The organism is Leucobacter sp. OLIS6 (assembly GCF_002752355.1).
In the GTDB taxonomy this organism is placed as follows: Bacteria; Actinomycetota; Actinomycetes; order Actinomycetales; family Microbacteriaceae; genus Leucobacter.
Genome location: NZ_MRAV01000014.1, coordinates 509299 through 624641, shown reverse-complemented (window position 1 = coordinate 624641; position 115343 = coordinate 509299). Strand labels below are relative to the sequence as shown.

At 70.4% G+C, this 115343-nt stretch carries 99 protein-coding genes, 1 tRNA gene and 1 other RNA gene (1 of these 101 running past the window's edge); 65 read left to right on the top strand and 36 right to left on the bottom strand.

Translation table 11 applies throughout. From position 1 onward, the window contains the following. The 3 genes from BMH31_RS13080 to ptsP all read left to right on the top strand — a co-directional run. A protein-coding gene (locus BMH31_RS13080) for a fructose-specific PTS transporter subunit EIIC (RefSeq protein ID WP_099724863.1) crosses the window boundary here: on the top strand, nt 1–1447 show its 3' portion. It extends 623 nt beyond the left edge of the window; only the last 1447 of its 2070 coding nucleotides appear in the window; the start codon falls outside the window, past its left edge; its stop codon occupies nt 1445–1447. 66 nt (nt 1448–1513) lie between these two features. Next, on the top strand, nt 1514–1783 hold the full coding sequence (locus BMH31_RS13075) for an HPr family phosphocarrier protein (RefSeq protein ID WP_099724864.1): 270 nt from the start codon (nt 1514–1516) through the stop codon (nt 1781–1783). A 68-nt stretch (nt 1784–1851) separates the two neighbouring features. Continuing rightward, entirely contained in the window at nt 1852–3501 is a 1650-nt protein-coding gene (gene ptsP / locus BMH31_RS13070; RefSeq protein WP_241898285.1) for a phosphoenolpyruvate--protein phosphotransferase, read from the top strand. A gap of 64 nt (nt 3502–3565) precedes the next feature. Here the strand turns inward: ptsP and BMH31_RS13065 are convergent, their stop codons facing one another. Genes BMH31_RS13065 through BMH31_RS13055 form a run of 3 tightly spaced genes read right to left on the bottom strand, consistent with a single transcriptional unit; the run spans nt 3566 to nt 6851 of the window. Then, nucleotides 3566–4804, bottom strand: coding sequence for a glycoside hydrolase family 3 N-terminal domain-containing protein (locus tag BMH31_RS13065; RefSeq protein ID WP_241898284.1), 1239 nt, complete (start codon nt 4802–4804; stop codon nt 3566–3568). Further along, nucleotides 4801–6027: an MFS transporter gene (locus tag BMH31_RS13060; protein WP_241898283.1), complete on the bottom strand. Its 1227-nt coding sequence runs from the start codon at nt 6025–6027 to the stop codon at nt 4801–4803. The genes BMH31_RS13065 and BMH31_RS13060 overlap by 4 nt, the downstream gene beginning before the upstream one ends. Next, the gene (locus BMH31_RS13055) at nt 6024–6851 is read right to left on the bottom strand and encodes an SGNH/GDSL hydrolase family protein (RefSeq protein ID WP_099724866.1); all 828 of its coding nucleotides are present in this window, start codon (nt 6849–6851) and stop codon (nt 6024–6026) included. The genes BMH31_RS13060 and BMH31_RS13055 overlap by 4 nt, the downstream gene beginning before the upstream one ends. Before the next feature lie 123 nt (nt 6852–6974). Here BMH31_RS13055 and BMH31_RS13050 point away from each other — a divergent pair, with 123 nt between their 5' ends. Continuing rightward, nucleotides 6975–8786 (top strand): DEAD/DEAH box helicase, encoded by a 1812-nt coding sequence (locus BMH31_RS13050; protein WP_099724867.1) that lies wholly within the window; start codon nt 6975–6977, stop codon nt 8784–8786. Between the two features lie 184 nt (nt 8787–8970). Continuing rightward, nucleotides 8971–9055 (top strand) — tRNA-Leu (locus BMH31_RS13045). A gap of 291 nt (nt 9056–9346) precedes the next feature. Here the strand turns inward: BMH31_RS13045 and BMH31_RS13040 are convergent. Next, nucleotides 9347–10012 carry a metal-dependent transcriptional regulator gene (locus BMH31_RS13040; RefSeq protein ID WP_099724868.1) on the bottom strand — a complete coding sequence of 222 codons (666 nt, stop codon included), beginning with the start codon at nt 10010–10012 and terminating at the stop codon, nt 9347–9349. 219 nt (nt 10013–10231) lie between these two features. Here BMH31_RS13040 and nrdI point away from each other — a divergent pair, with 219 nt between their 5' ends. From nrdI to mshC, 7 genes are all read left to right on the top strand, one after another. Then, a complete protein-coding gene (nrdI, locus tag BMH31_RS13035) occupies nt 10232–10744 on the top strand; it encodes a class Ib ribonucleoside-diphosphate reductase assembly flavoprotein NrdI (protein WP_099724869.1) in 513 nt (170 codons plus the stop codon). Further along, on the top strand, nt 10741–12906 hold the full coding sequence (gene nrdE, locus BMH31_RS13030; RefSeq protein WP_099724870.1) for a class 1b ribonucleoside-diphosphate reductase subunit alpha: 2166 nt from the start codon (nt 10741–10743) through the stop codon (nt 12904–12906). The genes nrdI and nrdE overlap by 4 nt, the downstream gene beginning before the upstream one ends. Nucleotides 12907–12946: 40 nt before the next feature. Next, entirely contained in the window at nt 12947–13954 is a 1008-nt protein-coding gene (gene nrdF, locus BMH31_RS13025; RefSeq protein WP_099724871.1) for a class 1b ribonucleoside-diphosphate reductase subunit beta, read from the top strand. A 39-nt stretch (nt 13955–13993) separates the two neighbouring features. Next, nucleotides 13994–14200, top strand: a complete 207-nt coding sequence (locus tag BMH31_RS13020) for a response regulator (protein WP_099724872.1) — start codon at nt 13994–13996, stop codon at nt 14198–14200. Between the two features lie 95 nt (nt 14201–14295). After that, nucleotides 14296–15618, top strand: coding sequence for a M20/M25/M40 family metallo-hydrolase (locus tag BMH31_RS13015; protein ID WP_099724873.1), 1323 nt, complete (start codon nt 14296–14298; stop codon nt 15616–15618). Between the two features lie 119 nt (nt 15619–15737). Further along, nucleotides 15738–16628: an undecaprenyl-diphosphate phosphatase gene (locus BMH31_RS13010; protein ID WP_099724874.1), complete on the top strand. Its 891-nt coding sequence runs from the start codon at nt 15738–15740 to the stop codon at nt 16626–16628. After that, the gene (mshC, locus tag BMH31_RS13005; protein ID WP_099724875.1) at nt 16625–17863 is read left to right on the top strand and encodes a cysteine--1-D-myo-inosityl 2-amino-2-deoxy-alpha-D-glucopyranoside ligase; all 1239 of its coding nucleotides are present in this window, start codon (nt 16625–16627) and stop codon (nt 17861–17863) included. The genes BMH31_RS13010 and mshC overlap by 4 nt, the downstream gene beginning before the upstream one ends. On the opposite strand, the gene BMH31_RS13000 is transcribed toward mshC, so the two are convergent. Then, a complete protein-coding gene (locus BMH31_RS13000) occupies nt 17853–18770 on the bottom strand; it encodes a PAC2 family protein (protein WP_099724876.1) in 918 nt (305 codons plus the stop codon). The two genes, mshC and BMH31_RS13000, sit on opposite strands and share 11 nt — an antisense overlap. 98 nt (nt 18771–18868) lie before the next feature. On the opposite strand from BMH31_RS13000, the gene BMH31_RS12995 reads away from it, so the two are divergent. The 8 genes from BMH31_RS12995 to lnt all read left to right on the top strand — a co-directional run bounded on the left by BMH31_RS12995 (nt 18869) and on the right by lnt (nt 28549). Continuing rightward, on the top strand, nt 18869–19615 hold the full coding sequence (locus BMH31_RS12995; RefSeq protein ID WP_241898282.1) for an HAD family phosphatase: 747 nt from the start codon (nt 18869–18871) through the stop codon (nt 19613–19615). After that, nucleotides 19612–20712: a tRNA (adenine-N1)-methyltransferase gene (locus BMH31_RS12990; RefSeq protein ID WP_099724878.1), complete on the top strand. Its 1101-nt coding sequence runs from the start codon at nt 19612–19614 to the stop codon at nt 20710–20712. The genes BMH31_RS12995 and BMH31_RS12990 overlap by 4 nt, the downstream gene beginning before the upstream one ends. 73 nt (nt 20713–20785) lie before the next feature. Then, nucleotides 20786–21718, top strand: coding sequence for a peptidylprolyl isomerase (locus BMH31_RS12985; RefSeq protein ID WP_099724879.1), 933 nt, complete (start codon nt 20786–20788; stop codon nt 21716–21718). Between the two features lie 3 nt (nt 21719–21721). After that, complete coding sequence (locus BMH31_RS12980; protein WP_099724880.1) at nt 21722–22792, top strand: WYL domain-containing protein; 1071 nt, start codon at nt 21722–21724, stop codon at nt 22790–22792. Then, complete coding sequence (locus tag BMH31_RS12975) at nt 22792–23778, top strand: WYL domain-containing protein (RefSeq protein WP_099724881.1); 987 nt, start codon at nt 22792–22794, stop codon at nt 23776–23778. Before BMH31_RS12980 ends, BMH31_RS12975 begins: the two co-directional genes overlap by 1 nt. Before the next feature lie 51 nt (nt 23779–23829). Next, entirely contained in the window at nt 23830–24603 is a 774-nt protein-coding gene (tatC, locus tag BMH31_RS12970; protein ID WP_099725305.1) for a Sec-independent protein translocase TatC, read from the top strand. Beyond that, complete coding sequence (locus BMH31_RS12965) at nt 24600–26873, top strand: DEAD/DEAH box helicase (RefSeq protein WP_099724882.1); 2274 nt, start codon at nt 24600–24602, stop codon at nt 26871–26873. Before tatC ends, BMH31_RS12965 begins: the two co-directional genes overlap by 4 nt. Beyond that, nucleotides 26870–28549: an apolipoprotein N-acyltransferase gene (lnt, locus tag BMH31_RS12960; RefSeq protein WP_241898281.1), complete on the top strand. Its 1680-nt coding sequence runs from the start codon at nt 26870–26872 to the stop codon at nt 28547–28549. The genes BMH31_RS12965 and lnt overlap by 4 nt, the downstream gene beginning before the upstream one ends. A 26-nt stretch (nt 28550–28575) precedes the next feature. Here the strand turns inward: lnt and BMH31_RS12955 are convergent, their stop codons facing one another. Then, on the bottom strand, nt 28576–28938 hold the full coding sequence (locus BMH31_RS12955; RefSeq protein ID WP_099724883.1) for an RNA polymerase-binding protein RbpA: 363 nt from the start codon (nt 28936–28938) through the stop codon (nt 28576–28578). A 191-nt stretch (nt 28939–29129) separates the two neighbouring features. Here BMH31_RS12955 and BMH31_RS12950 point away from each other — a divergent pair, with 191 nt between their 5' ends. From BMH31_RS12950 to BMH31_RS12915, 8 genes are all read left to right on the top strand, one after another. Further along, the gene (locus BMH31_RS12950) at nt 29130–29894 is read left to right on the top strand and encodes an SDR family oxidoreductase (protein WP_099724884.1); all 765 of its coding nucleotides are present in this window, start codon (nt 29130–29132) and stop codon (nt 29892–29894) included. Nucleotides 29895–30258: 364 nt separating this feature from the next. After that, nucleotides 30259–34890 (top strand): glutamate synthase large subunit, encoded by a 4632-nt coding sequence (gene gltB, locus BMH31_RS12945; protein WP_099725307.1) that lies wholly within the window; start codon nt 30259–30261, stop codon nt 34888–34890. After that, nucleotides 34883–36328: a glutamate synthase subunit beta gene (locus BMH31_RS12940; RefSeq protein ID WP_099724885.1), complete on the top strand. Its 1446-nt coding sequence runs from the start codon at nt 34883–34885 to the stop codon at nt 36326–36328. Before gltB ends, BMH31_RS12940 begins: the two co-directional genes overlap by 8 nt. 88 nt (nt 36329–36416) lie before the next feature. After that, complete coding sequence (locus tag BMH31_RS12935; RefSeq protein WP_099724886.1) at nt 36417–37061, top strand: NAD(P)H-binding protein; 645 nt, start codon at nt 36417–36419, stop codon at nt 37059–37061. Between the two features lie 64 nt (nt 37062–37125). Next, nucleotides 37126–38688 carry a methyltransferase gene (locus tag BMH31_RS12930; RefSeq protein WP_099724887.1) on the top strand — a complete coding sequence of 521 codons (1563 nt, stop codon included), beginning with the start codon at nt 37126–37128 and terminating at the stop codon, nt 38686–38688. 10 nt (nt 38689–38698) lie between these two features. Continuing rightward, nucleotides 38699–40021, top strand: coding sequence for a histidinol dehydrogenase (gene hisD, locus BMH31_RS12925; protein ID WP_099725308.1), 1323 nt, complete (start codon nt 38699–38701; stop codon nt 40019–40021). Next, the gene (nrdR, locus tag BMH31_RS12920) at nt 40021–40524 is read left to right on the top strand and encodes a transcriptional regulator NrdR (protein WP_099724888.1); all 504 of its coding nucleotides are present in this window, start codon (nt 40021–40023) and stop codon (nt 40522–40524) included. Before hisD ends, nrdR begins: the two co-directional genes overlap by 1 nt. A gap of 7 nt (nt 40525–40531) precedes the next feature. After that, complete coding sequence (locus BMH31_RS12915) at nt 40532–41572, top strand: quinone-dependent dihydroorotate dehydrogenase (protein ID WP_241898280.1); 1041 nt, start codon at nt 40532–40534, stop codon at nt 41570–41572. 58 nt (nt 41573–41630) lie between these two features. Here the strand turns inward: BMH31_RS12915 and BMH31_RS12910 are convergent, their stop codons facing one another. Beyond that, complete coding sequence (locus BMH31_RS12910; RefSeq protein WP_046456351.1) at nt 41631–42209, bottom strand: DUF3043 domain-containing protein; 579 nt, start codon at nt 42207–42209, stop codon at nt 41631–41633. 163 nt (nt 42210–42372) lie between these two features. On the opposite strand from BMH31_RS12910, the gene BMH31_RS12905 reads away from it, so the two are divergent. The 6 genes from BMH31_RS12905 to BMH31_RS12880 all read left to right on the top strand — a co-directional run bounded on the left by BMH31_RS12905 (nt 42373) and on the right by BMH31_RS12880 (nt 46982). Further along, complete coding sequence (locus BMH31_RS12905) at nt 42373–42738, top strand: iron-sulfur cluster assembly accessory protein (RefSeq protein WP_099724889.1); 366 nt, start codon at nt 42373–42375, stop codon at nt 42736–42738. 142 nt (nt 42739–42880) lie between these two features. Continuing rightward, nucleotides 42881–43735 carry a cytochrome c oxidase subunit II gene (gene coxB / locus BMH31_RS12900; protein ID WP_084821180.1) on the top strand — a complete coding sequence of 285 codons (855 nt, stop codon included), beginning with the start codon at nt 42881–42883 and terminating at the stop codon, nt 43733–43735. Nucleotides 43736–43740: 5 nt separating this feature from the next. Further along, on the top strand, nt 43741–45387 hold the full coding sequence (gene ctaD / locus BMH31_RS12895) for a cytochrome c oxidase subunit I (RefSeq protein ID WP_046456348.1): 1647 nt from the start codon (nt 43741–43743) through the stop codon (nt 45385–45387). Between the two features lie 22 nt (nt 45388–45409). Further along, nucleotides 45410–45832: a cytochrome c oxidase subunit 4 gene (locus BMH31_RS12890; protein ID WP_046456347.1), complete on the top strand. Its 423-nt coding sequence runs from the start codon at nt 45410–45412 to the stop codon at nt 45830–45832. A gap of 9 nt (nt 45833–45841) precedes the next feature. Continuing rightward, on the top strand, nt 45842–46285 hold the full coding sequence (locus BMH31_RS12885) for a GNAT family N-acetyltransferase (RefSeq protein WP_046456346.1): 444 nt from the start codon (nt 45842–45844) through the stop codon (nt 46283–46285). Beyond that, entirely contained in the window at nt 46272–46982 is a 711-nt protein-coding gene (locus BMH31_RS12880) for a TetR/AcrR family transcriptional regulator (RefSeq protein WP_199068483.1), read from the top strand. The genes BMH31_RS12885 and BMH31_RS12880 overlap by 14 nt, the downstream gene beginning before the upstream one ends. Nucleotides 46983–47744: 762 nt before the next feature. On the opposite strand, the gene BMH31_RS12875 is transcribed toward BMH31_RS12880, so the two are convergent. Genes BMH31_RS12875 through BMH31_RS12860 form a run of 4 tightly spaced genes read right to left on the bottom strand, consistent with a single transcriptional unit; the run spans nt 47745 to nt 51924 of the window. Next, nucleotides 47745–49358, bottom strand: a complete 1614-nt coding sequence (locus tag BMH31_RS12875) for a cytochrome bc complex cytochrome b subunit (RefSeq protein WP_099724890.1) — start codon at nt 49356–49358, stop codon at nt 47745–47747. Continuing rightward, nucleotides 49355–50434: a Rieske 2Fe-2S domain-containing protein gene (locus tag BMH31_RS12870; RefSeq protein ID WP_099724891.1), complete on the bottom strand. Its 1080-nt coding sequence runs from the start codon at nt 50432–50434 to the stop codon at nt 49355–49357. Before BMH31_RS12870 ends, BMH31_RS12875 begins: the two co-directional genes overlap by 4 nt. 46 nt (nt 50435–50480) lie before the next feature. After that, nucleotides 50481–51281: a cytochrome c gene (locus BMH31_RS12865; RefSeq protein WP_046456343.1), complete on the bottom strand. Its 801-nt coding sequence runs from the start codon at nt 51279–51281 to the stop codon at nt 50481–50483. Between the two features lie 19 nt (nt 51282–51300). Beyond that, on the bottom strand, nt 51301–51924 hold the full coding sequence (locus BMH31_RS12860) for a heme-copper oxidase subunit III (RefSeq protein WP_046456342.1): 624 nt from the start codon (nt 51922–51924) through the stop codon (nt 51301–51303). Between the two features lie 247 nt (nt 51925–52171). On the opposite strand from BMH31_RS12860, the gene trpD reads away from it, so the two are divergent. Then, nucleotides 52172–53233, top strand: a complete 1062-nt coding sequence (gene trpD, locus BMH31_RS12855) for an anthranilate phosphoribosyltransferase (protein WP_099724892.1) — start codon at nt 52172–52174, stop codon at nt 53231–53233. 33 nt (nt 53234–53266) lie between these two features. Then, a complete protein-coding gene (gene ybaK, locus BMH31_RS12850) occupies nt 53267–53773 on the top strand; it encodes a Cys-tRNA(Pro) deacylase (RefSeq protein WP_099724893.1) in 507 nt (168 codons plus the stop codon). A gap of 57 nt (nt 53774–53830) precedes the next feature. On the opposite strand, the gene pdxY is transcribed toward ybaK, so the two are convergent. The 3 genes from pdxY to BMH31_RS12835 form a co-directional block, all read right to left on the bottom strand. Next, nucleotides 53831–54682, bottom strand: a complete 852-nt coding sequence (pdxY, locus tag BMH31_RS12845) for a pyridoxal kinase PdxY (RefSeq protein ID WP_099724894.1) — start codon at nt 54680–54682, stop codon at nt 53831–53833. Nucleotides 54683–54793: 111 nt separating this feature from the next. Further along, complete coding sequence (locus BMH31_RS12840; RefSeq protein ID WP_099724895.1) at nt 54794–55399, bottom strand: phosphoribosylanthranilate isomerase; 606 nt, start codon at nt 55397–55399, stop codon at nt 54794–54796. 83 nt (nt 55400–55482) lie between these two features. Continuing rightward, a complete protein-coding gene (locus BMH31_RS12835; RefSeq protein WP_099724896.1) occupies nt 55483–57942 on the bottom strand; it encodes a glycosyltransferase in 2460 nt (819 codons plus the stop codon). Nucleotides 57943–58072: 130 nt separating this feature from the next. Here BMH31_RS12835 and BMH31_RS12830 point away from each other — a divergent pair, with 130 nt between their 5' ends. After that, a complete protein-coding gene (locus BMH31_RS12830) occupies nt 58073–58549 on the top strand; it encodes a GNAT family N-acetyltransferase (RefSeq protein WP_099724897.1) in 477 nt (158 codons plus the stop codon). Between the two features lie 59 nt (nt 58550–58608). On the opposite strand, the gene BMH31_RS12825 is transcribed toward BMH31_RS12830, so the two are convergent. Beyond that, nucleotides 58609–59991: a PLP-dependent aminotransferase family protein gene (locus BMH31_RS12825; protein ID WP_099724898.1), complete on the bottom strand. Its 1383-nt coding sequence runs from the start codon at nt 59989–59991 to the stop codon at nt 58609–58611. A gap of 224 nt (nt 59992–60215) precedes the next feature. Between BMH31_RS12825 and BMH31_RS12820 the strand changes: the two genes are divergently transcribed. Further along, complete coding sequence (locus BMH31_RS12820) at nt 60216–60695, top strand: GNAT family N-acetyltransferase (RefSeq protein ID WP_099724899.1); 480 nt, start codon at nt 60216–60218, stop codon at nt 60693–60695. A gap of 103 nt (nt 60696–60798) precedes the next feature. After that, a complete protein-coding gene (locus BMH31_RS12815; protein ID WP_306460338.1) occupies nt 60799–61752 on the top strand; it encodes a beta-ketoacyl-ACP synthase 3 in 954 nt (317 codons plus the stop codon). 25 nt (nt 61753–61777) lie between these two features. Here BMH31_RS12815 and BMH31_RS12810 read toward each other — a convergent pair whose 3' ends face one another. Next, the gene (locus BMH31_RS12810; RefSeq protein WP_099724900.1) at nt 61778–62773 is read right to left on the bottom strand and encodes a hypothetical protein; all 996 of its coding nucleotides are present in this window, start codon (nt 62771–62773) and stop codon (nt 61778–61780) included. 124 nt (nt 62774–62897) lie between these two features. Between BMH31_RS12810 and BMH31_RS12805 the strand changes: the two genes are divergently transcribed. Further along, the gene (locus tag BMH31_RS12805; protein WP_099724901.1) at nt 62898–63467 is read left to right on the top strand and encodes a hypothetical protein; all 570 of its coding nucleotides are present in this window, start codon (nt 62898–62900) and stop codon (nt 63465–63467) included. A gap of 25 nt (nt 63468–63492) precedes the next feature. On the opposite strand, the gene BMH31_RS15845 is transcribed toward BMH31_RS12805, so the two are convergent. Then, entirely contained in the window at nt 63493–64470 is a 978-nt protein-coding gene (locus BMH31_RS15845; RefSeq protein WP_099724902.1) for a TIGR00730 family Rossman fold protein, read from the bottom strand. A 74-nt stretch (nt 64471–64544) separates the two neighbouring features. Here BMH31_RS15845 and BMH31_RS12795 point away from each other — a divergent pair, with 74 nt between their 5' ends. Continuing rightward, nucleotides 64545–65348: an aspartate dehydrogenase domain-containing protein gene (locus tag BMH31_RS12795; RefSeq protein ID WP_099724903.1), complete on the top strand. Its 804-nt coding sequence runs from the start codon at nt 64545–64547 to the stop codon at nt 65346–65348. A 24-nt stretch (nt 65349–65372) separates the two neighbouring features. Here BMH31_RS12795 and BMH31_RS12790 read toward each other — a convergent pair whose 3' ends face one another. Genes BMH31_RS12790 through BMH31_RS12770 form a run of 5 tightly spaced genes read right to left on the bottom strand, consistent with a single transcriptional unit; the run spans nt 65373 to nt 71546 of the window. Then, a complete protein-coding gene (locus BMH31_RS12790; RefSeq protein WP_099724904.1) occupies nt 65373–66827 on the bottom strand; it encodes an MFS transporter in 1455 nt (484 codons plus the stop codon). Next, nucleotides 66824–68167 carry a M20/M25/M40 family metallo-hydrolase gene (locus BMH31_RS12785; protein ID WP_099724905.1) on the bottom strand — a complete coding sequence of 448 codons (1344 nt, stop codon included), beginning with the start codon at nt 68165–68167 and terminating at the stop codon, nt 66824–66826. Before BMH31_RS12785 ends, BMH31_RS12790 begins: the two co-directional genes overlap by 4 nt. Before the next feature lie 53 nt (nt 68168–68220). Further along, nucleotides 68221–69204 carry a DUF1731 domain-containing protein gene (locus BMH31_RS12780; RefSeq protein ID WP_256382382.1) on the bottom strand — a complete coding sequence of 328 codons (984 nt, stop codon included), beginning with the start codon at nt 69202–69204 and terminating at the stop codon, nt 68221–68223. Beyond that, nucleotides 69201–70061, bottom strand: coding sequence for a universal stress protein (locus tag BMH31_RS12775; RefSeq protein ID WP_099724906.1), 861 nt, complete (start codon nt 70059–70061; stop codon nt 69201–69203). Before BMH31_RS12775 ends, BMH31_RS12780 begins: the two co-directional genes overlap by 4 nt. A gap of 45 nt (nt 70062–70106) precedes the next feature. Further along, nucleotides 70107–71546, bottom strand: coding sequence for a glyceraldehyde-3-phosphate dehydrogenase (locus BMH31_RS12770; RefSeq protein WP_099724907.1), 1440 nt, complete (start codon nt 71544–71546; stop codon nt 70107–70109). 230 nt (nt 71547–71776) lie between these two features. Here BMH31_RS12770 and BMH31_RS12765 point away from each other — a divergent pair, with 230 nt between their 5' ends. The 5 genes from BMH31_RS12765 (at nt 71777) to BMH31_RS12745 (ending at nt 76124) form a co-directional block, all read left to right on the top strand. After that, a complete protein-coding gene (locus tag BMH31_RS12765; RefSeq protein WP_099724908.1) occupies nt 71777–72691 on the top strand; it encodes a MetQ/NlpA family ABC transporter substrate-binding protein in 915 nt (304 codons plus the stop codon). 127 nt (nt 72692–72818) lie between these two features. Next, on the top strand, nt 72819–73847 hold the full coding sequence (locus BMH31_RS12760; RefSeq protein ID WP_099724909.1) for an ATP-binding cassette domain-containing protein: 1029 nt from the start codon (nt 72819–72821) through the stop codon (nt 73845–73847). After that, nucleotides 73847–74512: a methionine ABC transporter permease gene (locus tag BMH31_RS12755; protein ID WP_099724910.1), complete on the top strand. Its 666-nt coding sequence runs from the start codon at nt 73847–73849 to the stop codon at nt 74510–74512. The genes BMH31_RS12760 and BMH31_RS12755 overlap by 1 nt, the downstream gene beginning before the upstream one ends. Before the next feature lie 5 nt (nt 74513–74517). Beyond that, a complete protein-coding gene (locus tag BMH31_RS12750) occupies nt 74518–75384 on the top strand; it encodes a Nif3-like dinuclear metal center hexameric protein (RefSeq protein WP_099725313.1) in 867 nt (288 codons plus the stop codon). A gap of 11 nt (nt 75385–75395) precedes the next feature. Next, nucleotides 75396–76124, top strand: coding sequence for a C4-type zinc ribbon domain-containing protein (locus BMH31_RS12745; RefSeq protein ID WP_099724911.1), 729 nt, complete (start codon nt 75396–75398; stop codon nt 76122–76124). 7 nt (nt 76125–76131) lie between these two features. Here the strand turns inward: BMH31_RS12745 and BMH31_RS12740 are convergent, their stop codons facing one another. Further along, the gene (locus tag BMH31_RS12740) at nt 76132–76821 is read right to left on the bottom strand and encodes a helix-turn-helix domain-containing protein (RefSeq protein ID WP_099724912.1); all 690 of its coding nucleotides are present in this window, start codon (nt 76819–76821) and stop codon (nt 76132–76134) included. Nucleotides 76822–76886: 65 nt separating this feature from the next. On the opposite strand from BMH31_RS12740, the gene BMH31_RS12735 reads away from it, so the two are divergent. Together BMH31_RS12735 and rnpB are read left to right on the top strand one after the other, a co-directional pair. Continuing rightward, nucleotides 76887–77519, top strand: a complete 633-nt coding sequence (locus tag BMH31_RS12735; RefSeq protein ID WP_099724913.1) for a flavin reductase family protein — start codon at nt 76887–76889, stop codon at nt 77517–77519. A 15-nt stretch (nt 77520–77534) separates the two neighbouring features. Next, nucleotides 77535–77911, top strand: an RNA gene (rnpB, locus tag BMH31_RS12730) — RNase P RNA component class A. Nucleotides 77912–78051: 140 nt separating this feature from the next. Here rnpB and map read toward each other — a convergent pair. Next, complete coding sequence (gene map / locus BMH31_RS12725; RefSeq protein WP_099724914.1) at nt 78052–78924, bottom strand: type I methionyl aminopeptidase; 873 nt, start codon at nt 78922–78924, stop codon at nt 78052–78054. Nucleotides 78925–78942: 18 nt separating this feature from the next. Between map and BMH31_RS12720 the strand changes: the two genes are divergently transcribed. The 3 genes from BMH31_RS12720 to BMH31_RS12710 all read left to right on the top strand — a co-directional run bounded on the left by BMH31_RS12720 (nt 78943) and on the right by BMH31_RS12710 (nt 83693). Next, nucleotides 78943–79146 carry a methionine aminopeptidase gene (locus BMH31_RS12720; protein WP_099724915.1) on the top strand — a complete coding sequence of 68 codons (204 nt, stop codon included), beginning with the start codon at nt 78943–78945 and terminating at the stop codon, nt 79144–79146. Nucleotides 79147–79228: 82 nt separating this feature from the next. Further along, the gene (gene glnA, locus BMH31_RS12715; protein WP_046456319.1) at nt 79229–80566 is read left to right on the top strand and encodes a type I glutamate--ammonia ligase; all 1338 of its coding nucleotides are present in this window, start codon (nt 79229–79231) and stop codon (nt 80564–80566) included. 7 nt (nt 80567–80573) lie between these two features. Beyond that, nucleotides 80574–83693, top strand: coding sequence for a bifunctional [glutamine synthetase] adenylyltransferase/[glutamine synthetase]-adenylyl-L-tyrosine phosphorylase (locus BMH31_RS12710; RefSeq protein WP_099724916.1), 3120 nt, complete (start codon nt 80574–80576; stop codon nt 83691–83693). Nucleotides 83694–83725: 32 nt separating this feature from the next. Here BMH31_RS12710 and BMH31_RS12705 read toward each other — a convergent pair whose 3' ends face one another. Both BMH31_RS12705 and BMH31_RS12700 read right to left on the bottom strand, forming a co-directional pair. Next, on the bottom strand, nt 83726–84148 hold the full coding sequence (locus BMH31_RS12705; protein WP_099724917.1) for a hypothetical protein: 423 nt from the start codon (nt 84146–84148) through the stop codon (nt 83726–83728). Nucleotides 84149–84182: 34 nt separating this feature from the next. Next, complete coding sequence (locus tag BMH31_RS12700) at nt 84183–84650, bottom strand: hypothetical protein (protein ID WP_099724918.1); 468 nt, start codon at nt 84648–84650, stop codon at nt 84183–84185. Between the two features lie 166 nt (nt 84651–84816). Here BMH31_RS12700 and BMH31_RS12695 point away from each other — a divergent pair, with 166 nt between their 5' ends. Next, entirely contained in the window at nt 84817–85230 is a 414-nt protein-coding gene (locus tag BMH31_RS12695) for a protease inhibitor I42 family protein (RefSeq protein ID WP_099724919.1), read from the top strand. Nucleotides 85231–85329: 99 nt separating this feature from the next. Here BMH31_RS12695 and glnA (BMH31_RS12690) read toward each other — a convergent pair whose 3' ends face one another. Beyond that, nucleotides 85330–86754 carry a type I glutamate--ammonia ligase gene (glnA, locus tag BMH31_RS12690; protein WP_099724920.1) on the bottom strand — a complete coding sequence of 475 codons (1425 nt, stop codon included), beginning with the start codon at nt 86752–86754 and terminating at the stop codon, nt 85330–85332. A 164-nt stretch (nt 86755–86918) separates the two neighbouring features. Between glnA (BMH31_RS12690) and BMH31_RS12685 the strand changes: the two genes are divergently transcribed. Then, on the top strand, nt 86919–87350 hold the full coding sequence (locus BMH31_RS12685; protein WP_046453826.1) for an RDD family protein: 432 nt from the start codon (nt 86919–86921) through the stop codon (nt 87348–87350). A gap of 299 nt (nt 87351–87649) precedes the next feature. Here BMH31_RS12685 and BMH31_RS12680 read toward each other — a convergent pair whose 3' ends face one another. Further along, nucleotides 87650–88351, bottom strand: a complete 702-nt coding sequence (locus tag BMH31_RS12680) for a DUF4191 domain-containing protein (protein ID WP_099724921.1) — start codon at nt 88349–88351, stop codon at nt 87650–87652. Nucleotides 88352–88533: 182 nt separating this feature from the next. Between BMH31_RS12680 and BMH31_RS12675 the strand changes: the two genes are divergently transcribed. Continuing rightward, nucleotides 88534–89073 carry a hypothetical protein gene (locus tag BMH31_RS12675; protein ID WP_143469886.1) on the top strand — a complete coding sequence of 180 codons (540 nt, stop codon included), beginning with the start codon at nt 88534–88536 and terminating at the stop codon, nt 89071–89073. A gap of 173 nt (nt 89074–89246) precedes the next feature. Here the strand turns inward: BMH31_RS12675 and sucB are convergent, their stop codons facing one another. Together sucB and lpdA are read right to left on the bottom strand one after the other, a co-directional pair. Beyond that, on the bottom strand, nt 89247–90977 hold the full coding sequence (sucB, locus tag BMH31_RS12670; RefSeq protein WP_099747385.1) for a 2-oxoglutarate dehydrogenase, E2 component, dihydrolipoamide succinyltransferase: 1731 nt from the start codon (nt 90975–90977) through the stop codon (nt 89247–89249). 39 nt (nt 90978–91016) lie between these two features. Beyond that, nucleotides 91017–92390, bottom strand: coding sequence for a dihydrolipoyl dehydrogenase (lpdA, locus tag BMH31_RS12665; protein ID WP_099724924.1), 1374 nt, complete (start codon nt 92388–92390; stop codon nt 91017–91019). 175 nt (nt 92391–92565) lie between these two features. Here lpdA and BMH31_RS12660 point away from each other — a divergent pair, with 175 nt between their 5' ends. Both BMH31_RS12660 and BMH31_RS12655 read left to right on the top strand, forming a co-directional pair. After that, a complete protein-coding gene (locus tag BMH31_RS12660) occupies nt 92566–93522 on the top strand; it encodes a PAC2 family protein (RefSeq protein WP_099724925.1) in 957 nt (318 codons plus the stop codon). 226 nt (nt 93523–93748) lie between these two features. After that, entirely contained in the window at nt 93749–95056 is a 1308-nt protein-coding gene (locus BMH31_RS12655; protein ID WP_199068486.1) for an RNA polymerase sigma factor, read from the top strand. Between the two features lie 87 nt (nt 95057–95143). Here the strand turns inward: BMH31_RS12655 and BMH31_RS12650 are convergent, their stop codons facing one another. Next, nucleotides 95144–95365: a hypothetical protein gene (locus BMH31_RS12650; RefSeq protein WP_046455085.1), complete on the bottom strand. Its 222-nt coding sequence runs from the start codon at nt 95363–95365 to the stop codon at nt 95144–95146. 223 nt (nt 95366–95588) lie between these two features. Between BMH31_RS12650 and BMH31_RS12645 the strand changes: the two genes are divergently transcribed. Both BMH31_RS12645 and BMH31_RS12640 read left to right on the top strand, forming a co-directional pair. Continuing rightward, nucleotides 95589–97682, top strand: a complete 2094-nt coding sequence (locus BMH31_RS12645) for a DNA topoisomerase IV subunit B (RefSeq protein ID WP_099724927.1) — start codon at nt 95589–95591, stop codon at nt 97680–97682. A gap of 188 nt (nt 97683–97870) precedes the next feature. Beyond that, the gene (locus tag BMH31_RS12640) at nt 97871–98764 is read left to right on the top strand and encodes an EamA family transporter (protein WP_099725314.1); all 894 of its coding nucleotides are present in this window, start codon (nt 97871–97873) and stop codon (nt 98762–98764) included. 7 nt (nt 98765–98771) lie between these two features. Here BMH31_RS12640 and BMH31_RS12635 read toward each other — a convergent pair whose 3' ends face one another. Beyond that, nucleotides 98772–101222 carry a DNA topoisomerase IV subunit A gene (locus BMH31_RS12635; protein ID WP_241898279.1) on the bottom strand — a complete coding sequence of 817 codons (2451 nt, stop codon included), beginning with the start codon at nt 101220–101222 and terminating at the stop codon, nt 98772–98774. A 246-nt stretch (nt 101223–101468) separates the two neighbouring features. Here BMH31_RS12635 and BMH31_RS12630 point away from each other — a divergent pair, with 246 nt between their 5' ends. Next, entirely contained in the window at nt 101469–102542 is a 1074-nt protein-coding gene (locus tag BMH31_RS12630; protein WP_241898278.1) for an alkaline phosphatase family protein, read from the top strand. 61 nt (nt 102543–102603) lie between these two features. On the opposite strand, the gene sepH is transcribed toward BMH31_RS12630, so the two are convergent. Beyond that, a complete protein-coding gene (sepH, locus tag BMH31_RS12625; RefSeq protein WP_099724929.1) occupies nt 102604–103776 on the bottom strand; it encodes a septation protein SepH in 1173 nt (390 codons plus the stop codon). A 253-nt stretch (nt 103777–104029) separates the two neighbouring features. On the opposite strand from sepH, the gene BMH31_RS12620 reads away from it, so the two are divergent. Continuing rightward, on the top strand, nt 104030–104320 hold the full coding sequence (locus tag BMH31_RS12620) for a DUF4193 domain-containing protein (protein ID WP_046455082.1): 291 nt from the start codon (nt 104030–104032) through the stop codon (nt 104318–104320). Between the two features lie 165 nt (nt 104321–104485). Here BMH31_RS12620 and BMH31_RS12615 read toward each other — a convergent pair whose 3' ends face one another. Continuing rightward, the gene (locus BMH31_RS12615) at nt 104486–104938 is read right to left on the bottom strand and encodes a DUF3093 domain-containing protein (protein WP_241898277.1); all 453 of its coding nucleotides are present in this window, start codon (nt 104936–104938) and stop codon (nt 104486–104488) included. 42 nt (nt 104939–104980) lie between these two features. On the opposite strand from BMH31_RS12615, the gene dut reads away from it, so the two are divergent. From dut to dxs, 5 genes are all read left to right on the top strand, one after another. Then, nucleotides 104981–105421, top strand: a complete 441-nt coding sequence (gene dut / locus BMH31_RS12610; RefSeq protein ID WP_099724931.1) for a dUTP diphosphatase — start codon at nt 104981–104983, stop codon at nt 105419–105421. Between the two features lie 70 nt (nt 105422–105491). Beyond that, on the top strand, nt 105492–106157 hold the full coding sequence (locus BMH31_RS12605) for a DUF3710 domain-containing protein (protein WP_099724932.1): 666 nt from the start codon (nt 105492–105494) through the stop codon (nt 106155–106157). Then, complete coding sequence (locus tag BMH31_RS12600) at nt 106154–106957, top strand: DUF3159 domain-containing protein (RefSeq protein WP_241898276.1); 804 nt, start codon at nt 106154–106156, stop codon at nt 106955–106957. The genes BMH31_RS12605 and BMH31_RS12600 overlap by 4 nt, the downstream gene beginning before the upstream one ends. A 149-nt stretch (nt 106958–107106) precedes the next feature. Next, complete coding sequence (gene acnA, locus BMH31_RS12595; RefSeq protein WP_099724933.1) at nt 107107–109779, top strand: aconitate hydratase AcnA; 2673 nt, start codon at nt 107107–107109, stop codon at nt 109777–109779. 110 nt (nt 109780–109889) lie between these two features. Continuing rightward, a complete protein-coding gene (gene dxs / locus BMH31_RS12590; protein ID WP_099724934.1) occupies nt 109890–111806 on the top strand; it encodes a 1-deoxy-D-xylulose-5-phosphate synthase in 1917 nt (638 codons plus the stop codon). Between the two features lie 142 nt (nt 111807–111948). On the opposite strand, the gene BMH31_RS12585 is transcribed toward dxs, so the two are convergent. Next, nucleotides 111949–114084: a 3-hydroxyacyl-CoA dehydrogenase NAD-binding domain-containing protein gene (locus BMH31_RS12585; protein WP_099724935.1), complete on the bottom strand. Its 2136-nt coding sequence runs from the start codon at nt 114082–114084 to the stop codon at nt 111949–111951. Between the two features lie 6 nt (nt 114085–114090). Next, nucleotides 114091–115293, bottom strand: coding sequence for a thiolase family protein (locus BMH31_RS12580; protein WP_099724936.1), 1203 nt, complete (start codon nt 115291–115293; stop codon nt 114091–114093). Between the last annotated feature and the right edge of the window lie 50 nt (nt 115294–115343).

Below are 115343 nucleotides of genomic sequence, written 5' to 3'. Positions count from 1 at the left end.
CGGACACGAGATCGCGGTCGAGACCCAGGGCTCCGCGGGGTCGACCCCGCTCACCGCAGCGCAGATCGCGGCGGCCGATGCGGTCGTGTTCGCGCACGACGTCGAGGTGAAGGATCGCGCGCGGTTCGCGGGCAAGCCCACCGTCGACGTCGGGGTGAAGCAGGCGATCGCAGACGGGCCCCGACTGCTCGAGCAGGCAGCCGAGCTGGCGGCAGCGTGGGAGGCGGATCCCGCGAAGGCCGCCCGGGGCGCGGGAGAGGCCGCCGCCGGCGCGGCTCTCGACGCCGATGCCGAGCAGAAGGTCGGTGCGGGAACCCGGCTGCGTCAGTGGCTCATGACGGGCGTCTCGTACATGATCCCGTTCGTGGCAGCCGGCGGTATCCTCATCGCCCTCTCGTTCATGCTCGCCCAGATCGCCCTGGGGGAGCGCGGTGCGATCGAGATCGTCAAGTACGGCCTGACGAGCTCCGACGAGTTCAACATCGCCCAGCACTTCGACGCGACGAGCCTCACCTCGTGGGCCGCGCTCTGCTTCGTGATCGGCTCGGCTTCCTTCGGCTTCCTCGTCCCGATCCTCTCGGGCTACATCGCCTTCGCGATCGCCGACCGCCCCGGTCTCGTGCCCGGAATCGTGGGCGGTGCGATCGCCACGAGCATGAACGCCGGATTCCTCGGCGGCATCGTCACGGGCCTCCTCGCGGGCGCGCTCGCCCGCTGGATCTCGAGCTGGAAGGTGCACAAGGGCGTGCGGGGCGTCATGCCCGTCGTCGTCATCCCGCTGCTGTCGACCCTCCTCACCGCCGGCCTCTTCATCACGGTGCTCGGCCGCCCCATCGTCGGACTCATGACCGCCATGAACGACGGGCTGAACGGCCTCACCGGTGCGGGCGTGCTCGTGCTCGGACTGATCCTCGGCGCGATGATGGGCTTCGACCTCGGCGGCCCCGTGAACAAGGTCGCCTACGGCTTCGCGACGGCGGGGCTCTCGGCCGCGGGCGCCGCGATGGACGCGCCGCAGCTGAAGATCATGGCCGCGGTCATGGCCGCGGGCATGGTCGCGCCGCTCGCGCTCGCGCTCGCCACTGCCGTGCGACCCAGGCTGTTCTCGGCGCCCGAGCGCGAGAACGGCAAGGCCGCCTGGCTGCTCGGCGCCTCCTTCATCTCGGAGGGCGCGATTCCCTTCGCCGCGGCCGACCCCATCCGCATCATCGTCGCCTCGACCATCGGGTCCGCCGTGACCGGCGGCCTCGTCATGCTCTTCGGCGCGACGCTCCGCGCACCGCACGGCGGCATCTGGGTGCTGCCGCTCATCGGCCAGCCGCTGCTGTTCGTCGCGGCGCTCGCCGCCGGCGTCCTCGTGACGGCCGCCCTCGTGATCATCCTGAAGGGCGCGGCCGCACGCCGGGCCGCCGCAAAGACCGCGGCGGCCGCACCGGTCGCCGCCTGACCCGAACCATCGCGCGGCCGTCGCCCGGCGGCCGCCCCACCCGAACACCCGCACAGAGGAGTCATCATGGCCACCCGTTCCGTCACCATCGCATCGTCCGTCGGCCTGCACGCCCGACCCGCCTCGCTGTTCGTCGAGGCCGTCGGCGAGTCCGGACTCGAAGTCGAGATCGGCCGTCCCGGCGAAGCCGCCGTCGACGCCGGGAGCATCCTCGGCGTCATGGCGCTGGGCGCGAAGCACGGCGAGGAGGTCGTGCTCACCGCGGAGGGGGCCGACGCCGACGCCGTGCTCGACCGCCTCGTCGCGCTGCTGGCCACGGACCTGGACGCCCAGTGACCTCCGCCGGCGACGCGAGCGGGGCGACCGCAGCGGGACAGGCTTCGGAGACCCGGCAGGGCATCGGCGTGAGCCCCGGCTCAGCCGCCGGCCCCGTCGTGCAGGTCGCGTCGCCGGTGGAGCCGCCGCACGACGAAGCGGCGGCATCGGATCCGGCCGCGGCCGCCGAACAGGCGGTCGCCGCCTTCATGCGCGTGGCCGGCGCGCTCGACGCGAAGGCCATGAGCGCCGACGCCACCGCTCGCGACGTGCTCAAGGCCACGGCGATGATCGCGCGCGACCGATCCCTGCACCGCGCGGTCGCGAAGCACCTCGGTACCGGGCAGGGGGTCGCGACCTCCATCGCGCTCTCGATCGACGAGTTCGCCGCGCAGTTCGAAGCGCTCGGCGGCTACTTCGCCGAACGGGTCACCGACCTGCGAGACGTGGGGTCGCGCGCGATCGCCGAGGTGCTCGGCGTGCCGGCACCCGGCGTGCCGGAGTTCACCGAGCCGAGCATCGTCGTCGCCGAGGACCTCGCACCCGCCGAGACCGCGACGCTCGATCGATCCCTCGTGCTGGGCATCGTGACCCGCGCGGGCGGGCGCACCAGCCACACCGCGATCCTCGCGGCTCAGATGGGGATCCCCGCGGTCGTGCAGCTGCCGGACGCGACCGCGATCCCGAACGGCACCCCCATCGCGATCGACGGCGACACCGGGATCGTCGTGCTGCGCCCGGACCCGGGCGCCGTCGAAGCGCAGCGGCGCACGCGCGAACGGCGCGACGCCGCGCTCGCCGAGGTCCACGGGCCCGGCGCCACCGCCGACGGGCACCCCGTCGCGCTGCTCGCCAACATCGGGGGCGTCGAGGACGCCGAACTCGCGGCAGCGCAGGATCTCGAGGGCGTCGGTCTCTTCCGCACCGAATTCGTCTTCCTCTCGGCCGGAACAGCGCCGACGGTCGAGGAGCAGACCGAGATCTACCGGCGGGTCTTCGCGCCGTTCGGTGCGCGGCGCGTGGTGGTCCGCACCCTCGACGCCGGTGCCGACAAGCCCCTCGCCTTCGCCGACCTGGGCGAAGAGGAGAACCCCGCGCTCGGACGGCGCGGCCTCCGCCTCTCGCAGGCGCGGCCCGACCTGCTCGACGCGCAGCTCGAAGCGCTCGCGGCAGCGGCCGAGGCGACCGGAGCCGACGTGCGGGTCATGGCCCCGATGGTGGCGACGGCGGCGGAAGCACGCTGGTTCGCCGATCGGGTCCGCGCCGCCGGACTCGGTTCCGCCGGCGTGATGATCGAGGTTCCGGCGGCCGCGCTGCGCGCCGAGCAGGTGCTCGGCGCCGTCGACTTCGGCAGCCTCGGCACCAACGACCTCGCCCAGTACACGATGGCGGCGGACCGCATGCAGGGAGAGCTCTCGGATCTGCTCGATCCCTGGCAGCCCGCCGTGCTCGACGTGATCGCCGCGGCGGCCTCGGGAGCGCGCGCGGCCGGGAAGCCGCTCGGCGTGTGCGGGGAGTCCGCCGGGGATCCGCTGCTCGCGCTCGTCCTCACGGGTCTCGGCGTCGGCAGCCTCTCGATGGCGCCGAGCAAAGTGCCCGCGGTGCGCCTCGCGCTCGCGGCGCACGCGCTGGTGGAGTGCGAGCGGCTCGCCGCACTCGCGCTCGCGGCGGAGAGTCCGGAAGGCGCCCGCGAAACCGTGCGGGCGGCGATCGCTCCGGAGCTCGCCGAGCTGCTCTGACCCGCGGCGTACCGCCCGCTACGAGCCGCGCCCGGCCCGCGCCCGCAGCCGGGAACAGCCCGGCTCAGCTCGCGGGCGGCTTCCAGCCCGCGAGCTCGAGCCGCAGCTCCGTGACCCGCGTCGCCGCGTCGGTCAGCCGCGCCTCGGGCACGGTCTTCGCGGCGACCGCGGCGACCGCGGCGACGATCCCATCGATCGCACCGGTCGCCGTGGCCTGATCCGAGCCGATCACCATGAGCAGCAGGTCGTTGCCCGCTGCGAGGGCGTCCACGGCGTTCTTCGTCGGGTCGGCGTAGGCCTGGTCGCCGGAGGAGAGCAGCATCCCGAGATCGTCGGTGACCGCGACGCCGGTGAACCCGAGCTCGTCGCGGGCGATCCGGTGCCAGGTGGGGGAGAGCGAGGCGGGTGCCGCGTCGACCGCCGTGTAGGCGAGGTGCCCGAACATCAGCAGCTGCGCACCCGCGGCGATGCCGTCGGCGAAGGGCGGTGCTTCGTCGCGCTTCCAGCTCGCGCGGTCGAGGTCGGTCCGCGGGATCCCGCTGTGCGAATCGCCGGGGGCGGCCCCGTGCCCGGGGAAGTGCTTGAGCGTCGAGGCGACGAGTCCGCGCTCGCCCGCGACGGCCGCTGCGACACGGGGCCCGGATTCGGCGGCGGTCTCGCCGAGCACGCGCCCGAAGATGAAGCTGTTCGGGTCCGAGGTGACGTCGGCGACGATCCCGAAGTTGACCGTCACACCGCCGTCGTGCAGCAGGCCGGCGCGCGAGCGGAAGGCGGTGGTGGTCTGCGCGGGCGGCTGCGATCGGAGTTCTGCGGCACCGGGCAGGTCGTCCCAGGGGAGCCGCGTGACCTCGCCGCCCTCCTCGTCGATGCCGGTGAGCACCGGGAGCTCCGGGTCGGGGCTCAGGCCCGCGGTGAGCGTTCGCAGCTCCTCCGGGGTGCCCGGGACGTTGCCGCCCATGAGGATGACCCCGCCGAGGTGCTGCTGCGCGGCGAACGCGCGCACCGGTGCCGGGTCCGTCCCCTCGAACCCGGCCATCACGATGGACCCGGCGCGCTCGCGCGGGGTCCACGAGGCCACCAGGCGCTGGGCTTCGGCGTGCCGGAGCTCCTCGAGCGTGGGTGGCGGCGGAGTGGTCTTCGTCGGCTTCGGGGCGCTGGAGCTCGGGCGGGCCGGTGCCGGCTCGGGTGCGCAACCGGACGCGCCGAGCAGCAGCGCTGCCGTGCCGATCGCGGCGAGCGCGACGGCGAGGCGTTCCCGTGCGCTCCGTGCTCCGCGTGCGGCCAGCGCTGCGCGGCGACTCATCGGCGGGACCGCCCCTCGACGGCGCGGCTGAGCCACGCGCAGAGGAACCCGACGAGCCCCAGCAGCGCCCCGGCCCAGAGCGGTGAGACGAAGCCCCAGCCCCACGAGATGAGCGCGCCGGCGACGGCCGCGCCGATGGCGTTGCCGATGTTCAGCGCCGAGTGGTTGAGCGCGGCGGCGAGCGTGTGCGCATCGCCCGCGACGTCCATGAGGCGGACCTGCACTGACGGCACCATCACGGAGCCGACCGTTCCGATGAGGAACAGCCCGATGGTGAGCGGGATCGGGAACGGCGCGAGCAGCGCCGTGCCGGCGAGCAGCACGGAGAAGACGGGCATGAGGCCGATGAGGGTGCGGATCGCGCCCCCGTCGGCGAGCCGCCCGCCCAGCAGGTTGCCCGCGGTCATGCCGAGCCCGACCACCGCGAGTAGCCACGGCACCGCGGTCGCAGGCAGCCCGGCGACCTCGGTGGTCAGGGACGCGACGGTGCTGTAGACCGCGAAGAACCCGGCAAAGCCGATGGAACCGATCGCGACGGCGATCCACACGCCCGGTCGGCGCAGCGCCGACAGCTCGGTGCGGATCGAGGTACCGGGACCGTGCTCGCCGCGCGGCAGGGTCAGGGCGATGGCGATGGTCGCGACCGCGAAGATCGCCGCGATCGTGAGCACGGCGACGCGCCAGCTCGTCGCGTGGCCGATCGCGGTGATGAGGGGCACGCCGAGCACGTTCGAGACGGCGAGGCCGAGCAGCACCGACGCCGCTCCTCGGCCGCGCATGCCGGGCCCCATGAGGTCGGCCGCGGCGAGTCCGGCGATGCCGAAGTACGCGCCGTGCGGTAGCCCCGAGACGAAGCGGGCGAGGACCGCGAGTTCGAATGTGGGGGCGGCTGCGGTCGCGATGGAGGCGAGGGCGAAGGCGCCGGCCAGCGCGATCAGCACGGGGCGGCGGGGGAACCGGGCGAGCCAGGCTGCGAGCGTCGGGGCGCCCACGACGACGCCGATCGCATAGGCCGATACGAGCATCGCCGCGCGGCCGAGCGCGGCATCGGGGTCGCTGCGGTGCAGCTCGGGCAGCAGATTGGCAGCGAGCTCGGGCAGCAGGCCCATGGCGGCGAACTCGGTCGCGCCGATCCCGAAACCGCCGATGGCGAGCGCGAAGAGCGCCGGCCGGATGCTGCGGGCGGGAGAGGGGCCCGGTGCCGTGCTCGGGGCCGGGGTCACGCGAGGCCCGCGTCGTGCCGCGGCGGGTGCACGGCGCCGGGCTGCGGCCGCTTGGGCTCGATGTGGTCGCCGGAGGAGACGTGCTTGATGCGTCGGATGACCCAGGGCACGAGGTGCTCGCGGGCCCAGACCACGTCCTCCTTGCGCGCCTCGCGCCAGGTGCGCACCGGCAGCGGCGGCGGATCGAGCGGGGCGAGGTCGTTCGGCACGTTCAGCGCGTCGAGAGCCGCACGCGCGATGGTGTGGTGGCCCAGCGCGTTCAGGTGCAGGCGGTCGCCCGCCCAGTACCGGCTGTCCTGGAGCTGTTCGAGGGCCCACTGATCGACCACGAAGCAGTCGTTCCGCTGCGCGACCTTACGCACGTTCTCGTTGAAGATCGCCACCTTGCCGCGGATCGAGCGGAAGACCGGCTGGAAACGCGTATCGACGCCCGTGAAGAGGATCACCGTCGCGCCGGTGTCGCGCAGCCGGGAGACGATCGACTCGAGCTGCTCGGCGACGGCGTCGGGGTCGGTGCCCGGTCGGATCACATCGTTGCCGCCGGCGCAGACGCTCACGAGGTCCGGGCGGAGGTCGAGCGCGATGTCGAGCTGCTCGTCGGTGATCTGGCCGATCAGTTTGCCGCGCACCGCGAGGTTCGCGTAGGCGAACTCCGGATCGTGCTCCGCGAGCACCTCCGCGAAGCGGTCGGCCCAGCCGCGCAGGCCGCCGGGGCTCTCGGGATCCGGATCGCCGAGGCCCTCCGTGAACGAGTCGCCGATCGCGACGAACCGCGACCAGGGCAGTTCCAGCGGAATCGCGTCGTTCGCCACTTCGTCGGACATCGCGGGGATCCTCTCGGTCGGCGGGGAACGACCGCTGCAACGGCGCCGAACTCGGGGGATCGGACGTCTGCCGGTCGCGAACCCGGGCACGTCGCCCGGGCGCACCGGCTAGTCTAGAACGTTGTGACTGACTCGGACCACGGCCTCCACCTGCCGGGCACGAGCGCAGCCGAGCACCTGCCCCCGGCATATCCGGAGCGCGCCGCGCACGGCACCGCGGGAACCCTGCGGGCCTGGCAGGAAGAGGCGATTCGGAAGTACCTCGACACCGAACCGCTCGACTTCCTCGCCTCCGCGACGCCGGGAGCGGGGAAGACGACGTTCGCGCTCCGCCTGGCGTCGATCCTGCGCGCGAACCGCACCGTCTCGCAGGTGATCGTCGTCGCGCCCACCGAGCACCTGAAGACCCAGTGGGCGGACGCGGCAGCGCGCGCCGGAATCCGGCTCAACCCCTACTACTCCAACGGCGACGGCCTCGGCTACGGCTCGCACTACCACGGCATCGTCGTCACCTACGCGCAGGTCGCCATGAAGCCGGTGCAGCACCGCCTCATCACCGAGAACGCCGACACGCTCGTGATCCTCGACGAGGTGCACCACGGCGGCGACGCGCTGAGCTGGGGTGACGGGATCCGCGAAGCGTACGCGACCGCCAAGCGGCGGCTCTCGCTCACGGGCACCCCGTTCCGTTCCGACGACGCGCCGATCCCGTTCGTGGCGTACGCGCCGCAGGGCGACGGATCAAAGGTCTCGGTCACCGACTACGACTACGGCTACGGCCGCGCGCTCGCCGACGGCGTCGTCCGCCCCGTGGTCTTCATGGTCTACGCGGGCAAGATGCGCTGGCAGACCTCCGCGGGCGAGGAGATGGAGGCGCGGCTCGGCGAGGGCAACACCAAGGACGTCACCTCGCAGGCCTGGCGCACCGCGCTCGATCCCGCCGGCGACTGGATCTCGCAGGTGCTGCGCGCCGCCGACCGTCGCCTGAGCGAGGTGCGCCGCTCGATCCCCGATGCGGGCGGTCTCGTGATCGCGACCGACCATGCGGCGGCGAAGGCGTACGCGAAGCAGCTCCGTGAGATCACCGGCGAGCAGGTCGCGCTCATCCTGTCCGACGACGCGGGCGCTTCGGACCGCATCGACGAGTTCTCGAAGGGCGAATCCCGCTGGATGGTCGCGGTGCGCATGGTGTCCGAGGGCGTCGACGTGCCCCGCCTCGCCGTCGGCGTGTACGCCACCAGTTCGTCCACCCCGCTGTTCTTCGCCCAGGCGATCGGTCGCTTCGTGCGCTCGCGCCGGCGCGGCGAGGTCGCCTCGGTCTTCATCCCGAACGTGCCGGCGCTCATGCAGCTCGCGCAGGAGATGGAGAAGGAGCGCGGGCACGTGCTCGAGGGGCCGAAGAGTGCGGAGGAGATGTGGGACGCCGAAGCGGCCCTCATGGCCGAGGCCGAGCGCGAGGACAAGGCGTCCTCGGAGCTCGCCGACGGCGAGGGCTTCGTCTACCAGGCGCTCGGGTCCGACGCGCACTTTGATCGTGCTGTGTTCGACGGCGCCGAGTTCGGCGGCTACGCGGAGGTGGAGAGCGAGGAGGAGCTCGAGTTCCTCGGGTTCCCCGGCCTGCTCGAACCGCACGAGGTGAAAGCGGTGCTGCAGCAGCGCCAGGCCCGGCAGGCGCGCAGCAGTGCGACGAAGCAGGGAATCCTCGAACACGCGCCCGAGAAGGCGGAGGCCCCCGGGGCGCTGCACCGCACCCTGGGGGAGCAGCGCAAGCTCCTCAACAGCCTCGTCGGCATGTACTCGAAGGTGTCGGGGGATCCGCACCCCGCGGTGCACACCGAGCTCCGGCGCATCTGCGGCGGGCCCGCGGTCGCGCAGGCGAGCGTGTCGCAACTGCAGAAGCGGATCGAGCTGCTGCGTCGGCGCCTCAGCCCGTAGGGTTCGGGCGGCGGTGCCGGGGCTGATGCGGGGCGGACGCGGGGCGGATCGACTCGCGGGAATCCGCTCCAGGGGCCGCGACGCGCGCGGGCGACGAGCCCGGTTCGTCGGGTCTCGGGAACCGTGCTAGAGTTTATCTCTGTTGCCGGAACAAACCGCGAGGTTCGATCTGGAAGCAGTGTTCGCGCGGGTGGCGGAATGGCAGACGCGCTAGCTTGAGGTGCTAGTGCCCGTATTAGGGCGTGGGGGTTCAAGTCCCCCTCCGCGCACGCGAACGAAAAGGCCCCGGCCGAGATTCTTCTCGGCCGGGGCCTTTTGCGTGCCCCAGCGCCCTGCGCGGTTGGGGCGTTGGGATTCGTGCGGATAGCGGGGTGCGGCTGACCTGAGACGGCACCGTTGGACACCTGGGCGACGAGTGGACGGCGAGTCGGCCGCCGGTCCAGGGTCCAATCGTCGGTTGCGGGTCCACTCGTCGGCCGGAGGAGCGTTCGCCGGTCCGGGCTCCATTCGTCGGATCGCCGGGCCGGGTGGCCGACCGTGCACCAGCACGGCGGGCGCGGTCACCGGTGCACGCGGAGCGCGCGGATCTCGGGGAGCCCGATCTCGACGTCGCCCTCGGAGGTGCCGAGCGTCATGGATCCGGCCAGGGGGCTCCGGGAGCGCAGCGAGATTCGTGCGCCGGGTCGGAGGCGGTGGGTGTCGAGCCGCTCCAGGACGGGCATCGAGTGCTCGACGACGCGGCTGATCGTGAAGTGGTTCGACCCCGAAGCGGGCCCGGGGGAGCCGAGCGGCCGGTCGCGCGGGTCGGTCAGGGATCCGCTCCGGTCCGGGATCGGTTCGCCGAACGGATCCGTCGCGGGGGAGCCGAGTTGTGACTCCGCCTGCTCGATGAGGCGATCTGATGCGGCGCCCTCGAGGGCGGCGGCTTCGGCGGGGATCTCGGGCCAGGGCATCCCCAGGAGGTCGCTCAGCGCGCAGTGGAGCAGTCGCAGGGTGCGCACGGCGCGCAGCGCCTCCGAGCGGCCGCGGGCGGTCAGGGCGAGGCCTCGGTAGGGTTCGCGGGCGACCCATCCCCGCTCGGCGAGCTTGCGGATCCGGTCCGAGACCGTGCCGGGAACGTGATCGAGCCGGCGTGCGAGTGCCGTCACGGTGACCGTGCGCTCGTTGGTCGACAGGGACCAGATGGCGCGGAGGAATCGTGCGTCGGCTGGTGAGTGCGAGGGCATCGGCGGTGTTTCTGCGGGGCGGTCGGGCTCTCACCCTCGCGCGTTCCGCGGCGCGCTGGGGTGCGTCGTCAAAATGTTCGTCTTGACGTAATTTCATCTGATGGCGTGTCGTACATTTGCGCCTTCGTCGATGGTACTCCTAGATATTGTGCAATTCGAAAAGCAAAGCACTAGATGTTGTGGTCGGTGTGTCGGATCTGCGAAACGAGGAGGACCATCATGCACGCGAAGCCGTTCCTGGTTCAGGCGCAGGACCCGCCGCTCCGAACGCTCGAAGCGGACCGGTCGCCGGACCTCGTGTTCTTCTCGAGCGTGTCGGAGAACACTCGCCGGTTCGTCGATCGCCTGGACCGCCCGTCGGCGAGGATCCCGCTCCGGCCGCGCATCGAAGGCGAGCTCCGGGTCGCCCGACCGTTCGTGCTCGTCGTACCGACCTACGGCGGCGGCGAGCGCGCGGGCGCAGTGCCCAAGCAGGTGATCCGGTTCCTCAACGACCCGCAGAACCGCGGGTTGCTGCGCGGTGTGATCACGGCAGGCAACACCAATTTCGGGGAGCACTACTGCCTGGCCGGCCCGGTCATCTCGGCGAAGTGCCGAGTGCCCGAGCTGTACCGGTTCGAACTGCTGGGCACCGAGCGCGACGTGCAGCGCGTCGGCGAGGGGCTCGGCGAATTCTGGGAACGCCTCGCGGCGGCTCCCGCTGACACCGAAGACGAAAGGAAATCCGCATGACCATCACCGATATCGCCGCCTCCGAGGCCGCGCCGCGCCCAGGGATCGGCGCTCGCAGGGACTATCACGCGCTCAATGCGCAGCTGAACCTCTACGCCGCGGACGGATCGATCCAGTTCGGCAAGGACGAGGAGGCGGTGGCCGCCTACCTGGAGCAGTACGTCGTGCCACGGACGCGTCGATTCCCGTCGGTGCGGGAGCGGCTGGCCTGGCTCGTCGCGAACGAGTACTACGAGGCGGAGTACCTGGAGGTCTACGAACCCGAGTTCCTGGAGGCGCTGCACGACAGGGCCTCGGCGGCCGGGCATCGGTTCGCGAGCTTCCTCGGGGCGTTCAAGTTCTTCTCGTCCTACGCGCTGACGTCGTTCGACGGGGAGGCGATCCTCGAGGGGTTCGAGGAGCGCGTGGTCGCGACGGCACTGTACCTCGCCCGTGGCGACGCCGGGCTCGCGACCGAGCTGGTCGACGAGATGCTGTCGGGACGGTTCCAGCCGGCCACGCCGACCTTCCTGAACGCGGGCAAGCGTCAGCGGGGCGAACTCGTGTCCTGCTTCCTGCTGCGCCTGGAGGACAACCTCGAGTCGATCGGCCGGGGGGTGAACTCGGCGCTGCAGCTCTCGAAGCGCGGCGGAGGGGTCGCGCTGCTGCTGACGAACCTGCGTGAGACGGGGGCGCCGATCAAGCGGATCGAGAACCAGTCGTCGGGCGTCGTGCCGGTGATGAAGATCCTGGAGGACAGCTTCAGCTACGCGAATCAGCTGGGCGCGCGTCAGGGCGCGGGAGCGGTGTACCTGCACGCCCACCATCCCGATATCATGCGCTTCCTCGACACCAAGCGCGAGAACGCGGACGAGAAGATCCGCATCAAGACGCTGTCGCTCGGCGTGGTGATCCCGGATGTGACCTTCGAGTTGGCGCGGGAGAACCGCGAGATGCACTTGTTCAGCCCCTACGACGTCGAGCGCGAGTACGGGGTGCCCTTCTCCGACCTGTCGGTGAACGATCGCTACGAGGAGCTCGTGGCGAATCCGCGGATCCGCAAGACGGTGCTGAGCGCACGCGAGTTCTTCAGGACGCTCGCCGAACTGCAGTTCGAGTCCGGGTACCCGTACGTGCTGTTCGAGGACACGGTGAATCGGGCGAACCCGCTCGAGGGGAGGGTCAACATGTCGAACCTCTGCTCCGAGATCCTCCAGGTGAACACCCCCTCGGAGTACGACGTCGCGATCGGTTACGAGCGGGTCGGGCACGACATCTCGTGCAACCTCGGTTCGATGAACATCGCCGCGGCGATGGCGTCGGGCGATCTGGGGGCCACGGTCGAGACGGCGGTGCGGGCGCTGTCGAACGTGTCGGATCTGACCGAGGTGGACGCGGTCCCGTCGGTCGCCGCGGGCAACCGGGCATCGCATGCGATCGGGCTCGGGCAGATGAACCTGCACGGGTATCTCGGCTCCCAGCGGATCCGGTACGGCAGTGCGGAGGGCATCGACTTCACGGACTTCTACTTCCTCACCGTGACCTATCACGCGGTTCGGGCCTCGAACCGGATCGCGATGGAGCGCGGTGAACGGTTCGAGGGATTCGACCGCTCCGCCTACGCCGACGGGAGCTACTTCGACCGGTACACGGCGGAGGATCGGCGCCCTGCGACGCAGCGTGTGACAGAGCTGTTCGCCGATGCGGGGGTTGCGATCCCGAGCCGTCAGGAGTGGATCGAGCTGCGGGAATCGGTGCGGCGGCACGGGATCTACAACGCGTACCTGCAGGCCGTGCCGCCGACCGGTTCCATCTCGTACGTCAACCACTCGACCTCGTCGATCCACCCGATCGCGGCGCGCGTCGAGATCCGCAAGGAGGGCAAGCTGGGCCGCGTCTACTACCCGGCTCCGCACATGACCGACGACAACCAGGAGTTCTTCGAGGACGCCTACGAGATCGGCCCCGAGAAGATCATCGACACCTACGCCGCGGCGACGCAGCACGTCGATCAGGGCCTGTCGCTCACGCTGTTCTTCACGGACACCGCGACCACCCGCGACATCAACAAGGCGCAGATCTACGCGTGGCGCAGGGGGATCAAGAGCCTCTACTACATCCGCCTGCGCCAGCTCGCGCTGACCGGCACCGAGATCGAGGGCTGCGTCTCCTGCGCGCTCTGACCGTTCCACCTCCCCTGAACCACGACGAAAGCAGGACAGCATGACCCGCGACCTCACCCGCTCCATCACCCCGCCCGGATACCGGCACGACCCGGACGCGCGCCTGCGCCCCATCAACTGGAACCGGGTGCCCGACGACAAGGATCTGGAGGTGTGGAACCGGTTGACGGCGAACTTCTGGCTGCCCGAGAAGGTCCCGCTCTCGAACGACATCCCCGCATGGCAGCGCATGAGCCCGGAGGAACGCACCCTGACGATGCGGGTGTTCACGGGGCTCACGATGCTCGACACCGTGCAGGCGACGGTCGGGGAGATCTGCCAGATCCAGGACGCGCTGACGGAGCACGAGGAGGCGGTCTATACGAACATCGCCTTCATGCAGTCGGTGCACGCCCGCTCCTACTCGTCGGTGTTCTCGACGCTCACCTCCACATCCGAGATCGACGCGGCCTACCGGTGGGCGGTGGGCAACGATCTGCTGCAGGAGCGCTGCAAGCGGGTGCTCGCACACTACTCCGGGCCGGATCCGCTGAAGCGCAAGGTGTCGTCGACCCTGCTGTCCTCGTTGCTGCTGTATGCGGGCTTCTACCTGCCGCTGCATTTCTCGGTGCACGCGACCCTCACCAACACCGCCGACATGATCCGCCTGATCCTGCGGGACAAGGCCGTGCACGGCTACTACTCGGGATACAAGTTCCAGCGGGGGCTCGCGAAGCTCGGCGAGGCGGAGCGCGCCGAAATGCGCGACTTCACCTTCGCACTGCTCGACGACCTCTACGAGTTGGAACTCGCCTACTCCGGGGAGCTCTACGAGCCGCTCGGACTCATGGACGACGTGGCGGTGTTCGTGCGCTACAACGCGAACAAGGCGCTCATGAACCTCGGCTACCCGGCGCGGTTCCCGTCGGAGGAGACGCGGGTGAACCCGGAGATCCTCGCGGCGCTCTCGCCCGGCAGCGACGAGAACCACGACTTCTTCTCGGGATCCGGCTCCTCCTACGTGATGGGAGTCGGAGAGGACACCACCGACGAGGACTGGGACTTCTAAGACCGCGGCGCCCGTCTCCGCTCCGCGGCCGCGATACCGTTGACTCCGCGGCCGCGGAGCCGGTGCGACGGGTGCTGGTCGTCGAGGGTCAGGGAGCGTTGCGCGCTCGCCGCCTTCGCCGAGGTCGATCCCGACGCGCTCGTCGCCGACATCGACCTCGATTCCAGCCCGGACGGCATCGAACTCGCGACGGCGCTGCGCCGCATCGCCCCGCACCTCGGGGTTGTGTTCCTGACCGCGTGCTGACCTTCGAGTGAGCGGATCGCCGCGACTGTGACCCCGGATTGCGGAGTTCCGCCGAGAACCGCCCACCCGGAGCCGGGTCCGGATAGCCTGGACCCATGAGTCAGGAGCGCACCGAGACCACCGAACCGCACCTCTCCGAGACGGCCCGCATCGCGCGGGATCTGATCCGGTTCGACACCTCGAACCGGGGGAACGGCGACGCGAATCCGGAGGCGGATGCGGCTGCCTACGTCGCCGCCTACCTCTCCGAGCTGGGGCTCGAGCCGACGACCATCGAGTCGGAGCCCGGCCGTGCGAGCCTGGTCGCCCGCGTCGCCGGACGCGAGCCGGAGCTGCCCGCGCTCGTGCTGCACGGCCACCTCGACGTCGTGCCAGCCGATCCCGCCAACTGGAGCGTCGACCCGTTCGCGGGCGAGATCCGCGACGGCATGCTGTGGGGGCGCGGCGCCGTCGACATGAAGGACATGGACGCCATGATCCTCACCGCGATCGCCGAACTGCTGCGCGCGGGGGAGCGGCCGCGGCGCGACGTCATCGTCGCGTTCTTCGCCGACGAGGAGAACGGCGGGATCTACGGCTCCCACCACCTCGTCGATCACCACCCCGAGCTGTTCGCGGGCGCGGGCACGGCGATCAGCGAGGTCGGCGGCTACTCGGTCGACATCGCCGGCACTCGCGCCTACCTGATCCAGACCGGCGAGAAGTCGCTCGACTGGATCCGCCTGCGGGCCCGGGGGACCGCTGCGCACGGATCCCGCGTCTGGCGCGACAACGCGGTGACCCGGCTCGCCGAGGCCGTCGCCGCGCTCGGGCGCCACGAGTGGCCCGTCGCGCTCTGCGACACGACCCGCGAGCTCGTCGACGCGATCGCCGAGATCTTCGGCGAGGATCCGCACGAGGTCGATCCCGAGCAGCTCGTGCTGCGCACCGGCGCGGGCGGCGGGTTCATCCACGCGAGCCTGCGCACCACCACGAACCCCACCGTGCTGCAGGCCGGCTACAAGCACAACGTGATCCCCGACACCGCCGAGGCGCTCGTCGACGTCCGCACCCTCCCCGCCAGCCAGGCGGGGATCCTCGACGAGGTCCAGCGGATCGTCGGCGACGACATCGAGATCGAGGCGCTGCACTCCGACATCGGCCTCGAGGTGCCGTTCGGCGGCGAACTGGTCGACGCGATGACCGCGAGCCTGCGGAAGCACGATCCCGAGGCGCGCGTGCTCCCGTACCTGCTCTCGGGCGGCACCGACAACAAGGCGCTCTCGAAACTCGGCATCACGGGCTACGGATTCGCTCCGCTCCGCCTGCCCGCCGATCTCGACTTCCCGGGCATGTTCCACGGCGTCGACGAGCGCGTGCCGCTCGATGCGCTCGACTTCGGGCACCAGGTGCTCGTCGACCTGCTGCGCGACTACTGAGCCCCGCTCGGCGCGCCGTGACGCGCTGGGAATCTTGAGAGAACCGGTCCGTCCGCCGTACTAGGGTGGACGCTGGTCCGTGCTGGGGCACGGACCTTCCTGCGCCAGAAAGGGCGGTCATGGACTTCATTCAGGCGATCCTGCTCGGGATCATCCAGGGGCTCACCGAGTTCCTCCCGATCTCCTCGAGCGCGCACCTGCGCATCGCGAGCGAGCTCATGGGCATCGGCGACGCCGGTGCGGCGTTCACCGCCATCACCCAGCTCGGTACCGAGGCCGCGGTCATCGTCTTCTTCTGGAAGGACATCGTCCGGATCATCGGGCGCTGGTTCCGCTCGCTCGCGGGCCGCACCGTGCCCCGCAACGACCCGGACGCGCTCATGGGCTGGTGGATCATCCTCGGCTCGATCCCGATCGTCGTGCTCGGCCTGCTCTTCCAGGACCAGATCGACACGACCTTCCGTTCGCTCTGGGTGGTCGCGACGATGCTCATCGTCTTCGGCATCCTGCTCGGCATCGCCGACCGCGTGGGCAAGCGCGTGCACACGCTCGACCAGCTCGGCTGGAAGCACGGCCTGATCTACGGCCTCGCCCAGGCGCTCGCGCTGATCCCCGGCGTCTCCCGCTCGGGCGGCACCATCACAGCGGGCCTCCTCATGGGCTACAAGCGCGAGGCCGCGGCCCGCTACTCGTTCCTCCTCGCGATCCCCGCCGTCTTCGGTTCGGGCTTCTACAAGCTGTTCAAAGCGCTGAAGGAACCGGCCGGCGAGACCCCGATGGGCCTGACGCTCATCGCGACGGTCATCGCGTTCGTGGTCGCGATCTTCGTGATCGGCCTGTTCATGCGCTACATCTCGAAGGGCAGCTTCCTGCCCTTCGTGATCTACCGCGTGCTGCTCGGCGTCGTGCTCATGGTGCTGCTCGCCACCGGCGTGCTCGCGGCCGACGCGGGCTCCGCGAACGCGGCGGGACAGATCGCGCAGACCGCGGCGATCGGAGCCGCGCTGTGAGGACCTGGACCAGACCCGAGCTGCCCGAGCTGCCCGGCGAGGGCACCGCTCCGCGCCTCTTCAACACGGCCACCGGGCGTCTCGAGCACCCGCCCATCGAGGGCGGCCGCGCGACCCTCTACGTGTGCGGCATCACCCCGTACGACGCCACGCACCTCGGGCACGCGGCCACCTACCTGGCGTTCGACCTGCTGCAGCGGTCCTGGATCGATGCCGGCATCGAGGCCGTCTACGCGCAGAACATCACCGACGTGGACGACCCGCTGCTCGAGCGCGCGAATGCGACGGGCGTCGACTGGCGGGAGCTCGCCGAGTCGCAGATCGCGCTCTTCCGCTCCGACATGCACCAGCTCGGCATGCTGCCCCCCGAGCACTTCGTCGCCGTCACCGAGTGCATCGACGAGATCGCGGATGCCGTGCAGCGGTTGCGCGAGCTCGGCCTCGCCTACACCGTGCCGAGCCCGGGGGCCACGGGCGAGGACCTCTACTTCGATACGGCCGCGGCGTCCGAGCAGACCCAGTGGCGGCTCGGCGATGTCGCCCCCTACGATCGCGAGCTCATGTCGCTCCTCAGCGCGGAGCGGGGCGGGGACCCCGAACGCGCCGGCAAGCGCGACCCGCTCGACCCGCTACTCTGGCGCGCGGCCCGCGAGGGCGAGCCGAGCTGGGGAACGGTACTGGGGCTCGGACGTCCGGGCTGGCACATCGAGTGCGCCGTGATCGCGGCCCGCGCTCTCGGCAACGCGTTCACCGTGCAGGGCGGTGGCGAGGACCTGGTGTTCCCGCACCACGAGTTCACCGCCGCGCACGCCACTGCGCTCTCGGGCACTCCGCTCGCGCACGCCTACTGCCACGTCGGCCTGGTCTCGTACAAGGGCCACAAGATGTCGAAGTCGCGGGGCAACCTCGTGTTCGTCTCGAAGCTGCTCGACGGGGGCGCCGATCCCTCGGCGATCCGCCTCGGGATCCTCGCGCACCACTACCGTTCCGAGTGGGAGTGGCACGACGCCGACCTCGAGGTCGCCGCACGCCGCCTCGCCGCCTGGCGGGCTGGCCTCGAGCGCACGGGCGAGGAGCCCGCGGCGACCGTGCTGCAGCGCCTGCGCGCCGCACTGGCCAACGACCTCGACACCCCGGTCATGCTCGCGACCCTCGACGCCGCGTTCGACGGCGGGGTCGACGAGCCGCAGCTCCTCGCCGACGCGGCGGAGGCGCTGCTCGGCGTCAAGCTGTAGGGGGCGTCCCGCCCTCGTCGTCCGGCTCGTCGTCGCGCAGGAACTTCTCGAACTCGTACGCGAGCGCGTCGCCCGTCGCCTCGGGGGACGCGCTCGCGTCCCGCGCTTCCTCCAGCCGGCGGATGTAGCTCGCCATGTCCTCGTCGTCGGCGGCGATGCGGTTGATGCTCGCCTCCCAATCGTTCGACTCGGTGAGCAGCTCACCCCGGGGGATCACGACGTCGAGCAGCTCCTCGAGCTTGTCGAGGATCGCAAGCGTCGCCTTCGGCGAGGGCACGCTGTGGACGTAGTGCGGCACCTGTGCCCAGAGCGACACCGAGCTGACGCCCGCGTCGGCGAGCGCGAACGCGAGGATCGACGCGATGCCGACCGGCCCCTCGTAGTCGCTGCGCTGGGCGCCGGTGCGGGCGCGCTGGTCGGGGTCGTCGCTCGAGAGCGAGACCGCGATGGGGCGGGAGTGCGGGGCGTCCGAGAACATCGCGCCGAGCAGGATCACCGTGTCGATGCCCCAGGCCTCGATCACGTCGACGACCTCGTCGGCGAACGAGGTCCAGTCGCGCGCTGGCTCGACGCCCGCGAGCAGGAACAGGTCGGTGACGGGGGTGCCGTCGATCCGGTGCACGGTCTCGGCCGCGGGGTCCTTCGTCTCGCCCGGGCGCTGCACCGTGCCGTAGAGCCGCGTCTCGGGCCACTCGAGCACGCGGTGCCCCTGATCGTCGAACCGTACGCGCGGGCGGTGCACCTGGAAGTCGACGAAGCCGTCGGCGCCGATCGTGTGCAGCACCTCCGCGCCGATCAGTTCTCCGATGTGCTGCAGCGCCGTGGTGGTGGCCGAGCCGGCGTCGCTCCAGCCCTCGAAGGCGGCGATGAGCACCCGAGCGGGGTCGGGATGCGGCTGTCGGGTCACGGGGCTGAACTCCTTCGCGTGTGCGCCGGGGAGGCGGCTGGCCCGGGATCGGGATGCCAACCAGGATAGTCCCCGGTCGCTCGGTAGACTGGGCCGCGATGAATACCGCGCAACCAGCTGCCGTGCTGTGGGACATGGACGGCACCATCATCGATTCCGAACCGCTCTGGATCGTCGCCGAGGACGCGATGCTCTCCCGATACGGGGTCGAGCTCGATGCCGAACTGCGCGAGCAGCTCATCGGCTCCGGGCTCTGGGACGCCGCCGAACTGTTCCGCGCGCGCGGGGTCGACCTCAGCGCCGACGAGATCGTGGCGGAGCTGGCCGGCGAGGTGCAGGCGCAGCTCGCCGCGGGTGAGCCGGCCTGGCGCCCCGGCGCGGTCGAACTGCTCGCCGCGCTCAGCGAGGCCGGCGTGCCGTGCGCTCTCGTGACGATGTCGATCCGCTCGCTCGCCGACCAGGTCGCCGAGCTGCTGCCCCCGGGCACCTTCGGCGCCGTCGTCGCGGGCGACGAGGTCGCGCACGAGAAGCCGCACCCCGACCCCTACCTGCGCGGCGCCGCGGCGCTCGGCGTGCCCATCGGGGCGTGCCTGGCGTTCGAGGACTCGCCGACGGGGCTCCGTTCCGCCGCGGCATCCGGTGCCGTCGCGATCGGCCTGCCGCACCTCGTCGACCTCGGCGATGCGCCCGCGCACGCGCTGTGGACCTCCCTCGAAGGCGTCGACGTCGCGGCCGTGGCTCGAGCATTCGCCGAATTCCGCGGGACCGATCCCGGTCCCCGAACCATCACCGAGCCCGCGGTCCGCGGAGCGCTCGTGTCCGACCCGAAGGGAAGCCGCGCATGAGCCGCGACGTCGAACGCACCGAGACCGAGACCGCCAGCCCGGCGCTGAGCGGCCCGTTCCGCTATGGCGATCGCGTGCAGCTGACCGGACCGAAGGGGCGCCTGAACACGATCACGCTCATCGACGGCGGCGAGTTCCACAGCCACCGCGGCATGATCCGCCACTCCGAGCTGGTCGGGCTGCCCGACGGCTCGGTGCTGCGCAACAGCAACGACGAGGAGTACCTGGCCCTGCGCCCGCTGCTCTCCGACTTCGTCATGTCGATGCCGCGCGGGGCCGCGATCGTCTACCCGAAGGATGCGGCGCAGATCCTGTCGCTCGCCGACATCTTCCCCGGCGCACGCGTCGTCGAAGCCGGTGTCGGCTCCGGCGCGCTGTCGCTGCACCTGCTGCGCGGCGTCGGCAGCGAGGGCCGCCTGTTCTCGTTCGAGCGGCGCGATGAGTTCGCCGAGATCGCGAGCTCGAACATCGAGGCGTTCAGCGGATCCGTTCCCGACAACTGGTCGGTGACGGTCGGCGACCTGCAGGAGGTGCTGCCCGCGACCTGCGAGGCCGGGAGCATCGACCGGGTCGTGCTCGACATGCTCGCCCCCTGGGAGTGCGTCGGCGTCGCCGCCGAAGCGCTGAAGCCCGGCGGCGTGATCATCTGCTACGTGGCGACCGTGACCCAGCTGTCGCGCGTGGCCGAGGAGCTGCGCCGCAGCGGCCTCTACACCCACCCGCAGGCCTCCGAGACGATGGTGCGCGGCTGGCATGTGGAGGGGCTCGCCGTGCGCCCCGACCACCGCATGGTCGCGCACACGGGCTTCCTCATCACCGCGCGCCGGCTCGCGCCGGGCACGCAGCTGCCCCAGCTCAAGCGTCGCGCGTCGAAGGGGGAGTTCACGGACGAGGACATGGCGGCGTGGATGCCCGATCTCGTCGCGGGCGGCGAGAGCGAGTGGACCCCCGAGTCGATCGGTCAGTGGAGCAAGAGCGACAAGGTGCTCCGCAAGAAGGCTCGCGAGGCGCAGAAGCTCGCCGCGCAGCGGGCGAGCGGGTCCGAGGACCCCGCTGCCGGCGCTGCGGCCGAGGACGGCGCGCCCGCCGCCGAGTGATCGGCTGACAGTATCCGGAGCCCCGCACCGGATAGGATGACGGGGTTCGACAGTAACGCTTCGAGAGGTCTCCATGCGCCGTCACATCCTTCCCGCCACCGCTGCGCTGGCGCTGCTGCTCGTCGGTGCGACCACCGGGTGCAGCTCCGCGCCGCAGCTCGACCGCACCGACTGCGGCCCGGCGCTCAGCGAGGGATCGCTGAGCAACAGCGTCAAGGTCGAGGGCAAGGCCGGTTCGGTCCCGAAGGTGACCGTGCCGAAGGGCGTCTCGATCGACGATTCGCAGCGCACCATCGCGTCGCACACGGGCGATTCGACCTCCGTCGCCCGCGACGGCGCGCTGCTCTCCATCAACATGCAGGCGATCGACGCCGAGACCGGTCAGACGGTGCACCAGAGCCAGCGCATGGGCACCGAGAACCCGAGCGAGTTCGTGCTGCTGAAGAAGGGGAGCGGCATCCCGGCGCTCACCGACGGCCTCCGCTGCACCGCTCCGGGCGACCGCGTCGTGGTCGCGATGGAACCGAAGGAGAGCGCGCAGCTGCTCGAGCAGTCGGGTGCCAAGCCCGGCGGGTCGGTCGTGTTCATCGTCGACGTGCTCGCGGTGCGCAACACCGGCAACGTCGCCTCGCCCGGCACGCTGCCCTCGGGCTTCCCCGCGGTGACCAACCTCGACTCGGGCCGCCCCGGCATCGTGCTGCCCCCGCAGGCGGCACCGAAGTCGACCAAGACCGCCACCCGTATCGAGGGCGACGGCCTGCGCGTGACCGCGGACAACAACGTGATCGCCCAGGTGCTCACCGTCGACTGGGACGGCCAGGAGCAGAACAACACCTGGACCACCGGCCCCGTCGGCCTCGGCAACGAGGCGCAGATGAGCCAGTCGGGCGTGACCTTCCGCAAGGAGCTCACGGGGCTGCGCGTCGGGTCCCAGGTCGTCATCATGGAGCCCCAGGCGAGCGGCAAGGCCACGGTCAGCGTGGTCGACATCCTCGCCGCAGGGTAGGTCGTGGTCGCAGCAGCATCGCAGCGTTCGGGCGCGCCCCGCTCGTCGGTCCCCGGCGAGCAGCGCGTCTTCAGCCTCGTGCTCGCGCTCGTCGCGAGCCCGCAGGGCGCGACCAAGCGCGAGCTGCTGTCGAGCGTCTACGGCTACGCCGACCGCTACCAGCACGGTGAGCGCTCCGACGCGCTCGAGCGGCAGTTCGAGCGCGACAAGGATCAACTGCGCGCCATCGGGATCCCGATCGACACGATCGACTCCCCGGAGGAGCCCGGCAACACCCAGCTCACGCGCTACCGCATCTCGAAGGAGCTGCTCCAGGTACCGCGCGATCTGCGGTTCTCGGAGCGCGAGCTGACCCTGCTGCGCCTCGCCGCGATGGCCTGGCGCGAGGGCAGCCTCACCGCCGAGTCCCGGCGCGCCGCGATGAAACTGGAATCGCTCGGCGCGGGCCTCGACGTGCAGCACCTCGGGGTCTCCTTGCGTCTCGGAATCCCGGAGCCGGCTGCGCCGGCGCTGCAGAGCGCCATCGACGCGGGCCGGGTGGTGCGCTTCGACTACCAGCTGCCGCACCGCGATGCTCCGCTGGGACGTCGCGTCGCACCGCTGCGCCTGCATCGCGCCGACGGGCGTTGGCACCTCATCGCTCACGACCTGGATCGTGACGACGAGCGCGTGTTCCTGCTCTCCCGCATCGTCGGCGGTGTGCGCACCGAGCGCGAGGTCTTCGATCCCGCGCTGCGACATCGCGTCGACGGCGAGATCGAGGAGCTGCTGCGACTCGAGCGCGTCCAGCGCGCGATCCTCGAGGTGCGCCGCGGCAGCGTGGCGGAGGCCCGTCTCAGCCCGCGCGCCGCGTCGCACGAGGACGCCGCGGAGCCCGGCTGCGAGGCGACTGCGCGCCTCGAGCTCGGCACCCTCGACTACCGTGCCTTCGCCGAAGAGCTCGCGGCGTTCGGCGCCGACGTCGCGGTCGTGGAACCGCCCCAGCTGCGCAACGCGGTGATCGCCGAGCTGCGCGGGATCGCCGGGCGGCACGCGGCGCCCGCGGCCGGGTCCGCAGAAGGGGGGACCGCCTGATGCGCAGTCAGCTCCAGACGCCCGACCGCGTGGTGCTCCTGCTCGCGCTCGTGCCCTACCTGCGCGAGCACGGCCCGACGCCCGTCATCGAACTCGCCGAGACCTTCGACGTCGAGCCCGCGCTGCTGCGCAAGCTCGTGCGGTTCCTCGGCACCGCCGGAGTTCCCGGCGAGACGCAGAGCTACCAGCACGAGGACCTGTTCGACATCGACTGGAGCGCGCTCGAGGACGAGGACCTGGTGAGCCTCACGCACGTCGTCGCCGTCGATGACACGCCCCGGTTCTCGGCGGCGGAGCGCGCGGCGCTCATCGCCGGTCTGCAGATGCTGACCGGCATGCTGCCGGCCGAGGAGCGGGACCGCGCCGAGCGGACCGCGGCGAAGCTCGCCGGTGCGTTCGGCGACACCGCTCCGCCGAGCGCGCTCTCCGTCACCGCGGATCCCCAGGACGCTCGCATCCCGCTGCTCGTCGGCGCGATCGGCAACGGGCACCGGGTGGCCTTCGCCTACCGCGATGCGCGGGGCAGCGAGAGCGCCCGCTCCGTCGAACCGCTGCAGCTGCGGCAGTCCTCGGGCGCCTGGTATCTGCGGGCGTTCTGCCTGGAGCGCGGCGAGGAACGCACGTTCCGCATCGACCGCATGCGAGATCTGCGGGAGCTCGACGAGGACGCCACCCGGGCGGCCTCGGCGACGCCTCGCCCGCGGGCCTTCGCGGGCACCGTGTCGAGCCCCGCCGCGCAGCGCGGCCGGATCCGCGTGCGCGTCGATGCCGCACCGCGCCTCGCCGACTTCGGGCTCGAGGCCGGCCCGGTCGGCGACGACGGCTGGGCCGACGCCACGGTCGATCTCTGGTACCCCGGCACCGCCGTTGCCCTCGTGCAGGCCGCACCCGGCGCTGTCGAGGTCGTCGCCCCCGAGAGCGCCCGCGCCGCGGTGCGCGCCTGGGCCGAGCAGGCTCTCGGGCTCTACGACGACGAGCAGGATTAGACTGACGTGGTGCCCGTGAAGACCCGCCGCAAACGCAATCCCGAGGGGCGTATGAGCCTCGGCGACCACCTCGTCGAGTTCCGCAAGCGGCTGATGATCGCGGGCATCGCGATCGTGCTCGGCATGGTGGTGGGCTGGTTGCTCTCGGACTACGTCTGGGACATGCTGCGCGGCCCCATCGAACGGATCGCGAAGGAGGGGCGCAACGCCCAACTCGCGTATCAGGACGTCTCCGGCGCCTTCGACCTCAAACTGCAGATCGCGTTCTTCATCGCGGTCATCATCTCCTCGCCGGTCTGGCTCTACCAGATCTGGGCGTTCCTCGCGCCCGGTCTTACTGGGAAGGAGAAGCGCTGGGGCGTCGCATTCATCGGCACGGCTGTTCCGCTCTTCCTGCTGGGGGCGTACGCGGGCTGGGTCGTGTTCCCCAACATCGTGCACCTGCTCACGGGCTTCGCTCCGCCTGAGGACGCGCAGTTCATGGACCCGCGCAAGTATCTCGACTTCGTGCTGAAGCTGATGCTCGCGATCGGCGTCGGATTCGTGCTTCCGGTGTTCCTCGTGCTGCTCAACTTCATCGGGGTGCTGCGCGGCCGCTCGATTCTCAAGAGCTGGCGCATCGCGATCCTCTGCATCATGGTGTTCACCGCCCTGGCGACGCCCGCGGCCGACGTCATGAGCATGTTCCTGCTGGCCATCCCGATGATCGTCCTCTATCTCGGGGCTGGTTTCATCGCCGTGCTGCACGATCGGCGCGTCGACAAACGACGGGCCGCGGAGCTCGCCGAGTACGGCCTCGACGAACCGAACGGCGGCACCGCGTGAGCGCATCGATCCCGAACGCGGAGACGCCGGAGCAGCCCGAATCGTTCCCCGCGCTCGACGCGTTCGCGGCTTCGCTCGGCTTCCCGCTCGACGGATTCCAGCGCACCGCCTGCGAGCGGCTCGAGTCCGGCCGCAGCGTGCTCGTGGCGGCGCCGACCGGTTCGGGCAAGACCACCGTCGCCGAGTTCGCCGTCGCCCTCGCCCGGCGGGAACGCGACGCGCGCATCTTCTACACCGCCCCCATTAAGGCGCTCTCGAACCAGAAATTCCGAGAGCTCTGCGACGCCTACGGCGACGACCAGGTCGGCCTGCTGACGGGCGACGTGAACCTGCGCGGCGATGCGCCCATCGTGGTCATGACGACCGAGGTGTTGCGCAACATGATCTACGCCGAATCGGCGGCGCTCACGGAGCTCGCCTTCGTCGTGCTCGACGAGGTGCACTATCTCGGCGACCGCTTCCGCGGTGCGGTCTGGGAGGAGATCATCCTGCATCTGCCGCGGCACGTGCGCCTGGTCTCGCTGTCCGCGACCGTGTCCAACGCCGAGGAGTTCGGCGACTGGATGCATGCCGTGCGGGGCGACACCGACGTGATCCTCTCGGAGCACCGCCCGGTGCCGCTCTATCAGCACGTCCTCACGACCCGCGCGCTCATGCCGCTGCTCGTCGATCGCGAGGGCGAGCTCGCCGCGCGCGGCCGGCTCAACCCCGAACTGCTGCGACTCGACGGCGGCCGCCCGGGCGGCCGCGGACGCGAGCGCAGCCGGGGACGGCCGCCGCAGCGGCGCTCGCCCCGGATCTCGCGCGGCGACATCGCCCGCGCGCTCGACGAGACGGGACTGCTCCCCGGCATCGTCTTCATCTTCAGCCGCAACGGCTGCGATCAGGCCGTACGGCAGTGCCTGTTCGAGGGCATCCGCCTCACGACCCGTGAGGAGCGAGACGAGATCCGGCGCATCGTGGATCGCGAACTCGACGGGCTCGATCCCGAAGACCTCCGCGTGCTCGGCGTCAGCGAGTGGCGCTCCGCGCTCGAGCGCGGTGTCGCGGCGCACCACGCCGGCCTGCTGCCCGTCTTCAAATCGATCGTCGAGAAACTGTTCCAGGCTCGCCTCGTCAAGCTGGTGTTCGCGACCGAGACGCTCGCGCTCGGCATCAACATGCCGGCCCGCTCGGTCGTGATCGAGCGTCTCGACAAGTACAACGGCGAGCAGCGCGTGCCGCTGACCTCAGGGGAGTACACGCAGCTGACCGGCCGCGCCGGCCGCCGCGGCATCGACGTCGAGGGGCACGCGGTCGTCGTCTGGAACGACGGCACCGATCTCGAAGCGGTCGCGCACCTCGCGTCGACGCGCTCGTTCCCGGTGAAGTCGAGCTTCCGTCCGACGCCGAACATGGCCGTGAACCTGCTGCAGCGCATGAGCTTCGAGCGGGCCCGCGAGACGCTCGAGCTCTCGTTCGCCCAGTTCCAGGCCGACCGCGCCGTGGTCGACGACGCGCGCGAGCTCCGCGCCGAGCAGGACTCGCTCGCCGGCTACGACGCCGCTGCGAAGCGCGCCCATGGCAAGGATCGCGTCCGCTGGGAGGAACGCGCTCGCAAGCTGCGCCGCGAGATCGAGCGCGGCCGCCGCCGCATCACCGCCCGCACCGGCACGATCGCCCGCACCTTCGACCGCGTGGTCGACATGCTCGCCGAGCTCGAGTACCTGGCTCCGGAGTCCGCGCAGGGCGACGACCTGGTCGTGACCGACTGGGGCACGATCCTCTGCCGCATCTACGGCGACCGAGACCTGCTCGTCGCCGAGTGCCTGCGGCGCGATGCCTGGCGCGGTCTCGACGCCTCGGGGGTCGTGGCGATGTGCTGCGCGCTGAGCTACGAACCCCGGCGCGACGACGAGCCCGAGGGGCGTCTGCCCTCCGGAGCGTTCCGCGGCGCGTTCGAGCGCACGCTCGCTCTCTGGGAGGAGCTGGACGAGCTCGCCGAGCGCAACCGGCTTCCGCGCACCGTGCAGCCGCACGCCGGCCTCGCCTGGTCGATGTTCGCCTGGGCGAACGGGCAATCCCTCACCCGGATCCTCGAGGACGGGATGATGAGCGCGGGGGACTTCGTGCGCTGGGCGAAGCAGACCATCGACCTGCTGGATCAGGTGGCGCAGGCCGCGGAGTCGGAGTCCGGCATCGCTGCGGGCCTCACCGAGCTGGGCGCGCTCGCGCGCGAGGGCAAGAAGCGGATCCGGCGCGGCATCGTCGAAGCGTCGAGCACCTCGTGAGGGTCCTGATCGGCGCCGGAGTTGCCGTGCGCCTGCGCTTCTGGGCCGCGATCCCGCTCGCCGCGCTCGGAGGCTGGTCGCTCGGCCTCACCACCCCGCAGCTCGCCTGGTGGCCGATGCTGTTCATCGGGGTTCCGCTCGTGCTCGCATCCGTCTGGCGGCAGCGGATCGGCGTCGCCGCGCTGGCCGGTGCCGCCGCGGGGGCCGGGTTCTGGTTCCCCGTCCTCTCCTGGCTCACGCTCTATCTCGGTCCGGTGCCGTGGCTCGGCCTCGGGGTCGTGATGGCGGCCTGGTACCTGCTCATGGGCATCGCGATCGCTGCCGCCACGCGCGGGCTCGCGCTGCTGCCCGTGCACCCCTGGCTGCGCGTCGCCGTCCTGGCAGTCGCGGCCGCCGGGCTCTGGACGCTGCGCGAGCAGCTGCAGGGCTCCGTGCCGTACGGCGGCTTCCCGTGGGGTCGCCTCGCGCACTTCGTCGCGGAGACGCCGCTCGCTTCGCTCGCGTCCTGGCTCGGATTCTCGGGGCTCAGCGCGCTCATCGCGCTGGCCTGCGCGGTGCCGATCGCGGTGCTGTTCGAGCGGCTCGGCGCGAAGCGCGCGAGCACCGAGGCGGCGGGGGCGCCGGAACGGGAGCCAGTGAACGCGGGACTCGTCTCCCGCGCCCGGGTCGTCGCGATCCCGACGGCGTTCGCGGTGCTCGGGACGGCGCTCGCGCTCGCGCTGCTCGCCGTCGTGCCCGTAGCGTCGGTCGAGCGGACGGGATCGCTCCGCGTGGTCGCCGTGCAGGGGAACGCGAAGGCCGGGATCTTCGACGACCGCGAGTCCGGCGACGTGCTGCGCGCCCACCTGAATGCCACCCAGCAGGTCGTCGACCGTCTGCGTGCCGAGGGCGAGCGCGTCGACGTGATCGTCTGGCCCGAGAACAGTGCCGAGTTCAATCTGCCGCGCAACCCGCTCGCCGAGGTGCAGATCGCCGCGCTCGCTCGCGAGGCCGGGGCACCCATCGTGCTCGGCTCGGTGCTGCAGGATCCCGACGGCAGCTACACCAACAGCTCGCTCGTGTGGACGGGGGAGGGCGATGCCGGCGTCCGCTACGACAAGATGCACCCCGTGCCGTTCGCGGAATACATGCCGAACCGGGAGTTCTTCCGCGCACTCGCCCCCGACCTCGTCGACCTCGTGCAGCTCGACTATCGGACGGGCACGCGGTCGCCCGCGATCGAGGTTCCCGTCGGCGAGACCGCCGAGCGGATCCGCGCGGGGATCGCGATCTGCTTCGACATCATCTTCGACGATCAGGCGGAGCGCATGGTCGACGACGGCGCGCAGGTGATCTTCGCCCAGACCAACAACGCCGACTTCGGCCGAACGGCCGAGAGTGCCCAGCAGCTGCAGATCGCTCGGCTGCGCGCGATCGAGACGGGACGCGCGGTCGTCAACATCTCCACGGTGGGCACCAGCGCGATCGTCGCGCCGGACGGCCGCGATCTCGCGCGGCTGGAACCGTTCACCGCCGACGCGATGGTCGCCGACGTGCCGCTCATGCGCGGCGAGACGCCCGCGATCCGCTTCGGTGCCTGGATCTGCGGCGTCTGGATCGCGCTGGGCACGGCCGGCCTCGTCGCCGGCTCCGCGCTGAGCCTGCGTGCGCGTCACCGTGCGCGCGAGACGGTGTAACGGCCCGGATCCTCTCGGGGCGCGGGCTACGCGCCGCCGCCGGCGCGCCGCGAGCGCAGCAGCTCGAGCCGCTCCTCGAGCAGGACCTCGAGCTCCTCGCGCGTGCGCCGCTCGAGCAGCATGTCCCAGTGGGTGCGCTGCGACGATCCCTTCTCCTCGAACTCGGCGCGGGCGGCACGGCCGGCCTCGTCGTCGAGGAACCCCACCTCGCCGCTGCGCTGATCGGCCCATTCCGCGGGTGGTTCCGCGTCCGCGTCGAACATGACCGTGAATCGGGTGCCCTTGTCGGTGAGGTACTCGATCCGCTGGCGCGGAGCCAGCTCGATCCCCTCCTCGCCCTGCAGGCTCGTCGAACCGATCCTCGCTCCGCGGAGTGTGCGCTCGGCCATGGGATCCTCCCCTCGTGCGGGGACCCCGGCTGTTCGAGGCCCCGTCGATCGTGTCTCCTCGGTTGCAGAGTACATGCCGTGCCTTGGCGGCGATAGAGTCTCGCCGGATTCGCTCGTATCCCGGCCGCGCGGGCGGTTTCGACTACAGTGGAAACCTCATCATCGCCCCGTTTCCCACGCAAGGAGCACCCGTGTCACAGCCACTCGAACCGCAGAGCCTCACCGGACGCCGAGCCCTGGTGACGGGATCGTCGCGGGGCGTCGGCGCCGACACCGTCCGCTACTTCGCAGAAGCCGGCGCCGATGTCGTCATCAACTTCCGCAACAAGGCGCCGCGCGCCGAGAAGCTGGCGGGCGAGCTCCGCGAGCTGGGCGTCCGCGCGCTCGTGCAGGGCGCCGACCTCACCGACGCATCTTCGGTGGATCAGCTCATGGCCGCCGTGCGCGAGGAGTTCGGCGGCCTCGACATCCTCGTGCTCAACGCTTCGGGCGGCATGGAGAGCGGCATGGCGGAGGACTACGCCCTGCAGCTCAACCGCGACGCCCAGCTCCGCGTGCTCGACGCGGCGCTGCCGCTGCTCGGCGAGGGATCCCGCGTGGTGTTCGTGACCAGCCACCAGGCGCACTTCATCAACACCACGCCGACCATGCCCGAGTACGAGCCCGTCGCCCGATCGAAGCGCGCCGGCGAGGATGCGCTGCGTGAGCGGATCCCGGCGCTCGCCGAACGCGGCATCGAGTTCGTCGTGGTCTCCGGCGACATGATCGAGGGCACCGTCACGGCCACCCTGCTCAACCGCCTGAACCCGGGCGCGATCGAGGAGCGCCGCGAACAGGCGGGCAAGCTTTACAACGTGGCGGAGTTCGCTGCAGAGGTCGCCCTCGCGGCGGTCGAGCCGGTTCCCGCCGACCACACCCGGCTCGTCGGCGACACCTCGAGCTTCGGCGGCGAGTAGCCTCCGCGCAGCGCGAGCCGGAACGGCCGCGCGGTCCCGTCCATGACGGGACCGCGCGGCCGTTCCGTTTTCCGGCGTGTCGTGGGAGGATTCCCGCACCGAAGATCTCGCGCGCCGACGGGGGTCATCGCCTCGCGAAGCTGCGGCCCGGATCATATATGTTCGCAGAAATCACGGTCAGCCTTCGAGTGTGACCGCGTGTTGCGCAGAAAGTTCGCTGCCGAATTGCATTCGCCGAAGAAGTCGCTGCTATTCTCAAAGCTCCCACTCCGCTCACGGCGGCACGGCAATGATGCCGACCGGTGCACCCGTCGAGCGAGTCTCCACGCGGGCCGCCGACGTCCCGATGATCGAGAGGACGTCGATGCGAACGACTCCTGCGACCCCGAACCCGGCCGTGACGAGCGGATTCCCCGCTGCCAGCGGCCTCTACCGCCCGGAGGACGAGCGCGACGCGTGCGGCCTCGCCGCGATCGTGTCTCTGACAGGCGCACCCGGACACGAGGTCATCTCGCAAGCGCTCGAAGCGCTCGAGCACCTCGAGCACCGCGGTGCGGTCGGCTCCGACGCGGGCACCGGCGACGGCGCCGGGATCCTGAGCGATCTGCCCGACGCGCTGATCCGCGCCGAGCTGGCCGAGCACGATCCCGAAGCGGTACTGCCGGAGCCCGGCCGCTATGCGGCGGGCCTCGCGTTCCTGCCGCGGTCCTCGACCGAGCGGCGCGCGGTGCGCTACCGCATCGCGGCGATCGCAGCGGAGGAATCGCTCGATGTGATCGCCTGGCGTCCCGTCTCGGTGCGCCCGGAAGTGCTCGGCGAGAGCGCGCGCGAAGCGGCACCGCGGATCGAGCAGCTGATCCTCGCGCCGCACGTCGACGAGGCCGGGGGAGCCGCGCTGCTCGGCCAGGCGCGTCCCATCGACACCGACGAGCTCGAACGCCGCGCCTTCCGCACCCGGAAGCGGGTCCAGAACGAGACGGGCGTCTATCTGCCCTCGCTCAGCGCGCGCACCATCGTCTACAAGGGCATGGTCACTACGCTGCAGCTCTCAGGCTTCTACCCGGAGCTGTCCGACGAGCGCTTCGCGAGCCGTTTCGCGATCGTGCACTCCCGCTACTCGACCAACACCTTCCCGTCCTGGCACCTCGCGCAGCCGTTGCGCCTCGTCGCGCACAACGGCGAGATCAACACGGTTCGGGGCAACCGGAACTGGATGCGGGCGCGCGAGGCGCAGCTCGAGAGCGACCGCCTCGGCGACGTGCGGCAGCTCACTCCCATCTGCTCCGACGGTGGCAGCGACTCGGCCAGCTTCGACGAGGTGCTCGAGCTCCTCGTGATGGCGGGACGCAGCCTGCCGCACGCGCTCGCGATGATGGTGCCCGAGGCGTGGGAATCGGAGCGTGGCCTCAGCCCCGAGCTCGTCGACTTCCTCGAGTACCACTCGCTGCTCATGGAGCCGTGGGACGGCCCCGCCGCCATGATCGCGACCGACGGCACCGAGCTCGTCGCGCTGCTCGACCGCAACGGCCTGCGGCCCGGACGCTATCTCGTGACGAGCGACGGCACCATGGTGATCGCCAGCGAGACGGGCGTACTCGACATCGCCCCGGAGCGCGTGGTCAAGCGCGGGCGCCTGCAGCCCGGCCGCATGCTCGCGGTAAACCTCGCGACCGGCGAGATCCGGGACGACGAGACCGTGAAGAACGAGCTGGCCGGTCTCGCGCCCTGGGGCGAGTGGCTCGACGAGGGACGGATCCGCCTGTCGGACCAGCCAGAGCGCGAGCACCTGATGCACCCGCCGGCCTCGATCACCCGGCGCCAGCGCACCTTCGGCTACACGGACGAGGAGCTGCGGCTGCTGCTCACGCCCATGGCGCGCGAGGGGATCGAGCCGATCGCGGCGATGGGCACCGATACCCCGATCGCGGTGCTGAGCGAGCGGCCGCGGCTCATCTTCGACTACTTCGTGCAGCAGTTCGCGCAGGTCACGAACCCGCCGCTCGACGCGCTACGCGAGGAGCTCATCACGAGCCTCCGCGCGGGCATGGGGCCGCAGGAGAACCTGCTCACCCAGTCCGTGGCGCACGCCCGGCAGGTGATCCTCGACTTCCCGGTCATCGACAACGACGCGCTCGCGCGGATCCAGCACTTCGGCGAGGACTTCGAGCGCGAGCGCGCGGTCGCGCTGCGCGGGCTCTACCCGGTCGACTTCGGGGCGAAGGGCCTCGCCGACCGGCTCGAGGCCCTGTGCTGGGAGGCCAGCGCGGCGGTCGACGCCGGCGCCGAGTTCCTGATCATCTCGGATCGGGACTCCAACAAGGACCTCGCGCCCGTGCCGTCGCTGCTCGCCGTCTCCGCGGTGCACCACCACCTCATCCGCGAGGGCCAGCGCATGCGCGTCGCGCTCATCGCCGAGGCCGGCGACGTGCGCGAGGTGCACCACGTGGCAGCGCTCATCGGCTACGGAGCCGCGGCGGTGAACCCGTACCTCGCCATGGAGACCGTCGGCCTGCTCGTGCGCGACGGCTCGATCGGCGGCGTGACCGAGGAGCAGGCGATCGCCCGGCTCATCAAGGGCCTCGGCAAGGGCATGCTCAAGGTGATGAGCAAGATGGGCATCTCGACCGTCGCCTCCTACTGCGGCGCGCAGACGTTCGAGGCGGTCGGGCTCGCACAGGACGTGGTCGACCGGTACTTCACGGGAACCGCGTCGCGGCTCGGCGGGGTCGGGCTCGACGTGATCGCGGCGGAGGTCGCCGCGCGCCACCGCTCCGCCTACCCGGACGACGCGGCGACGCTCGCGCACCAGCGCCTCGCCACCGGCGGGGAGTACCGCTGGCGACGCGGCGAGGAACCGCACCTCTTCGATCCCGAGACGATCTACAAGCTGCAGCACGCCACGCGCACCGGCCGCCGCGAGATCTTCTCGGAGTACACGCGGCGGGTCAACGAGCAGCAGGAGCGGCTCATGACGCTGCGCGGCCTGTTCCGCTTCTCGGCGCAGCGGCCGCCCGTGCCGCTCGGCGAGGTCGAGCCGGTGAGCGAGATCGTGAAGCGCTTCGCGACTGGCGCCATGAGCTACGGCTCCATCTCGCCCGAGGCGCACCAGACGCTGGCGATCGCCATGAACCGGCTCGGCGGTAAGTCGAACACGGGCGAGGGCGGCGAGAGCGACGAACGGCTCACCGATCCCGAGCGGCGCAGCGCGATCAAGCAGGTCGCCTCGGGCCGGTTCGGCGTCACCTCGATGTACCTCACGAACGCCGACGAGATCCAGATCAAGCTCGCGCAGGGCGCGAAGCCCGGCGAGGGCGGCCAGCTGCCGCCCGCGAAGATGTACCCCTGGATCGCCCGCACCCGGCACGCGACCCCCGGCGTCGGCCTCATCTCGCCGCCGCCGCACCACGACATCTACTCGATCGAGGATCTCAAGCAGCTGATCTTCGACCTCAAGCGGGCGAACCCTTCGGCTCGCATCTCGACGAAGCTCGTCGCGCAATCGGGCATCGGCCCGGTGGCCGCGGGCGTGGCGAAGGCGCTCTCCGACGTGATCCTCGTCTCGGGGCACGACGGCGGTACGGGCGCGAGTCCGATGAACTCGCTCAAGCACGCGGGATCCCCGTGGGAGCTGGGCCTCGCCGAGGCCCAGCAGACCCTCATGCTCAACGGTCTGCGCGAGCGCGTGGTGCTGCAGGCGGACGGGCAGCTGAAGACCGGCCGCGACGTCGTGATCGCGGCGCTGCTCGGCGCCGAGGAGTTCGGCTTCGCGACGGCACCGCTCGTGGTGTCCGGTTGCATCATGATGCGGGTCTGCCACCTCGACACCTGCCCCGTCGGCGTCGCGACGCAGAACCCCGAGCTGCGTGAGCGCTTCACCGGGCAGGCGGAGCACGTCATCAACTTCTTCCGCTTCATCGCGGAGGAGGTGCGCGAGATCCTGGCCTCGCTCGGCTACCGCACGCTCGACGAAGCAGTGGGGGACACCGCGGCGCTCGACGTGGACGACGCGATCCGGCACTGGAAGGCCGACGGCCTCGACCTCTCGCCGATCCTGCGCGGCCCGGCGTTCGACGAATCGGCACCGCGCCGCAGCGGCCGGGATCAGGACCACGAGCTCGCGGAGCACTTCGACGCCGGCCTCATCGAGATCTCGACCGACGCGCTCGAACGGCGCGACCCGGTGATCATCGATCTGCCGATCAGCAACATCGACCGCGCGGTCGGCACGATGCTGGGGCACGAGGTGACGCGCCGCTTCGGCGCGGAGGGGCTCGCCCCCGCGACGATCGACATCACGCTGACAGGGTCCGCGGGCCAGTCGCTGGGGGCCTTCCTCCCGGCCGGCATCGCGCTGCGCCTCGTGGGCGACGCGAACGACTACGTCGGCAAAGGCCTGTCGGGCGGCGAGATCTCGATCCGCCCCGATCCGAACGCCGGGCACTCGGCCGCGGACAACGTGATCGCGGGCAACGTGATCGGCTACGGCGCGACGAGCGGATCGCTCTGGATCGCCGGCGTCGTGGGTGAGCGGTTCATGGTGCGCGGCTCGGGCGCGACCGCGGTCGTCGAGGGCACGGGCGATCACGCGCTCGAGTACTTCACGGGCGGCTTCGCCCTGATCCTCGGCCCGACGGGGCGCAACATCGGCGCCGGCATGTCGGGCGGCGAGGCCGTGCTGCTCGACCTCGACCCGGCCGACGTCAACGCGGCCGAGCTCGGTTCGGGCGACCTGCTGCTGACTCCGGTCCCGCACGAGCTGCGGGAGCGGATCGTCGGTCTGCTCGCGCGGCACGTCGAGCAGACCGGATCGGAACTGGCCGAGGCATTGCTCGGCGACATCGAGGCGGACCCCGACACCGCGTTCGCGCGCTTCACGCGGATCATCCCGAAGAACTACTCGCGCGTGCTCGAGATCCGGGAGCGCGCCGGGGCGACCGGGGCCGACCCCGACGGCGAACAGGTGTGGAACGAGATTCTGGAGGCGACCCATGGCTGATCCGCGCGGATTCCTGAAGACCCGCGAGCGCGAGCTCGCGCCCAAGCGTCCGGTCGCGCTGCGCCTCATGGACTGGCGGGAGGTCGTCGACCCGGCGAACCCCGGCATGGTGCAGCGCCAGGCCTCGCGCTGCATGGACTGCGGCGTCGCGTTCTGCCACCAGGGCTGCCCGCTCGGCAACCTGATCCCCGAGTGGAACGATCTGATGTACCGGGGGCGCGAGCGCGAGGCCATCGAGCGGCTGCATGCGACGAACAACTTCCCCGAGTTCACGGGGCGCGCCTGCCCGGCGCCGTGCGAGTCTGCCTGCGTGCTCGGCATCAACCAGCCGGCGGTCACGATCAAGCAGATCGAGAACAGCATCATCGACCAGGCGTTCGCGAACGGCTGGGTGCAGCCGCAGCCGCCCGAACGGCTCACGGGCAAGACGGTCGCGGTCGTCGGCTCGGGACCCGCCGGCCTCGCCGCGGCCCAGCAGCTCACCCGCGCCGGGCACACCGTGGTCGTCTACGAGCGTGACGAGGAGCCGGGCGGCCTGCTGCGCTTCGGGATCCCCGATTTCAAGCTCGAGAAGGAGCTGGTGAGCCGCCGGGTCGAGCAGCTCCGGGCCGAGGGCACCCGGTTCCGCTGCGGGATCGAGATCGGCGGCGACATGAGCTGGGCCGAGCTGCGCCGCCGCTTCGACGCGGTCGTCGTCGCGACGGGATCGACGATCCCGCGACCGCTGCCGATCGACGGACGCGACCTCGCGGGCGTGCACTACGCGATGGAATACCTGACCGCGCAGAACCGCATGGACGGGCTCCCCGGTTCGCCGATCGACGCGGCCGGCAAGCACGTGATCGTGATCGGCGGCGGCGACACCGGCGCGGACTGCGTCGGCACCGCCCACCGCCAAGGGGCCGCGTCGGTCACGAGCCTCGCGATCGGGCGCCGCCCGGCCGAGACCCGCACCGACGCCCAGCCATGGCCTGTGCACCCCACACTGTTCGAGGTGTCGAGCTCGCACGAGGAGGGCGGCGAACGCAAGTACCTGGCCTCGACGGTCGAGTTCGTCGGCGACGACGCCGGCCGCGTGACGGGCCTGCGGGTCGCCGAGACGGGGTTCACCGAGGAGGGCCGCGTGCCGATCCCCGGGACCGAGCATCTGCTCGAGGCCGACCTGGTGCTCATCGCGATGGGCTTCACCGGTCCCGAAGCGATCGAGGACGCGGCGTTCCCGCTGCCCGTCGCGCGCCGCGGGGCGTTCGCCCGCGCAGCCGACTTCTCGACCGAGCTGCCCGGCGTCTACGTCGCGGGCGACGCCGGCCGTGGGCAGTCGCTGATCGTGTGGGCGATCGCCGAGGGTCGGGCCGCGGCGGCCGCGGTCGACCGGCACCTGACCGGCGCGACGGAGCTTCCGGCACCCGTCGGCGCGAACGATCGCGCGTTCGCCTGATCCGGAGAAACGCCGGATACGGTCGGAATAGGCCCCGGCCGAGCCCGGTTGTGGCTCACGACCCCAACACTCGGTGAAAGGACGGAACATGACTCGTGTGACAGTGATCGGCGGCAGCGGATACGCGGGCTCCCACATCGTGGAGGCCGCGGCGGTGCGCGGGCTCGAAGTGACGAGCGTGACCCGCAAGGAGGCCCCGAACCAGATCGCGAACGTGCGCTACACGACCGGTTCCATCACCGACCCGGCCGACCGCGCGCGCGTGCTCGCCGAGTCCGACGTGGTCGTCGTCGCGGCGTCGCCGCGCGGGGACATGGTCGATGCGCTGCGTCCCGCCATCGCCGAGTTCGCCGCCGAAGCGGACACCGCGGGCGTACGGTTCGGCGTGGTCGGCGGAGCGGGATCCCTGCTGGTCCGCGAGGACGGCCCGATGGCGGCCGAGACGCCCGAGTTCGGCGACGAGTACCGGCCGGAGGCGCTCACCATGGCCGGCGTGCTCGACGATCTGCGGGGGACCCCCGAGAGCCTCGACTGGTTCGTCATCTCTCCTCCCGGCGACTTCGGCCCCTGGATCGCCGGCGAGTTCCGCGGCGAGTACCGTGTGGGCGGCGACCTCCCCGTCGTCGCTGCCGACGGCAGCTCGACCATCGGCGGTGCCGACTTCGGCGTGGCCGTGGTCGACGAGATCGAGCAGCCGGCGCACCGCCGGGCCCGGTTCACCGTCGCCTACTGAGTCCCTCCGCCTGTTCCGGCGTCGGGCGTGCCCGTGACTCCCGGGCACGCCCTACGCTGGAACGGTGCATCTCGAACCCGAACTGATCGACCGGCTCGCCGCCGACCTCGCCGCCGCCGACTACCGCGTCCCCGCGGTGCGGGAACGCCTCGGCGCCGCCGCCGATGACGCGCGGCAGCGCGGGGTGTTCGCGGCCGCGACCGCCGTGCTCGACGCGGCCGAAGCCGAGGCGGGCGCTGACCCGCTCGGTACGCTGATCCGGCTGCTGCTGCTCGGCGAACCGCTGCGGCCCGAGCGGATCGACGCCGCGCTGCCCGAGCTCGGCGCCGCGGGCGCATGCGCGCTCGGCGTGCTCGCCCCGAGCGGGGACGGTCTCTCCATCGCCCTGTCGCTGAGCCCGGTGCTCGCGAGCGACGCGATCGCCGACGACCCGCAGCATTGGTGGATCCTCTCCGACCTCGACGACCAGCTGCGACGCGGTCCCGCCCGCAGCGATCACGTCATGGGCGTCGGGGGAGCGACGCGCTCCCTCATTTCGCAGGCCCCCGCCCAGCCGGTCGAACGGTCGCTCGACCTCGGCACGGGATGCGGCATCGTGGCGCTGCACCTGGCGCTCCGCGGCCCGGTCGTCGCCACCGACATCTCGGAGCGGGCGCTCGCGCTGGCGCGCGCGAACGCGCGGCTCAACGGCCTCGCCGACTGGATCGAGTTCCGGCAGGGCGACCTGTTCGCCCCGGTCGCGGGGGATCGCTTCGACCTGATCCTGTCGAACCCGCCTTTCGTCATCACGCCGAGGGAACCGGGCGCGGCCGTCTACGAGTACCGCGACGGCGGACGCACGGGCGACGAACTGGCCGCGGACGTCGTGCGCGCGGCGCCCGAGCACCTGCGGACCGGGGGCACCGCGCTGTGCCTCGCCAACTGGGAGTCGCCGTGGGGTGAGAACGGCCTCGAACGGGTGCGCGGCTGGATCGAGGACGCTGCGGATCGCCTGGGCGACGAGTCACTCGCCGCCTGGGTGATCGAGCGGGATCGTGTGCTCCCGGTGCAGTACGCCGAGACCTGGGCACGCGATGGCGGCGCCCGGCCCGGCGACCCCGCGTTCGACGCGCTCGTCGCCTCGTGGCTGCGCGACTTCGCCGCCCGGCGCGTCGTGTCCATCGGCCTGGGCGCGATCCGGATCCGTCGGCTCGCCGCGGCCCCGGCCGCCGGAGGGCCGCTGATCCACCTGGAGCAGGCCACCGGCGCCTTCGCGCCGGAGCGGCTCGGAACGCTACTCGAATCGGCCTTCGACGCCGGGATCGCCGCAGCGGCGAAGACCGGCGCTGACGCGCTCGACGCCCACTGGCTGCTCGACCCGGCGGTGGTCGAGGAGCGCGAGCACGTGCCCGGACAGGAGGCCCCGAGCTCGATCGTGCTGCGCACCGATCGGCCGATCGCGCGCCGGGTCGCCGCGGATCCGCTGCTGGCCGCCGCGGTGGGCGCCTGCGACGGCGACCTCACCCTCGGGCAGATCGCGGACGCGCTCGCGACCCTGCTCGAGGTCGATGCCTCGGCAGCCCGGGAAGCGCTGATCGCCGGTGCCCGGGAGCTCGCGTGGTTCGGGATGCTGCAGCCGATAGACTGAGCGCAATATGATGCGCACGATCGACCTCCGCGGCCGCGAGCTGAGCCGCGCCGAGCTGCTGCAATTGGTCCCCAGGGCCGCCGTCGACACCGGCATCGCCGTCGAGCGAGTCCGCCCGCTCGTCGACGCGGTCCGAGATCGTGGCGAGGCCGCGCTGCGCGAGCAGGCGCGCGATTTCGACGGGGTCGAGGGGCATGTGCTCCGGGTGCCCGAGGCCGAGATCGCGGCATCGCTCGAGAGCTGCCCGCCCGAGATCGAGCGGGCGCTCCGCCTGCTGGCCGAGCGGCTGCGCGTCGCTTCGGCCGCGCAGGTGCCCGAGGCGCGCACCACGCGCTTCGGCGACGGCGCAGTCATCCGGCAGCGCTGGCAGCCGGTGTCGCGGGTGGGGCTCTACGCCCCCGGCGGCAAGGCCGCATACCCGTCCTCGGTGCTCATGAACGCCGTCTCGGCCCAGGCCGCCGGGGTGCCGAGCCTCGCGCTCGCCTCGCCCGCGCAGCGCGAGCACGGGGGAAGCGTGCACCCCGCGGGGCTCTGGGCCGCGGCGATCGTGGGCGTCACCGAGGTCTACGCCATCGGCGGCGCCGGCGCCATCGCGGCCTTCGCCCACGGGGTGCCGAGCATCGGGCTCGAGCCGGTCGACGTGGTCACCGGACCGGGCAACGTCTTCGTGGCCGCCGCCAAGCGCGTGGTCAACGGACTCGTCGGCATCGATTCCGAGGCCGGAACGACCGAGATCCTCGTGATCGCCGACCGCACCGCCGAGCCCGGTTTCGTCGCCGCGGACCTGATCAGCCAGGCCGAGCACGACGAGGCGGCGGCTTCGGTTCTCGTGACCGACTCGCCCGAACTCGCGGAGCGCGTCGGGGCCGAGGTCGAGCGCCGCGCCGTGCGCACCCGGCACACGGAGCGCGTGCGCCAGGCGCTCGGCGGTCCGCAGTCCGCCGTGATCCTGGTGAACGACCTCGCTACGGCTGCGCGCGTGAGCGATGCGTACGGTCCCGAGCACCTCGAAGTGCAGACCGCCGACCCCGAAGCACTGCTCGGTTCCCTGTCCAACGCGGGCGCCATCTTCCTGGGCGGACACACCCCCGTGAGCCTCGGCGACTACCTCGCGGGCTCGAACCACGTGCTGCCCACCGGCGGCACCGCCCGCTTCGCGGCCGGGCTCGGCGCGCACACCTTCCTGCGCCCGCAGCAGGTCATCTCCTACGAGCGCGACGCGCTGTCCGAGGTGCACGAGCCGCTGCTCGCCATCGCCGGCGCCGAGGGGCTGCCCGCGCATGGCGAGGCGGTCACCGCCCGCTTCGAATCCGAGACCGAGGGGACCGTCTGATGCACTGCCCGTTCTGCCGCCACCCCGATTCCCGGGTGATCGACTCCCGCACCTCCGACGACGGCCTGTCGATCCGCCGTCGGCGCCAGTGCCCGGAGTGCGGCCGTCGATTCAGCACCACCGAGACCGCGAGCCTCACCGTGATCAAGCGCTCCGGCGTGGTCGAGCCGTTCAGCCGCGAGAAGGTCATGAGCGGCGTCCGCAAGGCCTGCCAGGGGCGCCCGGTCACGGAGGCCGACCTCGCGATCCTCGCCCAGCGCGTCGAGGAATCGGTCCGCTCCGCGGGCATCGCGCAGTTCGAGGCCAACGAGATCGGCCTCGCGATCCTGCCCCACCTCCGCGAGCTCGACGAGGTGGCGTACCTGCGCTTCGCGAGCGTCTACCAGGCCTTCGAATCGCTCTCCGACTTCGATTCGGCGATCGCCGAACTGCGAGCGCACCCGCGCACGGGATCGATGCCGAGCGTCGACGAACCCGCTTCGATCCAGAACCCCCAGGAGTAGCCGCACCATGCGTCTGTACCCCCAGCTCTTCAACACGCTGCTGCGCCGCATGGATCCCGAGCAGGCCCATCACCTGGCCTTCGGCGTCATCAAGGGAGCTCCGGCGGCCGGTGCGGCGCTGCGAGCCCTCTGCGCGCCCGATCCCTCGCTGCGCGTCCGTGCGCTCGGCCTCGACTTTCCGAGTCCCTTCGGGCTCGCCGCGGGCTTCGACAAGAACGCCGAGGGCATCCTCGGCCTCGGCGCCTTCGGCTTCGGCCACGTCGAGGTCGGCACGCTGACCCGGCACGCGCAGCCCGGCAACCCGAAGCCGCGCATGCATCGCCTGGTCGACGACCGCGGGCTCATCAACCGCATGGGTTTCAACAACGGGGGATCCGCGGCCGCGGTCGCCCGCATCGAGCGCGCGCGACTGTCGCGGCACCGCCCGATCATCGGCGTGAACATCGGCAAGAGCCGGGTCACCGAGGTCGATGACGCGGTGCAGGACTACGTGTGGAGCGCGCAGCGCCTCGCGCCCGTCGCCGACTACCTCGCCGTCAACGTGAGCTCACCGAACACGCCCGGACTGCGTGGACTGCAGGAACTCTCCATGCTCCGGCCGCTGCTCGCCGAGGTGCGCGATGCGGCCCAGGGCACGCCGCTCCTCGTGAAGATCGCCCCCGATCTCGACGACCCGCAGATCGACGGCATCGTCGATCTGGTGGGGGAGCTGGGCCTCGACGGCATCATCGCCACCAACACCACCATCTCGCGCGAGGGGCTCACCGCCCCCGCCTCCGAGGTCGAGGCGATGGGCGCGGGCGGCCTGTCGGGTGCGCCGCTCAAGCAGCGCTCGCTGGAGGTGCTGCATCGGATCCGCGAGGCGGCACCGCCCGAGCTCTGCGTCGTCTCGGTCGGCGGGGTTACCACCGCCGCCGACGTGCGCGAGCGGCTGGACGCCGGTGCGACGCTCGTGCAGGGCTTCACCGCCTACATCTACGAAGGACCGTTCTGGGCCCGCGATATCAACCGGGGGCTCGCCGCCTCCGGTTGGCGGCAGAACTCATAAGGGCGCACAGAAAAAGGGAGCGGAGGCGATGCCTCCGCTCCCTTTCTGGTCGTCCCGATCAGTTCGGGTACTGACGGCGCTTGACCTGCGGCTTCGGCATCCGCAGGAAGCGCATCTGGAACGCGCGCATGGCGGCGTACCAGCGGAAGCCCTTCTGGACGTTCTCCTTGCCGAACTTCGCCGCGAGCTTGCCGTTCAGGCGCACCCCGAGGAGCACCGAGTCGAGCACCGCGAGCGCGACGAAGCCCCAGACGATGAAGACGCTGTAGACGCCGGCCATGCCGGGCAGGAACGTTCCGAGCAGCATGAGGAGCATGAGGGGGATGAGGATCTCGCCCATGCTGAAACGCGCGTCGACGAAGTCGCGCACGTAGCGGCGCTGCGGGCCGCGGTCCCGGGCGGTGAGGTACCGCTCCTCGCCGTTCATCATGCCCAGGCGCGCACGGTCGCGATCCGCCATCTGGCGCTGCCGCGCGGCCTTCATCGAGGCCTTGTCCCGGCTGCCGACGAGCGGCTGGGCGTTCGCGGCCTGCGCGGCCTTGCGGCTCGGCGTGGGGCGCCCCTTGCCGACGACCGGTTCCGTCGCTCCGCTCTCAACGCTCGGCTTCGACGAATCTTCGGTCCGCTTCGGTGCCACGCCCGACTCCTTGACTGCTTCTGGGCGCCGCGTCGATCGCGACGCCGCCCTCGTGGGCCCGACGATTGTGCGGGCCGTCCTCCAGGATACCCGGTGCGCATGTGAGCGACGCGCGCGGGCGTAGACTTGATTCAGACATGTTCATCGCGAGCAAGGAGTCGGTGTGAGCACTGATACCCAGACCCCCGAGGTCGAGGCCCCGGCGCACGGAGTCAAGCTGTCCGAGACGGCACAGGACAAGGTCCGCAGCCTGCTCTCGCAGGAGGGTCGTGACGACCTCCGCCTGCGCATCGCAGTGCAGCCCGGAGGCTGCTCCGGGCTGATCTACCAGCTCTACTTCGACGAGCGCGTGCTTGACAACGACGCCATCGTCGACTTCTCCGGCGTCGAGGTGATCGTCGACCAGATGAGCAAGCCCTACCTGGACGGCTCGACCATCGAGTTCGAGGACACGATCCAGAAGCAGGGCTTCACCATCGACAACCCCAATGCCCAGGGCAGCTGCGCCTGCGGCGACAGCTTCAGCTGAACCGAAGATCCTGCGACGCACCGGCGCGTGTCCTGGGCGCTTGCCGGATCGCGCTAAGCTGTCAGGGAGTCATCAGTTTCGCCTGCCCGCCGGGTGGCGAACATCACGTTTCGAAAGGTATGCGGTGCGTTCCAATCGTCGAATGAAATGGGTCGCGACCCCACTCGCGCTGGCTGCAGCGCTGGTGCTCGCAGGCTGCACCTCCGAGCAGCAGCGGGGCTTCCTCCCCGCTGGCTCCGAAGGCGCGACGAACCATACGGACGGCATCACCAGCCTCTGGGTCAACTCCTGGATCGTGCTGCTCGCCGTCGGTGTGATCACCTGGGGTCTGATCATCTGGGCGGCGATCGCATACCGCCGCCGCAAGGGCCAGACCGGCATGCCGGTGCAGCTGCGCTACAACATGCCCATCGAGACCTTCTTCACGATCGTCCCGGTCATCCTGGTCATCGGCTTCTTCGCCTTCACCGCGCAGGAGCAGTCCAAGATCGAGGCACGGGATCCCAACCCCGAGAACGTCGTCGAGGTCTTCGGCAAGCGCTGGGCCTGGGACTTCAACTACGTGAAGGACGACGTCCACTTCCAGGGCGTTCAGGTCCAGACCGACAAGAAGGGCTCGGCCAAGCCCGAGACCATGCCGGTGCTCTACCTGCCCGTCAACAAGACGACCGAGATCCGTCTCGAGTCGCGCGACGTCATCCACTCGTTCTGGGTCGTGGACTTCCTCTACAAGAAGGACATGATCCCGGGCAAGACCAACTACATGACCTTCACGCCCACCAAGACGGGCACCTTCATGGGCAAGTGCGCCGAGCTCTGCGGCGAGTACCACTCGATGATGCTGTTCGAGGTCAAGGTCGTGAACCAGGACGAGTACGACGCATACGTCAAGTCGCTGCGCGAGCAGGGCAAGACGGGTCTGGTCGGCAACGATCAGAACCCGAACCAGGATCTGTTCGCCGCTCCGGCCGCCGCCGGTGAAAAGCACGAGGGATAAGGCACATGAAGAAGGGCAACGTATTCGTCACGTGGATCACGTCCACGGACCACAAGGTGATCGGATACATGTATCTGATCAGCTCCTTCGTGTGGTTCCTGATCGGCGGCCTCATGGCCCTCGTGATCCGCGCCCAGCTGTTCGCTCCCGGCCTCGAGATCGTCGCCACCAAGGAGCAGTACAACCAGCTGTTCACCATGCACGGCACGATCATGCTGCTCATGTTCGCGACGCCGCTGTTCGCCGGCTTCGCCAACGTGATCATGCCCCTGCAGATCGGTGCCCCTGACGTCGCCTTCCCGCGACTGAACGCATTCGCCTTCTGGCTCTACACCTTCGGCTCGCTCATGGCGGTCGGCGGCTTCCTCACCCCGCAGGGCGCGGCCTCCTTCGGCTGGTTCGCGTACTCGCCCCTCTCCGGCATGACCTTCTCGCCGGGCGTGGGCGGCAACCTCTGGGTGCTCGGCCTCGGCGTGAGCGGCTTCGGCACGATCATGGGCGGCGTGAACTTCATCACCACGATCATCACCATGCGCGCACCGGGCATGACCATGTGGCGCATGTCCGTGTTCACCTGGAACACGCTCATCACCTCGATCCTGGTGCTCCTCGTCTTCCCCGTGCTCGCCGCGGCGTTCTTCGGCCTCGCAGCCGACCGCATCTTCGGCGCGCACATCTACGACGGCCAGGGCGGCGCCATTCTCTGGCAGCACCTCTTCTGGTTCTTCGGACACCCCGAGGTCTACATCATCGCGCTGCCGTTCTTCGGCATCGTCTCCGAGATCTTCCCGGTGTTCAGCCGCAAGCCGATCTTCGGCTACAAGACCCTGATCTACGCGACCATCTCGATCGCGGCCCTGTCGATGACCGTGTGGGCGCACCACATGTACGTCACCGGTTCGGTGCTCCTGCCGTTCTTCGCCCTGATGACCATGCTCATCGCGGTTCCGACCGGCGTGAAGATCTTCAACTGGCTCGGCACCATGTGGCGCGGCTCGATCACCTTCGAGACCCCGATGCTCTGGTCGATCGGCTTCCTCGTGACCTTCGTCTTCGGCGGTCTCACGGGTGTCATCCTCGCCTCGCCGGCGCTCGACTTCCACCTGTCCGACACCTACTTCGTGGTGGCGCACTTCCACTACGTCGTGTTCGGCACCGTCGTGTTCGCGATGTTCGCGGGCTTCTACTTCTGGTGGCCGAAGTGGACCGGCAAGATGCTCAACGAGCGTCTCGGCAAGATCCACTTCTGGGTGCTCTTCATCGGCTTCCACACGACCTTCCTCATCCAGCACTGGCTGGGCGTCATGGCCATGCCGCGTCGCTACTACACCTACCTCCCCGAGGACGGTGTCACCTGGATGAACCAGCTCTCGACCGTGGGCGCGATGATCCTCGGCGCATCGATGATCCCGTTCCTCCTGAACGTGTACATCACCTCGCGCCGCGCACCGAAGGTGACCGTGAACGACCCATGGGGCTTCGGCCGCTCGCTCGAGTGGGCGACCTCCTGCCCGCCGCCGCGTCACAACTTCACCTCGATCCCGCGCATCCGCACCGAGTCGCCCGCGTTCGATCTCAACCACCCCGAGGTCAGCGGCATCCAGCAGGTCGGCCAGGAGAGCGAGCAGCACGAGCTCGCCCCCAAGAAGTGACGACTGAGAGGCAACGAACGACATGAAGTCCAACATCGTCATCTTCTGGATCCTGACCGCGTACCTGGTGCTCCTGGCAGCCGTCTACACCGTCTGGAACCTCATCGACCACGGCGGCGTCGAGTGGGTCGGATCCACCGCGATCCTGCTCTCGGGCGGCCTCACCGGCTTCATCGCCTTCTACCTGCAGCTCACGCGCAGCAAGCAGGGCGGCGAGCTGATCGAGGACCTCGAGGACTCGGACATCGACGACGGCGACCCCGAGCTGGGCGAGTTCAGCCCGTGGAGCTGGTGGCCCATCGTCCTCGCCTTCGGCGCGTCGCTGGTCGTCCTCGGCCTGTGCATCGGATTCGAGTTCTGGCTCGCGTTCCTCGCAGCACCGATCGTGCTCGTGGGCGTGGTCGGCTGGGTCTACGAGTACTACCGCGGCAACTTCGCCCGCTAAGGAACTCGCGTGGGAATCACGATTCGACGGGGCCAGATCGAAGACGCTGCGGCGCTCTTCGATCTGGCTCGCCAGTATCAGACCGGCCGTGAGCCGATCGGCCGCGACGAGTTCCTCGTCGGTCTCGACAACGTGCTCCGGCGCCGCGACCACGAGACCAACGTGCTCTTCGTCGCCGAGCTCGACGAGAAGGTCGTCGGCTACTCGCTGACGACCGTCTCCCGGTTGCTGCACGCACCTGGCCTGACGGCCCACCTGCAGGAGATCGTCGTCGATTCGAACTCTCGGGGGCACGGCATCGGCGATCGCCTGATGCAGGCCAACGAGCACTACTGCATGGGGCGCGGCGTGCGTCAGCTGTCCGCGTCGACCGCTCGCATCGGTTCGTTCTACAACCACCGAGGGTTCGAAGCGGTCGGGGAGCACTACCGGAAGATCCTTGACCTCGGATAGCCAGTTTTCTGCTCCCGCCCGTCCCCGGCGTCGTCCGGGCGAGAACCGGGAGCGCCTGATCGAGGCCGGACTCATCGAGTTCGGCCTCTTCGGCTATCACGGAGCTTCGACCGCGGGCATCGCCGCCCGGGCCGAAGTCCCACAGCCGCACGTCTACGCGAGTTTCCCGTCCAAGGGTGCCCTGTTCCTCGCGGTCGTGCGTCGGGTCGCTGAGCGGCTTGCTGAGCCGACCGCGGAGCGGGCCGCAGGGCGGCTGGCGGCGCGTGCTGCGGAACCGATCGCAGAGCGGACCGCGGAGCACGCTGTTGGGCGTCTCGCAGAGCCGAACGTGTCTGGAGCCGGCCCGGAAAACCCTGCCGGTACCCGCGGCGGTCTTCCCGCACGCGTACCTGCTGAGCCTGCTGCCGAGGCTCCCGCCGCCGCTGCCGATACGCCTGCCGCCGCTGCCACTGCCGACGCCCCTGCCGCCGTCGGCTCCGTTGTTCGCGCGCATGGTGCGAGTGGGCGCTCGACCGAGAGCGATGGTGCTGATGCGGCTCGGGTGCTGTTGCAGGCGATCGCGCTGACCGCAGACGCGCAGCTGGGGCCGGAACTCCGTGTCGAGCTCTCGACGCTGCGCACTCGTATCGGCGCGTCCGCGTTCGACCGGCTGGTACTGCGTGGCGCAGAGCTGTTGCTGGCCCGACCGGAGGCCTAGCCGGTCGCTGACTGCCGGGGCGCGGCCGCCACGGGTGCGCGGCCACCTCTCCGCGAGCAGAGCTTCTCACCGCGTAGGACCGGGTTCTGGGCGAGCAGCGGCGCTAGACCCGGCCGCTCATCCTGCAGCTCGGCGGAGCGTCCTCACGTCCAGGAGATTGGTGTTCAGAAGGAGACGGACGACGAAGTTCGTCAGTCTGAACACGAATCTCCTTCCGGCGGGTGAGCCTGAACGGACCCTCTGAGCTCGAGGTCGACGTTGGGACGCATGGTGACAGGGGAGCGGGCCCGGAACTCTGGAATCACCTGCTTCGGCGACGTGCTGCGGCCGTCGCATCACGCACCCGCCTGCACCGAGTGGCGGCACTTGCGTCGAATGCCGCGCTCATAAGTGCGTTTTGGCGCCACTCGGCATCAACGGCAGTGCGCCGTGAGCGGGAAGAAGGCGCGGAGCGGAGCTGCCAGACAGGGTTCGGATGCAGCCGCAAGAAGGGGACGCGCCGTGTGCGCGGAGCCTGTGCGAGCGGGTTTCACGAGGGGAGTGATTGTTCCCTTGTCGCAACATCTTCTCTTGCGAGATTCTCTGCTCCGAGGTCCTCGCGGTGAGCACTTCTGCACCGAAACCCGCCCGCCCGAGGCCTCCCTGACGGATCAGCCCGACGGGTCAGCTGGACGAGGACCGATGCGCTCGGAGCACGCAAAAACGGGTGGACCTCCGCAGGAACGAATCCTGCGGAGGCCCACCCGTTGTTCAGCCTGAGAGTCAGTGACCCTCGTGGTGGCCCTGCTCGATCTCACCCTTGGTCGGGGGAACGATGCGGTCCTCGAAGAACCAGCGGCTGACGCCGGCGCGCAGACGACGCGAGAAGGGAATCTTGCCCTCGTCGTTCGGGCGCAGCATGAGCGGTGCGTAGTCGTGGTAGCTGACGAGCTTCCAGGACTCGTAGTCGCTGAGCGGCTTGTGCACCTCGATGAACTCGCCACCGGGCATGCGAACGATGCGTCCCGACTCGTATCCGTGCAGAGCGATCGAGCGATCCTTCTTCTGCAGGCCGAGGCAGATGCGCTTCGTGACCTGGTAGGCGACGATCGGGCCGAGGATCAGGAGAGCCTGCAGCGCGTGGATCACACCCTCCATGGAGAGCTGGAAGTGCGTGGCCATGAGGTCCGAGCTCGCCCCCGCCCACATCACGGCGTAGAAGGTCACGCCGGCGGCGCCGATCGCGGTACGCGTGGGAGCGTTGCGGGGGCGGTCCAGGATGTGGTGCTCGCGCTTGTCGCCCGTGACCCACGCCTCGATGAAGGGGTAGATCATGACGAGCACGATGAACAGGCCGATGATGATCAGCGGCAGGAGCATGTTGAACGACCAGGTGTAGCCGAACCACTCCGCCTCGAGCCCCGGCGGGACCAGACGCAGCATGCCGTCCGCGAAGCCGATGTACCAGTCGGGCTGGGTACCGGCGGACACGGGGGATGGGTCGTACGGCCCGTAGTTCCAGATCGGGTTGATTCCGACGAACGATGCGATGAGCACGATGACGCCGAACACGATGAAGAAGAAGCCGCCGGCCTTGGCCGCGTACACGGGGAGGACGGGGAAGCCGACCACGTTCTGCTGGGTCTTGCCCGGACCCGCGTACTGCGTGTGCTTGTGGATGACCACGAACGCGAGGTGCAGGGCGACGAACAGGATCACGAGTGCGGGGAGCACCATGATGTGCAGCATGTAGAGGCGTCCGACGATCGCGGTGCCCGGGAACTCTCCGCCGAAGAAGAAGAAGGAGAGGTAGGTGCCGATGACCGGGATGGCCTTGATGATGCCGTCGATGATGCGGAGGCCGTTGCCCGAGAGCACGTCGTCGGGGAGCGAGTAGCCGGTGAAGCCCTCGGCCATCGCGAGGATGAAGAGGACGAAACCGATCACCCAGTTGAGCTCGCGCGGCTTGCGGAACGCACCGGTGAAGAAGATGCGCAGCATGTGCAGGCCGATGGAGGCGACGAACAGCAGCGCGGCCCAGTGGTGGACGTGGCGCATGAGCAGGCCGCCGCGCACCGAGAAGGAGATGTCGAGCGTCGACGCCATGGCGGCGGACATCTCGAGGCCCTTCATGGGCACGTAGGGACCGGTGTAGTGGGTCTCGACCATCGACGCCTGGAAGAACAGGGTCAGGAAGGTACCCGACAGCAGGATGACGACGAAGCTGTAGAGCGCGACCTCACCGAGCAGGAACGACCAGTGGTCGGGGAACACCTTGCGGCCGAACTCCTTGACGGCGACACCGATCTTGGTGCGCTCGTCGATGTAGTTCGCCGCGGCGGCGGTGAATCGGCTCGATCCGCTCGCGGTCGAGGTGGTGGTGGCGGTGCTGCTCACTTGAGACGCTCCCAGAAGCTCGGGCCGACGGGTTCATGGAAATCGCTCTGCGCGACGAGGTAGCCCTCTTCGTCCACCGTGATGGGGAGCTGGGGAAGGGGACGCTTCGCCGGGCCGAAGATGACCTTGGCGTGCTCGGACACATCGAACTGCGACTGGTGGCAGGGGCAGAGCAGGTGGTGGGTGCGCTGCTCGTAGAGCGCCACCGGGCAGCCGACGTGGGTGCAGACCTTCGAGTACGCGACGATTCCGTTGTACGACCAGGTCTTGCGCTCGGGGAGCTCCTTGAGGTCCGCCGGATCGAGACGCATGAGCAGGACGATGGCCTTGGCCTTCTCGTCGAGCACGTGCTCGGCCTCGTGCAGGTTCTCGGGGATCACGTGGAAGGCCGAGCCGATGGTGACGTCGGAAGCCTTGATCGGAACGCCGGAGGGATCGCGAGCGAGACGGATTCCCTTGTCCCACATGGTGTGCTTCAGCAGCTCCACCGGATCCTTGTCCTGCGGAGCGAGGCCGCGGAGCAGGGTGATGCCGGGGAGCGGGAACGCGACCAGGGCGCCGATGAGGCTGTTGCGCACGAGCGAACGGCGCGAGAAGCCCGATTCCTTGTCGGCGAGCTCGAACACCTCGGCCGAGGCCTCGCGCGTCGCGGTGTCGCTGGCGACCGGGTGGCGCTCGTCGATCGACTCGTGGTCGGCCATGAGGGCCTTGCCCCAGTGGACCGCGCCGATGCCGACGGCGAGCAGCGCGAGCGCCATGCCCAGACCCACGAAGAGGGTGTTCAGGCGGATCGCCATGAGATCCCCGGTCTCGATGGGGAAGAACATGTAGGCGAGGACCGAGCCGAGGCTGCCCGCGATCGACAGGTAGAAGAGGGTGAAGACGATGCGCTCGGCTCGCTTCTCCTTCTTCGGATCGGTGTCGGTGACACGCTTCCGGTGCGCAGGAAGGCCCGGGTTCTGAACGGCGTCGTCGGAGACGACGGCGGTACCGACCGCGACGTCCCCTGCTGCGCCGTGGCTGCGGGCTGCGACAGCGGCGCTATCGCTGCCGCTGTTCATCGCTTCCTCTGCCATGTTGCTCCTTGATTCGTGATGTTTCACTGCTGATCCGCGTCCGTCGTCAGTTCGACTTCGCGGTGACCCAAACGGTGAAGGCGATGACGATGCCGAGGCCGATCACCCAGATGAAGAGGCCCTCGGCCACGGGGCCGATCGAACCGAGCGTGATACCGCCGACGGCGGGCTTGTTCTCGATGTACTTCAGGTAGGTGATGATGTCGGCCTTCTCCTGGGGGGAGATGTTCGCATCGTTGAAGACGGGCATGTTCTGCGGGCCGGTGATCATGGCCTCGTAGATGTGCGAGGGTGCGACGCCGGTCAGCTTCGGCGCGAACTTGCCCTGGGTGAGCGCACCGCCGGCCGCGGCCACGTTGTGGCACATGGCGCAGTTGATGCGGAAGATCTCGCCGCCCTTGGCCGCGTCGCCGTCGGCCTGGAGGTACTTCGAGTCGGGGATCGAGGGCCCGGGAGCCAGCGACGCAACGTACGCGGCGAGCTCGAGGGTCTGCTCCTCGGTGAACTGCTTCGGCTTGACCATGCCCTGCGGGCCCTGGAAGGCGAGGGGCATACGGCCCGTGCCGACCTGGAAGTGCACGGCGGCGGCGCCCACACCCACGAGGGTGGGGCCGTCCTTGGTGCCCTGTGCGTTCATGCCGTGGCAGGTGGCGCAGTTGGCGCCGAACAGCTTCTGACCGGCCTCGATGGTCGAGGGAGCCTTCATATCGACCTCGGCGGTCGCGGAGGTCTGGCTGAACCCGGCGTACGCGCCGCCGGTCACGAGCAGACCGATGGCGACGAGGGCCACGGTCGCGAGCGGGTGCCGACGGCCGGACTTGCGGAGGTGCTTCTTGGCGCGAGCCATGTGACGAGTGCTCCTGACCTTACTTGAGGACGTAGATGACGAGGAAGAGGATGATCCAGACGATGTCGACGAAGTGCCAGTAGTAGGACACGACGACGGCCGTGGTCTCTTCCTTGTGCGTGAAGTTCTTGACCGCGTAGATGCGGCCGATCACGAGGAGGAAGGCGATGAGGCCGAGGGACACGTGGATTCCGTGGAAGCCGGTGGTCATGTAGAAGGCCGCACCATAGGGGTCAGCGCCCTCGCCGCCGAGGGTCACGCCCTCCGAGACGAACGTCGCGTACTCCCAGGCCTGGCCCGCCACGAAGATGGCGCCCATGAAGAACGTGAGGTAGAACCACTCCACGGCGCCCCACTTGAGCGGGCTCTTGCCCGTGGCGCGCGGCTGCATGCGCTCGGCGGCGAAGACGCCGGCCTGGCACGTGAACGAGGAGGCAACCAGGATCAGCGTGTTGATGAGCGCGAAGGTGAAGTTGTGCTTTTCGGTCTGCTCGGCCCACAGCTCCGGGTTCATCGCCCGCAGCGTGAAGTAGATCGCGAAGAGGCCAGCGAAGAACATGACCTCGCTGCCGAGCCACACGATCGTGCCGACAGCGACGATATTGGGTCGCTTCACCGTGGGCACGGCTGACTTCGTATTCATAGTGGTCGTTGTCACCTCTCCATTATGGCTGAAAGTTCGGTGTGGAAATCGCACCCGAGCGCGGCGTGCCGAACTTTCGGCGAGACCTCTCGAAAGCCTACCGCGGTTCGGAGCCGATCTTGGCCGCTTCAGGGGCGCTATGCCCGAAGATCCTGCGCAGAAGCTCGGTGCGAGCAGGGGGATTCCTGCCCGTGGGGCTCCGTGCGCCGCTCACGGGCGCGTGATTCCGCGCCGGTAGGATTGCCGCATGATCGACGAACGCAGCTGGCCGACCGTGCTCACTTCCCTCCTCTCGGGGGACGACCTCAGCGTGTCGCAGGCCGAGTGGGCCATGGCCGAGTTCATGGCCGGCACCGCGACGCAGGGGCAGATGGGCGCGTTCCTGGTGGCCCTGCAGTCGAAGGGCGTCACCGTCGACGAGATCGTCGGCTTCCGCGATGCGATCCTCGATGCCGCCCAGCCGATCGACCTGCCCGCGATGTCGCTCGACATCGTGGGCACGGGCGGCGACCGGTTCGGCACGGTCAACGTCTCGACCATGGCGTCCCTGATCGCCGCGTCCGCGGGTGTGCCCGTGGTGAAGCACGGGAACCGTGCCGCGAGTAGCAAGTCCGGTTCCTCCGACGTGCTGGGCGCTCTGGGCGTGCAGCTGATGCTCGAGCCCGAGCAGTTGCGAGCGGCGTTCGACCGAGCGGGGATCGCGTTCGTCCACGCGGCGAAGTTCCACACCGGATTCCGGCACGTGGCGCCGGTCCGGGCCGAGATCGGGATCCCCACCGTCTTCAACTTCCTCGGCCCCCTCTGCAACCCCGTGCGCCCGGAGGCCTCGGCGGTCGGCGTGGCGGACGTGGAGCGCGCTCCGCTGATCGCCGGCGTGTTCCAGATCCGGGGCGCCTCGGCCCTCGTGTTCCGAGGCGACGACGGGCTCGACGAGCTCACGACGACGGGGCATTCCCGCATCTGGGAGGTGAGCCGCGGCAGCATGACGGAGCACGACCTCGACCCGCGTGATCTCGGGATCGCGCGTGCGCGCATCGAGGATCTGGTCGGCGGCACTCCCGAGGAGAACGCCGACACGGTGCGGCGCGTCCTCGCGGGCGAGCGCGGACCGGTCCGGGACATCGCGGTGCTCAATGCCGCGGCCGGGCTCGTCGCCTTCGACCTCGCGAAGACCCCCGATTCCGTCGACCGCCCGATCCTCGAGCGGCTCGCCGAGCAGATCGGCAACGCAGAGCGCGCGATCGACTCGGGTGCTGCCGCGGCGAAGCTCGACGCCTGGGCGAGCGCGACCAGCGAGGCCGCCGCCTGACGGCGGCTCCGTCGACACGCAGCGGAGGATCCCGTGGCCAGATCGAACCGCGTGCCCGCGACTCCGGCGACCCGCGCGCTGCAGAACGCGGGGATCGCGTTCGAGCCGCGCACCTACGCGCACGACCCGCGCACGATCGACTACGGTGCGGAGGCGGTCGAACTGCTCGGAGTCCGAGCGGAGCGGGTGTTCAAGACGCTCATCGTGCGGTTCGCACCGTCCGAACGGAATCGCAGCGGCGCCGCCTGCGCGGTGATCCCGGTGGAGCGGCGGCTGTCCACTCACGAACTGGGCGCGGTGCTCGGCGAGAAGGGGATCGAGCTCGCGGATCCGGCGTTCGCCGAGCGGCGCACGGGGTACGTGGTCGGCGGGATCAGCCCGATCGGTCAGCGGACGCCCGTCCCGACGGTGATCGACGAGAGCGCCTGGGGTCACGAGACCGTGCTCGTCTCGGGCGGGCGGCGGGGCTTCGACCTCGAGCTCGCTCCCGAGGATCTGCGCCGAGTGATCGATGCGCGCTCGGCGGCGATCACGGCCTGAGCGCCCCCGGCGTGCGGGAGCTGCGACGAGCGGATCCCCGTCGCCCGCAGGGGTCGATCAGCGCAGATGCTGCGCCGTGAAGGACGCGGTCGGGGCGACGTACTCCTCCTGCGACTCGACCAGCTGCAGCTCGCGCTGACCCGACTCGAGCGTGTTCTTGAGGAGCCCGTACACGCTCGCGGCCGAGCGCTCGAGCGCGAACGCCAGGTCGCCGGTGCGCCGGAAGTGCGCGGAGAACAGCGCCGCGGTCACGTCGCCGGAGCCGTTGGCATGGAAGGGCAGGTGCGGCGTCTGCACGATCCAGGCACCGGACTCGCCGACGGCGAGCATCTCGATCGTGTCGGCGGGGCGGTCGGGGCGTTCGACGCTCGTGACGAGGACCGTGCGCGGGCCCTGCGCGCGCAGCAGCTCGACGGCGTCGAGCGTCTCGTCGATGGATCGCGGATCGGTGCCGGTGAGGAAGCCGAGCTCGAACTGGTTCGGCGTGAGCAGGTCCGCGTGCGGAACGACCCGGTCCCGGATCAGCTCCTGCACTTCGGGCTTCACGAAGCAGCCCGAAGTCGCGTTGCCGAGCACGGGATCGCAGGCGTAGACGGCCGCGGGGTTGCGGCGCTTCACGCGCTCGACGGCATCGAGGATCGCATCGCCGATGTCGTCGGCTCCCTGGTAGCCCGAGAGCACGATGTCGACGTCGTCGAGGCCGCCCCGCTCCTCGATCCCGGTGACGACCTCGCGCACGTCGGCTCCGCTGAGCAGGGGGCCGCGCCAGGCGCCGTAGCCGGTGTGGTTCGAGAAGTGCACCGTGTACACGGGCATCACCTCGATCCCCATGCGCTGCAGGGGGAAGACCGCGGCCGAGTTGCCGACGTGGCCGTATGCGACGGAGGACTGGATCGAGAGGACCTTCATAGTCCTCGATCCTGGCACTGGTCCAGGTCGTGGTCCAGTCCGCGCGATTCGCGATGGACCACGGATCGGATCCCGAAGCCCGCCCCGCGGATCAGGCGGAGAGCGCGGGGATCAGGCGCTGCGCGCCGCGCGCACGAAGCGCTCGATCGCATCGAGATCCTTGACCCCCGGAGCGGACTCGACGCCGCTCGAGACGTCGACGCCCCACGGTGCGGCCTCGTGGATCGCGGACGCGACGTTGTCGGGACCGAGCCCGCCCGCGAGGATCCAGCGCTCGCCGAGGCGCTCGCGATCGATGGCTCCGAGGTCCCAGGTCTCGCCGGAGCCGGCCCGCGCGCCGTCGAGCAGCACGAGCTCTTCGCCGTGATCGCCGGCCCTGAGCTCGGGTTCGCGGGCGAGCGAGGTCGCGCGCCAGACGCGCGGGAGCCGGGCGACCGCCAGAGCGAAGTCGTCGTCCGAGTAGCGGCCGTGCAGCTGCAGCACGTCGAATCCGAGCGCCTCGACCGTCTCGACGGCCTGCCGGACCGGCATCTCGCGCACGACAAGCACGGTGTCGATGGGGCGCCCGGCGACCGCGTCGAGCACGGCGCGGGCCTGCTCAAAAGAAGCGTGCCGCGGGCTCGGCTCGCTCATCACCACGCCCACGGCGTCCGCGCCGAGGTCGGCCGCGCGCGTCGCGGCTTCGGCGGTGGTGAGACCGCAGATCTTGACGTACACGTTCGAATCCTCCCGAAGTCCCGATGCTGCTGCCATGGTAGTCCGCAGAGCCGGACGCCGGTCGATGCTCGGCCGGCTCGCGATCAGGCGGCCGGGGTGGCGGGGTCGCCGAGTCCGAGCACGCGTTCGAGTTCGGCGCTGACGTCGGCGACATAGTCGTCGAACTCGAGTCGGCTCGGGGGAACCTCGCCGCGCAGGTAGGCGAGCATGCCGTCGCGCAGAGCCGCGTCGTCGGTGTCGACAACGCGGATCGTCGGATCCGGAAGCGCGTCCTCGACCGAGGCGAACGCGGTGGACACGATGGGGAGCCCGCACAGGGCGGCCTCGAGGAGCACCATCGGCTGGCCCTCGTAGTTGCTCGAGAGGACGAAGCAGTCGGCCGCGACGAGGAGCGAGACGGGCTGGTTCCGTCGGCCGGCGAGGAACGCGGCATCCTGCAGGCCCGCCTCGACGATCTGCGCGGCGAGGGCCGATTGCAGGGGGCCGCCGCCCACGATGAGCAGGCGGGCCGAGGGATCCGCGGCATGCACCTCGGCGAACGACCGGATCAGGCGGGCGTGGTTCTTCTCGGGCGACAGGCGCCCGACCGAGATGAACCACTTCGTGCTGCGTTCCGGGTTCTCGAGCTCCCGCATCCACACCGGCGGCTCCTCGTCCTCCCAGAGCAGGTCCGCGATGCGGTGCTCGGGCGACGGCATCGCCGAGGTCGCGGGGAAGTTGCGCACGGTGGTGAAATGCGACGGCGGGGCGAACTCCGCGAGCTCGCGTCGGTTGACCTCCGTGAGCCGCGGGGAGACCGAGACGAGCGCGTCGAATCCGCGGTAGAGGCGGAACACCAGGCCGAGGGAGCGCTGCATGGGGCGGCGACCGCCGACGGTCCGCATGCGGTCGGACGCCATCTCGTTGTGCAGCCAGATGGCGCGCGGCGTGTCGGGGGCCTGCAGGAGCAGGTTCGCCCAGAACGGGCTGTATCCGCTGAAGTCCGCGACCCAGTCGAACCGCGAGGAACCGAAGATCCGGTGCCACTCGTCCTTCCAGAGCGAGTCGTGCCACTGCTCGTTGCCGGGCAGGAGCGGGATCGAGGCGAGATCGCGCACGCGGCGGCGGAGCTGGAAGAACTTCGAGCCGTTCATGCCGCCCATGCGCATGACGAGGCGCACGCGGGGGTCGATCCGATCCTGGTTGGATCGCGGGGTCGCGGCCTTGAAGTACGGCGTGAGCGCCGTGACGTCGTAGCGGTCGTGGTCGATGCGGCTCAGCATGTTCATGGCCGAGCTCGTGATGCCGTTCGAACGCATGCCGCCCAGGTAGAACATCACGCGCTTGCGCCCGTCGGTGCGGGCTCGGCGGACGCGATACCCCTCGCGTTCGCCGCCGAACACGATGTCGATGATGCGCCGGGTCGCCTCGCCGTCCTCGTACGGGGTGAAGCGCTCGGCCCACTCGGCGTAGCGCTCGTGCGACTCCGGTGCGGAGCCGTCGGACGGCCCGAGCAGACGGGCGACGTGCGCGACGGCCTCGGCGGGATCCGCAGTGACCGGCCCCGGCAGCTCGTCGAGCGGCATGTAGGTGCCGCGGGCATCGGCGTAGTCGTCGGCGTCGGGGGTGAAGAAGACGATGGGGCGACCGGTCGCCAGGAAATCGAAGAAGATCGAGGAGTAGTCGGTGACGAGCGCGTCGGCCGCTCCCAGCATGACGTTCGTCGGAATGCTGTTCGGCACCAGCATGCGGCGCAGCTCCGGACGATCCTCCGCGAAGCCGTGCACGACCTGGTGGGTCTTGAGCAGCAGGATCTCGTCGTCCCCGAGAGCGGCCTGCATGGCCGTCGCGTCGTCGACGAGCGCATCGATGTTGTCTTCGGGGGAGCCGAAGGAGGCGCCGCGCCAGGTGGGCGCGTAGAGCACGACCCGGCGCTCGCCGAGGTCGAGGCCGGAACGGCGGAGCTCCGCGCGGACCTCGGCCAGCTGCTCGGGATTGAGACGCTGACGGTCGATGCGCGGGTAGCCCTCTTCGATGAGCTCGCCGCCGTAGACGTTCGTGAGGCGGTAGGACTGCTCGTACATGCGCTCGGCCATGAACGGGTTCGCGGCGAGGAGGAAATCGGCGCTGAGGAAGTTGCGCAGCGTGTTCGCCGACTGGTGGGCCCCGTCGGGCATGTCGAAGCCCATGAGCTTCAGCGGGGTGCCGTGCCAGGTGTTGAGGTAGACCTGGCCGGTGCGCTTGCCGAACGCGGGCGGGAAGGTGGCGTTGTTCACGAGGAAACCGGACGTCGACAGCGCGCGCCAGTACTCGACGCCGCCGCGGCGCACGGTGGACACTCGGGGGTGATCGCCGAACTCGGCCTCGAAGCGGGCGAGCACGGTCGGGTCGGAGATGGCCCAGACGTGCGAGAGGCGGGCGTGCTTCGGATCGTCGAGCATCTCGCGGAAGATCGCCTCGGGGTTGCAGAGGACCCCGTTGCCGGCGAAGGACTCGTAGAGCACCACGTCGGGCTGGATGGGGCGGCGCCGCTGGAGGGCGATCCGCTCCGCGGTCACCGCCATCTTGGCTCGCCGAGCGTACCGACGGATCTTCTTCACAGGCCTGCGCACATCAGAAGATTATTCCGCAGGCCATCTTGGAACTCGCCCTGCGACGGGGCGCGCCGCCGGATCGCCGTGCCACGATGGGGGAATGACCGCACTGATGCTCCGCCCGATGACCGACGGCGAGTACGCGGCCTGGCAGATCGCTCTCGCTCGCGACTACGCGGCGGAGAAGGTCGAGGCGGGCCAGTGGCCTGCCGAGGGCGCCGTCGAGCGTGCGCAGGAGGAGAACGCCGCACTCCTGCCCGAAGGGCGTTCGACGCGGGGGATGCTCTTGCGCACCGCGGTGATCCCCACGGGCGAAGCCGTCGGCCGGGTATGGATCGGCCTGGACCATCCGCGCGGTGCGCAAGGCGTCGCCTTCCTCTACGACATCGAGGTGCACGCGGAACGGCGGGGAACCGGGCTGGGGCGTGCCCTCCTCGAGGCCGCCGAGGGCGCTGCCCGGGCGGCCGGTGCCACCGCGCTCGAGCTCAACGTGTTCGGGAGCAACGGAACCGCGAGAGCGCTCTACGATTCGGCGGGCTACGCGGTGATGGCGCAGCAGATGCGCAAGCCGCTCTGAGCCGTGCGCTGCGGGATCCCTCCTGCCTGCTTCGGGCGTGTTGAGCCGGGGACCGCCCGCTAGCGCGCGAGCAGCGACCCGACCCGCCGCACCCCCTCCGCGATCTGCGCGGGCGTCGCCGCTCCGTAGGAGAGCCGGACGAACGGGGCGGGCGGTTCGTCCACGAAGAAGTGCCGCCCGTCGCCGACGAGCACACCGGCGGCGCCGGCCCGCTCGGCGAGGTCGCGGCTGTCGACGCCCGCGGCGAGACGGACCCAGAGGTGCAGTCCGCCGTCCGGGATCCGGGCGATCCGGGCATCGGGCAGCGCGCTGCGCACCGCGGAGACCAGGGCGTCCCTGCGGACCGTGAGCTCGGCGCGCAACCGCTTCAGGTGGCGCGGCCAGGCCGGCGAGGTGAGGAGGTCGGTCGCGATCTCCTGCAGCAGGGGTGCGACGCCGAGGTCGTCGGCGGTGCGCGAAGCGCGGATCCGCTGCCCGGCGGGGCCGCGGGCGATCACCGCGCCGATCCGCAGCCCGGGCGAAGCGGGCTTGGCGAGCGTGGTCACCGTGACGACGTGCCCGTGCGGGTCATCGGAGAAGAGCGGCGGCGGGGTGCTCCGCTCCAGTCCGAGGTGCCGTGCCCAGTCGTCCTCGATCACGAAGGCGCCGTGCTGGGCGGCGAGTTCGAGCACGCGTGCCCGCCGTTCGGCGCTGAGCACGGCTCCAGTCGGGTTCGCGAAGCTCGGCTGCAGGTAGACGACGCGCGCACGCGTCCGCTCGAGCTCGACGGCGAGGCGGTCGACCAGGATCCCGTCGGCGTCCGCGGGGACGGCGGCGAGCGCGAGTCCGGCGCTCTGCGCGGCGAGGATCGCTCCGGGGTAGCTGGGGCTCTCGGTGATGACGGCGGATCCGGGTTCGGCGAGCGTGCGCATCGCGAAGACGAGGCCCTGCTGACCGCCGGGCACGATCAGCACGTCGCCCGGGTCGGCTCGGTAGTCGGCGGCGATGACCCGGCGGAGCTCGGGGGAGCCGGCCGGGGGTGTGAGCTGCCAGGCTCGCGAGCCGCGTGCGGCGCGGGCGCCGATCCGCTGGAGCCCTTCGGCGGGGAGGAGTTCGGCGGAGAGGTAGCCCCAGGAGAGCGGGATCTGCTCGGGGGAGCCGTGGCCGCCGAGGCGCGAGGCGCGGTCGGGGTCGACGCGGGTGCGGCCCAGGGTCTGCGACTGCCAGGCGAAGTCGGGATCGCGTCGGTGCGCGCGTTCGGCGACGAAGGTGCCCCTGCCCGGTTCGGCTCGGACGAGCCCGAGGGCTCCGAGTTCGGCGAGCGCGGCGGAGACGGTGGCGGCGCTCGCTCGGAACTCGCGCGAGAGTTCACGCACGCCGGGCAGTTTCGTACCCGGGGTGGCGGAGTCGATGCGGCTGCGCAGTTCGGCGGCGAGCACCGCCGATCTGTTATCGTTGTTCATGAAACCATTAGATAACGTTACCCAGTTTCAGGCAAGAGTGTTTCCCTCTCCGCCGCTGGCGGCTTCATCGATCCCCGACTCGGGCGCGCGAGCGCGCCGCGGCGAGAGGGGGTGCTCCATGAGCGGCTAGTCGCCGTGCGGCCGCGATCCCGCGCGGGCCGCCTCCCGGCCGGGCCGCGAGCTCGGCGCCCCCGTACCTCAGAAACGAAACCGGAGCATTTCCCATGACCCAGCACACCACCATCACGACCGCCCCCACGATCCGCGCGCTCGCGCCCGCCGATGAGGCGCGGTGGCGCGAGCTGTTCCGCGCGTATCGCGAGTTCTACCGGCTCGCGGAGTCCGAGGAGGTCGTCTCGCGGGCCTGGGCCTGGATGATGGATCCCGCCCACGAGTGCAGCGCGCTGGTGGCCGAGGCGGACGGAACCGTCGTCGGCTTCGCGCACCATCGTCGTTTCTCATCGCCCTACACGGGCAGCAGCGGCATCTTCCTCGACGACCTGTTCACCGATCCCGGGGCGCGCGGTCGCGGGGTCGGGCGCGCCCTCATCGGCCGGCTCACCGAGATGGCCGACGCCGAGGGGCGGAGCGTCGTGCAGTGGGTGACCGCCGACGACAACCACCGGGCGCAAGCGCTCTACGACACCCTGGCCGAGCGGACCCGCTGGGTCACCTACGAGGCCGATCCCGCCGCGCGGGCCTGATGGACCCGCGGTTCGCGGGCCGGCGGTGGCGAAGCACCGGCCGGCCCGCGGACCGCGCTCGTGCATGCCACGAGCCCGATGCGACGGGGAGTAGCGTTCGGGCGTGAAGACTTTCGAGATGCGCGGCTCGCGCCTGCTGGGCCTCGGGCACTTCCAGCCCGAGCGGATCGTGACCAACGACGACCTCGCGGCGATGGTCGAGACGAACGACGAGTGGATCCGCAGCCGGACGGGCATTCGCGAGCGCCGCATCATCGGAGCGGACGACTCTGTGCTGTCGATGGCGGTGGCTGCCGCCCGCATGGCGATGGACGACGCCGGCGTCGCGCGCGTCGACCTGGTGTTGCTCGCATCGACCACGTCCGAGCACCGGAGCCCGAACGCGGCCGGTCGCGTGGTCGCGGAGCTCGGGCTCGACGGTGCGGCGGCCGTCGACATCAACACCGCGTGCTCGGGCTTCGAGTACGCGCTCGGCATCGCGGAGCAGGCCGTCCGCACCGGCAGCGCCGACTCGGCGCTCGTGATCGGCGCCGAGGCGCTCAGCGCCTTCACCGACTGGACGGACCGCAGCACTTGCGTGCTGACTGCGGACGGGGCCGGGGCCGTCGTGGTCGGGGTCTCGGAGGAGCCGCGGATCTCCCCGGTCGTCTGGGGCACCGTGCCGGGCCTCACCGAGGCCGTGCGGATCGACGGGGCGCCGCAGCTCTTCTCCCAGGACGGACGCAAGATCATGCGCTGGGCGCTCACCGGGGCCGCGCCCATCGCCGAGCGGATCCTCGACACCGCTGGGGTGAGCGCCCGCGAGGTCGACGTGTTCGCTCTGCACCAGGCGAACCTGCGGATCATCGAGCCGCTGACGAACGCCCTGGGGGCCGCCGCTCAGCAGATCGTGATCCGCGACATCGAGGAGTCGGGCAACACCTCCGCGGCGTCCGTGCCGCTCGGGCTCTCGAAGGCCTGGCATCGCGGCGAGCTGCCGCGCGGCGGAACGGTGCTGCTCTTCGGCTTCGGCGGCGGTTTCGCCTACGCCGGCCAGGTCGCGGAACTGCCCGAGTAGCGGCCCGGCGGCCCGGCGGCCCGGATCAGTCGGCGTCCAGCCGGCCCTCGCCCCACTCGCGGAGCAGCACGATGAGCGCGTCGACCTGCTGCTCCGTGAATCGCGTCGGGATCTCGTGCGTCTCGCCCGCACCGAGCAGGATCCGGTGCGCACTGTCGGGTGCGCGCCGGATCTGATCGGGGACGAACTGCTCGGTCGGCGTGAACGCCGGGTCCTCGCCGAGGTCCTTCGAGCGCGCGCCGCGGTCGGTGAGGAGGAACCCGTACGCGCCGATCAGCGTGCTATCGGTGCAGGCGATCAGGATTCGTTCCCCGGGGTCGAGCGGCAGCTTCTTCGCGAGCTTCGCGAAGTGCTTCGCGTGCTTCGGATCGCCCGGCAGCTTCACCGCGTTCCCGAGGCCCAGCTCGCGGACGCGCCCGAGCAGTCCGGTCGATGTCGGGGGCTCGGGGGCGAGCTCCGCGCCGGCGCGCTGGAGCGTCTCCATCGCGGCGACGAGCAGCTCGGAGAGCAGGACGCCGAGACCGGACGCGGTGTCCGCATCGATGAGGGAGCGCGCGAACTCCCAGTCGTAGGAGGACGCGGCGGACGCCGCGATCTCGGACGCGGATCCCGCGACGCCCGCGCTGCCGACGAACAGCGGGTACTGGCGGGGAGTCGCGGTTCCGAACACGCCGTCGACCTGATCCTTGACCAGGAGCCGACGATCGGTGAGCAGGAACCCCTGCGCCTCCCGGCGGCCGGTGAACCGGCCGACGACGTCGTAGCCGATCCAGGCGAGCGGGAGCTCGTCAGCGCCGGCGGGCTCCGGGAGCGCCAGCTGCTCGACCGCGTGCCAGAAGCGATCCGCGCCGTCCTCGTAGTCGGGGTGCCGGTGGCCCGCGATGAACAGCAGCTCCTGCTCCCGCGGGACGGTCGCAGCGCGCTCGGCGATCGCGGCCGCGACGACCGAGTGAGTGCGGACGCGCCCTTCGGGGAGCGCGGCGAGGTACTGGGCGAGCGATCCGGTGGGGTCGGCGGGCATGGCGGCTCCTCGAGGGGTCGTGCACTGACAGGGAGTCGAGTGATTCCTTACTAGAGTACGGGAATGGTGGTGCGCTCCGAGCTGAATGCGGGCGCCCATGGCCGCGGGTTACCATCGAAGCACTGTGACCGCATTCGCCCAGACCGCCCGCACCGGATCCGTCCGGTGGTCGCGCGTACGCGGAATCGGCGCTGTCGCCGGTGTCGCGGTGCTGCTGGGCTCGGCTGCACTGGCGCCGCTCTCCATGCCGAACGCCTTCGCGAGCGACGGATCCGGCGAGGTCGCCGACGCGCGGACGCAGAGCTTCGCCGCGGCCGACAGCGCGGAACCCGCCGTCGACCTCGGCGTCTCCGACATCGAGCGCATCGGCGCGACGAACGCTGCCGTGAAGTCGCCCAGCAAGCAGCTCGTCGGCGCACCCCTCTACACGCTCGCGCAGTTCATGTTCAGCGGCGCGATCGAGTGGGGCGGCTACAAGTTCACCTACTACAGCCAGCAGGTGCTGCCGGGCCAGGGACTCGAGGTGCCCGGGCGGCACGTCAACGAGGACGGCTACGTGAGCGACGGCGACGGCTTCATCGTGCTCGCGGGTTCGGCGCCGAAGGGCACGGTGTTCCCGACCCCGTTCGGATACCAGGGCAAGATCTACGACCGCGGCACCGTCGGCAACCACCTCGACGTCTACATCCGCTGATCGTCGCCGCTCGGCAGCGCCCGGGTCACCCCCACTTCGCCGGAGGCGGGGTCCACTCCGACAGGCGGCGCAGCAGCGTCTCCGGATCGCTCTCGACGATCAGCGAGTCGAGGTACCGCTGCGCGAGGAACCCGCGCTCGACCATGTCGCCGAGCGCCGCGAGCATCGGCTGCCAGTAGCCGTCGATATCGACGAGCGCGACGGGACGGTTGTGCAGCCCGAGGTTCATCCAGGTGAAGGCCTCGAAGAACTCCTCGAGCGTGCCGGGCCCGCCCGGGAGCGCGACGAGTGCATCGGCGAGGGCGATCATGCGCCGCTTGCGGGACTGCATGTCGGCCACGACTTCGAGGCGCGTGAGCCCGGTGTGGCCGATCTCGCCGTCGACGAGGCGCTGCGGGATCACGCCGAACGCCTCGCCTCCGCCCGCCAGGACCGCATCCGCGACGGCGCCCATGAGGCCGACCTTTCCACCGCCGTAGACGAGATCGATGCCCCGCTCGGCCAGCGCCGAGCCGAACGAAGCGGCCTCGCGAACGATACGAGGATCCAGCCCCAGCGCGGATCCCGTGTACACGGCGATCCGCTGCGGCGCGATGCCCGAGAGCGGCGCGCGGCGGATCAGCCCCGGGAAGACGTGCTCGGAGTTGAGGGGGGCCATGCCCCCGTGCGGCGCCGAAGGATCCACCCACTCCAGGTGCTCGATCTCGGCGCGGGGCGCATCCACCGGCCGGAACGGGTGCTCGAACACATCGGCCACCAGGGCGTGCCCCGGCTCGTTCGCCGCAGCGGAGGCGAATCGACCGACGCCGCGCAGCAGCAGCGGATCCAGCTCGACCCCCAGCTCCTCGGCGAACTCGCGCACCGCCGTGTCGCGGGGATCCTCGCCGGCCTCCGGCTTGCCGCCCGGCAGCATCAGCATCGAGGTGCCGCGCTTGCGCACGTTCAGCACCCGCCCGGACTCGTCCCGCATCACGACCGCACTGACCCGAATGGTTCTGTTCACCGCAGCAGCCTATCGAGCCGCACCCGCGCGAACCCCGATTGGAAGCGGCGGAGCCCGGCACCTAGGCTGGCCCCATGCCCCAGCAGTCCCCGCTCCGCGTCGCCCTCCTCGGGCTCGGCGCGATCGGCACGCGCGTGGCCGACGGATTGCGGACCGGCGCGGCGCCCGGCGCCGTCCTGGTCGGCGCGGTCGTGCGCACCCCGGGAGCCGCGACCGCGCGGGGGATCACCGAACTCGACCTCGACGACGCCGTCGCCTCCAGCGACCTGGTCGTCGAGTGCGCGGGAGTCCCCGCCGCCCGCGAACTCGGTCCGCGGGTCGTCTCCGCGGGACGCGACCTGCTGCTCGTCTCGATCGGCGCCCTCGCCGACCCGCTGGACCGCGCGCGGCTGCTCGACGGCCCCGGCATCTGCCGCCTCTCCACCGGAGCGATCGGCGGCCTCGACCTGCTGCGCGCAGCGACGCGCGACGGCGGACTCGCCCGGGCCTCGCTCACCACCACCAAGCGCCCCGAAGCCCTCGTCCAGCCCTGGATGACCGAGGCCGAGCGAGCCTCTCTGCTCGGCCTCGCGGAACCGACCCGGATCCTCACCGGCACCGTGCGGGACGCGATCGAACGGTTCCCGAGCTCGCTCAACGTCGCCGTCGCGCTCGCCGCCGCGACCGGGCTCTGGGAGCAGACCGAGGTGCGGCTGGTCGCGGACCCCCGCGCCCCGCGCACCGAGCACCTGATCGAAGCCTCGGGCGCCGCAGGGGAGTACCGCTTCGCCGCCGCGAACGCTCCGCTGCCCGAACGGCCCGCATCGAGTGGGATCGTGTCGCAGGCCGTGCTGCGCGGCATCGCCGACCTCGCACGTCCCGGGGGAGCGTTCGTCTAGTCGCCCGTCGTCGGAACGGCGCCGCTACCCGCTCGCGACGGCGATCGACTCGCGATCCTGGAACGCGGTACGCGGGACGAAGCACAGCAGCACCGCCGAGCAGAGCGCGCTCGCCCCGCACACGATCCAGACGATCACGTACCCGGACAGCGACCCCGCCGTAGCCGTCTCGTCGGCCGCGGCCCCCGTGGCTCCGTGCAGCAGCGCGATCCCGAACACGCAGGAGGCCAGCGCGCCGCCGACGGTCTTCACCGAATTGGTGAGACCCGTCGCGACGCCCGTCTGCGTCTCGGGCGCAGCAGACGCCGCAGCCGCCGGAAGCGCGGCGACGAGCGCCCCGGACCCGAGCCCCGCCACCACCATGTTCGCGACCACCTGGCCGTACCCGTCGTGGAAGGGCAGGAAGAGCAGATACCCCACGCCGATGCAGGTCGACGCGACCACGAGCGCCAGCCGCGGCGTGATCCGGCGCGCCAGCTTCGGGAACAGCAGCGCGCCCGTGATCATCGCGATCAGGTAGAAGCCGATCAGCAGGGACGCCCCGAACCCCGACGCACCGAGACCATAGCCGTAGCGCTCGGGATCGGTGCGCGCGAAGGTCGACAGCGGAGCCTGCGCCCCCAGCACGCTCATCCCGAAGAGACCTGCGGTCAGGAAAATCGGCAGCAGCGCCGGCGACCGGAACATGCGCACATCGATCAGCGGATCCGGATGGCGCAGCTCCCACAGGGCGAAGGGAACGACGAGCAGGAGACCGAGCCCCAGCGCGACCCAGGGCAGCGGCTCGCCCGCACCCTGCAGACGGAGCAGACTGAAACCGCCGGTCAGCGCCAGCAGCGCGAGCGAGACGAGCGACGCACCGACCCAGTCGAACTCGCCCCGGTTCGGGACCCCGACGTCGGACACCCCGAACCTGACGACGAAGAAGCAGATCACCACGCACACCGCCGGGACCGCGAGCACGACCGGCAGAGGCAGCACATCGATGAGCGCCCCGCCGCCCAGCGCACCCAGGATCGCGCCCAGCTCGAGCGCCGCCACCAGGATGCCCGCTGCGCGCGTGGTCAGGACCGAACGCCCATCGGTGCCCCGGGTCCGCGACCAGATGATCGCGATCTCGAGCGGGAGCCAGACCACGTAGAAGCCCTGCAGCGCCCACGCCGCAAGGAACACCCCGAAGCTGTCGGTGAACGGCAGCACCGCGCTCGCCGCAGCGGTCACCGCGGTCGAGATCAGCAGGATCCGCTTGTGCCCGACCATGTCGCCGAGCTTCGCGAGCGCGGGCACGATGAGCGCGGACAGCATCAGCTGCGACCCCTCGAGCCAGTTCACGTCGGCATCGCGCACATGGAGGTGGCGCGCGATGTCGGTGAGCATCGGCGTGTAGTAGCCCTGCAGGATCCCGCTCGTGAACTCCACGAAGGCCAGCAGCCCGACGATGCCGGCGACGCTGCGGAGCGTGACGCGCGACACGGTCACAGCCCCATCAGAAGGGCTCGGTGGAAGCGCTCGCCGCGTTCCAGCTCGGTCACCGCGACCCGCTCGTCGACGCCGTGGATCGTGGCGCGGAGCTCGGCCGACATGGCGAGCGGCGCGAAACGGTAGACCGCCGGACAGAAGCGATGGAAATACCGTGAGTCGGTCGCGGCCATCATCACGTAGGGGACCGTCGCCGCTTCGGGGTGGGACGCGCCGACCGAACGGGCGATGAGCGCGAACTGCGCGTTATCGGTGCGCGACTCGGCCGAGGGCTCGCTGCCCTCGAGCAGCTCGACCCGCACCTCCCGGTCCCCGATCCGGCGCGTCACCCGGCGCATCGCCGAGGCCACGCTCTCGCCCAGTGCGATGCGCAGGTTCAGGGTCGCGGTCGCCTGCGACGGCAGCACGTTCGCAGCGGTGCCGCCCGACTGCATGGTCGCGGCGATCGTGGTGCGCACGAGTGCCGCGGGCTCGCCGCCGAGCCGCGCGAAGAGCCGCGCGGTGACCGGCGGCATCGCCGCCAGCGCGCGGAGCAGGAGACCGGCGGGACGATTCGCGCGCTCGGAGAAGAGCTGCAGCATGCGCGAGATCCCGGCGGGCGTGCGCGGGCGGAATGTCGTCGGGCCGAGCCGGTCGACCGCCCGCGCGACCCTGCCGACCGCGGTGCGGGTCGGCGGGGTGGACGCGTGACCGCCATCGCCGCGGGCGCTGAGCCGCAGGGTCGCGATGCCCTTCTCGCCGACACCGACCATGGCGGCGGTCCCTCGGACGAAGGGCAGCGGTGCGTCGACCACGGCGCCGCCCTCGTCGATCACCATCCAGGGAACGATGCCCCGCTGCCGCAGGGCCTGCGCGATCGCCTCCGCCGCGTCGCCGAAGGTCTCCTCGTTCCCGCCGAACGAGAGGTACACCTCGCGGGCCGGCACGAATCCCGCGGCGAGCAGGTTCTCGACCGCCTCCAGCACCACCAGCAGCGGCCCCTTGTCGTCGAGCGCGCCGCGCCCGAAGACGAAGCCGTCGGCGACGATGCCGGCGAACGGCGGATGCGTCCAGTCGTCGCTCTCGTCGACCGGCACCACGTCGAAGTGCGCCATGAGTACGAGCGGCTCGCGCTCGTGCCCCGCGCCGCGCCAGCGGTAGAGCAGGCCGAGGGGTCCGACACGGTCCAGCTCGAGGCGCTCGTGCACGAGCGGGTAGAGCTCGCGCAGCAGATCGACGAAGGCCTCGAAGGGGGCATCGCCGCGCGTCTCGTGCTCGGCCGAGACGGTGGGCAGCTGGATCATGCGCGAGAGGCGTTCGGCCGCGCCATCGCGCGCCGCGACCTCGATGTCACTGGGCATGGCAAAACCCTAGTGGGTCGGCGCGATTTTCCGTACGCGAGTCGCGCAGCGGGTCAGGCGAAGGATTCGCGCAGCGCCGGTTCGAGCCGCGGGTAGGCGAAGCGGAATCCCGCCTCCTGCAGCCGCTCGGGCAGCACCCAGCGGCTCTTCAGCACGAGCTCGGTCTCGGTGCGGATCGCGGCGGCCCCGATCTCGAGCACCCACCGCGGCATCGGCACGCCGAACGGGATCCCCAGCACGCGGCGCACGGCCGCCTGCAGCTCCCGGTTGGTCGAGGGGTTCGGCGAGGCGACGTTGATCGGTCCGTCGAGTTCCGGGTGGGATTCGAGGAACCCGACGATGCGCGCGACGTCCTCGACGTGGATCCAGCTGAAACGCTGCGCGCCCCGGCGCGCGCCGAAGCGGTGCGCGGTGCCCGCCCGGCTGCGACGCCCGGAGATCGGCCAGCGGCCATCCCACTGCGCCCCGCCGAGGCCCAGGCGGGCGAGCGCGCCGATGGGACCGAGCACTCCGCCGTGACCGAGCACGATCGCCGTGCGCAGCGCCACTCGGCGGGTGCCGGGCAGCTTGCCCGAGAAGAACTCGCGCTCCCACGCGCGGGCGATGCCGACCGAGAAGCCCTCTCCGAGCTCGCCCGTGCGCTCCGTCATCGGGCGGTCCTCGGCGTGCCGGTAGATGGTCGCCGTGGACGCGTTGATCCAGAGCCTGGGAGGTGCGTCCGAGGCGCGGATCGCGCGCCCCAGCGCGGCGGTGGTGCCGACGCGCGAGCGCAGGATCTCAGCGCGGTTCGCGGGGGTATAGCGGCAGTTGACGCTCTTTCCGGCGAGACCGACGACCATCGACGCGCCGTCGACCGCACGTGCGAGGCCCGCATCGTCGTCCCAGCGCAGGTCGGCCCCGCGGCGGCCGACCGTGATGACCTGCCGGCCGGACTCGCGCAGGCGCTGCACGAGCACAACGCCCATGAAACCCCCGGCTCCGCCGACGACCACGCGGCCGGTCGGCTGAGCCGAGGGCTCCGAGGAACCGGTGGTCACTCGGCGCGGGTCACGAGGGTCGGGCAGGGCAGCTCCTGCAGCACGCCGTGGCTGACCGAACCGAGCAGCAGGCGCGAGAATCCGCCGTGCCCGCGGCTGCCGACCACGAGCAGATCGGCGCCCGCCGCGGCCTCGACCAGGGCGGTCACCGGGGGAGCCTGCACGAGCTTGCGCTGCACCTCGAGATCGGGGTAGCGGTCCGCGAGGCCCGCGGTGCCGATCGCGATGGCCTCCTCGGCAGCCGAACGCTGAGCGGCGATGAGGTCTTCGCTCCAGAGATACTCGAGACCGGGAGTGAGGGGCGGCATCCAGGCGTAGACCGCGATGAGCGGCACGCCCGCCCGCGACGCCTCGGCCGCTGCGACGGCGATCGCGCGCTTCGAGGGCTCGGAACCGTCGACGCCGACCACGATGCCGGGGACGCGCTCGCCCTCCTCGGCGGTGCGCGGTTTCGGGATCACGGCGACCGGGCAGTGCGCGACCGCTGCGACCTTGACGGCGCGGGTGCCGAAGAAGGTGCCGGCGAAACGGCTGCCGGAGTGGGCGCCCAGCACGAGGAGATCCGCGCGCTTCGAGGCCTGCTCGAGCTCGGTGACGGGGTGCCCGACCACAGCGGTGCCGGTGACCGAGCCCGCGAAGCCGCTGCGCTTCGCGTAGGCGCACTCCGCGGCCAGCATCTCGTCGGAGGCCTTCTGCGCCTCGGAGACGAAGGCGACGCTCTCGGAGAGGAAGGTGTCGTCGGTGACGTACATCAACTCCACCGACGCGCCGCGTTCGCCGGCCCGCCTCAACCCCCAATCGAGCGCTGCTCGACTCTGCTCGGAACCGTCTACTCCGATGATGAATTTCTCGGACATGGTGCTCCTTTCGGGGGCTGAGGCGGGTGGGACCGGGCCGGGCTGCTAGGCCTGCAGCGCCGGGAGGTGAGCCGGGTGGCTGCCGGCGAGCTGCTCGATGATGCGGACCACCTGGCAGCTGTAGCCGTACTCGTTGTCGTACCAGACGTAGACCACGGCGCTGTCGCCGGTCACGATGGTCGCGAGGCCGTCGACGATGCCAGCGCGGTTCGAGCCGACGAAGTCGGTCGAGACGATCTCGGCGGACTCGACGTAGTCGATCTGCGTGCGCAGCGCGCCCGTGAGCGACACCTGCTCGAGGATCGAGTTGAGCTCCTCGCGGGTGGTCTCGCGCTCGAGCTGCAGGTTGAGCACGGCCATCGAGACATCGGGGGTGGGAACGCGGATCGCGTTGCCGGTGAGCTTGCCCTCGAACTCGGGGAGCGCCTTCGACACGGCCTTCGCCGCACCGGTCTCGGTCAGCACCATGTTGAGCGCGGCCGAGCGGCCGCGACGATCGCCCTTGTGGAAGTTGTCGATCAGGTTCTGATCGTTCGTGTACGAGTGCACGGTCTCGACGTGCCCGCGCTTGACCCCGAAGTGGTCGTTCATGACCTTGAGCACCGGCGTGATGGCGTTCGTGGTGCAGGAGGCGGCACTGAGGATGGTGTGCTCGTCGGTGATCTTGGAGCTGTTCACGCCGTACACGACGTTGAGCATGTCGCCCTTGCCGGGAGCGGTGAGCAGCACGCGCGAGATGCCCTGGTTCTGCAGGTGCTGCCCCAGGCCCTCGGCATCGCGCCAGCGGCCCGTGTTGTCGACGAGGATCGCGTCCTCGATGCCGTACTGCGTGTAGTCGACGCTCGCGGGGTCGTTCGAGTAGATGACCTGGATGCGCACGCCGTTGGCGAGGATCGCGTCCTCGTCCTCGAGCACCTTGATGGTGCCGTTGAAGGGGCCGTGCACCGAATCGCGCTTGAGCAGGTTGGCGCGCTTCGCGAGATCGTTCTCGGAGCCCTTGCGCACGACGATCGCGCGCAGGTTCAGGCCGTTGCCGCTGCCGGAGTGATCGATGATGATGCGGGCGAGCAGGCGGCCGATGCGGCCGAAGCCGTAGAGCACGACGTCGGTGCCGTTGCCGCGCTCGGCCTCGAGCGCGGGAGCCAGCTCGGCGCGCAGGTAGGCCTCGAGATCGCTCTGGCCCGACGTGCGGAAGCCGTTGGCGAGCAGCGCGAGGTCGACCGAGACGGGGCCGGGCTGGATCTTCGCCAGTGCTTCGACGACCGCCGACGACTCGTCGAGCGGCAGCTCGACGTCGTCGATCTTGCGCGCGAAGCTGTGCGCCCGGATGATGTCGATCGGGGAGCGGCCCACCAGGCTGCGCCCGTGCACCGACATGACCACGTCGTGATCCCGATACAGCTGTCCGATGAGCGGGATCATCCGCTCGGCGAGCTCCTGCTTGGCCTTCCAAGCTTCGAGGTGTGCATCCGCGCGCTGGATCATGTGAACGGTGGGTTCCTTCCGTGGAATGTCGAGGACTCCCGGCCTGCCCGCCGGCGCCGTCTGAGGCGTCGTACCTCAGTATCCCATGTGCGTGCCCGCCGCGCGTCCGCGGCGCTCCGATTTCGCAGGATCCTCGTCTCCGTCATGAAACGTCACGCAGTTCGCGTCGGCCCGGCGGCATCGCCCAGACTCATGGGGACCGAGCCAGATCGTCACGAAACGAGGAACCCATGGCACTCAGCAAGAAGCGCGGCATCATCGCCGCTTCGATCACCGCTCTGGCGCTCGTGGCCACCACCGCGCTCGCCGGCTGCGCGACCTCGAACGACTCCGCGGACTCCGGGTCGTCGGATGCGAAGCACGTCAAGATCGGCGTGGTGGGCGCGAGCGACCCGTACTGGAAGACCTTCGTCGATGCCGCCAAGAAGGAGGGCATCGAGGTCGAGCTGAAGGACTTCACCGACTACAACCAGCCGAACCCCGCGCTCAGCGCCGGTGAGCTCGACCTGAACCAGTTCCAGCACATCGTCTACCTCGCGGACTACAACGTGCAGAACAACGACGACCTCGTGCCGGTGGGCTCGACGGCGATCTACCCCCTCGCGGTGTTCTCGACCAAGCACAAGAAGCTCGACGAGATCCCCAAGGGCGGCACCGTCGCGATCCCCTCGGATCCGACGAACCGAGCCCGCGGCCTGAACGTGCTGCAGTCGGCCGGCCTGCTGAAGCTCAAGGACGGCGGCACGCTGTTCTCGACCCCGAAGGACATCGACGAGGGCGCCTCGAAGGTGAAGGTCAAGGAGATGGACGCGTCGTTCACCGCGACCTCGCTCGCCGACGTCGACGGAGCGGTCGTCAACAACGACTTCGTCACCAAGGCCGGCCTGAAGTTCTCCGACGCCCTCTACCAGGACGATCCCAAGGACGCCGGCGCGAAGTACTTCATCAACATCTTCGCCGCGAAGAAGAAGGACGCCGACAACCCGACCTTCAAGAAGCTCATCGATCTCTACCAGAGCGACGAGGCCGTGCAGAAGGGTGTGCTCGAGAACTCGGGCGGCAGCGCCATCCTGCTGAAGACCCCCGTGTCGGAGCTGCAGGATATTCTGAAGGACGCCGAGAAGCAGGTGAAGGAGCACAAGTAAGCGCTCCCGCCGTTCGAACGATCGAGCGAGCGCGACGAGTCGGAACCGAGGATCTCGTGTTTCCGATGCGCCGCGCTCGCTCGATCGGCGTTTCCGGCACCACCATCCACTCAGAAGTGAGGGAACGATGACCCGTGTCCAACTGATCGGGGTCGGCAAGCAGTACCCCGGCCGAGGCAAGGCGAGCGACCCCATCGTCGCCGTCGACGACGTCTCGATCGACGTCGCCTCCGGCGAGATCCACGCCGTCATCGGCTATTCCGGCGCGGGCAAGAGCACACTGCTCCGGCTCGTGAACGGACTCGAGCGCGCCACCAGCGGCGTGATCCTGGTCGGCGACGACGAGATCACCGCGCTGCCCGAGCGGGCGCTCCGCGGGGTGCGCGAGCGCATCGGCATGATCTTCCAGCAGTTCAACCTGTTCCACTCGCGCACCGTCGCGAAGAACGTCGAGTACCCGCTCGTCGTCGCGGGCGTCCCAGCCGAGGAGCGCCGCGCCCGCGTCGCCGAGCTGCTCGACTTCGTCGGCCTCGGCGACCGGGCGAACGCCTACGTCGAGCAGCTCTCGGGCGGGCAGAAGCAGCGCGTCGGCATCGCACGCGCCCTCGCCACCAATCCGGGCGTGATTCTGGCCGACGAGGCCACGAGCGCGCTCGACCCCGAGACCTCGCAGGAGGTGCTCGCACTGCTCCGCCGCATCAACCAGGAGCTCGGCGTCACGATCCTGCTCATCACGCACGAGATGGACGTCGTGCGCGAGCTCGCGCACCGCGTCACCGTCATGGACGGCGGCCGCGCCGTCGAGCAGGGCGGGGTGTTCGAGGTCTTCTCGAGCCCGAAGACCGAGACCACGCGCCGCTTCGTCTCGACCGCGCTGCCGACCGAGCCGAACCCCGAGCACCTCGCCGAGCTGCGCGAGCGCCACCGCGGCACGCTCGTCACCCTCACGCTCAAAGACGGCGGGGTCGACCAGCCCGTCGTGTTCCAGACCCTCGCCGATCGCGGCGTCGGCGTGAGCATCATCCACGGCGGCATCACGGACGTCGGCGGCCGCAGCTTCGGCCGCCTCACCCTCGAACTCATCGGCAACGACCTGCAGGTCGAGCACGCGGTCGCCGCGCTCGGGCAGCAGGCCGAACTGGAGGTGCTCCGCTGATGGACGGACTGATCCAACTCATCAACGACGGCTCGTTCATCGCGGCGACGCTGCAGACGCTGCTGTACGTCGTCGTCGCCCTGGCCATCGGCGGCGTGCTCGGGCTCGTGATCGGCATCGCGCTCACCGTCACCCGCCGGGGCGGTCTGCTCGAGAGCCGGCCGGTGTTCGTGGTGCTCAACTTCCTCGTGAACTTCTTCCGCCCGATCCCGTTCATCCTGCTCGCCTTCGCGCTGCAGCCCCTCGCGCGCTTCGTCGTCGGCACGGGCATCGGCGATCCCGCCTTCATGTTCGCGCTCTCCTTCGCGGCGACCTTCGGGATCGCCCGGCTCGTCGAGCAGAACCTGCTCACGGTGCCGCCCGGTGTGATCGAAGCCTCCCGCGCCATGGGCGCCGGGCCGTTCCGCACGATCCTCACCGTGCTGATTCCCGAGGGCGCCGGTCCCGTGATCCTCGGTTACACCTTCGCCTTCATCGCGGTGGTCGACATGACGGCCATGGCCGGCATGATCGCGGGCGGCGGCCTCGGCAACCTGGCGCTCCAGTACGGCTACCGGCAGTTCAACCCGTGGGTCACCTGGTCGGCGGTGCTGATCATCATCTTGATCGTGCAGCTCGTGCAGCTGCTCGGCAACGGCATCGCCCGCAAGCTGCTCCGGAGGTAGTCATGATGCAGGACGCACCGCACACCCTCGGCGATCTGCGCCGCACGGCCGAGCGCTTCTGGCCCGAGGCCACCGCCGAGAGCTGGGACCGCGTCGGCCTCGTCACCGGCCATGCCGCGTCCCCGTTGCGCCGGGTACTGCTCGCGGTCGACGCCGTCGACGTCACGGTCGAGGAGGCGCTCGACTGGGACGCCGACGCGCTGCTCACGCACCACCCGCTGCTGCTGCGCGGGATCAACTCGATCGCCGAGGACACGGCCAAGGGCTCGCTGCTCGCGCGACTGATCCGCGGCGAGTGCGCGCTGCTCGCGGCGCACACCAATGCCGACCAGCCCGAGGGCGGTGTCTCCGACGTGATCGCGCGCCGGCTCGGCCTGGAGGATGCGCAGCCCATCGTGCCGATGGCGAGCGATCCGAGCGCCGGGATCGGCCGGGTGGGGGAGCTGCCCGCACCCGAACCGCTCCGCGCGTTCGCCGATCGGGTCGCCGGGATCATGCCGGCCACGGTCAGCGGTGTTCGCGTCGCGGGGGACCCGGAGCGTCCGGTTCGTCGCGTCGCGCTGCTCGGTGGCGCCGGCGACAGCCTGCTCGACCACCCGCTCGTGCGCGGAGCCGATGTCTACCTCACCTCGGACCTGCGGCATCACCCCGCGCAGGAGTCGCTCGAGCAGTCCGCGGTCGCGGGCGGCCCGGCGCTCGTCGACGTGGCCCACTGGGCGAGCGAATCGCTCTGGCTCGAGGGAGCCGCCGAACGACTCGCGGCCGAACTGCCCGGCGTCGAGTTCCGCGTGAGTGCGCGACGCACCGATCCGTGGGTCTTCTCGGTCGGCGCGAACGACGGACGCGCGCTCGGCGCGGGTTCCGGGCGCTAGTCTTGGGTGCTATGAAGGCCAGTCCCCGCCAGCAGCGACTGCTGCTCGACCTGCAAGAGCTCGACACGACCGCGGCTCGGCTGCGGCGCAAACGCGAGCAGATCCCGCAGCGCGCCGAGCTGGCGTCGCTGCAGGGCGAGCTGGCGGCCGCGAAGGAGCGCTTCATGGGGCTCCAGCGCGAGCTCGACGGCCAGCAGGCCGAAATCGATCGGCTCGAGTCCGACACCCAGATGGTGCGGGACCGCAAGGCGCGCGACGAGCAGCTGATCGCCGCGAGCACCTCGCCCAAAGAGGCGCAGGCCCTGCAGAACGAGCTCGACACCCTGGCACGCCGCACCGGTGAGCTCGAGGAGCGCGAGCTCGAGCTGATGGAGGTCGCGGAGCAGACGAAGGCGCGCTTCGACGAGGCGGCCGCCGCGCTGAGCGGGGTCGACGGCCGTCGCGCGGCTCTCGAGGCCGCGATCGGCGAGGCCGAGGCCGCCATCGCCCGCGAGGCCTCCGCCGCCGCTGAGGAGCGAGCCGGTGTGGCCGCCGAGATCCAGCGCGACCTGCTCGGTCTCTACGAGGAGACCCGCTCCCGCAACGGCATCGGTGCGGCCCGCCTCCGGGGCAACGTCTCCGAGGGATCCAACATGGCGCTCGCGCCGGCCGAGCTCATGACGATCCGCGAGACCGCACCCGACGAGATCGTCTTCTGCCCCGGCAGCGGCGCGATCCTCGTGCGCGTCGACGAGGCTTAGGCTCCGCTCACTCGAAGAGGCCGAGCCGCGCCTGCAGCTCGGCCCGGCCTGGACCGGTGACGCGTACCGCTCGCGGCACCGGACCGCGGGCCAGCCAACCGAGTTCGAGGAATCGCTCGAACAGGGCTGCGCCGAGGCCCCCGGCCAGGTGGTCGCGGCGTTCGGTCCAGTCCAGGCAGCGCCGGACGAACGGGCGGCGCGAGCGTGCGGCGGACTCGAAATCGAGGCCGAGCTCAGCGCACCACCGTTCACCGGCGGAGGTGAGCCCTGGGCCCGGACCGATCAGCTCCCGTGCCTCCAAGGCGCCCAGCATCGCCACACCTGCGGCGCCCGCGAGATGGTCGTAGCAGCTGCGCGCCTCCCGAAGCGCGCGATCCGCAGCGATCGCGCGGAGCGACGGCTTCGGTGGAGGTGCGACCGTCGACAGCGAGAGGCTCTCGACCAGCGCCGCCGCTCGCGCGTCGGCAAGGCTCAGGTAGCGGTGGCGCCCGGCCCGGCGCTCCACGACCAGCCCGCTGTCGACCAGCACGTGCAGGTGCTCGGACGCGGTCGATCGGGCGATCCCGGCCTGCGCGGCGAGCTCGGTCGCGGTCCAGGCGCGACCGTCGAGCAGGATGAGCAGTATGGTGGCTCTGCTGGTGTCCGAGATCACCGAGGCTGCTCTGGCCAGTGCGGCCCCGTTCTCGCGTGCGTCCATGGAGCAATTCTTCCCGATCGATGCTTCGGCGCGCACCGAAACGTTCCGCGGTCACACTGTTCCGCATGCTCGAAACAACGCCAGCCGCAGCCGAACCCTCCAGCGTCCACCGCACCATCACCCCGTCCGTGCTCTACTTCGGGACTCCGGTCGGCGTGCTGTCCACGGTGAACGCGGATGGCACATCGAACCTCGCACCGATCTCCTCCTACTGGGCGCTCGACGATCTTCTGGTGATCGGTCTGGGGGCGACAGGGCACAGCATCGTCAATCTGCGGCGGGCACCCGAACTGGTGCTGAACCTCGTCGACGAGGGCCGCTGGGAGCCCGTCGAGCTGCTCGGGCGGACGACCGGCGCCGACCCGATTCCCGAGAGCAAGCGCGAGGGAACCCGCTTCGTCGCGGACAAGTTCAGCATGGTGGGATGGCATCCGTTGCGGTCGGGCATCGTCGCGCCGGATCGGGTCGCCGAGCTCCCGGTCCACCTCGAAGCTCGGGTCACCGGGATCCATGAGGAGCCGGACGGGGTCGCCAGCGTGCACGCACGGGTGTGCGCGGTGCACGTCGCGGACGAACTCACGGTTCCTGGGTCCTCGCACGTGAACCCCGAGCGTTGGCGGCCCCTGATCTACAACTTCCGGCACTACTACGGGCTGGGGGATCGTCGCGGCATCGCCGGTATCGCCGAAGTTCAGTAGACTGTTCACCGAGAATGGGTCGGTGAGACGGTCGCGTCGCGTTCGCTTCGGCGGGCGCGCCGAGGAACGTCCGGGCTGCACAGAGGAGAACGGTGGGTAACGCCCACCCGGGGTAACCCGCGAGAAAGTGCAACAGAAAGCAGACCGACCGCTCCGGTTCGCCGGGGCGGCACGGGTGAAACGGTGGTGTAAGAGACCACCGGCGTCCGTGGTGACACGGGCGGCCAGGTAAACCTCGTTCGCAGCAAGGCCAGACAGCAGGCGTTGAAGCTCCTCGCCGAGTCTGCGGGTAGGCCGCTAGAGGGTGTCGGCAACGGCACTTCGAGAGAGATGACCGTCACCGCCGGTTTCGGCCGGCGGGACAGAACCCGGCGTATGATCCGGCCCATTCTCCCCAACGGGATCGCGCTGCGCACCCGATGCGGAGACCCTCATGATTTCGGACGCTGTTCCACCCGGATCCCCGAAAGTGCGCGAATCTCCGAAAGCGCGCAGCGCTCCGAGATCGTGAAGCCGCGAAGCGCGCCGCGCCTCAGTCGTCGGACAGCGTGAGGATCTCGACGCCCTGCTCGCGCACCACGAGCGTGTGCTCGAACTGCGCGGTCAGCGAGCGGTCGCGCGTGGTCACGGTCCAGCCGTCCTCCCACTGGTCCCACTCGTGGGTGCCGAGCGTCAGCATCGGCTCGATCGTGAACACCATGCCGGGCACGATCACGTCGTCGAACCGGGGCGCCGAATCGTAGTGGGGGATGATGAGCCCCGTATGGAAGGCGGCGCCGACGCCGTGCCCGGTGAAGTCGCGCACGACGCCGTAGCCGAAGCGCTTCGCGTAGGTCTCGATAACGCGGCCGATCACGTTCACCTCGCGGCCGGGCGCGACCGCCTTGATCCCACGCATGAGCGCCTGCTCGGTGCGCTGGATCAGCAGGTCGGCCTCCTCCGAGACCTCGCCGACGCGGAACGTGCGGTTGAGGTCGCCGTGGTAGCCGTCGAGGTAGGCGGTGACGTCGATGTTGACGAGGTCGCCCTCGCGCAGCACCGTGTCGTCGGGGATCCCGTGGCAGATGACCTCGTTGACCGAGGTGCAGCTCGACTTCGGGAACCCGCGGTAGCCGAGCGTCGAGGGGTAGGCGCCGTGCGAGACGACGTACTCGTGCGCGATGCGGTCGAGCTCCTCGGTGGTGACGCCCGGCCGGATCGCCGCGGCGGCGGCGTCGATGGATCGCGACGCGATGCGGCCCGCGGCGCGGATCTTCGCGATCTCCTCCTCGGAGTAGGTGTTGTCGCCCGTGTAGGGCGGCGGCGCGTCGAGTCCGACGTACGGCGGTCGCTGGATCTGCTTGGGGACGGCCCGCACGGGGCTGACGTGACCGGGGACCAGGTGACCTGCGGAATCGAACGGCATGCGTCTAGTCTATGGAACATGAGCAAGCGGGATTGGGGGATCGACGATCCCCAGGAGACGTACTGGTACAACACGCGCACCGGCGAAGTCGAGGACGGGCCGCAGTCGCTCTCGGTCGACCGCATCGGTCCGTTCGCGACGCGCGAGGAAGCCGCTCGCGGCCCCGAGATCGTCGCGGAGCGCGCCAAGAAGTGGGCCGAGGAAGACGCGCAGGACGACTGAGTCGCGCGAAGGCTCCGCGCCGGTAGTCTGAGAGCAGTCCTCGCGCAGCGCGGGGAGGATCATCGACCCGATCGGAGCCGGCGTGAGCAAGCAGCGGGATTTCGTCCTCCGCACCATCGAGGAGCGCGGCGTCAAGTTCGTGCGCCTCTGGTTCACCGACGTCGCGGGGACGCTCAAGTCGGTGGCGCTCGCGCCCGCCGAGGTCGAGGGCGCCTTCGGCGAGGGCATCGGCTTCGACGGGTCCGCGATCGAGGGCCTGACCCGCGCCTACGAGTCGGACCTGCTCGCGGTCCCGGATCCCTCGACGTTCCAGTTGCTGCCGTGGCGCAGCGAGACCGACCCGACGGCGCGCATGTTCTGCGACATCCGCACGCCCAACGGCGAGCCGGCCGTCGCCGACCCGCGCAACGTGCTGAAGCGCGGCCTCGCTCGCGCTGCGGAGCGCGGCTTCACGTTCTACACGCACCCCGAGATCGAGTTCTACCTGCTGAAGTCCAAGGAGTTCGGCGCCGAGGGCCCCGTGCCCGTCGACCGGGCGGGCTACTTCGACAACGTCCCCGGGGGCACCGCGCACGACTTCCGACGCGACAGCGTCAACATGCTCGAAGATCTCGGCATCTCGGTCGAGTTCAGCCACCACGAGGCGGGTCCCGGGCAGAACGAGATCGACCTGCGCTACGCCGACGCGCTCACCATGGCCGACAACATCATGACCTTCCGCACGGTCGTGAAGGAGGTCGCGATCGCGCAGGGCGTGCACGCCACCTTCATGCCGAAGCCGCTCGCCGGGCAGCCGGGATCGGGCATGCACACGCACCTCTCGCTGTTCGAGGGCGACGCCAACGCGTTCTACGATCCGGCGGCGAAGTACCAGCTCTCGCAGACGGGCCGCCGCTTCGTCGCGGGCCTGCTTCGGCACGCGCCCGAGATCACCGCCATCACCAACCAGTACATCAACTCGTACAAGCGGCTGTGGGGCGGCGACGAGGCTCCGTCCTTCGTGAGCTGGGGCCACAACAACCGCTCCGCGCTCGTGCGCGTGCCGAGTTACAAGCCGAGCAAGGGCGGCAGCGCACGCGTCGAGTACCGCGCGCTCGACAGTGCGGCCAATCCGTACCTCGCCTTCTCGGTGCTGCTGGCCGCCGGCCTCAAGGGCATCGAAGAGGAATACGAGCTCCCGCCCGAGGCGGAGGAGAACCTGTGGGCGCTGAGCGATGGCGAGCGTCGCGCGCTCGGCTTCGATCCGCTGCCCACCAGCCTGGATCACGCGCTCGCGGTGATGGAGCGCTCCGAGCTCGTCGCAGAGGCGCTGGGCGAGCAGGTGTTCGCCTATCTGATCCGCGAGAAGCGTCGGGAGGTCGACGAGTACCGCAGCCAGGTGACGCCGTTCGAGCTGTCCTCGATGCTCGGCACGATCTGATCGGCCGATGGCTCCGGGATCCCGTCCTTCCACGCTCGGCCGCGTCGCGCGCGCCGGGTTCCAAGAGCTGAGCGAGGCTCGTGACCGCATCGACGGTCTCGCGGCCCTGCTCGCCGAGCAAGCGGGCGGCACCGCGAACGCGGACGTCGCGCCGATCGATGCCGAGACGCTGCTCGACGCCTTCGCCGGGGCGGCCGATCCCGACACCGCGCTCGCGCGGCTGAGCGAGCTCGCCGAGCGGCATCCCGAGCTCTGCGCGGGTTTCCGCGCGAGCGAGTGGGCGCGGCTGTGCCGGCTCGCGGGCGCCTCGCCCGCGCTCGCGGAGTTCTTCGTGCGGAACCCCCGCGACCTCGCGCGCCTGCTGCGGGACGGCGGGCGGATGCCCGATGCTGCGGAGGCGCGGCGCGAACTGCTCGCCGCGGTCGGAGCTTCGGATCCGGCCCCCGGGGCCGTCTCCGAGGATCCGGCCGCCTCCGAAGACCAGCGGGTACCCATCGCGTCGTCGTCCGACGAGTCCGCCTGGAACGCGCTCCGGACGCGCTACCGCGAACTGCTCGCCGAGCTGATGGTCGCGGACCTCGAACGCGGTTCGGCGGCGGGGGAGCCCGGACCGTTCGCGGAGGTCGCGGCCGCGCTCTCCGACCTGGCCGCGGCCGCGCTCGAGGCCGGTCTCGCGGTCGCCCGGCGTCGACTGCTCGACGGCGAGGGCGGACCCGCGGTTCCCGTCGAACGTGTCGCGTCCGCTCGCCTCGCCGTGGTCGCGATGGGCAAGTGCGGCGCCCGCGAACTGAACGTCGTCTCCGACGTCGACGTCGTGTTCGTCGTCGGCAGCACCGACGACGACGTGCTCGACGGGGACGCGCTCATCCGCGTGACCACCCGGCTCGCGGGCGAGCTCATGCGCGCGATCCACGATCCCGCGCACGAACCCCCGCTCTGGCAGGTCGATGCGAACCTGCGGCCCGAGGGGCGCCAGGGCGCGCTGGTGCGCAGCCTCGCATCGATGCTCAGCTACTACGAGCGCTGGGCCAAGGCCTGGGAGTTCCAGGCGCTGCTGAAGGCGCGGGCAGTGGCCGGCGACCTCGCGCTCGGCGAGGAGTTCGTCGAGCGCACCCGGCCGATGGTCTGGGCGAGCGGGTCGCGCGAGGACTTCGTCGGCTCCGTGCAGCGGATGCGCAGGCGCGTGACCGAGCACATCGCCGAGGAGGACATCCACCACCAGCTCAAGCTCGGTCCGGGCGGGCTGCGCGACATCGAGTTCAGCGTGCAGCTGCTGCAGCTCGTGCACGGGCAGTACGACGAACGATTGCGGCTCCGCGGCACGCTCGAGTCCCTCGACGCGCTGGTCGCCGGCGGATACGTCGCCCGCGAAGACGGGGAGCGCCTCGAGGCGGACTACGCGCGGCTGCGGTTGCTCGAGCACCGGTTGCAGCTGCGGGAGCTGCGGCGCACGGCGCTGATGCCGCGCGATCCCGACGGGCTGCGGGTGCTCGCGCGGGCCTCGGGGCTCGCCGCGACCGCCGAGGACCTGCGGCGCCGGTGGGAGTCGATCAAGCACGAGGTGCGCGAGCTGCACCTGAAGATCTTCTACGCTCCGCTGCTCAGCGCGGTCGCCGCGCTGCCCGACGCCGAGTTCGTGCTGGGCGGCGACGAGGCGCGGGCACGGCTCGTCGGCATCGGCTTCCGCGATCCCGACGGCGCGATGCGGCACCTGACGGCTCTCACCTCGGGCGGGTCCCGCCGCGCGCGGATCCAGCGCAACCTGCTGCCGGTGCTGTTGCAGTGGCTCTCCTCGGGCACCGACCCCGATGCCGGGCTGCTCGCGTTCCGGCGGGTGAGCGAGGCGAACCGCGACACGCCCTGGTACCTGCGGCTGTTGCGCGACGGGTCGGAGGCCGCCGAGCGGCTCACGCACGTGCTGTCCACCTCGCGCTTCGCCGCCGAGCTGCTGGAATCGATCCCCGAGGCCGTCGCCTGGTTGGAGCGCGACGAGCTGATGATGCCGACCTCCTTCGGCACGCTCCGTGCCGAGATGCGGGCGATGGCGTCGCGCCGGGCGACGGTCGACGACGCCGCGGTCGCGCTGCGTGCCGCGCACCGGCGCGAGATCCTGCGGCTCGCGCTCGGGCGACTCGTCGGCGTGATCGACGACGAGGAGGTGGCCGGCGGGCTCGACGCCGCGCACGGCGCCCTGCTCGACGCACTGTTGCTCGCCCTGCGCGAGAGCGCGCCGGAGACCGGGATCGAGCTCGCCCTCATCGGCATGGGGCGCTACGGCGGGAGGGAGCTCGGATTCGCCTCCGACATCGACCTCGTCGCCGTGCACCGGGCGCTGCCGGGCACGGCCCCGGACGCCGCGACGCGCGAGGCGCTGCGCCTCGTGACGGAGCTGCGACGGCTCGTGTCGGATCCGCGTTTCCCGGTCGACCTCGACTTCGATCTGCGTCCCGAGGGCAAGAACGGCCCGCTCGTGCGCAGCCTCGACGCGTATCGGGCGTACTACGAACGCTGGTCGCTCACGTGGGAAGCCCAGGCGCTGCTGCGTGCGCGCGCCGTCGCAGGCGACGTCGAGCTCGGCCGCGACTTCCTCGCGCTGGCCGACGAGATCCGATTCCCCGAACAGTTCGGCGAGAACGAGGTACGCGAGGTGCGACGGCTCAAGGCGCGAGTCGAGGCGGAACGGCTGCCGCGCGGCGCCGATCCCCGGCGGCACCTCAAGCTCGGACCGGGAGGTCTCAGCGACGTCGAGTGGCTCGTGCAGCTGCTGCAGCTCGAGCACGGCGCGAGCATCCCCGCGTTCCGCACGGTGTCGACACGCGAAGCCCTGCACGCCGCCGTCGAGGCCGAACTCATCGACGGCGAGTCCGAGGAATCGCTCATGGAATCGTGGACGCTGGCGAGCACGCTGCGTTCCGCGCTGACGCTCTGGTCGGGACGCAGATCCGACAGCCTGCCGAACGACCGCACCGACCTCGAGGGCATCGCCGGCGTGCTCGGACTGCCGAGCGGGAGCACGGGCGAGATCGAGGAGCGCTGGTTCGGCGCCGCTCGCCGCGCCCGCGCCGTGTTCGAGCGGGAGTTCTTCGGCTACGAGGACGGCCCGGGCGTCTCGATGTTCCGGCCGTAAGCCGTGCCCGGTAACTCGGGACCGGCCGTGGCTCAGCCGAGCATCAGCGCGTGCGGATCCGTCGGCGAGACCCGGAACGGCAGCACCTTGCCCGGCTGCCAGTTGTGCAGCGCGCCCGCCGCGATCACGGTCCGATAGGTGGTGCGGTACACGGGGGCGCCGTCGCGGAGCACGTCGAGTTCGACCGCGTAGATCGGGACGTCGCCGAGCACCTGCCCGGTGGGTGCGAGCGCGACGACGGTGCCCGCCACGGGGATCGCCTGGCGCATGAACTCGATGTTGGCGAAAGGGTTCGCCGTAGCGGTGCCGTGGGTGCCCGCGGGTGCTGCGGGGTCCGCACCGGCCATCGCCTCGGCGAGGTCGGCGGACTGCCGCAGCGCCTCCGCGTAGTCGGTACGTGCGCGCTCGCGTCCGCCCGCCTTGATCAGGCGCCAGACGTCGTTCAGGACACCCATGGCGCTCCCACCGGGCGCACCGGGCGCGACCGCATCAGCTCGCCAGCGCGATCTTCTGCGGATCCGCGGGATCCACTCGGACCTCGTGCACCGAACCGACCGCGTAGTTCGCGAGGGCGACATCGGGCACCATCTCGATCTTCGACACCCGGTAAGCGGCCTGGCCGGGAAGAGTGACGTCGTACTCCATCTGGAACCAGGGCTGCCCGGCTGTGCGATCCCCGGTGTCGACCGCCGAGACGATCACGCAGGTGCCGGGCGCGCCGATCTGCAGGATCCGGTTCAGGTCCTGTCCGTATGCGTTCAGCACGTCGTGGTCGGCCTGCATCTGCGCGCCGACCTCGGCGGCGTTCGCCATCGTCGGCATGCTGCCGTCGGTGTAGCCCGCCTGCCGGAGCTGCTCGGAGGCCAGCTGCTGCGCGGCCTGCGCCTGCGCGGCCCAGTCGCCGCCCGCGGCTCCTGCGGCTCCTGCCGCCTTCTTCGCTCGGTCGAACAGTCCCATGGTTGCCTCCAGCCGGATCGGAGCACTCGCGCGATCGGGTCGACCGACGGTGTCGGGGCCCATCCCATCAGAGGCGGACGGGCGAACGCAAGGAAGCGCGAACCGACAACCAATCCGACGCGCGGCGTTGCGTGACCGATCCGGGCGCAGCGGATAGGGTTCCGGCATGAGAACCGTCGCGCGCTCGATTCTGGCCATCGGCGCCGTGATCCTGTTCGCAGGTCTCTCCGCTGGGTGTGCGCCGGTCGCCCGGGAGGTCATCATCGGTTACCACACCCATTCCGTCACGGTGCCGGTCGGCGAGATCCTCGTCGTCGAGTTCGGGACGATCAACTCCTCGGTCGGCGATCAGTGGGAGATCACCGAGGGGCCGGATCCGAAGGTGCTCGCGCTCGATGAGAGGAAGACGACGCGCAGCGACCCGAAGGAGCCCATCGGCGCACCGCACGAGTTCGCCTATCGTTTCGTCGCTCGTGCGAAGGGGACGACGACCGTCGGGTTCGAATACCGTTTCCGTGGAGAGATCCCCGAGGATCCGGCCCGACGGGACTCCTCGAGGATCACCATCACCGTGAAGTAGGAGGCCGCGGCTCGATGCCGCCCGCGGCGCGGAAAACCGCCCGCCGGGAACGGAAGAAGGGCCGAGCCGAATATCGGCCCGACCCTTCAGCGCGTTGGATCAGACGCCGTAGTAGAGCTCGAACTCGTACGGGTGGGGGCGCACCGACATCGGACGGATCTCGAGGTCGTGCTTGAGGTCGATCCAGGTCTGGATCAGCTCCTCGGTGAACACGCCGCCCTCGAGCAGGTAGGCGTGGTCGGCCTCGAGCGCCTCGAGTGCGGCCTCGAGCGAGGTCGGCACCTGGGGGATGTTCTTGGCCTCCTCCGGGGGCAGCTCGTAGAGATCCTTGTCGATCGGCGCGAGCGGCTCGATGCGGTTGCGGATCCCGTCGAGGCCCGCCATGAGCTGCGCGGCGAACGCGAGGTAGGGGTTGCCCGAGGCGTCGGGAGCGCGGAACTCGATGCGCTTCGCCTTCGGGTTCGAACCGGTCAGCGGGATGCGCACGGCTGCCGAGCGGTTGCCCGCCGAGTAGGCGAGGTTGATCGGAGCCTCGTAGCCCTTGACCAGACGACGGTAGCTGTTGATCGTCGGGTTCGTGAACGCGAGCAGCGACGGCGCGTGGTGCAGGATACCGCCGATGTACCAACGGGCGACGTCCGAGAGCCCCGCGTAGCCGGCTTCGTCGTAGAACAGCGGCTCGCCGCCGTTCCAGAGCGACATGTGGGTGTGCATGCCCGAACCGTTGTCGCCGAAGACGGGCTTCGGCATGAAGGTCGCGGTCTTGCCCCAGAGCTCGGCCGTGTTCTTCACGATGTACTTGAACTTCAGCACGTCGTCGGCAGCGGCGACGAGCGTGTTGAAGCGGTAGTTGATCTCGGCCTGACCGGGCGCGCCCACCTCGTGGTGCGAACGCTCGAGCTGCAGGCCGGCGTCGATGAGGCGCAGCGAGATGTCGTCGCGCAGGTCGGCCTGCTTGTCGACCGGCGAGACGGGGAAGTAGCCGCCCTTGAGTGCGGTCGTGTTGCCGAGGTTGCCGCCCTCGATCTTGCGACCGGAGTTCCAGTGCGCCTCCTCCGAGTCGATCTCGTAGAAGGTGCGCTGCGGGGTGGTCTCGTAGCGCACCGAGTCGAGGATGTAGAACTCGGCCTCGGGTGCGAAGAACGCGGTGTCGGCGATGCCGGTCGAGGCGAGGTAGCGCTCGGCCTTCTTCGCGACCTGGCGGGGATCCTTCGAGTAGATCTCGCCCGTGCGCGGGTTGAAGATGTCGAACAGCATGATCAGCGTACGCTCGGCGCGGAACTGATCGATGTAGGCGGTGGTGACGTCGGGGATCAGCTGCAGATCGGACTCGGCGATGCCGGCGAACCCGCGGATCGAGGAACCGTCGAACATCTGGCCGACCTCGAAGAAGTCGAGATCCACGGTCGCCGCGGGGATGTTGAAGTGCTGCTGCACCCCGGGGAGGTCGGTGAACCGGATATCCAGGAATTTGACGTCCGTGTCTCGAATGAAGTCGATGACTTCCTGCGGGGTCTGAAACATGCTGCTCCTCAGAGTCGTGGCGGGCCGACGCCGTGCGGTCGGTCCGCGCTTCGCACGCGCGTTCTGCACCGTGCTGCCTACCACCTTAGAAGAGCATCGTTTCCGAAACATGTGTCCAATGTTTCCTGCGTGTTACGGTTCGGCGGCTCGATAGACTGGATCCCATGCCCGCTCCCACCGCCCCGCAACGTTTCGGCGACCTCGAACCGAGCAAGTGGCCGGGCGAGCGACTCGGCCTTCCCGCCGAGGGGCAGCGCTCCGTCGGACGCATCGGTCGGCGCTTCGCCGCGATCGCTATCGACTGGGCTATCGCGACGTTGATCTCGCTGCTCTTCCCGCAGGGGCCCGCGACCTCGTTCATCACGCTCGGCATCTTCGGGCTCATGCAGATCCTGTTCATCCCCACCATCGGCGGGTCGATCGGGCATCGGATCATGGGGCTCCGCGTCGTGCCGCTGACGGGCGGGTGGATCGGCGCATGGCGCCCGGTCGTGCGCACGGTCCTGCTGCTCCTCGTCATCCCCGTGCTCGTGTGGGATTCGGACCAGCGCGGCTTCCACGACAAGATCGCCGGAACGGTGCTCATCCGGGCGTAAGTCCGGATCGGGTCGGCCTGTCGGACCTGGCGATTTTCGCTGCCTGCTCCGGGTGGAGATTCGGCGTCGGACCGCGCGAGTTCCTCGACCGGGGGTCGGAGCGGCGCGCACCGGGTCGGAGATCTGCCAGATTTCGGACGCGGAGCCGGCTGCGCTGTCCGAAATCTGGCAGATCTCCGAAACGCGTCCGAGCGGAACGCCGTGCCACGTGGGCCGACCGCGGCGGCGGATGGAAACTCCCCGAATACGCGAATGGCGGCCCCGACCGAAGTCGGAGCCGCCACGCGAGAAGCGGTGGATCAGCGCGGACGCTGCGCGCGCACCTTGTTCGGATCGATGCCCTTCGGGATGCCGACGGGAGTGCCCTGCAGCGAGGAGAGACGGTTGAACACGGCCTGCACCTCGTTGCGGCGCAGGGTCGGCTTGATCTTGGCGAGCGACCGGTTCAGCTTCGACACGGGGATGCCGCCCTCGTCGGTGCCGACGTAGAGCTGGGTGATCTTGACGTTGGGCAGCACGCGCTTCACCTTGCGCTCCTCGTCGATGAGGAGGCGCTTGGTGCGCTGAGCGGAGCCCTCGGCGATGAGCACGACGCCGCCGCGGCCGATGACGCGGTAGATCGCGTCCTGGTTGCGGGTGATCGCGATCGGCACCTCGGACCCGCGCCATGAGCGGCGCAGTGCGCCCTGCACGACCGCTCCGACCGCGCCGGGCTTGCCCTCGATCTGACGGTAGGCGACCGCTTCGGCGCGGCGGCCGAGAACGATCATCGCGATCAGGAGGCCGACCAGGATGCCGGTGAGCGGCCACATGATCCAGCCGAAGATGCTGTTGTTCAGGAGGAACGCGAGCAGCACCGCGACGAGGATCGGCGCGATGAAACAGAGCAGCATGATGTAGGGCAGGTTGCGATCCTGCACCTTGGTGGTGCGATAGATCTGCACCATCTGCCGGATGCGACCGGGCTCCTTCTTCGCTGGAGTTTTCTGCTCTTTGGCCATACCTCCCAGGATACCGTGCGCGGGCGTGTCCGATTCACCCCTCACAGCGTGCATTCCCGGACGAGTTACGCCCTGGGCGATCCGGGCACGGTGCGAAGCGCTTCGGCGCATCGCGATGCAAGGCAAGATGAGCGTTCTCCACCGGCCGCGCCGTTCCGGATTCCTCAGGAGGAGGCACGCTCATGGATCGTCCGTCGTCCCACTCGTCGTTCTCGGTATTCCCCGAACGGGTGCTCCGCCGCCTTGGCGGCCGTGGGCGTGCTTCCGGTCCGCCGGTTCGCGCGGCAGAGGCGGCTTGGCGGGTGCTCCGCCTCTGCGCGGTGGCGATCGAGTCCCGGGCCATGGGGTGGTGCCTCGGGCCCATCGGGCCGGGCGACCTGGCGTTCGTCGGGAGCGAGTGCCGGCGGCTTCCTCCACGAGGAGCGCGGGCGCGCCGTCGCGCGGTCCGGGCGGGCCTGCAGCACGAACGGGCCGGGCACGGAGCCTTTTGCTCCCTGATCGGCATTCCGGAGCAGTCGCTGCGCAGCTTCATCGAGCAGTGGAGTCCGCCGGGGTGTGCCGAATACCTCGCCGAGGCGGTGTCCGACGCGGTGACTGCATTGCGGGAGTCGACCCGTACCTCGGACTGGAGCCGGGCGATGGCACGCGAAGCGGTCGAGAGCGCGCTCTCGGAACGGATCAGTATCCGCCCGCCGGCGCCGCTCGGAAGCGCGAGGCCATGACTCCGGAGAAGGCGATGGCCCGGGTTCGGGCAGTACAGGGATGGATGGTTCGGGCGACGCGGACGGCGCGGCACCGCACCGAAGCGACTTCGGGCCGCGGCCTCCGAGGAGTGCCGCGGCCCGAAGCCGGTCATCGCGGTGGGATCCGCCGGAGCGGATCGCGCGATGGGGGATCAGATCCCGAGGTTGCCCACGAAGTCGGCTGCCTCGAGACGCTGCTTCATCTGGGTGAGGAAGCGGGCGGCGTCCGCACCATCGATGGTGCGGTGATCGTACGACAGCGCCAGGTAGACCGTCGAGCGGATCGCGATCGCGTCGCCCTCGGGACCCGAGACCACAGCGGGCTTCTTGACGACCGCGCCGGTGCCGAGGATCGCCGACTGGGGCAGGAACACGAGCGGGGTGTCGAAGAGCGCCCCGCGCGAACCGGTGTTGGTCAGCGTGAAGGTGCCGCCCGAGAGCTCGTCCGGCGTCAGCTTGTTGTCGCGGGTACGCGCAGCAAGATCGGCGATGTCGAGAGCGAGCTGAGCGATGTTCTTCTCGCCGGCGTCGCGCACGACCGGGGTCAGCAGGCCGCGCTCGGTATCGACCGCGATGCTGATGTTCTCGTGGTCGGGGTAGACGATGCTGTCACCGTCGACCGTCGAGTTGACGATCGGGTAGGTGCGCAGCGCCTCGGCCGCGGCCAGAGCGAAGAACGGCAGGAAGGAGAGCTTCGCGCCGGTCTTGGCGAGGAACTCGTCCTTCTTGGCCTGGCGCAGCTGCGCCACGCGGGTCACATCCACCTCGACCACGGTGGTCAGCTGAGCCGTCGACTGCAGCGAAGCGACCGCGCGATCGGCGATCACCTTGCGCAGGCGGCTCATCTTCTGCGTGGTGCCGCGCAGCGGGGACACCTCGGCGACCGGAGCCTGAACCGCGGGGGCGGCCTGCGCGGCGGGTGCCGCGGCAGCGGGCTTCGCAGCGGCGAGCACGTCCTCCTTGCGGATGCGTCCGCCCACACCGGTGCCCGCGATCGTCGCGAGGTCGACACCGTGCTGATGCGCGAGCTTGCGGACGATGGGGGTGACGTAGCCGGCCGCGGCGGGATCCACCGTCGGGGCGGCCGCCGGAGCGGGAGCTGCTGCTGCGGGGGCTGCCGGTGCTGCGGCAGGAGCCGGTGCCTCTGCGGGTGCCGGTGCCTCTGCGGGTGCCGGTGCGGCGGCGGGTGCCGGGGCGGCGGCGGGTGCCGGTGCCTCTGCGGGCGCCGGTGCGGCGGCGGGAGCGGCCGGAGCCGCGGCCCCGGAGCCGACGCGCGCGAGTGCGCCGCCGACCTCCACGGTCTCGTCCTCCTGGACCAGGATCGCCTGCAGCACGCCGGCCACGGGCGACGGAACCTCGGTGTCGACCTTGTCGGTGGATACCTCGAGCAGCGGCTCGTCGACCTCGACCGAATCACCGACGCTCTTGAGCCAGCGGGTCACGGTGCCCTCGGTGATGCTCTCGCCGAGCGAGGGGAGCACGACCTCCTGGCCGTCGGCGGGCGCGGCGGGCGCCGACGGAGCCGCGACGTGCTCGGGGGCGGCCACCGGCTCCGCCGGAGCGGCGGGCGCCGCCACGGGCTCGGGGGCTGCCGGAGTCGCGACCGGCTCGGCGGCCGGGGCGGCCGGAGCCGCAGCGGAACCGCTGCCGTCTCCGATGCGTGCGAGCACCGCGCCGACCTCGGCCGTCTCGTCCTCCTGCACGAGGATCTCCTCGAGCACCCCCGCGATGGGGGAGGGGACCTCGGTGTCGACCTTGTCGGTGGACACCTCCAGCAGCGGCTCGTCGACTGCGACGGTATCCCCGACGTTCTTCAGCCAGCGGGTCACCGTCCCCTCGGTGACGCTCTCGCCCAGTGCGGGGAGGACGACCGATTCACTCATGACGTTTTCTCCGTTTCGTTCGTAAATCTCGTGCCGCGCTCAGATGGCGTGCAGCGGCTTGCCGGCGAGCTTCAGCATGGTCTCGCCGATGGTCTCGTTCTGCGTGGGGTGGCCGTGGATGAAGGGAGCGACATCCTCGGGGTAGGCCTCCCAGTTCACGATCAGCTGGGCCTCGCCGACGAGCTCGCCGACGCGGGCGCCGATCATGTGCACGCCGACCACCGGGCCGTCGTTCACCCGGACCGCCTTGACGGTGCCGGCGGTGCCGAGGATCGAGCTCTTGGCGTTCCCAGCCAGGTTGTACTCGTATGCGGTGACGTTGTCGTCGCCGTACTGCTCCTTGGCCTTCGCCTCGGTGAGACCGACCGATGCGATCTCGGGATCGCAGTAGGTGACCTTGGGGATATTGACGTCCTGCACGACGACGGGGTTGAGACCCGCGATCTCCTCCGCGACGAAGATGCCTTGCTGGTAGCCGCGGTGCGCGAGCTGCAGGCCGGGCACGATGTCGCCGACGGCGTAGACGCCGGGGACGTTCGTCGCGAGGCGCTCGTCGGTCAGGACGAAGCCGCGATCCATCGAGATGCCGACCTCCTCGTAGCCGATGCCCTGCGTGACGGGACCGCGACCGACCGCGACCAGCAGGTAGTCGGCGGGAAGGGTCGTGCCGTCCTCGAGAGTGACGGTGACGCCGTTCGCGTCCTGGGTGACCCCCTGGAAGCGGACACCGAGCTTGAAGTCGATACCGCGCTTGCGGAATGCGCGCTCGAGCTGCTTCGAGACCGACTCCTCCTCGTTGGGAACCAGGTGGGGCAGGCCCTCGACGATGGTGACGTCGGCACCGAACGAGCGCCAGACGCTCGCGAACTCGACACCGATCACGCCGCCGCCGAGGATGACGACGCGCTTCGGGACGTCGGTGAGCTCGAGCGCCTGCTCGCTGGTGATCACGCGGCCCGAGATCTCGAGGCCGGGGAGGCTCCGCGAGTAGGAGCCGGTCGCGAGCACGACGTTCTTGCCGATGATGCGGTCGGCGCCCACCTGCACGGTGTTCGCGGCGACCAGACGGCCCTCGCCCTCGATGACGGTGATGCCGTTGGCCTTGAGCAGCCCCTGCAGGCCCTTGTGCTTGCCGGCGACCAGGTTGGTGCGGAACTTCGTCACGCCGGCCATGTCGATGCCCGCGACGCTCGAGAGCACGCCGTACGCCTCGCCCTCGCGCGCCACATCGGCGATCTCGGCGGAGTGCAGCAGTGCCTTGGTCGGGACGCAGCCGCGATGGAGGCAGGTGCCGCCCAGCTTGTCCTTCTCGATGACTGCGGCGGTGAAGCCGAGCTGTCTCGCTCGGATGGCTGCAGCGTACCCGGCGCTGCCGCCGCCGAGAACGACGATGTCAAACTGCTGATCGGCCAAGTGGGATCTCCCTCGGGTCGCATTCGAAAGAGCGGGCCGACGCGTGATCGGTCCACGGCTTCCCAGCCTACTACTCCTCTGTGCCCACCAGGCCATTCGGTGACGGCCGGGGACGTTCGCTCTCGGCATGCGCTCGGCCCGCCCGTCGCGGAGCCCCGCTCCGTAGGATGGAGGCGTGACCGATTCGATCTTCTCCGCAGAGTACGCAGAGCGCCGCGCGACCGTTCCCAAGGGCCTTCCGCTCCTGGTCGCCCTGCGCGGCATCAGCGACGCGGGAGGCGTGGTCGCGCAGCTCGAGGAGTACCTCTGGGAGCGCACCGAGCCGCAGGAGATCGTGCGCTTCGACGCGGACATGCTGCTCGACTATCGCGCGCGCCGGCCGGTCATCACCTTCGTCGAGGACCACCTGGTCGACTACGCGCCCGAAGAACTGTCGCTCGCGCTCGCGCACGACGAGCTCGGCGCCCCGTTCCTGCTGCTCAGCGGCTACGAGCCCGACTTCCGCTGGGAGCAGTTCATCGACGCCGTGCTCCTGCTGGTGCACGAGTTCGAGGTCTCCACCACGGTCTGGACGCACGCGATCCCCATGCCCGTGCCCCACACCCGCCCGATCCGGGCGACCGTGAGCGGCAGCCGGGACGACCTGATCGAGGCGCGATCCGTGTGGAAGCCGACGACGAAGCTCGCCGCTTCGGCCGGCCACGTGCTCGAATATCGACTGCACTCGCTCGGCGAGGACGTCGTCGGATTCGCCTTCCTGGTGCCGCACTACCTTGCGAACACCGAGAATCCCGACGTGCTGCTGGCCGCGCTCGACGGGATCATGGCCGCCAGCGGACTGATCCTGCCGACGGATGAGGTCCGTGAGGCCGCCCGCGCGTTCAACGTCCAGGTCGACACGCAGATCGCCGAGAACGAGGAATCGACCGAGATGGTGCGGAACCTCGAGGTGCGCTACGACGAGTACATGGAGGATCAGACCACCCGCTCGCCGCTCGTGAGCGAGGACGGATCCCTCCCGACCGCGGACCAGCTCGCGAGCGAGCTGGAGCGGTTCCTGCGCGAGCAGCGGGATCCCGGCGCCGGTGGCACCGCGGGCGGAGGCGCTCCGGGAGGTCCCGGCCTCGTCTAGGACGGAGCCCGGCACCGCGGCACGATTTCGCTGGGCGCTGAACTCGAGCGGAATGGTCAGGAACGTGCTCTCGCGCGTGCAATAATTGCAGCACAGCCCATTCAATCCGGCTCTCGCGCGTGCGCGGGAATACGCCGGGCTTGACATGGGTTTTCACGCTGTGTGCATGTTTTGCGAAGAACGCACGACTCGCACACGGAGGATCTCGACACAGAGAGGCGGCTGCGTGGCCACTGCACCCACCACCAAGACTCGTGCTACTTCGGCTGAGGACGCGACCGAGACGGAAGCGCCGAAGAGCGCTGCCAAGAAGGCCGCGACCACGAAGACGAGCGCGACCAAGAAGGCCGCCGCGACGAAGGCTCCCGCCGAGAAGTCGACGGCCGCTGCCAAGACCGCTGCTGCGAAGAAGCCCGCAGCGAAGAAGCCGGCGACGCGCAAGCGCGCCCCGAAGGAGCCGGATCCCGTCGCGGAGGCCGCTCTCGCCCCCGATACCGACGAGGTCGTCTCCACCGACACCGCGGCGATCCCGGTCGTCCCGGCCGTGCAGCTGCCGACCGGCGCGATCCGGATCAAGGACTCCGACGAGGAGGACGTGCCGACGGTCACCACCGCGATCCCCGGCGCCACCGCCGATCCGGTCAAGGACTACCTGAAGCAGATCGGCAAGGTCGCACTGCTGAACGCGGCCGAAGAGGTCGAGCTCGCGATGCGCATCGAGGCGGGCCTGTTCGCCGAAGAGAAGCTGGCGACCGAGAAGGGCCTGCCCAAGAAGCTCGAGCGCGAGCTGAAGTGGGTGGCACGCGACGGTCAGCGCGCGAAGAGCCACCTGCTCGGCGCCAACCTCCGTCTCGTCGTCTCGCTCGCGAAGCGCTACACCGGTCGCGGCATGCAGTTCCTGGATCTGATCCAGGAGGGCAACCTCGGCCTGATCCGCGCGGTCGAGAAGTTCGATTACACCAAGGGCTTCAAGTTCTCGACCTACGCCACCTGGTGGATCCGTCAGGCGATCACGCGAGCCATGGCCGACCAGGCGCGCACCATCCGCATCCCGGTGCACATGGTCGAGGTCATCAACAAGCTCGCCCGCGTGCAGCGCCAGATGCTGCAGGATCTGGGCCGCGAGCCCACTCCCGAGGAGCTGAGCCGCGAGCTCGACATGACCCCCGAGAAGGTCGTCGAGGTGCAGAAGTACGGTCGCGAGCCCATCTCGCTGCACACCCCGCTCGGCGAGGACGGCGACAGCGAGTTCGGCGACCTCATCGAGGACACCGAGGCGGTCGTTCCGGCCGACGCGGTCGGCTTCACGATGCTGCAGCAGCAGCTCGAGCAGCTGCTCGATTCGCTCTCGGAGCGCGAAGCCGGGGTGATCCGCATGCGCTTCGGCCTGGGCGACGGCATGCCGAAGACCCTCGACCAGATCGGCGACACCTTCGGCGTGACGCGCGAGCGCATCCGTCAGATCGAGTCGAAGACCATGGCGAAGCTGCGCCACCCCTCGCGGTCGCAGCAGCTGCGCGACTACCTCGAGTAGGCAGCCAGACACGAGAAAAGCCCCGGCTCCGGCCGGGGCTTTTCCGTTGTCCCGCCGATCCTCGCGGATGGCGGTCCGTGCGAACCGCTACGCGTTCAGGCGCGCGGTCTCGTCGTGCCAGACCTCGGCGATCGGGCGGAGCTTCTCCTCGTGCTTGCGGGCGTGATGCGCGCAGAACAGCAGCTCGCTGCCGTTCAGCATCGCGCGCACGTACGCCTGGGCGCCGCAGCTGTCGCAGCGGTCGAGCGCGTCGAGGGGACGATCCGCCCGGGCCTGGGCCTCGGTGCGATCCTGCTCGAGTGTCGTCATGGCTACCTCCCGTACGTGTTTGGTGCTCCCATCAAAGCACGCGAACCCCGGGAATCGGCCCGATTCGGCGACCGTTTCGCTGACCGCGTAGCTTACGGGGGCCGCTGCGGCGTTCAGCAGCCGTTCAACGGCTCGTTTTCGGCACGCGCCGGGGGATCGGCGCCCCGGTGTCGGAGGTCTCGCCTACAGTAGATCCGTCCCCAGAGAAAGAGGTGCCGCAACCGTGGCCGAGTCGAGCTATTCCGCCCGCCATCTCACCGTGCTCGAAGGGCTCGAGGCCGTTCGCAAACGGCCGGGCATGTACATCGGCACGACCGATTCGCGCGGGCTCATGCACTGCCTCTGGGAGATCATCGACAACTCCGTCGACGAGGCTCTCGCCGGTCACGGCTCCGAGATCGAGGTCGTGCTGCACGCCGACGGCAGCGTGACGGTGAACGACCGCGGCCGCGGCGTCCCCGTCGACGTCGAGCCCCGCAGCGGGCTCACCGGCGTCGAGCTGGTCTACACCAAGCTGCACGCCGGTGGAAAGTTCGGCGGCGGCGGCTACGCGAGCTCCGGCGGCCTGCACGGCGTCGGCGCCTCCGTCGTCAATGCGCTGTCCTCCCGCCTCGACGTCGAGGTCGACCGCGACGGCAAGACCTGGGCGATGTCCTTCCGCCACGGTGAGCCCGGCGTCTTCGACGGCGACAGCCCGACGAGCCCGTTCACCCCGTTCGAAGATGCCTCCGAGCTGCGCGTCGTCGGCAAGGTGAAGAAGGGCGTGACCGGCACCCGAGTGCGCTACTGGGCCGATCCGCAGATCTTCCTGAAGGAAGCGCGCTTCGAGTCCGACGCGCTCGTGGCACGGGCCCGGCAGACCGCGTTCCTGGTCCCGGGACTCGGCATCGAGATCCGCGACGAGCGCCCCGAGGGCCTCGACGAATCGGGTGCGCCGCAGGTGCACCGCTTCGCCTACGACGGCGGCATCTCCGAGTTCGTCGACTTCCTGGCGGTCGATGCGGCGCTGACCGAGACCTGGCGGGTCACGGACTCCGGTACGTTCACCGAGACGGTGCCGGTCATGGACGAGGCGAGCGGTGCGCTGGTCTCGCGCGAGGTGGAGCGCACCTGCGACGTCGACGTCGCGCTGCGCTGGGGAACGGGCTACGACACCGAGATCCAGACCTTCGTGAACATCATCTCGACCCCCAAGGGCGGTACGCACCTGTCCGGGTTCGAGCAGGGCCTCGTGCGCTTCTTCCGCAAGCAGATCGAGCAGAACGCCCGCAAGCTCAAGGCCGGGTCCGACAAACCGGAGAAGGACGACATCCTCACCGGCCTCACCGCCGTGGTGACGGTCCGGGTGCCCGAGCCCCAGTTCGAAGGGCAGACCAAGGAGGTGCTCGGCACGGCGGCCGTGCGCCAGATCGTCACGCGCGCCATGACCAAGGGCCTGGAAGAACGTTTCGCATCCACGCGCAGGCAGGACAAGGCCGAGACCGCCACCCTGCTCGAGAAGATGGTCTCCGAGATGAAGTCCCGCATCTCGCTGCGGGCCCAGCGGGACACCGCGCGACGCAAGTCCACGCTCGAGAGCTCCTCGCTCCCGGCCAAGCTCATCGATTGCCGCTCCCGCGACGTCGCCGACACCGAGCTCTTCATCGTGGAGGGCGACAGCGCGCTGGGCACCGCGCGCCCGGCCCGCGACAGCGAGTACCAGGCGCTGCTGCCCATCCGCGGCAAGATCCTCAACGTGCAGAAGGCCTCGGTGGCCGAGATGCTCAACAACGTGGAGTGCGGCTCGATCATCAAGGTCATCGGGGCCGGCTCCGGTCGCGACTTCGATATCGACTCCGCGCGGTACGGCAAGGTGATCCTCATGAGCGACGCCGACGTCGACGGCGCGCACATCCGCACCCTGCTGCTCACGCTCTTCTTCCGTTACATGCGTCCGATGCTCGAAGCCGGGCGCGTCTACGCCGCCGTGCCGCCGCTGCACCGCGTCGTGGTGCAGAACGCCGGGCGCAAGCCGAACGACGTGATCTACACCTACAGCGAGAAGGAGCTGCAGACCCTGCTCTCCGATCTTCGCCGTCGAGGCAAGAAGTACCAGGAGCCGATCCAGCGCTACAAGGGTCTGGGCGAGATGGACGCGGATCAGCTGGCGGAGACGACCATGGACCGCGCGCACCGCACGCTGCGGCGCGTGCGCGTCGAGGACGCGCACTCCGCGGCGCAGGTGTTCGAGCTGCTCATGGGCAACGACGTCGCACCGCGCAAGGAGTTCCTCGTCGAGAACGCCGACGACCTCGATCGCGAGCGCATCGACGCCTGATCCGGGGGCGGGCCCGGACGCGAGCCCGCTGCTAGGCTGAACCCGATAGCACCTAGGGTTCCGGGGCCATGCGCCTGCCTGGTCCGAGCGGTGCCACGCCGGGATCCGCATCCCGGCGTCATCTGAACGGACAAAAGCCTGGAGGAACCGAACCCGACGCATCAGCGCGCCGGGTGGAGGGTTCCTACGTGTCCGCTTTCGCCATCGCTCTCGTCCTCTCGGCTGCCGTGTGCCACGCCGCCTGGAACATCGTCTCGCACGGATCCAGCGGCTCCGGCCTCCCGTTCCTCTGGTGGGGCGCGGTCATCGCGAGCGGTCTCTGGGCGTTCGTCATCCCGTTCACGGGCGGCCTGCAGGGCGCGGATCCCTGGGCCTTCCTCGTCGGCGCAGCCGTATCGGGGGTGCTCCATATCGGCTACATGCTCGCGCTGCAGCGCGGATACGCGGCGGGGGACCTGACGACCGTGTACGCGACCGCCCGAGGCAGCGGCCCCGTGCTGACGGGCGTCTTCGCGCTGCTCGTGCTGGGGGAGCGTCCCGGCCCGCTCGCGCTCGTCGGTGCGCTGGTGGTGGTGCTCGGAGTGATCGGGGTCGGGATGATCGGCCGTCCGCGAACCGCGCTGCGCAGCGGCCCGACTCGGCGGCGCGGGATCCCGCCCGAGATCTTCTGGGGCGTGCTCACGGGTGTGGCGATCGCGGGCTACACCGTGTGGGATGCGATCTCGATGAACCGGGCCGGGCTGCCCGCCGTCGCCTACTTCGTCGGTTTCACCGTGACCGAGGTGCTCGGCTTCAGCGTGATGCTGCTGCTCGGCCGACGCGAGAGGCCGTCCCTCGGTTCGGTGATCCGGACCCAGTGGGGCCGCCTGCTGGCGTTCGGGGTGCTCTCTCCGCTGTCGTACATCCTCGTGCTCACCGCGACGAAGATCGCACCGATCGCGCTCATCGCCCCGATGCGGGAGGTGAGCGTGATCCTGGTCAGTCTCTACAGCGTCTGGCGGTTCAAGCAGGACCGCGCGGTGCTGCGCATCGGCGCGGCCGGCGTGGTGGTCGCCGGGATCGCGCTGATCGGGCTTGCCTGACGCCTGCCTAGGGGGCGGTACCGACGAACGCGGCCGCGCCGTCGAGCGGGAGGCCTGATCCGTCGCGTTTGCCGAGGGCGTCGGGCAGCTTGCGCGCTGCTCCGTCGGCAGCCAGCGCCCGGGGTTCGCCCGTGCCGACCCAGGCGCAGGCGATCTGGTCCTCCCACTTGAGGAAGCGCTGTGCGCGGACACCGCCGGTGCCGCGTCCCTTCGCCGGGAATTCGGCCCACTCGGAGATCTTGGCGGTGCCCACGTCGGTGCCCGGAAGGGTCAGCGAGCTGTCGGCGATCGTGACGACCCGCGCATCGGCCCCGGGCTCGACCGCGCCGGCGAACACGACCTTGGCGTCGGCGCCGAGGCGGATGCCGGCCATGCCGCCGGCCGGGCGGCCCTGCGGGCGCACCGATGAGGCGGGGAAGCGCAGGAGCTGCGCGTCGGATGCCACGACGGCGAACTCGGAGTCGTCGGGGGCCGGGAACGCCGACACGAGCTCGTCGCCCGCCTTGAGCCCGATGACCTCGAAATCGGGCTTGGCGGGAAGCTCGGTGAGGACGACGCGCTTCACGGTGCCCTGCGCGGTGAAGAGCCCGATGGGCAGCTCGGTGTCGAGCGGCACGACGCCGACGACGCGGAGCTTCTTGTCGGTGACGCCGATGTAGTCCGTCAGCTTGACCCCGGCCGAGAACGCGACGGAGGCGGCGGGGACGAGCGGCAGGTCGACCGGCGTAAACCGGTGCAGCGTGCCGTCGCTGAGCACCGCGCCGAGCTCGCCGCGCACGGTCGAATCGACGCGTACGAGCACCGCACCGTGCTTGGTGGCGCGCGACGTGCTGCGCACCGTGTCGAGGGCCTCGGGGTCGCGGTCGACGCGCAGGGCGCGGCCGGTGACCGAGAGCAGGACCGTGCAGGGGGTGTCGGCGACCTGGAGCGCCGCGGCGCCCGCTGCGGCTCGCGTCGGCCGGGCGACGGCTCCGGTGAGGACCGTGCGACGGGGGGTGCCGTAGGCTTCGGCCGCGGCGTCCATCTCGTTCGCCACGACGGCGTGCAGGCGCTCGGGGCTGCTCAGGATCTCGAGCAGCTGCTCGATCTCGGACTGGAGCTGGTCGCGCTCGGCCTCGAGCTCGACGCGCGAGAACTTGGTCAGGCGGCGCAGGCGCAGCTCGAGGATGTACTCCGCCTGCGCTTCGGACAGATCGAAGACCTGCATGAGGCGCCCGCGTGCGGTCTCGGCATCGTCGCTGGTGCGGATGAGCTGGATGACCTCGTCGATGTCGAGGATCGCGATGAGCAAACCCTCGACGAGGTGGAGGCGCTCGCGCCGCTTGCGCAGACGGAACTCGGAGCGGCGCTTGACGACCGAGACGCGGTGGTCGAGGAACACGCGCAGCATCTCGCGCAGCCCGAGGGTCTGCGGCTGCCCGCCGACGAGGGCGACCGAGTTGATGCTGAACGAGTCCTCGAGCGGCGTGTAGCGGTAGAGCTGCTCGAGTACGGCCTCGGGGGAGAACCCGGTCTTGAGCGTGATGACGAGGCGCAGGCCGTTCTTGCGGTCGGTGAAGTCCTGCACGTCGGAGATTCCCGAGAGCTTCTTGGACTCCACGCCCTGCTTGATCTTCTCGATGACGCGCTCGGGCCCGACGAGGTAGGGGAGCTCCGTCACGATGAGGCCGGTGCGGCGAGCCGTGAGCTGCTCCACCGAGACCTTCGCCCGGGTGCGGAACGCGCCGCGGCCCGTGCGGTAGGCGTCCTTGACCCCGTCGAGACCGACGATGATACCGCCGCCCGGTAGGTCGGGACCCGGTACGAACTCCATGAGCTCGTCGACGGTCGCGGACGGGTTGAACAGCAGGTGCTTCGCGCCTTCGACGACCTCGAGGAGGTTGTGCGGGGCGAGGTTCGTCGCCATGCCGACGGCGATGCCGCTCGCGCCGTTGACCAGCAGATTCGGTACCGCGGCGGGCAGGACCTCCGGTTGCATGATCTGGTTGTCGTAGTTCGGGACGAAGTCGACCACGTCCTCGTCGAGCGACTCGGTCATGGCGAGGGCGGCGCCGGCGAGCCGGGCCTCCGTGTACCGGGAGGCGGCCGGACCGTCGTCGAGCGAGCCGAAGTTGCCGTGGCCGTCCACCAGCGGCAGGCGCATCGCGAAGTTCTGCGCCATGCGCACGAGCGCGTCGTAGATGGAGGAATCGCCGTGGGGGTGCAGCTTGCCCATGACCTCGCCGACCACGCGAGCCGACTTGACGTGGCCCTTCTCGGGGCGGAGCCCCATGTCGGTCATCATGAAAAGAATGCGGCGCTGCACGGGCTTCATGCCGTCGCGTGCGTCGGGGAGCGCGCGCGAGTAGATCACCGAGTAGGCGTACTCGAGGAACGAGGCCTCCATCTCGTTCGAGATGTCGATGTCCTCGATCCGTTCGACGCCGGATGCCGCGTCTGCTGGGGTCGTGTCGCTCACGGGGCCGATCACGTGCCTTTCGGTCTTCGGGGCGCGCGATGGGCGTCGCGCAGCTGCAGGCTGGGCGCGCATCGCACGGATACGATGGTGGTCATGCTACCGACGCCCACCGACAACGGTGCGAGGCTGGCCGCGATTCTCCCAACCGGGCTGGCCTGTCTGGCCCCCGCGCTGGGATCCACGGCCGCCGACGCACTCGATCTCGCCTTCGCCGGGCCCCCCGGGCCCGCCGAGGATCCCGGCCCGATGCCGGACCTTCCGGAGCTGCGCTCGCTGGTGCTGATCGTGGTCGACGGACTCGGCCACGCCAACCTGCAGGAGCGAGCGGGGCACGCGCGCACGATCCTGTCGATGCCCGGCCGGCGGATCGAGACGGTCGCGCCGTCGACCACGGGCGCCGCGCTCACCACGCTCACCACGGGGCGCCTGCCCGGGAGCCACGGGCTCATCGGCTACCGGATCCGGCACCCCGAGCTCGGGCTGGTCACGACGCTCCGCGATTGGGACGGCATCGATCCGATCCGTTCCTGGCAGCGCGCCGAACCGCTGTTCGGGCTCGCCGGCCGGATGGGCGCGCGACCGCTCGCGATCGGCCGGCCCGCGCACGAAGGCGGCGGTCTCACGCGCGCGATCCTGTCGCACGCCGAGTACCTCGGCGGTCAGCGCATCGAGGACCGCTTCGCACTCGCATCCCAGGCGGTGCGCGGGCCGGACCCGGTGCTCGCCTACCTCTACATCGACGAGCTCGACAAGGCCGGCCACGAGCAAGGCTGGGGGAGCGACGCCTGGCTGGCGCGTCTCGAGCAGTTCGACGCCGCGCTCGACGGGTTCCTGCGCGGGCTCCCCGGCGGCGTCGGCGTCGTGCTCACCGCCGACCACGGCATGGTCGACGTGCCGCAGCACGGGCAGCTCGTGCTCGACGAGGAACCGATCCCCGGAGTCGCGCAGATCGGCGGCGAACCGCGGTTCCGCTCCCTGTATCTCGAGGACGGCGCCGATCCCGAGGCCGTCGCGCACGAGGTCGAATCCCGGCTCGGCAAGCTGGCCTGGGTCGGCACGCGCGACGCGGCGATCGCCGGCGGTTGGTTCGGCGAGACCGCCGCCGATGTCGTGCCGAGGCTCGGCGAGGTGCTGGTCGCGGCGCGCAAGCAGGTGGCGTTCACGCTGCGCGGCGATGATCCGCGCGCGCTCGCCATGGTCGGCCAGCACGGCAGCCTGAGCGCGGAGGAGCGGGGGATCCCGCTGCGGCTCGGCGGTGCGCTCGCGGGCAGCGGATTCGCGAGCGCGGTCGCGCGCGTCGCCGCCGACCGGGTGCGGTGAACCGGCGGGGAGCCGACGCTCCTCGGCGGAGCGGGAGCGTCGCGCGGAACGGCCGCGGCAGTTAGACCGGATCGTCCTCGCTGCGGGTGCCGAACAGGATGTCGTCCCAGCTCGGGATCGACGCGCGGCGCTTGCGCGATCCCTGGCGACCCTGGTCGTCGGTGGATGCGGTCTCCGACGGGCTCGCCTCCGGGGCCTTCGGAGCCTCAGCGGGAGCGGAGCGCTCGGGATCGGTCACCGGAGCCAGCCCGCGTACCGTCGCGAGGCGTTCCGTTGGTGCTGCGTCGCGGGGAGCCTCGGGCTCGGGCGCGGGAGCCGGGGCCGCGTCCTCCGCGGTGTCCGCGGCCTGCTGGGCGCTCTCGCGCAGGGCCTGGTCGCGCTCGCCCCGGCGGCGGCGCAGGGCATCGAGCAGGTCGGCGGTCTGCCCGAGGTCGGTCAGCTCCGGCTGAGGGGTGTTGATGGCGCGCTGGTCGATGCCGCGGCGGCGCTCGTACTCCGCCTCCGGGTCCAGCGGGGCCTTCTCGGCCTCGACGGGCTGTTCGGGCTCGGCGGGCGTCTCCGGTGCCGTGACCTGCTCGCCGGCGAAAGCCTCCGCGTCGAAGCGTCCGGTGGTCCCGGCCTCGCCGGAATCGACCGCGCGGAGCTTCGGGATCAGGCGGTCGCCCACGTCTCCCTGCTTCGAGAGCGACACGGCGTCGGGGGTGAGCGGGGCGAGGATCTGCTTGCGGTGCTCGAACGACCACACCGCGCGGTGCTCGACGTCGTGCGAGATGAACTCGAGGGCGATCATCCAGCCGGCTTCTTCGTCGCGCCAGGAGCTCCACTCGGGGATCTCCGCGCTCAGCGCGATGAGGCGCTCGCCGATGACCGCGCCGAAGCGTTCGGGCTCGTCGCCGGACTCGTCTTGGCCGACGCGCACCGGGTCGGTGCGCACGGGAACCGCCTGGGCCCGCTCGAGGATGTAGCGGCGCTCGGCGAGGACGGGCTCCTCGTAGCGCTCGATGACCTCCTCTTCGACGCCGACGGTCTCGGCGACCTCGGAACGGGACTTGCCCGCACGGATCAGCGACTGGATCTCGCGGGGGTTGACGCGGGGGCCGGTGCGGGCCTTGCGTCCGAGGTGACGGAGCTCGGCGAGCACGGTGTCGTCGACGACCAGGCGAAACTCTTCGCCGCTCTCGGACGCGACGACGAGCGACTGCTCGTCGCGTCGGACGAGGCGCAGTTCTTCCATCGGTTCTTCCTCCCGCTGATTCGCCCACCAGAGTGGCATGCTCCGGGCCGGGATGCGCGGATTGACGCGGGCGGGTGCGAAATTCGCGGGCGAGTCGATGGGAAGCGGCGGCCTCGGAGGGCCCTGGAGCGGTTCCGGATCAGCTTCCAGCGAACTCACGGGGGCCGCGGTTTGCGTTCCTTCGCCGTGTGGGGCAGACTATCGCCGCCGAATGGATGACACGTCGCGCAACCGACGGGAGTAGCAGGAGAGAATGGCCACCGATTACGACGCACCGCGCAAGTCCGAAGAAGAGTCCGATTCGATCGAGGCTCTGAAGGAACGCGGCCCGGCAAAGGGCGCGTCGGGTATCGACTCCGAGGACGCCGACAACCCCAGCTTCGATCTGGGCGGGTCCGATCTCTCCGATGTCGAGCTCGACGTGGTCGTGCTTCCTCAGCAGGACGACGAGTTCACCTGCGTGAACTGCTTCCTGGTGCGCCACCGCTCGCAGATGGACCACGAGACCGACCTCGGTCCGATCTGCGCGGAGTGCGCACGATAGACGCGCCAGCGGCTATCGGGTGGACTCCGCGGCAGCGCATCGCGCTGGCCCGCAGAGCGCAGCGTGGGGTGGCGGAGTGCGCACGATAGACGCGCCAGCCGAACGAACAGAGAGCGCCGCTCCCGTCATCGACGGGAGCGGCGCTCTCTTGCGTTCGCGCGGGGCTCAGGACTTGCCGAGCGCCTTCGCGAGTCGTTCGGGGTGGCGGGTGGTCAGGATCCACGAGGGTGCCGGATCCTGGGGGTCGGTGATCGCGATGCGCACGCCGCGGTGGATCCAACCGCGGATGACGAGGTGGGTACGCGCGTCGAGACCGGGCCCGATGGCGGTGCGCAGCGCGTCCGCGCCGAGCGATTCGACGTCGCCGAGGAACTCGACGGGGATGCGTGCGCGGCCCGCGGTGAGCATGCCGTCCCGGACCGTGATGGTGGGGCTCAGCAGCACGAGGGTGCCGGCGATGATCAGGTAGAGCAGGATCGCGACCGGCAGCGCGAGCGTCTTGTCGATGGGGGTGACGACGAGCGTCACCGCCGGGATCAGCAGCAGGAGGACCCCCAGGAGCGCCGGCGTGGGCCAGAGTCGTTCGTGGTAGCTGGGGGTGGCCTGCGTCTGCGTCATGCTCTCCATTATCGCGGTTCCGGATCCGGTAGCCTGTCCGGTGTGATCGATCCCCTTGAGATTCCCATCCGTGCCGAGCAGATTCCGAGCTATGCGATGCCCGGCGACGCGGGTGCCGACCTGCGCAGCACCGAGTCGGTGCTGCTGGCTCCCGGGGAGCGTCGGCTCGTGGGCACGGGCGTCTCGATCGCTCTGCCGGAGGGCTTCGCGGCGTTCGTGATGCCGCGCAGCGGACTCGCGGCCAAGCACGGGGTCACCGTCGTCAACGCGCCCGGCACGGTCGATGCCGGCTACCGCGGCGAGATCAAGGTGGCCCTGCTCAACACCGACCGCAGTTCGGCGTTCCAGGTCGAGTCGGGCGATCGGATCGCCCAGCTCGTCGTGATGCCGGTGGTCCGTGCGGAGTTCGTCGCGGTCGACGAGCTCCCCGAGACTTCGCGCGGTGCCGGCGGCTTCGGCTCGACCGGCGTGCGCGACGCCTGACGGTTCCCGATCCGGCGCGTCCCGTGCGGCGTGCCGAACGTTCTTCCCCAACAGAAAGACCAGAGACACCATGAGCGACGAGACTCCCCAGAACGAGTCGAACCGGAACGCCGACGAGCTGGAGCTCCACGAGGCGGCGGCACCGGAGGTCGACGACGCGAAGTCGGCGCCGGTCGACCGTGAGACCGCGGGGCCCTACGACGCCAGCGAAGTGCCGGCCATGCGCCCCTACGTGGATCTCGGCGGCATCAAGGTCGCTCCGCGCGAGGGCCTGCAGCTCCGGCTCGAGGTCGACGAACGCGCGCAGCGCGTCGTCGCGGTGTCGCTCGAGTACGCGGATTCGCTCCTGCAGGTGCAGGCGTTCTCCGCTCCGAAGACGACCGGCCTGTGGCACGAGGTGCGTACCGAGATCGCTCAGCAGCTCGGCTCTCAGGGTGCTGAGGTCGCGCACGAGGACGGCGACCTCGGCCCCGAGCTCCTCGTCCGCAGCGCGGGCACGAACGAGCAGGAGGTCCGGCTGGCCCGGTTCGTCGGCGTCGACGGTCCCCGCTGGCTGCTGCGCGGTGTGATCATGGGTCGCGCTGCGGCCGATGCCGACGCGAAGGCGCAGATCGTCGAGCTGTTCCGCGAGCTCGTGGTGGTGCGCGGCGACGATCCGATGCCTCCGAGCGAGCTGCTCGAGCTCAAGGTGCCCGCGGGACTCGCCCAGGGCGAGGCCGGGGTGCAGCAGGCGTGACCGAGCGCGATCCCCGAGAACGCGCCGACGCTCCGGACGCGGCCGAGGTGCCGGACGCGACCGGGGCTCCGGACGCGACCGAGTCCGGTCCGGGGCGTCTGCGGGTCGGCGGCGCGCTGGGACGCACGGTCGAGGCCGGGCTCAGCGGCGAGGCGGTCTCGGCGAGCGGTGTGCTCGCGGCGATCGGCGGCTGGCGCGGGGTCGCGGAGGCGCTGCTGCCGGGGGTGCTGTTCCTCGCGATCTTCGTCTGGACGCGGGATCCGCGCCTCTCGGCGATCGCCCCGGCGCTGCTCGCGGTGATCGCGATCGTGGTCCGTCTGCTGCGCAAGGAGCCGCTCACCGCGGCGTTCTCGGGCGCCATCGGCGTCGCCATCTGCGTGGTCGTGACGCTCATCTCGGGCCGGGGGCAGGACTTCTTCCTCCCGGGCTTCTGGATCAACGGCGCGTGGTCCGTCGGGCTCGCGATCTCGCTGCTCGTCGGGTGGCCGCTGCTCGGCTTCGCCGCGGGTGCGCTGACCGGGGATCTGACGGGCTGGCGCAAGCAGCGCGCACTGCGGCGCGCGGCGACGCTCTGCACGCTGCTGTGGCTCGCGATGTTCGTGCTGCGCCTGGCCGTGCAGCTCCCGCTCTATGCGAGCGCCCAGGTCGAGGCTCTCGGCGCCGCGCGGCTGGTCATGGGGACCCCGCTGTTCGCTCTGGTCGTCCTGTTCTCCTGGCTCGTGCTGAGCCGGGTCACCCGCGCGACCCAATCATCGGATGAATCGTCCGCGATCGACACGCCGAACGCGTCCGGCCAATGACGGTTCCGCCCAGCAAACTCAGCTAGAATTATCTCGACGTCAAGACAAATCGCTGACGTTCACGCCGGCTGCGCCTCTCGAGATGCGAACCGCTCCGAAGGGGTGCAGACTGGTGGCAGCAGCACCCTGACTCACGAAGGAGAGCGGCCATGGCAGCAGTCAACAGTTTCGGGGCCCAGAGCACCCTGACCGTCGGTGGCACGGATTACCAGATCTACCGCATCGACAAGGTTCCCGGACACGAGCGGCTGCCCTACAGCCTCAAGGTCCTCCTCGAGAACCTGCTCCGCACTGAGGACGGTGCGAACGTCACCAAGCAGCACGTCGAGGCGGTCGGCAACTGGGACCCCAACGCCCAGCCCGACACCGAGATCCAGTTCACCCCCGCGCGCGTGATCATGCAGGACTTCACCGGCGTGCCCTGCATCGTCGACCTCGCCACCATGCGCGAGGCCATGGCCGACCTCGGCGGCGACCCGCAGCGCATCAACCCGCTCGCCCCGGCCGAGCTCGTCATCGACCACTCGGTCATCTCTGACGTGTACGGCAGCGCCGGCGCCTTCGACAAGAACGTCGAGATCGAGTACCAGCGCAACGGCGAGCGCTACCAGTTCCTCCGCTGGGGCCAGGGCGCCTTCGACGACTTCAAGGTCGTCCCGCCGGGGACCGGCATCGTGCATCAGGTCAACATCGAGTACCTGGCGCGCGTCACCTTCACCCGCGAGATCGACGGCGTGCTCAACGCATACCCCGACACCTGCGTTGGCACCGACTCGCACACCACCATGGAGAACGGTCTCGGCGTGCTCGGCTGGGGCGTCGGCGGCATCGAGGCCGAGGCCGCGATGCTCGGCCAGCCCATCTCGATGCTGATCCCGCGCGTCGTCGGCTTCAAGCTGTCGGGCCAGATCCCGGCGGGCGTCACCGCGACCGACGTGGTGCTGACCATCACCCAGATGCTGCGCAAGCACGGCGTCGTGGGCAAGTTCGTCGAGTTCTACGGCGAGGGCGTCGGCTCCGTGCCGCTCGCCAACCGCGCCACCATCGGCAACATGAGCCCCGAGTTCGGTTCGACCGCCGCGATCTTCCCGATCGACGACGTGACGCTCGACTACCTGCGTCTCACCGGCCGCCCCGACGATCAGATCGACCTGGTCAAGGCGTATGCGCAGGCCCAGGGCATGTGGCACGATCCGGCGCACGAGCCCGAGTTCAGCGAGTACCTCGAGCTCGACCTCTCGACCGTCGTCGCGTCGATCGCCGGCCCGAAGCGTCCCCAGGACCGCATCGAGCTGACGAGCGCCAAGGAGCAGTTCGAGCGCGACCTGCAGAACTACGCGCAGGCGGCCAACCCCGCCAAGGTCAAGGACGCGAACGGCGCCGAGTACACGATCGATCACGGTGCGGTCACCCTCGCCTCGATCACCTCGTGCACCAACACCTCGAACCCTTCGGTCATGCTCGCCGCCGGCGTGCTGGCCCGCAACGCGAACGCGCGCGGCCTCAAGGCGAAGCCGTGGGTCAAGACCACGCTCGCACCGGGCTCGAAGGTCGTCACCGACTACTACGAGAAGTCCGGTCTGACCTCGCACCTCGAGGACCTGGGCTTCTACCTGGTCGGCTACGGCTGCGTGACCTGCATCGGCAACTCCGGCCCCTTGAACGAAGAGGTCTCGGCCGCGGTCAACGAGAACGACCTCGCCGTCACCGCGGTGCTCTCGGGCAACCGCAACTTCGAGGGCCGCATCAACCCCGACATCAAGATGAACTACCTCGCGAGCCCGCCGCTCGTGATCGCGTACGCGCTCGCCGGTTCGATGGACTTCGACTTCGAGAACGAGCCCCTCGGGCAGGACGCCGACGGCAACGACGTCTACCTGCGCGAGATCTGGCCCGACCCGGTCGAGGTGCAGAAGATCGCCGACTCGTCGATCGACTCCGGCATGTTCACCGAGAAGTACGCGAGCGTCTTCGACGGCGACGAGCGCTGGACCTCGCTGCCGACGCCCGACGGCGACGTGTTCGAGTGGGACGCCAAGTCGACCTACGTGCGCAAGCCTCCGTACTTCGACGGCATGCCCGCGACCCCGGCTCCGGTCTCCGATATCTCGGGCGCCCGCGTGCTCGCCAAGCTGGGCGATTCGGTCACGACCGACCACATCAGCCCGGCCGGCAACATCAAGGCCGAGACCCCCGCCGGCAAGTACCTGCAGGAGAACGGGATCGCTCCGCGCGACTTCAACTCCTACGGCTCGCGCCGCGGCAACCACGAGGTCATGATCCGCGGCACCTTCGCGAACATCCGCCTGCGCAACCAGCTCCTCGACAACGTGGAGGGCGGCTTCACCCGCGACTTCACGCAGGAGGGCGCACCGCAGTCCTACATCTACGACGCGTCGCAGAACTATCAGGCGGCGGGGATCCCGCTCGTGGTGCTCGGCGGCAAGGAGTACGGTTCGGGCTCGTCGCGCGACTGGGCGGCGAAGGGCACCAGCCTCCTCGGCGTCAAGGCGGTCATCACCGAGAGCTTCGAGCGCATCCACCGGTCGAACCTCATCGGCATGGGCGTGCTGCCGCTGCAGTTCCCGGCCGGCGAGAACGCCGATTCGCTGGGTCTCGACGGCACCGAGTCCTTCGACATCTCGGGCGTCACCGAGCTGAACGAGGGCCGCACGCCGCGCACCGTCCACGTCACCGCGACGCACGAGAACGGCACCGTCACCGAGTTCGACGCGGTCGTCCGCATCGACACCCCGGGCGAGGCCGACTACTACCGCAACGGCGGCATCCTGCAGTACGTGCTGCGCTCGCTCGCAGCCTAGGGATCGCACGTCACCACGAGGGGCTCCGGCGCATGCCGGGGCCCCTCGCGGCGTTCAGTAGACTGATGGGATGCATCGGCCGCGCGCCGAGCGGATCGGAGGCGTGACGGGTGGCGATCCTGGATCGAATCGACGGCCCCGGCGATCTGGCCGGGCTGAGCCTCGAGGAGTGCAAGCAGCTCGCCGCCGAGATCCGCGAGTTCCTCATCGCCGAGGTCTCGAAGACGGGTGGCCACCTGGGGCCGAACCTCGGCGTCGTCGAGCTCACCATCGCGCTGCACCGCACCTTCGAATCGCCGAAGGATCCCATCGTCTTCGACACGGGCCACCAGAGCTACGTGCACAAGCTGCTGACGGGTCGGAAGGACTTCTCGCGGCTGCGCAGCAGCGACGGCCTAGCCGGCTATCCGCAGCGCGGCGAATCCGAGCACGACATCGTCGAGAGCTCGCACGCGTCGAGCTCGCTGAGCTGGGCCGACGGCATCTCCCGCGCCTTCGCGCGAACCGGGCAGTCGGACCGCTTCGTGATCGCCGTCGTCGGCGACGGGGCGCTCACGGGCGGCATGACGTGGGAGGCGCTCAACAACATCACCGACGACAACTCCCGCAACCTCGTCATCGTGATGAACGACAACGGGCGCTCCTACGCGCCGACCATCGGCGGCATGGCCCGGTTCCTCAACTCCGTGCGTGTCACCGGCGGCTACCGGGATCTGCAGGAGGGCAGCGAGCGGCTGTTCGGGCGTTTCGGCGCGCCAGGCCGCACGGTCTACCGGGCGACGCGCGGCGCGATGCGCGGCTTCGTCAGCCGTGCCTCGGGCAACCAGGATCTCTACAGCAACCTCGACATCAAGTACGTCGGCCCCGTCGACGGGCACGACCTGCCCGCGCTCGAAGAGGCGATGCGGCAGGCGAAGGGGTACGGGCGTCCGACCCTCGTGCATGTGATCACCGAGAAGGGGCGCGGCTACGCCCCGGCCGAGAACGACGTCGCCGATCAGTTCCACTCGGTCGGGCAGATCGACCCGGGCAGCGGCGAGCCGCTCGAGGTCTCGTCCGGCCGCAGCTGGACGGGCGTGTTCCGGCAGCGGATCCTGCAGCTCGCGCGCGAGAACGATCGGATCATCGGGATCACGGCGGCCATGCTCAAGCCGACGGGCCTCGACGCGCTGGCCGAGGCGTTCCCGGAGCGGGTCATCGACGTCGGCATCGCCGAGCAGCACGCGGTGACGAGCGCCGCGGGGCTGGCCTACGGCGGCATGCACCCCGTCGTCGCGATCTACGCCACCTTCATGAACCGCGCCTTCGACCAGCTGCTGATGGACGTCGCGCTGCACCGGGCGGGGGTGACCTTCGTGCTCGACCGCGCGGGCATCACCGGACCCGACGGTGCGAGCCACAACGGGGTCTGGGACCTCGCGACCCTCCAAGTGGTGCCGGGCATCCGCATCTCGGCGCCGCGCGACGAAGAGCGTCTCAGCGAGCTGCTGACGGAGGCCGTCGCCGTCGACGACGGCCCGACCGTGATCCGCTACCCGAAGGGCGCGGTCGGCGACGCGCTGCCGGCCCTGCACCGCACCGAGGACGGCACCGACCTGCTGCGCGAGGACCCTGTACGCGGGGACGGCACGCGCGACGTGCTGCTCGTGGGCGTCGGCCCCATGGCGCGAGTCGCCGTCGAAGCGGCGGAGCTGCTCGCCGCTCAGGGAATCTCGACGACGGTGGTCGATCCGCGCTGGGTGGTGCCGGTCGCCGAATCAGTGGTCGAGTACGCGCGCGGGCATCGCCTGCTCGTCAGCATCGAGGACGGGATCCGCGTCGGGGGCGTCGGTACGCGGATCCGGCAGGCGCTGCGCGATGCCGGCGTCGACACCGCGGTGAGCGAGCTCGGCACCCCGGACGAGTTCCCGCCGCACGCGTCCCGCGGTGAACTGCTCGCAGCGGCAGGTCTCACGGCCGAACGGATCGCGGCCGACGTCGCCGAGCAGGTCCGCGGGAACCGGATCCCGGTCGCGCGCCCGGAGTAGGTGCGCTTCGGTCCCGTCATCCTGCGCGACGAAGGTCTGGTCATCCTGCGCGACGAAGGAGTCGCAGGATCCCTACCGGGGTAGAGATCCTGCGACTCGCAGGCTCGCGCAGGATGACGGGGTCAGTCGGACTGCGGACGGCTCAGCGCGCGCCGGCGACCAGCGGGTCGTGGAACGTCGCGCCGAAGACGCGCTCGCTCGCACCCACCCGATCGAGGTAGGGCGTCGCCCCGCCGGCCTGGAACGGCCAGCCGGCACCCAGGATCAGGCACAGGTCGATGTCTTCAGCGGCGTGCACGACCTGCTCGTCGAGCATGATCTTGATCTCGCCTGCGAGCTCGTTCTCGACCCGGCGGAGGATCTCCTCCTCGGAGACGGCGGTCTTGCCGAAGCTGAGCTGCTTCTTCGCCGCGCGGGAGAGGTCCTCGACCTTGCCGAACTTGTTCTTGACGAGCGGATCCTCGATCTCGGCCATCGCGTGCAGGTTCGGCGATGCGTAGAAGCGCTCGGGGAACGCCGCCACCATCGTGTCCTGCACGTGCGCCGCGACCTTCCAGCCGACCAGATCGATGAGCTCGAACGGGCCCATCGGCAGACCGATCGGTGCGAGCGCCCGTTCGACCACGGGCAGCGGAGTACCCTCGTCGAGCGCGCGGGCGGCCTCGCCCATGACCTTGGCCAGCAGGCGGTTCACCACGAAGCCGGGGCGGTCCGCGGTGATGACCGCGCTCTTGCCGAGCTTCTTCGCGACCGCCATCGCGGTGGCGAGGGTCTCCTCGTCGGTCGACGGCACCTTCACGACCTCGACCAGCGGCATGACCGCGACCGGGTTGAAGAAGTGGAAGCCGACCAGGCGCTCCGGGTGCGCGAGGTTCGCGCCGATCTCCTCGACCGAGAGCGACGAGGTGTTGGTCGCGATGACCGCGGTCTCGGCGATGATCGGCTCGATCTCGGCGAACACCTGCTGCTTCACCGAGAGCTCCTCGAACACGGCCTCGATGACCCAGTCGCAGTCCGCGAAGAGGGACTTGTCGGTCGTGCCGCTGACGAGCGCGCGCACCTGGTTCGCGTCGTCGGCACCCAGGCGGCCCTTCTGCTCGAGCTTGTCGATCTCACCGTTGATGTAGGCGAGGCCCTTGTCGACGCGGGACTGGTCGAGATCGGTGATGACGACGGGCACGCGCAGCTTGCGGGCGAAGAGCAGGGCGAACTGGCCGGCCATGAGGCCCGCGCCGATGACGCCGACCTTCTGCACCTTCTTGGCGAGCTCCTTCGGCGGAGCCCCAGCGGGCCGCTTTGCGCGCTTCTGCACGAGGTCGAAGGCGTAGATGGACGCGTGGAACTGGTCGCCCGAGATGAGCTGCGCCAGTGCCTCGTCCTCACGCTCGAATCCGCGCACCCGGTCGTTGTCCTTCGCCGCGCTGAGCAGATCGAGCGCGATGTAGGGCGACTTCGCCGCAGTGCCGATGCGGGCCTTGAGCGTGTCGCGGGCGATCTTGATCGCCGCGGGCCACTTGGTGAGGCGCTCGAGCTTGCCCGGCTCATTCGGCCGCTCGACCTTCTCGGCGCCGGTGAGCACCGCGTCGGCCCAGAGGATCGACTGCTCGAGGAAGCTCGCGGGACCGAACATGCGGTCGAAGAGCCCCGCCTCGAGCGCGTCCTTCGGCTTCATCATGCGGTTGTTCTTGAGCGGGTTCGAGACGATGATCTCGATCGCCTTCTCGATGCCGACGAGGTTGGGCACGATGGTCGCGCCGCCCCAGCCGGGGATGATGCCGAGGAAGACCTCGGGGAACGCGAGCGCCGCGGCCGACGAATCGACAGAGCGGTAGTCGCAGTTGAGGGCGATCTCCATGGCACCGCCGAGGGCGAGGCCGTTCACGAAGGCGAAGGAGGGGACGCCGAGCTGGCCGAGCTTGCCGAGCACGAAGTGCCCGAACTGCGCCATGAGCCGCGCGTTCTGCTCGGTCGCGAGGGTGGAGACCTTTGAGAGGTCGGCCCCCGCCGCGAAGATGAACGGCTTGCCGGTCACGCCGACGGCCTGGATCTCGCCGGCCGCGGCGCGAGCCGCGAGCCCGTCGAGCACGGTGTTCAGCGCGTCCAGGGTCAGCGGCCCGAGCGTGTTGGGCCGGGTGTGGTCGCGTCCGTTGTCGAGCGTGATGAGCGCGAGGGTGCCGCCCGAGGGCAGCGCCACGTCGCGCACGAACGACTCGGTGACGACCTCGTCGGCCGAGGCTTCGAGGAGCGGGGAGAAGTCGATGGAGCGGTAATCGGTCATCTTCGGCTACTTGCCCTTCTTGCCGTCGTAGTTCGGGTTCTCCCAGATCGCGGTGCCGCCCTGGCCGAGGCCGACGCACATCGCGGTGACGCCGTAGCGCACATCGGGGCGCTGCTCGAACTGGCGGGCGAGCTGGATCATGAGGCGCACGCCGGACGCGGCGAGCGGGTGGCCGAGCGCGATCGCGCCGCCCCAGGGGTTGACGCGGGGATCGTCGTCGGCGATGCCGAAGTGATCGGTGAACGAGAGCACCTGCACGGCGAAGGCCTCGTTCAGCTCGAACAGACCGATGTCGTCGATGGTGAGGCCCGCGCGCTTCAGCGCCTTCTCGGTCGAGGGCACGGGGCCGAGCCCCATGACCTCGGGCTGCACGCCCGCGAAGCCGAAGCCGACGAGCCGCATCTTGGCGGGGAGGCCGAGCTCCTTCGAGGTGTCGGCGCCCGCGAGCAGCGAGACGGTCGCGCCGTCCGTGAGCGGGGAGGCGTTGCCCGCCGTCACGCGTCCGTGCGGACGGAACGGCGTCTTGAGCGTGGCGAGGCCCTCCATGGTGGTCTCGGGACGGCGGCCCTCGTCCTCCGTCGCGAGGCCCCAGCCGGCTGCGCTGCGCAGCGCGACGGGGATCAGGTCGGGCTGGATGTCGCCGCGGTCGTAGGCGGCCTGCACCTTGTGCTGGCTCAGCATGCCGAAGCGATCCGCGCGCTCTTTGGTGAGCGCGGGGAACCGGTCGTGCAGGCGCTCGGCCGTGACGCCCATGTTCAGCGCGTCGGGGCTGACGAGGCGCTCCGAGACGAAGCGCGGGTTCGGATCGGCGTCGAGACCGATCGGGTGCCGGCCCATGTGCTCCACGCCGCCGGCGATCGCCAGGTCGTACTGGCCCGAGCCGATCGCCGCGCCCATGAACGAGGCGACGGTGAGCGCGCCGGCGCACATGCGGTCGAGCGCGAAGCCGGGCACCGTCACCGGGATCCCGGCGAGCATCGACACGGTGCGCCCGAGGGTGAGCCCCTGGTCGCCCTGCTGCGTGGTCGCGGCGATCCCTACGTCGTCGATGCGGTCGAGGGGGAGGTTCGGGTTTCGCGCGATCAGGCCCTGCAGGGCCTTGACCGCGAGGTCATCGGCCCGTGTGCCCCAGTACATGCCCTTCTCGCCCGCGCGCCCGAACGGGGTGCGGACTCCGTCGACGAAAACAACGTCTCTCATTGCGGCCACTCTGCCTCCATCAAATGGGTGTGATGTGATCACTCACCATCCTAGGAAGT

Bases quoted from the DNA above. Each gene is read 5' to 3' on its own strand.
- glnA (WP_099724920.1), bottom strand. From the start codon at position 86,754: ATGTTTCAGACCCCGCAGGAAGTCATCGACTTCATTCGAGACACGGAC.
- BMH31_RS12765 (WP_099724908.1), top strand. From the start codon at position 71,777: ATGGCACTCAGCAAGAAGCGCGGCATCATCGCCGCTTCGATCACCGCT.
- BMH31_RS12825 (WP_099724898.1), bottom strand. From the start codon at position 59,991: ATGAACAACGATAACAGATCGGCGGTGCTCGCCGCCGAACTGCGCAGC.
- BMH31_RS13010 (WP_099724874.1), top strand. From the start codon at position 15,738: ATGGACTTCATTCAGGCGATCCTGCTCGGGATCATCCAGGGGCTCACC.
- BMH31_RS12940 (WP_099724885.1), top strand. From the start codon at position 34,883: ATGGCTGATCCGCGCGGATTCCTGAAGACCCGCGAGCGCGAGCTCGCG.
- map (WP_099724914.1), bottom strand. From the start codon at position 78,924: ATGCCGTTCGATTCCGCAGGTCACCTGGTCCCCGGTCACGTCAGCCCC.
- BMH31_RS12695 (WP_099724919.1), top strand. From the start codon at position 84,817: ATGAGAACCGTCGCGCGCTCGATTCTGGCCATCGGCGCCGTGATCCTG.
- BMH31_RS12675 (WP_143469886.1), top strand. From the start codon at position 88,534: ATGGATCGTCCGTCGTCCCACTCGTCGTTCTCGGTATTCCCCGAACGG.
- BMH31_RS12735 (WP_099724913.1), top strand. From the start codon at position 76,887: ATGCTCGAAACAACGCCAGCCGCAGCCGAACCCTCCAGCGTCCACCGC.
- BMH31_RS12935 (WP_099724886.1), top strand. From the start codon at position 36,417: ATGACTCGTGTGACAGTGATCGGCGGCAGCGGATACGCGGGCTCCCAC.
- BMH31_RS12680 (WP_099724921.1), bottom strand. From the start codon at position 88,351: ATGGCCAAAGAGCAGAAAACTCCAGCGAAGAAGGAGCCCGGTCGCATC.
- sepH (WP_099724929.1), bottom strand. From the start codon at position 103,776: ATGGAAGAACTGCGCCTCGTCCGACGCGACGAGCAGTCGCTCGTCGTC.
- BMH31_RS12760 (WP_099724909.1), top strand. From the start codon at position 72,819: ATGACCCGTGTCCAACTGATCGGGGTCGGCAAGCAGTACCCCGGCCGA.
- ctaD (WP_046456348.1), top strand. From the start codon at position 43,741: ATGAAGAAGGGCAACGTATTCGTCACGTGGATCACGTCCACGGACCAC.
- BMH31_RS12870 (WP_099724891.1), bottom strand. From the start codon at position 50,434: ATGGCAGAGGAAGCGATGAACAGCGGCAGCGATAGCGCCGCTGTCGCA.
- BMH31_RS12795 (WP_099724903.1), top strand. From the start codon at position 64,545: ATGCCCCAGCAGTCCCCGCTCCGCGTCGCCCTCCTCGGGCTCGGCGCG.
- BMH31_RS13015 (WP_099724873.1), top strand. From the start codon at position 14,296: ATGAGTCAGGAGCGCACCGAGACCACCGAACCGCACCTCTCCGAGACG.
- BMH31_RS12585 (WP_099724935.1), bottom strand. From the start codon at position 114,084: ATGACCGATTACCGCTCCATCGACTTCTCCCCGCTCCTCGAAGCCTCG.
- BMH31_RS13040 (WP_099724868.1), bottom strand. From the start codon at position 10,012: ATGCCCTCGCACTCACCAGCCGACGCACGATTCCTCCGCGCCATCTGG.
- BMH31_RS12710 (WP_099724916.1), top strand. From the start codon at position 80,574: ATGGCTCCGGGATCCCGTCCTTCCACGCTCGGCCGCGTCGCGCGCGCC.
- hisD (WP_099725308.1), top strand. From the start codon at position 38,699: ATGCGCACGATCGACCTCCGCGGCCGCGAGCTGAGCCGCGCCGAGCTG.
- BMH31_RS12830 (WP_099724897.1), top strand. From the start codon at position 58,073: ATGACCGCACTGATGCTCCGCCCGATGACCGACGGCGAGTACGCGGCC.
- BMH31_RS12770 (WP_099724907.1), bottom strand. From the start codon at position 71,546: ATGATCCAGCGCGCGGATGCACACCTCGAAGCTTGGAAGGCCAAGCAG.
- BMH31_RS12740 (WP_099724912.1), bottom strand. From the start codon at position 76,821: ATGGACGCACGCGAGAACGGGGCCGCACTGGCCAGAGCAGCCTCGGTG.
- BMH31_RS12720 (WP_099724915.1), top strand. From the start codon at position 78,943: ATGAGCAAGCGGGATTGGGGGATCGACGATCCCCAGGAGACGTACTGG.
- BMH31_RS12955 (WP_099724883.1), bottom strand. From the start codon at position 28,938: ATGGCCGAGCGCACACTCCGCGGAGCGAGGATCGGTTCGACGAGCCTG.
- BMH31_RS12820 (WP_099724899.1), top strand. From the start codon at position 60,216: ATGACCCAGCACACCACCATCACGACCGCCCCCACGATCCGCGCGCTC.
- BMH31_RS12705 (WP_099724917.1), bottom strand. From the start codon at position 84,148: ATGGGTGTCCTGAACGACGTCTGGCGCCTGATCAAGGCGGGCGGACGC.
- BMH31_RS12620 (WP_046455082.1), top strand. From the start codon at position 104,030: ATGGCCACCGATTACGACGCACCGCGCAAGTCCGAAGAAGAGTCCGAT.
- BMH31_RS12990 (WP_099724878.1), top strand. From the start codon at position 19,612: ATGAGCCGCGACGTCGAACGCACCGAGACCGAGACCGCCAGCCCGGCG.
- nrdF (WP_099724871.1), top strand. From the start codon at position 12,947: ATGACCCGCGACCTCACCCGCTCCATCACCCCGCCCGGATACCGGCAC.
- BMH31_RS12865 (WP_046456343.1), bottom strand. From the start codon at position 51,281: ATGGCTCGCGCCAAGAAGCACCTCCGCAAGTCCGGCCGTCGGCACCCG.
- coxB (WP_084821180.1), top strand. From the start codon at position 42,881: ATGAAATGGGTCGCGACCCCACTCGCGCTGGCTGCAGCGCTGGTGCTC.
- tatC (WP_099725305.1), top strand. From the start codon at position 23,830: ATGAGCCTCGGCGACCACCTCGTCGAGTTCCGCAAGCGGCTGATGATC.
- BMH31_RS12890 (WP_046456347.1), top strand. From the start codon at position 45,410: ATGAAGTCCAACATCGTCATCTTCTGGATCCTGACCGCGTACCTGGTG.
- BMH31_RS12615 (WP_241898277.1), bottom strand. From the start codon at position 104,938: ATGACGCAGACGCAGGCCACCCCCAGCTACCACGAACGACTCTGGCCC.
- BMH31_RS12650 (WP_046455085.1), bottom strand. From the start codon at position 95,365: ATGACGACACTCGAGCAGGATCGCACCGAGGCCCAGGCCCGGGCGGAT.
- BMH31_RS12785 (WP_099724905.1), bottom strand. From the start codon at position 68,167: ATGCCCAGTGACATCGAGGTCGCGGCGCGCGATGGCGCGGCCGAACGC.
- sucB (WP_099747385.1), bottom strand. From the start codon at position 90,977: ATGAGTGAATCGGTCGTCCTCCCCGCACTGGGCGAGAGCGTCACCGAG.
- BMH31_RS12995 (WP_241898282.1), top strand. From the start codon at position 18,869: ATGAATACCGCGCAACCAGCTGCCGTGCTGTGGGACATGGACGGCACC.
- BMH31_RS12755 (WP_099724910.1), top strand. From the start codon at position 73,847: ATGGACGGACTGATCCAACTCATCAACGACGGCTCGTTCATCGCGGCG.
- BMH31_RS13075 (WP_099724864.1), top strand. From the start codon at position 1,514: ATGGCCACCCGTTCCGTCACCATCGCATCGTCCGTCGGCCTGCACGCC.
- BMH31_RS12975 (WP_099724881.1), top strand. From the start codon at position 22,792: ATGCGCAGTCAGCTCCAGACGCCCGACCGCGTGGTGCTCCTGCTCGCG.
- BMH31_RS12745 (WP_099724911.1), top strand. From the start codon at position 75,396: ATGAAGGCCAGTCCCCGCCAGCAGCGACTGCTGCTCGACCTGCAAGAG.
- BMH31_RS12630 (WP_241898278.1), top strand. From the start codon at position 101,469: ATGCCGGACCTTCCGGAGCTGCGCTCGCTGGTGCTGATCGTGGTCGAC.
- BMH31_RS12685 (WP_046453826.1), top strand. From the start codon at position 86,919: ATGCCCGCTCCCACCGCCCCGCAACGTTTCGGCGACCTCGAACCGAGC.
- BMH31_RS13065 (WP_241898284.1), bottom strand. From the start codon at position 4,804: ATGAGTCGCCGCGCAGCGCTGGCCGCACGCGGAGCACGGAGCGCACGG.
- BMH31_RS12915 (WP_241898280.1), top strand. From the start codon at position 40,532: ATGCGTCTGTACCCCCAGCTCTTCAACACGCTGCTGCGCCGCATGGAT.
- pdxY (WP_099724894.1), bottom strand. From the start codon at position 54,682: ATGAAGGTCCTCTCGATCCAGTCCTCCGTCGCATACGGCCACGTCGGC.
- BMH31_RS12775 (WP_099724906.1), bottom strand. From the start codon at position 70,061: ATGTCCGAGAAATTCATCATCGGAGTAGACGGTTCCGAGCAGAGTCGA.
- gltB (WP_099725307.1), top strand. From the start codon at position 30,259: ATGCGAACGACTCCTGCGACCCCGAACCCGGCCGTGACGAGCGGATTC.
- nrdE (WP_099724870.1), top strand. From the start codon at position 10,741: ATGACCATCACCGATATCGCCGCCTCCGAGGCCGCGCCGCGCCCAGGG.
- BMH31_RS12810 (WP_099724900.1), bottom strand. From the start codon at position 62,773: ATGCCCGCCGACCCCACCGGATCGCTCGCCCAGTACCTCGCCGCGCTC.
- acnA (WP_099724933.1), top strand. From the start codon at position 107,107: ATGGCAGCAGTCAACAGTTTCGGGGCCCAGAGCACCCTGACCGTCGGT.
- nrdR (WP_099724888.1), top strand. From the start codon at position 40,021: ATGCACTGCCCGTTCTGCCGCCACCCCGATTCCCGGGTGATCGACTCC.
- BMH31_RS12860 (WP_046456342.1), bottom strand. From the start codon at position 51,924: ATGAATACGAAGTCAGCCGTGCCCACGGTGAAGCGACCCAATATCGTC.
- BMH31_RS12605 (WP_099724932.1), top strand. From the start codon at position 105,492: ATGAGCGACGAGACTCCCCAGAACGAGTCGAACCGGAACGCCGACGAG.
- BMH31_RS13055 (WP_099724866.1), bottom strand. From the start codon at position 6,851: ATGTCCGACGAAGTGGCGAACGACGCGATTCCGCTGGAACTGCCCTGG.
- nrdI (WP_099724869.1), top strand. From the start codon at position 10,232: ATGCACGCGAAGCCGTTCCTGGTTCAGGCGCAGGACCCGCCGCTCCGA.
- BMH31_RS12985 (WP_099724879.1), top strand. From the start codon at position 20,786: ATGCGCCGTCACATCCTTCCCGCCACCGCTGCGCTGGCGCTGCTGCTC.
- BMH31_RS12835 (WP_099724896.1), bottom strand. From the start codon at position 57,942: ATGGCGGTGACCGCGGAGCGGATCGCCCTCCAGCGGCGCCGCCCCATC.
- trpD (WP_099724892.1), top strand. From the start codon at position 52,172: ATGATCGACGAACGCAGCTGGCCGACCGTGCTCACTTCCCTCCTCTCG.
- BMH31_RS12750 (WP_099725313.1), top strand. From the start codon at position 74,518: ATGCAGGACGCACCGCACACCCTCGGCGATCTGCGCCGCACGGCCGAG.
- BMH31_RS12700 (WP_099724918.1), bottom strand. From the start codon at position 84,650: ATGGGACTGTTCGACCGAGCGAAGAAGGCGGCAGGAGCCGCAGGAGCC.